At 47.6% G+C, this 115343-nt stretch carries 120 protein-coding genes (2 of these 120 cut by a window edge); 5 read left to right on the forward strand and 115 right to left on the reverse strand.

Annotation, left to right across the window (positions count from 1 at the left end):
- The 11 genes from D3D03_RS06100 to prsW all read right to left on the reverse strand — a co-directional run.
- A protein-coding gene (locus D3D03_RS06100; RefSeq protein ID WP_026832700.1) for a heptaprenyl diphosphate synthase component 1 crosses the window boundary here: on the reverse strand, nucleotides 1-528 show its 5' portion. Its footprint begins 51 nt before the window's first position; the window shows 528 of its 579 coding nt (coding positions 1-528); the start codon lies at nucleotides 526-528; the stop codon falls past the left edge of the window.
- A 142-nt stretch (nucleotides 529-670) separates the two neighbouring features.
- Complete coding sequence (locus D3D03_RS06105; RefSeq protein ID WP_012370671.1) at nucleotides 671-943, reverse strand: HU family DNA-binding protein; 273 nt, start codon at nucleotides 941-943, stop codon at nucleotides 671-673.
- 85 nt (nucleotides 944-1028) lie between these two features.
- Nucleotides 1029-1763, reverse strand: coding sequence for a hypothetical protein (locus D3D03_RS06110; protein ID WP_026832699.1), 735 nt, complete (start codon nucleotides 1761-1763; stop codon nucleotides 1029-1031).
- Nucleotides 1760-1936 carry a DUF2768 domain-containing protein gene (locus tag D3D03_RS06115; protein WP_035387604.1) on the reverse strand — a complete coding sequence of 59 codons (177 nt, stop codon included), beginning with the start codon at nucleotides 1934-1936 and terminating at the stop codon, nucleotides 1760-1762. Before D3D03_RS06115 ends, D3D03_RS06110 begins: the two co-directional genes overlap by 4 nt.
- Before the next feature lie 39 nt (nucleotides 1937-1975).
- A complete protein-coding gene (locus tag D3D03_RS06120; protein WP_199700005.1) occupies nucleotides 1976-3001 on the reverse strand; it encodes an NAD(P)H-dependent glycerol-3-phosphate dehydrogenase in 1026 nt (341 codons plus the stop codon).
- A gap of 17 nt (nucleotides 3002-3018) precedes the next feature.
- The gene (gene der / locus D3D03_RS06125) at nucleotides 3019-4329 is read right to left on the reverse strand and encodes a ribosome biogenesis GTPase Der (protein WP_026832696.1); all 1311 of its coding nucleotides are present in this window, start codon (nucleotides 4327-4329) and stop codon (nucleotides 3019-3021) included.
- A 124-nt stretch (nucleotides 4330-4453) separates the two neighbouring features.
- Nucleotides 4454-5587, reverse strand: coding sequence for a 30S ribosomal protein S1 (gene rpsA / locus D3D03_RS06130; protein ID WP_026832695.1), 1134 nt, complete (start codon nucleotides 5585-5587; stop codon nucleotides 4454-4456).
- Nucleotides 5588-5680: 93 nt separating this feature from the next.
- On the reverse strand, nucleotides 5681-6280 hold the full coding sequence (locus D3D03_RS06135) for a lysophospholipid acyltransferase family protein (RefSeq protein WP_026832694.1): 600 nt from the start codon (nucleotides 6278-6280) through the stop codon (nucleotides 5681-5683).
- Nucleotides 6277-6948, reverse strand: coding sequence for a (d)CMP kinase (cmk, locus tag D3D03_RS06140; RefSeq protein WP_119923161.1), 672 nt, complete (start codon nucleotides 6946-6948; stop codon nucleotides 6277-6279). The genes D3D03_RS06135 and cmk overlap by 4 nt, the downstream gene beginning before the upstream one ends.
- 77 nt (nucleotides 6949-7025) lie before the next feature.
- The gene (locus tag D3D03_RS06145; RefSeq protein WP_035387603.1) at nucleotides 7026-7682 is read right to left on the reverse strand and encodes a flagellar brake protein; all 657 of its coding nucleotides are present in this window, start codon (nucleotides 7680-7682) and stop codon (nucleotides 7026-7028) included.
- A 25-nt stretch (nucleotides 7683-7707) separates the two neighbouring features.
- Entirely contained in the window at nucleotides 7708-8367 is a 660-nt protein-coding gene (gene prsW, locus D3D03_RS06150) for a glutamic-type intramembrane protease PrsW (RefSeq protein WP_119923162.1), read from the reverse strand.
- Nucleotides 8368-8519: 152 nt separating this feature from the next.
- Between prsW and D3D03_RS06155 the strand changes: the two genes are divergently transcribed.
- Nucleotides 8520-9485, forward strand: a complete 966-nt coding sequence (locus tag D3D03_RS06155; RefSeq protein ID WP_026832690.1) for an asparaginase — start codon at nucleotides 8520-8522, stop codon at nucleotides 9483-9485.
- A 73-nt stretch (nucleotides 9486-9558) separates the two neighbouring features.
- Here D3D03_RS06155 and D3D03_RS06160 read toward each other — a convergent pair whose 3' ends face one another.
- The 8 genes from D3D03_RS06160 to D3D03_RS06195 all read right to left on the reverse strand — a co-directional run bounded on the left by D3D03_RS06160 (nucleotide 9559) and on the right by D3D03_RS06195 (nucleotide 17467).
- On the reverse strand, nucleotides 9559-10548 hold the full coding sequence (locus tag D3D03_RS06160) for a YpdA family putative bacillithiol disulfide reductase (RefSeq protein WP_119923163.1): 990 nt from the start codon (nucleotides 10546-10548) through the stop codon (nucleotides 9559-9561).
- Between the two features lie 115 nt (nucleotides 10549-10663).
- Nucleotides 10664-11929: a Glu/Leu/Phe/Val family dehydrogenase gene (locus D3D03_RS06165; RefSeq protein ID WP_026832688.1), complete on the reverse strand. Its 1266-nt coding sequence runs from the start codon at nucleotides 11927-11929 to the stop codon at nucleotides 10664-10666.
- 134 nt (nucleotides 11930-12063) lie between these two features.
- Complete coding sequence (locus D3D03_RS06170; RefSeq protein ID WP_119923164.1) at nucleotides 12064-13008, reverse strand: D-alanine--D-alanine ligase; 945 nt, start codon at nucleotides 13006-13008, stop codon at nucleotides 12064-12066.
- Between the two features lie 179 nt (nucleotides 13009-13187).
- Nucleotides 13188-13778: an adaptor protein MecA gene (locus D3D03_RS06175; RefSeq protein WP_026832686.1), complete on the reverse strand. Its 591-nt coding sequence runs from the start codon at nucleotides 13776-13778 to the stop codon at nucleotides 13188-13190.
- 57 nt (nucleotides 13779-13835) lie between these two features.
- Entirely contained in the window at nucleotides 13836-14720 is an 885-nt protein-coding gene (locus D3D03_RS06180) for a MerR family transcriptional regulator (RefSeq protein WP_026832685.1), read from the reverse strand.
- Nucleotides 14721-14791: 71 nt separating this feature from the next.
- Complete coding sequence (locus D3D03_RS06185) at nucleotides 14792-14986, reverse strand: hypothetical protein (RefSeq protein ID WP_035387602.1); 195 nt, start codon at nucleotides 14984-14986, stop codon at nucleotides 14792-14794.
- Between the two features lie 37 nt (nucleotides 14987-15023).
- Nucleotides 15024-16454, reverse strand: coding sequence for a RecQ family ATP-dependent DNA helicase (locus D3D03_RS06190; RefSeq protein WP_233550676.1), 1431 nt, complete (start codon nucleotides 16452-16454; stop codon nucleotides 15024-15026).
- A complete protein-coding gene (locus D3D03_RS06195) occupies nucleotides 16454-17467 on the reverse strand; it encodes a YpbB family protein (protein WP_119923166.1) in 1014 nt (337 codons plus the stop codon). The genes D3D03_RS06190 and D3D03_RS06195 overlap by 1 nt, the downstream gene beginning before the upstream one ends.
- 261 nt (nucleotides 17468-17728) lie before the next feature.
- Here D3D03_RS06195 and D3D03_RS06200 point away from each other — a divergent pair, with 261 nt between their 5' ends.
- Nucleotides 17729-17977: a ferredoxin gene (locus D3D03_RS06200; protein ID WP_012370689.1), complete on the forward strand. Its 249-nt coding sequence runs from the start codon at nucleotides 17729-17731 to the stop codon at nucleotides 17975-17977.
- 112 nt (nucleotides 17978-18089) lie between these two features.
- Here D3D03_RS06200 and D3D03_RS06205 read toward each other — a convergent pair whose 3' ends face one another.
- The 85 genes from D3D03_RS06205 to smc all read right to left on the reverse strand — a co-directional run bounded on the left by D3D03_RS06205 (nucleotide 18090) and on the right by smc (nucleotide 104024).
- Nucleotides 18090-19049, reverse strand: a complete 960-nt coding sequence (locus D3D03_RS06205; RefSeq protein ID WP_026832683.1) for an ABC transporter permease — start codon at nucleotides 19047-19049, stop codon at nucleotides 18090-18092.
- On the reverse strand, nucleotides 19049-20122 hold the full coding sequence (locus D3D03_RS06210) for an ABC transporter permease (protein ID WP_026832682.1): 1074 nt from the start codon (nucleotides 20120-20122) through the stop codon (nucleotides 19049-19051). The genes D3D03_RS06205 and D3D03_RS06210 overlap by 1 nt, the downstream gene beginning before the upstream one ends.
- Nucleotides 20119-21648, reverse strand: coding sequence for an ABC transporter ATP-binding protein (locus D3D03_RS06215; RefSeq protein ID WP_026832681.1), 1530 nt, complete (start codon nucleotides 21646-21648; stop codon nucleotides 20119-20121). Before D3D03_RS06215 ends, D3D03_RS06210 begins: the two co-directional genes overlap by 4 nt.
- A gap of 65 nt (nucleotides 21649-21713) precedes the next feature.
- The gene (locus tag D3D03_RS06220) at nucleotides 21714-22787 is read right to left on the reverse strand and encodes a BMP family lipoprotein (RefSeq protein ID WP_026832680.1); all 1074 of its coding nucleotides are present in this window, start codon (nucleotides 22785-22787) and stop codon (nucleotides 21714-21716) included.
- Nucleotides 22788-22915: 128 nt separating this feature from the next.
- Nucleotides 22916-23635 carry a GntR family transcriptional regulator gene (locus tag D3D03_RS06225; RefSeq protein WP_026832679.1) on the reverse strand — a complete coding sequence of 240 codons (720 nt, stop codon included), beginning with the start codon at nucleotides 23633-23635 and terminating at the stop codon, nucleotides 22916-22918.
- Nucleotides 23636-23857: 222 nt separating this feature from the next.
- A complete protein-coding gene (locus D3D03_RS06230; RefSeq protein ID WP_119923167.1) occupies nucleotides 23858-24874 on the reverse strand; it encodes a BMP family lipoprotein in 1017 nt (338 codons plus the stop codon).
- 234 nt (nucleotides 24875-25108) lie between these two features.
- Nucleotides 25109-27283, reverse strand: a complete 2175-nt coding sequence (locus D3D03_RS06235; RefSeq protein WP_119923168.1) for a DNA translocase FtsK — start codon at nucleotides 27281-27283, stop codon at nucleotides 25109-25111.
- A gap of 68 nt (nucleotides 27284-27351) precedes the next feature.
- Nucleotides 27352-29016 carry a ribonuclease J gene (locus tag D3D03_RS06240; RefSeq protein ID WP_026832676.1) on the reverse strand — a complete coding sequence of 555 codons (1665 nt, stop codon included), beginning with the start codon at nucleotides 29014-29016 and terminating at the stop codon, nucleotides 27352-27354.
- Between the two features lie 153 nt (nucleotides 29017-29169).
- A complete protein-coding gene (locus tag D3D03_RS06245; RefSeq protein WP_026832675.1) occupies nucleotides 29170-29832 on the reverse strand; it encodes a M15 family metallopeptidase in 663 nt (220 codons plus the stop codon).
- The gene (locus tag D3D03_RS06250) at nucleotides 29832-31091 is read right to left on the reverse strand and encodes a lipid II:glycine glycyltransferase FemX (RefSeq protein WP_119923169.1); all 1260 of its coding nucleotides are present in this window, start codon (nucleotides 31089-31091) and stop codon (nucleotides 29832-29834) included. The genes D3D03_RS06245 and D3D03_RS06250 overlap by 1 nt, the downstream gene beginning before the upstream one ends.
- Nucleotides 31088-32551 (reverse strand): UDP-N-acetylmuramoyl-L-alanyl-D-glutamate--2,6-diaminopimelate ligase, encoded by a 1464-nt coding sequence (locus tag D3D03_RS06255; protein WP_028106038.1) that lies wholly within the window; start codon nucleotides 32549-32551, stop codon nucleotides 31088-31090. Before D3D03_RS06255 ends, D3D03_RS06250 begins: the two co-directional genes overlap by 4 nt.
- An 82-nt stretch (nucleotides 32552-32633) precedes the next feature.
- Nucleotides 32634-33857 carry a M16 family metallopeptidase gene (locus tag D3D03_RS06260; protein WP_119923170.1) on the reverse strand — a complete coding sequence of 408 codons (1224 nt, stop codon included), beginning with the start codon at nucleotides 33855-33857 and terminating at the stop codon, nucleotides 32634-32636.
- Nucleotides 33858-33934: 77 nt separating this feature from the next.
- Nucleotides 33935-36154, reverse strand: a complete 2220-nt coding sequence (gene pnp / locus D3D03_RS06265; protein WP_119923171.1) for a polyribonucleotide nucleotidyltransferase — start codon at nucleotides 36152-36154, stop codon at nucleotides 33935-33937.
- A gap of 135 nt (nucleotides 36155-36289) precedes the next feature.
- The gene (rpsO, locus tag D3D03_RS06270) at nucleotides 36290-36559 is read right to left on the reverse strand and encodes a 30S ribosomal protein S15 (protein WP_012370703.1); all 270 of its coding nucleotides are present in this window, start codon (nucleotides 36557-36559) and stop codon (nucleotides 36290-36292) included.
- Nucleotides 36560-36682: 123 nt separating this feature from the next.
- On the reverse strand, nucleotides 36683-37612 hold the full coding sequence (locus D3D03_RS06275) for a bifunctional riboflavin kinase/FAD synthetase (protein ID WP_026832670.1): 930 nt from the start codon (nucleotides 37610-37612) through the stop codon (nucleotides 36683-36685).
- Between the two features lie 16 nt (nucleotides 37613-37628).
- A complete protein-coding gene (gene truB, locus D3D03_RS06280) occupies nucleotides 37629-38537 on the reverse strand; it encodes a tRNA pseudouridine(55) synthase TruB (RefSeq protein WP_119923172.1) in 909 nt (302 codons plus the stop codon).
- Nucleotides 38538-38593: 56 nt separating this feature from the next.
- On the reverse strand, nucleotides 38594-38935 hold the full coding sequence (rbfA, locus tag D3D03_RS06285) for a 30S ribosome-binding factor RbfA (protein WP_026832668.1): 342 nt from the start codon (nucleotides 38933-38935) through the stop codon (nucleotides 38594-38596).
- 36 nt (nucleotides 38936-38971) lie between these two features.
- Nucleotides 38972-41140: a translation initiation factor IF-2 gene (gene infB / locus D3D03_RS06290; protein WP_119923173.1), complete on the reverse strand. Its 2169-nt coding sequence runs from the start codon at nucleotides 41138-41140 to the stop codon at nucleotides 38972-38974.
- Nucleotides 41141-41155: 15 nt separating this feature from the next.
- The gene (locus D3D03_RS06295) at nucleotides 41156-41458 is read right to left on the reverse strand and encodes a YlxQ family RNA-binding protein (protein WP_012370708.1); all 303 of its coding nucleotides are present in this window, start codon (nucleotides 41456-41458) and stop codon (nucleotides 41156-41158) included.
- Entirely contained in the window at nucleotides 41451-41720 is a 270-nt protein-coding gene (rnpM, locus tag D3D03_RS06300; protein WP_026832666.1) for an RNase P modulator RnpM, read from the reverse strand. The genes D3D03_RS06295 and rnpM overlap by 8 nt, the downstream gene beginning before the upstream one ends.
- 3 nt (nucleotides 41721-41723) lie before the next feature.
- On the reverse strand, nucleotides 41724-42848 hold the full coding sequence (nusA, locus tag D3D03_RS06305; RefSeq protein ID WP_026832665.1) for a transcription termination factor NusA: 1125 nt from the start codon (nucleotides 42846-42848) through the stop codon (nucleotides 41724-41726).
- Nucleotides 42849-42864: 16 nt separating this feature from the next.
- Complete coding sequence (gene rimP, locus D3D03_RS06310) at nucleotides 42865-43332, reverse strand: ribosome maturation factor RimP (RefSeq protein WP_026832664.1); 468 nt, start codon at nucleotides 43330-43332, stop codon at nucleotides 42865-42867.
- Nucleotides 43333-43461: 129 nt separating this feature from the next.
- Complete coding sequence (locus tag D3D03_RS06315) at nucleotides 43462-47757, reverse strand: PolC-type DNA polymerase III (RefSeq protein ID WP_199700006.1); 4296 nt, start codon at nucleotides 47755-47757, stop codon at nucleotides 43462-43464.
- A 124-nt stretch (nucleotides 47758-47881) separates the two neighbouring features.
- Nucleotides 47882-49582, reverse strand: coding sequence for a proline--tRNA ligase (locus D3D03_RS06320; protein WP_119923174.1), 1701 nt, complete (start codon nucleotides 49580-49582; stop codon nucleotides 47882-47884).
- A 29-nt stretch (nucleotides 49583-49611) separates the two neighbouring features.
- Entirely contained in the window at nucleotides 49612-50853 is a 1242-nt protein-coding gene (gene rseP / locus D3D03_RS06325) for an RIP metalloprotease RseP (protein ID WP_119923175.1), read from the reverse strand.
- 13 nt (nucleotides 50854-50866) lie between these two features.
- A complete protein-coding gene (locus D3D03_RS06330; RefSeq protein ID WP_026832660.1) occupies nucleotides 50867-52021 on the reverse strand; it encodes a 1-deoxy-D-xylulose-5-phosphate reductoisomerase in 1155 nt (384 codons plus the stop codon).
- A gap of 12 nt (nucleotides 52022-52033) precedes the next feature.
- Nucleotides 52034-52834 (reverse strand): phosphatidate cytidylyltransferase, encoded by an 801-nt coding sequence (locus tag D3D03_RS06335; RefSeq protein WP_119923176.1) that lies wholly within the window; start codon nucleotides 52832-52834, stop codon nucleotides 52034-52036.
- Between the two features lie 19 nt (nucleotides 52835-52853).
- Nucleotides 52854-53591 carry an undecaprenyl pyrophosphate synthase gene (locus D3D03_RS06340; protein ID WP_026832658.1) on the reverse strand — a complete coding sequence of 246 codons (738 nt, stop codon included), beginning with the start codon at nucleotides 53589-53591 and terminating at the stop codon, nucleotides 52854-52856.
- 83 nt (nucleotides 53592-53674) lie between these two features.
- Nucleotides 53675-54232 (reverse strand): ribosome recycling factor, encoded by a 558-nt coding sequence (gene frr / locus D3D03_RS06345; protein ID WP_014970659.1) that lies wholly within the window; start codon nucleotides 54230-54232, stop codon nucleotides 53675-53677.
- A 1-nt stretch (nucleotide 54233) separates the two neighbouring features.
- The gene (gene pyrH / locus D3D03_RS06350; RefSeq protein ID WP_026832657.1) at nucleotides 54234-54953 is read right to left on the reverse strand and encodes a UMP kinase; all 720 of its coding nucleotides are present in this window, start codon (nucleotides 54951-54953) and stop codon (nucleotides 54234-54236) included.
- A 110-nt stretch (nucleotides 54954-55063) separates the two neighbouring features.
- Entirely contained in the window at nucleotides 55064-55945 is an 882-nt protein-coding gene (tsf, locus tag D3D03_RS06355; RefSeq protein WP_026832656.1) for a translation elongation factor Ts, read from the reverse strand.
- Between the two features lie 82 nt (nucleotides 55946-56027).
- Nucleotides 56028-56762, reverse strand: a complete 735-nt coding sequence (gene rpsB / locus D3D03_RS06360) for a 30S ribosomal protein S2 (RefSeq protein WP_012370721.1) — start codon at nucleotides 56760-56762, stop codon at nucleotides 56028-56030.
- Between the two features lie 129 nt (nucleotides 56763-56891).
- The gene (locus D3D03_RS06365) at nucleotides 56892-57311 is read right to left on the reverse strand and encodes a hypothetical protein (RefSeq protein WP_147367720.1); all 420 of its coding nucleotides are present in this window, start codon (nucleotides 57309-57311) and stop codon (nucleotides 56892-56894) included.
- A gap of 11 nt (nucleotides 57312-57322) precedes the next feature.
- Entirely contained in the window at nucleotides 57323-58096 is a 774-nt protein-coding gene (locus tag D3D03_RS06370) for a FliA/WhiG family RNA polymerase sigma factor (protein ID WP_026832654.1), read from the reverse strand.
- A 13-nt stretch (nucleotides 58097-58109) separates the two neighbouring features.
- Entirely contained in the window at nucleotides 58110-58592 is a 483-nt protein-coding gene (locus D3D03_RS06375) for a chemotaxis protein CheD (RefSeq protein WP_026832653.1), read from the reverse strand.
- Nucleotides 58585-59193, reverse strand: a complete 609-nt coding sequence (locus D3D03_RS06380) for a chemotaxis protein CheC (protein ID WP_119923178.1) — start codon at nucleotides 59191-59193, stop codon at nucleotides 58585-58587. Before D3D03_RS06380 ends, D3D03_RS06375 begins: the two co-directional genes overlap by 8 nt.
- Nucleotides 59186-59614 (reverse strand): chemotaxis protein CheW, encoded by a 429-nt coding sequence (locus tag D3D03_RS06385; RefSeq protein WP_119923179.1) that lies wholly within the window; start codon nucleotides 59612-59614, stop codon nucleotides 59186-59188. The genes D3D03_RS06380 and D3D03_RS06385 overlap by 8 nt, the downstream gene beginning before the upstream one ends.
- An 11-nt stretch (nucleotides 59615-59625) precedes the next feature.
- Nucleotides 59626-61626, reverse strand: a complete 2001-nt coding sequence (locus tag D3D03_RS06390) for a chemotaxis protein CheA (RefSeq protein WP_119923180.1) — start codon at nucleotides 61624-61626, stop codon at nucleotides 59626-59628.
- Between the two features lie 21 nt (nucleotides 61627-61647).
- Nucleotides 61648-62502 carry a MinD/ParA family protein gene (locus tag D3D03_RS06395; RefSeq protein WP_026832649.1) on the reverse strand — a complete coding sequence of 285 codons (855 nt, stop codon included), beginning with the start codon at nucleotides 62500-62502 and terminating at the stop codon, nucleotides 61648-61650.
- Nucleotides 62499-63557, reverse strand: a complete 1059-nt coding sequence (locus tag D3D03_RS06400) for a flagellar biosynthesis protein FlhF (protein WP_119923181.1) — start codon at nucleotides 63555-63557, stop codon at nucleotides 62499-62501. The genes D3D03_RS06395 and D3D03_RS06400 overlap by 4 nt, the downstream gene beginning before the upstream one ends.
- A gap of 3 nt (nucleotides 63558-63560) precedes the next feature.
- Nucleotides 63561-65585: a flagellar biosynthesis protein FlhA gene (gene flhA, locus D3D03_RS06405; RefSeq protein ID WP_119923182.1), complete on the reverse strand. Its 2025-nt coding sequence runs from the start codon at nucleotides 65583-65585 to the stop codon at nucleotides 63561-63563.
- A 14-nt stretch (nucleotides 65586-65599) separates the two neighbouring features.
- Nucleotides 65600-66691 carry a flagellar biosynthesis protein FlhB gene (gene flhB, locus D3D03_RS06410; RefSeq protein WP_026832646.1) on the reverse strand — a complete coding sequence of 364 codons (1092 nt, stop codon included), beginning with the start codon at nucleotides 66689-66691 and terminating at the stop codon, nucleotides 65600-65602.
- A 1-nt stretch (nucleotide 66692) separates the two neighbouring features.
- The gene (gene fliR / locus D3D03_RS06415) at nucleotides 66693-67460 is read right to left on the reverse strand and encodes a flagellar biosynthetic protein FliR (RefSeq protein WP_026832645.1); all 768 of its coding nucleotides are present in this window, start codon (nucleotides 67458-67460) and stop codon (nucleotides 66693-66695) included.
- Nucleotides 67457-67729 carry a flagellar biosynthesis protein FliQ gene (fliQ, locus tag D3D03_RS06420; RefSeq protein ID WP_012370733.1) on the reverse strand — a complete coding sequence of 91 codons (273 nt, stop codon included), beginning with the start codon at nucleotides 67727-67729 and terminating at the stop codon, nucleotides 67457-67459. Before fliQ ends, fliR begins: the two co-directional genes overlap by 4 nt.
- Before the next feature lie 10 nt (nucleotides 67730-67739).
- The gene (gene fliP / locus D3D03_RS06425; RefSeq protein ID WP_026832644.1) at nucleotides 67740-68408 is read right to left on the reverse strand and encodes a flagellar type III secretion system pore protein FliP; all 669 of its coding nucleotides are present in this window, start codon (nucleotides 68406-68408) and stop codon (nucleotides 67740-67742) included.
- Nucleotides 68405-68818: a flagellar biosynthetic protein FliO gene (locus tag D3D03_RS06430; RefSeq protein ID WP_233550663.1), complete on the reverse strand. Its 414-nt coding sequence runs from the start codon at nucleotides 68816-68818 to the stop codon at nucleotides 68405-68407. The genes fliP and D3D03_RS06430 overlap by 4 nt, the downstream gene beginning before the upstream one ends.
- Nucleotides 68819-68895: 77 nt before the next feature.
- On the reverse strand, nucleotides 68896-69261 hold the full coding sequence (locus tag D3D03_RS06435; protein ID WP_026832642.1) for a response regulator: 366 nt from the start codon (nucleotides 69259-69261) through the stop codon (nucleotides 68896-68898).
- Between the two features lie 12 nt (nucleotides 69262-69273).
- Complete coding sequence (gene fliY, locus D3D03_RS06440; RefSeq protein WP_119923184.1) at nucleotides 69274-70404, reverse strand: flagellar motor switch phosphatase FliY; 1131 nt, start codon at nucleotides 70402-70404, stop codon at nucleotides 69274-69276.
- Between the two features lies 1 nt (nucleotide 70405).
- Nucleotides 70406-71389, reverse strand: coding sequence for a flagellar motor switch protein FliM (gene fliM / locus D3D03_RS06445; RefSeq protein ID WP_012370738.1), 984 nt, complete (start codon nucleotides 71387-71389; stop codon nucleotides 70406-70408).
- 9 nt (nucleotides 71390-71398) lie between these two features.
- On the reverse strand, nucleotides 71399-71848 hold the full coding sequence (locus tag D3D03_RS06450) for a flagellar basal body-associated FliL family protein (RefSeq protein ID WP_119923185.1): 450 nt from the start codon (nucleotides 71846-71848) through the stop codon (nucleotides 71399-71401).
- A complete protein-coding gene (locus tag D3D03_RS06455) occupies nucleotides 71823-72059 on the reverse strand; it encodes a flagellar FlbD family protein (protein WP_026832639.1) in 237 nt (78 codons plus the stop codon). The genes D3D03_RS06450 and D3D03_RS06455 overlap by 26 nt, the downstream gene beginning before the upstream one ends.
- Entirely contained in the window at nucleotides 72056-72952 is an 897-nt protein-coding gene (gene flgG / locus D3D03_RS06460; RefSeq protein WP_119923186.1) for a flagellar basal body rod protein FlgG, read from the reverse strand. Before flgG ends, D3D03_RS06455 begins: the two co-directional genes overlap by 4 nt.
- Nucleotides 72952-73422, reverse strand: coding sequence for a flagellar hook capping FlgD N-terminal domain-containing protein (locus tag D3D03_RS06465; RefSeq protein ID WP_119923187.1), 471 nt, complete (start codon nucleotides 73420-73422; stop codon nucleotides 72952-72954). The genes flgG and D3D03_RS06465 overlap by 1 nt, the downstream gene beginning before the upstream one ends.
- On the reverse strand, nucleotides 73415-74575 hold the full coding sequence (locus tag D3D03_RS06470) for a flagellar hook-length control protein FliK (RefSeq protein ID WP_119923188.1): 1161 nt from the start codon (nucleotides 74573-74575) through the stop codon (nucleotides 73415-73417). Before D3D03_RS06470 ends, D3D03_RS06465 begins: the two co-directional genes overlap by 8 nt.
- Nucleotides 74576-74591: 16 nt before the next feature.
- Nucleotides 74592-75146 carry a MotE family protein gene (locus tag D3D03_RS06475; protein WP_026832635.1) on the reverse strand — a complete coding sequence of 185 codons (555 nt, stop codon included), beginning with the start codon at nucleotides 75144-75146 and terminating at the stop codon, nucleotides 74592-74594.
- On the reverse strand, nucleotides 75143-75577 hold the full coding sequence (locus D3D03_RS06480) for a flagellar export protein FliJ (RefSeq protein ID WP_026832634.1): 435 nt from the start codon (nucleotides 75575-75577) through the stop codon (nucleotides 75143-75145). Before D3D03_RS06480 ends, D3D03_RS06475 begins: the two co-directional genes overlap by 4 nt.
- Before the next feature lie 13 nt (nucleotides 75578-75590).
- Nucleotides 75591-76904 carry a flagellar protein export ATPase FliI gene (fliI, locus tag D3D03_RS06485; protein WP_035387600.1) on the reverse strand — a complete coding sequence of 438 codons (1314 nt, stop codon included), beginning with the start codon at nucleotides 76902-76904 and terminating at the stop codon, nucleotides 75591-75593.
- Nucleotides 76897-77622, reverse strand: a complete 726-nt coding sequence (locus tag D3D03_RS06490) for a FliH/SctL family protein (protein ID WP_119923189.1) — start codon at nucleotides 77620-77622, stop codon at nucleotides 76897-76899. Before D3D03_RS06490 ends, fliI begins: the two co-directional genes overlap by 8 nt.
- Nucleotides 77606-78613 (reverse strand): flagellar motor switch protein FliG, encoded by a 1008-nt coding sequence (gene fliG, locus D3D03_RS06495; RefSeq protein WP_026832631.1) that lies wholly within the window; start codon nucleotides 78611-78613, stop codon nucleotides 77606-77608. Before fliG ends, D3D03_RS06490 begins: the two co-directional genes overlap by 17 nt.
- Nucleotides 78614-78617: 4 nt before the next feature.
- Nucleotides 78618-80186 (reverse strand): flagellar basal-body MS-ring/collar protein FliF, encoded by a 1569-nt coding sequence (fliF, locus tag D3D03_RS06500; RefSeq protein ID WP_119923190.1) that lies wholly within the window; start codon nucleotides 80184-80186, stop codon nucleotides 78618-78620.
- A 28-nt stretch (nucleotides 80187-80214) separates the two neighbouring features.
- Nucleotides 80215-80502, reverse strand: coding sequence for a flagellar hook-basal body complex protein FliE (gene fliE, locus D3D03_RS06505; RefSeq protein ID WP_026832629.1), 288 nt, complete (start codon nucleotides 80500-80502; stop codon nucleotides 80215-80217).
- Between the two features lie 15 nt (nucleotides 80503-80517).
- The gene (flgC, locus tag D3D03_RS06510; RefSeq protein WP_026832628.1) at nucleotides 80518-80916 is read right to left on the reverse strand and encodes a flagellar basal body rod protein FlgC; all 399 of its coding nucleotides are present in this window, start codon (nucleotides 80914-80916) and stop codon (nucleotides 80518-80520) included.
- Between the two features lie 3 nt (nucleotides 80917-80919).
- The gene (gene flgB / locus D3D03_RS06515) at nucleotides 80920-81282 is read right to left on the reverse strand and encodes a flagellar basal body rod protein FlgB (protein ID WP_026832627.1); all 363 of its coding nucleotides are present in this window, start codon (nucleotides 81280-81282) and stop codon (nucleotides 80920-80922) included.
- 248 nt (nucleotides 81283-81530) lie between these two features.
- Nucleotides 81531-82310 (reverse strand): GTP-sensing pleiotropic transcriptional regulator CodY, encoded by a 780-nt coding sequence (codY, locus tag D3D03_RS06520; RefSeq protein WP_026832626.1) that lies wholly within the window; start codon nucleotides 82308-82310, stop codon nucleotides 81531-81533.
- Between the two features lie 16 nt (nucleotides 82311-82326).
- Entirely contained in the window at nucleotides 82327-83703 is a 1377-nt protein-coding gene (hslU, locus tag D3D03_RS06525; protein ID WP_026832625.1) for an ATP-dependent protease ATPase subunit HslU, read from the reverse strand.
- Complete coding sequence (hslV, locus tag D3D03_RS06530) at nucleotides 83690-84241, reverse strand: ATP-dependent protease subunit HslV (RefSeq protein ID WP_026832624.1); 552 nt, start codon at nucleotides 84239-84241, stop codon at nucleotides 83690-83692. Before hslV ends, hslU begins: the two co-directional genes overlap by 14 nt.
- A gap of 13 nt (nucleotides 84242-84254) precedes the next feature.
- The gene (locus tag D3D03_RS06535; RefSeq protein WP_026832623.1) at nucleotides 84255-85133 is read right to left on the reverse strand and encodes a tyrosine-type recombinase/integrase; all 879 of its coding nucleotides are present in this window, start codon (nucleotides 85131-85133) and stop codon (nucleotides 84255-84257) included.
- A 172-nt stretch (nucleotides 85134-85305) separates the two neighbouring features.
- Nucleotides 85306-86610 (reverse strand): FADH(2)-oxidizing methylenetetrahydrofolate--tRNA-(uracil(54)-C(5))-methyltransferase TrmFO, encoded by a 1305-nt coding sequence (gene trmFO, locus D3D03_RS06540; RefSeq protein WP_026832622.1) that lies wholly within the window; start codon nucleotides 86608-86610, stop codon nucleotides 85306-85308.
- 3 nt (nucleotides 86611-86613) lie between these two features.
- Complete coding sequence (topA, locus tag D3D03_RS06545; RefSeq protein ID WP_026832621.1) at nucleotides 86614-88710, reverse strand: type I DNA topoisomerase; 2097 nt, start codon at nucleotides 88708-88710, stop codon at nucleotides 86614-86616.
- Between the two features lie 47 nt (nucleotides 88711-88757).
- Nucleotides 88758-89585 carry a DNA-processing protein DprA gene (dprA, locus tag D3D03_RS06550; RefSeq protein ID WP_035387597.1) on the reverse strand — a complete coding sequence of 276 codons (828 nt, stop codon included), beginning with the start codon at nucleotides 89583-89585 and terminating at the stop codon, nucleotides 88758-88760.
- A gap of 64 nt (nucleotides 89586-89649) precedes the next feature.
- Nucleotides 89650-90564: a succinate--CoA ligase subunit alpha gene (gene sucD, locus D3D03_RS06555; RefSeq protein WP_026832620.1), complete on the reverse strand. Its 915-nt coding sequence runs from the start codon at nucleotides 90562-90564 to the stop codon at nucleotides 89650-89652.
- Between the two features lie 13 nt (nucleotides 90565-90577).
- Nucleotides 90578-91738: an ADP-forming succinate--CoA ligase subunit beta gene (gene sucC / locus D3D03_RS06560; RefSeq protein WP_026832619.1), complete on the reverse strand. Its 1161-nt coding sequence runs from the start codon at nucleotides 91736-91738 to the stop codon at nucleotides 90578-90580.
- An 88-nt stretch (nucleotides 91739-91826) separates the two neighbouring features.
- On the reverse strand, nucleotides 91827-92087 hold the full coding sequence (locus D3D03_RS06565) for an EscU/YscU/HrcU family type III secretion system export apparatus switch protein (RefSeq protein WP_026832618.1): 261 nt from the start codon (nucleotides 92085-92087) through the stop codon (nucleotides 91827-91829).
- Nucleotides 92084-92962 carry a hypothetical protein gene (locus tag D3D03_RS06570; RefSeq protein ID WP_119923191.1) on the reverse strand — a complete coding sequence of 293 codons (879 nt, stop codon included), beginning with the start codon at nucleotides 92960-92962 and terminating at the stop codon, nucleotides 92084-92086. Before D3D03_RS06570 ends, D3D03_RS06565 begins: the two co-directional genes overlap by 4 nt.
- A gap of 13 nt (nucleotides 92963-92975) precedes the next feature.
- On the reverse strand, nucleotides 92976-93728 hold the full coding sequence (locus D3D03_RS06575; RefSeq protein WP_119923192.1) for a ribonuclease HII: 753 nt from the start codon (nucleotides 93726-93728) through the stop codon (nucleotides 92976-92978).
- 58 nt (nucleotides 93729-93786) lie between these two features.
- Entirely contained in the window at nucleotides 93787-94653 is an 867-nt protein-coding gene (ylqF, locus tag D3D03_RS06580; RefSeq protein ID WP_026832615.1) for a ribosome biogenesis GTPase YlqF, read from the reverse strand.
- 216 nt (nucleotides 94654-94869) lie between these two features.
- Nucleotides 94870-95409 (reverse strand): signal peptidase I, encoded by a 540-nt coding sequence (gene lepB, locus D3D03_RS06585; RefSeq protein ID WP_026832614.1) that lies wholly within the window; start codon nucleotides 95407-95409, stop codon nucleotides 94870-94872.
- A gap of 100 nt (nucleotides 95410-95509) precedes the next feature.
- A complete protein-coding gene (gene rplS, locus D3D03_RS06590; protein WP_012370767.1) occupies nucleotides 95510-95863 on the reverse strand; it encodes a 50S ribosomal protein L19 in 354 nt (117 codons plus the stop codon).
- Nucleotides 95864-95975: 112 nt separating this feature from the next.
- Nucleotides 95976-96704: a tRNA (guanosine(37)-N1)-methyltransferase TrmD gene (gene trmD, locus D3D03_RS06595; RefSeq protein ID WP_119923193.1), complete on the reverse strand. Its 729-nt coding sequence runs from the start codon at nucleotides 96702-96704 to the stop codon at nucleotides 95976-95978.
- A complete protein-coding gene (gene rimM / locus D3D03_RS06600) occupies nucleotides 96701-97210 on the reverse strand; it encodes a ribosome maturation factor RimM (protein WP_028106009.1) in 510 nt (169 codons plus the stop codon). Before rimM ends, trmD begins: the two co-directional genes overlap by 4 nt.
- A gap of 87 nt (nucleotides 97211-97297) precedes the next feature.
- Nucleotides 97298-97573 (reverse strand): 30S ribosomal protein S16, encoded by a 276-nt coding sequence (gene rpsP / locus D3D03_RS06605; RefSeq protein WP_012370770.1) that lies wholly within the window; start codon nucleotides 97571-97573, stop codon nucleotides 97298-97300.
- Nucleotides 97574-97667: 94 nt separating this feature from the next.
- Complete coding sequence (gene ffh / locus D3D03_RS06610) at nucleotides 97668-99020, reverse strand: signal recognition particle protein (protein WP_026832611.1); 1353 nt, start codon at nucleotides 99018-99020, stop codon at nucleotides 97668-97670.
- 11 nt (nucleotides 99021-99031) lie between these two features.
- Entirely contained in the window at nucleotides 99032-99352 is a 321-nt protein-coding gene (locus D3D03_RS06615; protein WP_026832610.1) for a putative DNA-binding protein, read from the reverse strand.
- A gap of 101 nt (nucleotides 99353-99453) precedes the next feature.
- Nucleotides 99454-100458 carry a signal recognition particle-docking protein FtsY gene (ftsY, locus tag D3D03_RS06620; protein ID WP_026832609.1) on the reverse strand — a complete coding sequence of 335 codons (1005 nt, stop codon included), beginning with the start codon at nucleotides 100456-100458 and terminating at the stop codon, nucleotides 99454-99456.
- Nucleotides 100455-104024: a chromosome segregation protein SMC gene (smc, locus tag D3D03_RS06625; protein ID WP_119923194.1), complete on the reverse strand. Its 3570-nt coding sequence runs from the start codon at nucleotides 104022-104024 to the stop codon at nucleotides 100455-100457. The genes ftsY and smc overlap by 4 nt, the downstream gene beginning before the upstream one ends.
- 124 nt (nucleotides 104025-104148) lie before the next feature.
- Here smc and D3D03_RS06630 point away from each other — a divergent pair, with 124 nt between their 5' ends.
- Nucleotides 104149-104349 (forward strand): DUF1128 family protein, encoded by a 201-nt coding sequence (locus D3D03_RS06630; protein WP_026832608.1) that lies wholly within the window; start codon nucleotides 104149-104151, stop codon nucleotides 104347-104349.
- Between the two features lie 50 nt (nucleotides 104350-104399).
- Here the strand turns inward: D3D03_RS06630 and rnc are convergent, their stop codons facing one another.
- From rnc to D3D03_RS06685, 11 genes are all read right to left on the reverse strand, one after another.
- Entirely contained in the window at nucleotides 104400-105170 is a 771-nt protein-coding gene (gene rnc, locus D3D03_RS06635) for a ribonuclease III (protein ID WP_051523909.1), read from the reverse strand.
- Between the two features lie 58 nt (nucleotides 105171-105228).
- On the reverse strand, nucleotides 105229-105468 hold the full coding sequence (gene acpP / locus D3D03_RS06640) for an acyl carrier protein (protein WP_012370777.1): 240 nt from the start codon (nucleotides 105466-105468) through the stop codon (nucleotides 105229-105231).
- A 69-nt stretch (nucleotides 105469-105537) separates the two neighbouring features.
- Nucleotides 105538-106269 carry a 3-oxoacyl-[acyl-carrier-protein] reductase gene (gene fabG / locus D3D03_RS06645; RefSeq protein ID WP_026832606.1) on the reverse strand — a complete coding sequence of 244 codons (732 nt, stop codon included), beginning with the start codon at nucleotides 106267-106269 and terminating at the stop codon, nucleotides 105538-105540.
- Nucleotides 106266-107186, reverse strand: a complete 921-nt coding sequence (fabD, locus tag D3D03_RS06650) for an ACP S-malonyltransferase (protein ID WP_028106008.1) — start codon at nucleotides 107184-107186, stop codon at nucleotides 106266-106268. The genes fabG and fabD overlap by 4 nt, the downstream gene beginning before the upstream one ends.
- A 13-nt stretch (nucleotides 107187-107199) precedes the next feature.
- The gene (gene plsX, locus D3D03_RS06655) at nucleotides 107200-108195 is read right to left on the reverse strand and encodes a phosphate acyltransferase PlsX (RefSeq protein WP_119923195.1); all 996 of its coding nucleotides are present in this window, start codon (nucleotides 108193-108195) and stop codon (nucleotides 107200-107202) included.
- Nucleotides 108192-108761 (reverse strand): transcription factor FapR, encoded by a 570-nt coding sequence (gene fapR, locus D3D03_RS06660; RefSeq protein ID WP_026832603.1) that lies wholly within the window; start codon nucleotides 108759-108761, stop codon nucleotides 108192-108194. Before fapR ends, plsX begins: the two co-directional genes overlap by 4 nt.
- 85 nt (nucleotides 108762-108846) lie before the next feature.
- Nucleotides 108847-110877 (reverse strand): ATP-dependent DNA helicase RecG, encoded by a 2031-nt coding sequence (gene recG, locus D3D03_RS06665; RefSeq protein ID WP_119923196.1) that lies wholly within the window; start codon nucleotides 110875-110877, stop codon nucleotides 108847-108849.
- Entirely contained in the window at nucleotides 110861-111757 is an 897-nt protein-coding gene (gene sdaAA / locus D3D03_RS06670; RefSeq protein ID WP_026832601.1) for an L-serine ammonia-lyase, iron-sulfur-dependent, subunit alpha, read from the reverse strand. Before sdaAA ends, recG begins: the two co-directional genes overlap by 17 nt.
- Before the next feature lie 4 nt (nucleotides 111758-111761).
- The gene (sdaAB, locus tag D3D03_RS06675; protein ID WP_026832600.1) at nucleotides 111762-112424 is read right to left on the reverse strand and encodes an L-serine ammonia-lyase, iron-sulfur-dependent subunit beta; all 663 of its coding nucleotides are present in this window, start codon (nucleotides 112422-112424) and stop codon (nucleotides 111762-111764) included.
- 91 nt (nucleotides 112425-112515) lie between these two features.
- Nucleotides 112516-114189 (reverse strand): DAK2 domain-containing protein, encoded by a 1674-nt coding sequence (locus tag D3D03_RS06680; protein ID WP_026832599.1) that lies wholly within the window; start codon nucleotides 114187-114189, stop codon nucleotides 112516-112518.
- A 25-nt stretch (nucleotides 114190-114214) separates the two neighbouring features.
- Nucleotides 114215-114577 (reverse strand): Asp23/Gls24 family envelope stress response protein, encoded by a 363-nt coding sequence (locus D3D03_RS06685; RefSeq protein WP_014970720.1) that lies wholly within the window; start codon nucleotides 114575-114577, stop codon nucleotides 114215-114217.
- Nucleotides 114578-114860: 283 nt separating this feature from the next.
- Here D3D03_RS06685 and rpmB point away from each other — a divergent pair, with 283 nt between their 5' ends.
- Together rpmB and D3D03_RS06695 are read left to right on the forward strand one after the other, a co-directional pair.
- Complete coding sequence (gene rpmB / locus D3D03_RS06690) at nucleotides 114861-115049, forward strand: 50S ribosomal protein L28 (protein ID WP_012370787.1); 189 nt, start codon at nucleotides 114861-114863, stop codon at nucleotides 115047-115049.
- Between the two features lie 140 nt (nucleotides 115050-115189).
- On the forward strand, nucleotides 115190-115343 hold the beginning of the coding sequence (locus D3D03_RS06695) for an amino acid permease (protein ID WP_026832598.1). It continues 1250 nt past the right edge of the window; only the first 154 of its 1404 coding nucleotides appear in the window; it begins with the start codon at nucleotides 115190-115192; the stop codon falls past the right edge of the window.

Raw genomic sequence — 115343 nt, forward strand, 5'->3', positions numbered from 1 at the left:
AGGATTCAATACCTGTGCCCGCTTCCGGATCAATCGTTGTCCCTGCTCGGTTAACCAGTCTTTGCCGCTGATTGCTGCCAACCCTTGAACAAGACCAAATTCTGCCGTCAACCAAAGCAAAACGTAGTCTTCGGTCGACACATAGTTTTCTTCATGAAGCGCACACTTTGCTTCATTGACACGCTGAACGGTTCGTCCCAGTGAAACAAGGGCCGTTTGAGGAAGAGACGCTAACTCCTCAAAAAAGTAACTCGAGAACAAATCACCTGCTAAGACAAGCAATTGCCGTTCTTTGGAGCCTCTTTTCGTTTCCCCGACACGTTCATGCAATAACAAGGCAACTTGCGCATGATGAACGCTCTTGACCAGCGATTGCCATGCGAACGTTTCATTTTGGGCGACATCGATCAACCAACTGATCTGTTCACGATCGATGGAAGGGAAATCCACATGTCGAGCCAATTGTGTTGTTTGTTTCGTAGTGAGTGCGGTGATCATTTCTTCCACGAGCAGCTCTTGATGATTCATGCTTTTACCCCCCGATCTCCAGTGCCATCTCGTTGATGGATGTTCTTCTTTTTTAATATACCATAATCAATCCCTTTTCTCGTCTCTCAATGCCCACAAAAAAAGCCGTCCGAGGAATTCCTCGAACGACTATGTAGCCGGATTACTTGACAGCATCTTTCAATGCTTTACCTGGTTTGAAAGCAGGTACTTTGCTTGCTGGGATTTCGATATCTTCTTTTGTACGTGGGTTGCGACCTTTACGAGCTGCGCGTTCACGGACTTCGAAGTTACCAAAGCCAATCAATTGGACTTTTTCTCCAGACTGAAGTGTCTCAGTAATCGATTCGAATGTTGATTCAACAACTTTCGTCACGTCTTTTTTAGTCAGACCTGATTTTTCGACAACTGCTTGAATGAGTTCAGTTTTGTTCATTACGTTCACCCCCTCCCAATCACTTCTTCGAGGCTAATCATAACTTATAAACGTTGATATTACAACATTTTCGTTAGAATTACCGTCAATTTTCTGATTCTTCGATCGATTCCTCAGAAAACACAGGTTCGCCTTTTTTGTTAATTGTATAGCTTTGAGAGTAAGCGGGAACAAAAGGTTGGTCATCATAGAGCAAATGACGAATATCTTGACCGACTTTCGGCTTTTTCTTCGCGGTTTGGACCGCTTTTTCGAGTTCAGGCAAATAGTTGATAAAGAGTTGCCCTTGTCCGTCTACATAGATCGAGAGCTGTTCATCCGAATAGGGACTCGGAACAGTCGGCTCTTCTTTAATAAACAGTTTTTTGTAGTCAAGCGTAAACTGATTTTTACCAATCGATCCTTTAAACGGATACTTCTCATTTTTCTTCCGGTACGTATCGATCCGGACCTGTAGTTTTTGAAGTTCCTCTGCTACAAGTAAATCCATCAACTTGACGGTCGGTTTTTGATCAACATCGACCAACAGATAAATAAAGGTTCCACCACCTTCAAAGCTGTTCGGAGGCGGATCACTCATGTATCGCGGAATAAGACGACCGAGTTCGATCTGATACCGTTCCATCAACGGCGTATCGGCTTCCCGGGTTTTGATTGGCAAAACACCTGTATCTTTTTGATAGGCTTCGACCGCAGTTTGGACCGTCCGAATTTGCTCCGGGTACGGGACACGATTCGACGGTTTTTGACTATCCGGGAATAAACAACCGGATAGCAGCATCACTGGGACAAGCATCAAGATAATCGCTATTTTTTTCATGCGCTTGGTCCTGCCATGACGATAAAGACCATGATGATCGACGCCACGATAAAACAAAGAAAGGCGAGAGTCGACATCAAAAACTGCCAAGCTCCGGATAACTTCGTTCGACTGATTGTCACCAATAAGACGCTGATGGCAAACAAACCGATCCCGGCAAACGAAATCCACATTTTTATTAATCCTGGACTCAAGGTTTCCACCCCACTCCGTTAATCTTTGATCGTAAACAGATGTTCAATCTCATTTTTTTGCGGACGACGCATCAGCTTCTGTACTTCTTCTGCCGGGGTATGCCCGTCAAACAAGACATGATAAAGTGCCGTCGTAATCGGTAATTCACATTGTTTGGTCTCCGCCAAATCATAAGCAGCCTGTGTCGCGCGAACACCTTCAACGACCATCCCCATGTTTTCAAGGACTGTTTCCAGCTTTTCACCACGACCAATCGCATTTCCCGCCCGCCAGTTTCGGCTGTGGACGGATGTACAAGTGACAATCAAATCACCCATGCCTGTCAGACCCGTGAAGGTCATCGGATTGGCGCCAAACAATGTACCAAGTCGAGCAATTTCAACCATCCCCCGGGTAATCAAAGCCGCTTTCGCATTATCGCCGTACCCGAGACCATCAGCCATACCGGCAGCTAAGGCAATGATATTTTTAAACGCTCCGCCTAGCTCAGCACCGATGATATCGGCATTCAGGTACACACGGAAATTGTCATTCGTAAATAATTCCTGGACACGTCCCGCTTCTTCCATATCAGTTGAAGCAACCGTCACCGTCGTCGGTTTACGTAATGCGACTTCCTCCGCATGCGAAGGTCCCGTCAAGACACAGATGGCCGAGCGTTTGGACAGATCAATTTCCGCCTCCATCAGTTCGGATAGACGCAAGTGTGTTTTTGGTTCGATTCCTTTGGACGCGTGAATCAATACGACCGGATCCGTCAACAAGCCATTTAATTGGCGGGACACGGAACGAATCGCAGAAGAAGGGGTCACGATCAAAATATGCGACACCCCTGCAACTGCTTCTTTTAAATCGGTTGTGGCCCGGAGTGAAACCGGCAACGTCACACCTGGTAAGAACTGCGTATTTTCATGATTTTGATTAATGGCATCCACATTTTTTTGGTCGCGACCATAGAGGACGACCTCATGACCGTTATCTGCTAAAACGAGCGAAAGTGCCGTTCCCCAACTCCCGGCTCCAATGACTGCGATTTTTTTCATCATGATTCACCTTGTCCTTATTGTTTTTGACGTGCCAGAATCCGAATCGGTGTTCCTGTAAAATCAAAGGCTTCACGAATCCGGTTATCCAGATAACGTTTATATGAGAAGTGCAATAATTCCGGATCGTTGACGAACAGAACGAACGTCGGTGGTCGTGATGCGACTTGAGTCGCGTAATTGATGCGTAAACGAACCCCTTTATCTGTTGGTGCAGGATTCATCGCTACTGCATCGACGATGACATCATTCAAGACACTTGTCTGAATCCGTTGTGCGTGACTCTTCGCCGCTTGTTTGATGACAGGAAGTAATGTCTGTAAACGACGTTTTGTTTTCGCCGAGACGAAAACGATCGGTGCATAATCCAGGAATCGGAATTCTTCGCGAATTTCTTCTTCCATTTTTTTCATCGTTTTATCATCTTTTTCGACAGCGTCCCATTTGTTGACGACGATGACGATTGCGCGTCCGGCTTCATGAGCATATCCTGCGACTTTTTTATCTTGTTCGATGATGCCTTCTTCGCCATCTAATACGACACAGACAACATCTGCCCGTTCGATTGCTTTTTGAGCCCGCATGACGCTGAATCGTTCTGTTGACTCATAGACTTTTCCGCGTTTACGCATACCGGCTGTATCAATGATGACGTACTCTTGTTCGTCCCGTGAGAACGGTGTATCGATCGCATCGCGTGTCGTACCGGCGATGCTTGAGACGATGACACGTTCTTCTCCGAGAATCGAATTCGTCATGCTTGATTTCCCGACGTTCGGACGTCCGACTAAAGCGAACTTAATAGTATCTTCATCGTATTCGATGTCTTCTTTATCCGGTGCCAGTTCCAAGACACGGTCAAGCATATCTCCAAGTCCGAGACCATGCGTTCCGGAAATTGGATACAAGTCGCCGAATCCTAACGAATAAAACTCATACATCAAATCCCGCATTTCAAAGTTATCGACTTTGTTGACCGCAATGACAACGGGTTTGTTTGAACGGAACAACATATTTGCGACTTCTTCATCCGCCGCCGTAATGCCTTCACGTCCGTTAACCATAAAAATAATTACGTCTGCTTCATCAATGGCGAGCTCCGCCTGATGACGCATCATTTGAAGTAGGGGCTCATCCCCGACTTCGATTCCACCTGTATCAATCAAATGAAAATGACGATTCAGCCATTCTCCAGTTCCGTATATACGGTCGCGGGTAACGCCTGGCTTGTCTTCTACGATCGAAACCCGATCTCCAATCACCCGGTTAAAAATCGTCGACTTTCCGATATTTGGGCGACCTACGATCGCCACTACTGGAATTGCCATCCCAACACCTTCTTTCTCTTCTCTCGCTTCATAGCCGTTCTATTGTATCAAATCAAGCGGTTTTATACCATATCTATCCGTAACATAAAAAAAGTGGACACGAATCGTGTCCACTTCCAATCGATTATTCTTTTGAATCTGATTCTTTTTCAGAGAGATCCGCAACCGAGAAGCCTTCATTTTGATCCGTGTACTGTGAATAATCATCTTCCGATGACTCTTCCTGTTCAAGCACCCGGGTCGAGAGGGAAATCTTATGCTCCGCAAGATGCACTTCAAGCACTTTCGCTTCAATCTCTTGCCCCTCTTCCAACACTTCTGACGGCGAACCGATGTGACGGTTTGCGATTTGAGAAATGTGGAGCAGTCCTTCGACTTGCGGTGCAAGTTCGACGAAAGCACCGAATTGGACAATCCGGCGGACACGCCCTTTGACGATATCACCGGCTTCGATTTTCCCTTCCATCTGTTGCCATGGACCGGGTTGCGTTTCCTTGATCGATAACTTGACCTTTTCCGTATCACGATCGACGCCGAGTACCTTCACTTCGACTTTTTGTCCTTCCGTGACGATATCAGACGGACGTTCGACGCGGTGGTGGGCCATCTCGGAAATATGCACCAACCCGTCGACACCGCCGATGTCGACAAAGGCACCAAAATCTGTCAGGCGTTGGACGGTTCCTTCTAAGACTTGACCCACTTCCAACTGTTCAAGTGTTTCTTTTTTCTTCGCGTTCAGTTCACCTTCGACCACAGCCTTGTGTGAAAGAATGACGCGATTTTTTTCTTGGTCTAACTCGACGACTTTGACTTCAATCGAACGACCGATATAATCAGAGAAATCTTCCACGTAATGCCGCTCTACGAGTGATGCCGGGATGAATCCACGAACGCCGATATCGACGACAAGTCCTCCTTTGACGATGTCCTTGACGACAACTTCAAAGATTTCACCCGATTCGTATTTCGCTTCGACTTTTCCCCATGCCTGCAAGGCATCGACTTCACGTTTTGAGACGACAACTTCCTCGTCTGTAATTTTCTTCACTTTTACTTGTAGTTCATCACCGACTTTTAACACACCTCGAATGTCTTCCAGATGGAGACTCGAAACTTCGCTGATCGGCAGGATTGCTTCTGTTTTATATCCGATATCAATGAGTGCTTGCTTGTCTTCAATTTTCACGACCATTCCGGTTACTACCTGGTCCCGATGAATTTCAAAATCAGGCATATCTTTCATTTCTTCGACCATTCCAACACAACCTCCTCACGATGAGTACAAGAAACGTATGAATACGTTTATCCTTCTTCTAACTTCTTACAATTCTGACTATTTGTCAAGGCATTACGCGTGATTGAAGTAGACGGTTTTGATTTCTTCTAAAATTCGTTCGGAAATCGCCTTCGCTGCGCCTCGTTGATCTCTTAAATCCGTAATATCAACGGGTTTGCCGACTACGACCCGCATGCGTCGAAACGGGCGATAATCGCCGATAATCGCGATCGGCAGAATGTGTGCCGGAGAGCGTAAGGCAAAAAATCCGACACCCGGTTGGGCCGAAGTAAACTCACCAGGAGCTGATCGGGTGCCTTCCGGGAAGATGCCGACCGTTTCGTCCGTGTTCAGTAATTCAATCGTCCGCTTTAAGGCTTGACGGTCACCTTGTCCACGACCTACCGGATACGTACCTGCAGAAATCATGATTTGCTTCAAGACCGGAATTTTAAATAATTCTTCCTTCGCCATGTAACGGACGGAACGGCTCGTTGGAATCGCACTGACTAAAAAGACGGGATCCCAGTTCGAACTATGATTCGCACAGACCAACAATGATCCTTCTGTCGGAATGTTTTCCTTTCCCGTCACTTTTAAACGGAACACCGTTTTTGCGATGATGAGGACAATCAACCGGGCAAGTCGATAGACGAAGTCATTCCGTTTCATTGGAGGACACCTTCTACCAGTTCTGTCAGACGCGTCACGACTTGATCAATGTTCATTTCTGTCGTATCGAGATAAATCGCGTCTTCTGCTTGTTTCAATGGAGAAACAGTCCGTTCGCTGTCCCGTTTATCACGTAAAGCGATGTCTGCTTGCAACGACGGCAAATCACTGTCCATGCCCCGCGCGATGTTTTCACGATGACGGCGACTAGCCCGTTCTTCGACGGATGCCGTCAAGAAGACTTTTAGTTCCGCATTCGGTAAAACAACTGTTCCGATATCACGACCGTCCATGACGATTCCGCCGCGTTCTGCTAATTTCCGCTGAGCCACGACAAGGGCCGTGCGGACTTCTGCTTGACGTGCAACAAACGATACGTTGTTCGTTACTTCGTTCGTCCGAATGGCTTCCGTGACTTCCCGTTCTCCGATGAAGACACGTTGTCCCTGATCCCCCGGTGTCAGACGAAGGTCAAGTGACTTCATCAGCTCACCAAGCGCTTGTCCGTCTTCTAAATTCAGGTTTTGTTCGAGTGCTGCCAGCGTGACCGCACGATACATCGCACCCGTATCGATATAGACATAATCCAGCTGTGCTGCCAACTGTTTCGCAATCGTACTTTTTCCGGCACCCGCAGGTCCGTCTAGGGCAATTTGAATGTTCTTCATGAGTAGATTCGTTCCTTCCGTGTTCACCATGTCACATGGTGTATAGTATCGACCGTTATCATAGCAAAAAAAAGGGCTCACGTGAATGGATTCGTGCCTCGTCGCGAATTTTTCATCTGCGCTTGGTAACAATGCCGCAGGACAAGTTCGCGGCTCCGGTCATTGATTCGGGTAAATTGAAACGCCAGTTCATAACGCGTTTCCCTTGAATCGACGCGGACGAGCTCCGCCAAGACATCTACTGTATGGGTAGCACCGTCCCCTGTCGGTAACAAGAAGGTCAACTCCAGCTCTTGTTTGACATCAACCGGGACTTGGTTCGCTAAAACAAGAATTCCACCGGCCGATAAATCCAGTGTCACCGAGGTGAAGGGTTCAAACTCTGTCTTGTGCGGGTGGATCGCCACATCCAGCAGTTGCGGCACTCGGACAAATTGCCGGCGCTGGACGCGCTGAATCAATTCTTCACTCGGACGTTTCAGCGCATAACGTTGTCCCCGCAGCGGATCATTTTGACGTTCGACGACCTCTGTTTCGAATCCGTATAATTTTCCTTTTTCTTTAAAAAAGTAAAAGGCGACTGGCTCATGATCCGATAAGATAAATGTTTTTAACGTCGAGACCTCACTTGGTGCCTCAATCCAAATCAGACGATTCGTCACAGCCGTCACTTTCGTCCGTCCTTGACGATCCTCTTGATTGGTTATCATTACTAAATCCCCGTTTTGTATCATGTCACTCTCTCCTAATTCATTCTATTCAATTGCTTTTTCTGTTATAACGCCGGTTCAATCGATTGGCACTTCGGATTTGGTACAATCCGATCGTCCATAAAATCACCATAAATAAAATCGGAACGATTGAAATGCCACCATTTTCCAATATTAACAAATTAAAGATTATATGTGCAATCATCGGTATTAAAATCGAGACTCCCAACCACCGGTAAGGGTGCGTCGAGAACTTGGCTTTCCCCATAAAAAATCCCATGATGACCGCAAATAAGGCATGTCCGGAAACCGGTAACAGCGCCCGGAAAATCATATGTTCGACCGTCCCGTTGACCATCAGGTAAAGAATGTTTTCCAGTGTGGCAAAACCCAGCGAACAGGCGACGGCATAAATGATTCCGTCATAGTAATCATTAAACCGTTGGTGGATATAGACCGTATAAAAAACAACGAACCATTTCGCAAATTCTTCCGTCACGGCTGACCGGATCAGTCGCACGGATTCGAGTCCCCCGAATTCACTTTGGATGATATAATCGATGAACATTAATGGAAAAACGAGTAAAATCCCGAAAATAAAACTTCGCAGGATATAACCGACCGGTTCCGATTCGTGTTCATGTCGTAAGTAGAAGTACGTCAACAATGCAATTCCTGGGGCGATTCCTGAGAAAACGATTGGTAACACGTCTCCTCCCCCTTCCTATTCTCTTAGAATAAAGGTTTCTCGCAGAAAAGAAAACCGCACCCATTGTATCTCTTAAAAAAAAGGGTACAATGTTAATGAAAATGAACGGAAAGAAGGTGAAGGTTTCCTGTCGACCCGACGGTGACCGCTTTATGAAAAAATTACTTTTGATTCACACTGGAGGAACGATCGCAATGGCTCAAAACCATTCCGGTCACGTTTTACCCAATGATATCAATCCACTGGATGCCTCACTGCCGCGGGCAACAGATATCGCCGACATCACGACACGACACTTTGCCAATCTTCCCTCTCCCCACATGACACCGGACATCATGCTCAGACTGGCGCACTTCATCAAAGATGAATTACAAGCCGGATACGACGGAGTCGTCATCACTCATGGTACGGATACGTTAGAGGAAACGGCATACTTTCTCCAAGTGACACTCGGTGCCCCGATTCCGATCGTGCTGACCGGCGCCATGCGTTCCTCAAATGAAGTGGGCTCAGACGGGGAATTCAATTTGATCACGGCACTTCGTGTTGCCGTCAGTGACGCAGCAAAAGGCAAAGGGGTACTCGTCGTATTCAACGGGGAAATTCATTCTGCCTTTAATGTCACGAAAACTCATACGTCTTCCGTCGATACTTTTAAATCGGTACATTTCGGGAACTTGGGGATGGTCACAAAAGACCATGTGTACTTGTTTAATACTCCGCTTCTAAAACCGACGCATATGGTGACGACGTTAAGCAAACGGGTCTCGGTCTTAAAAGTGTACGCCGGCATGGAACCCGATCTGCTGCTAGCCGTCGGCGAACTCGGTTACGACGGTCTTGTGCTGGAAGTACTTGGTCAAGGGAATGTTCCACCCGGCATCGTTGACGCCATTCGAACGTTGACGGAAAAAATGCCGATCGTGATCGTCAGCCGCTGTTTCAACGGCATCGTTCAGGATGTATACGGGTATGCCGGTGGCGGTCAACAGCTTAAGGAACTCGGTCTGATTTTTTCAAACGGTTTGAATTCGCAAAAAGCCCGCCTTAAATTAATGATCGAGCTTGAAATCGGTGCCACGCATCACGCGCTCGAAGAATCCTTCCGGGTCGAATAAATCACCGGTTTTTGTACAAAAGGGAGAGGTCTCCACTTGAACAGTGGCAACCTCTCCCTTTGATATCTAGTTATTACGGTTGTGCTGTCTCCCGCTCCAGTCGATGCACGAGACTGTCCGCAATCAAAGCGCCGTGGAAACGACCGTTTTCAATAAAAATCTTATTGGCGTCATACCCGGCCGCAACGACACCGGCGATATAAATGCCATCGACATTTGATTCCATCGTTGCTTCATCAAACATCGGAATTCCCGTGTCCGGATCGATGTCGATTCCGGCATCGGCAAACAACCCGACATCCGGTGTATAACCGGTCATCGCAAACACAAAATCAGCTTTAATCGCCAACCGTTCACCACTAACGGAATAGATGACGTCCGTGTTCGTGATTTCTTCGATCGTCGCATCAAACACCATCTTCACTTTTTCGGCACGTACCAGCGATTCGAAGTTCGGCAACACCCATGGTTTGATGGATGGACTATAGGCCTCTCCACGGTACAGCATCGTCACACGGGCCCCCGCTTTTTCAAGTTCAATCGCTGCATCGACACTGGAGTTCTTGCCACCAATCACGACGACATCCTGACCGTAAAACGGATGACCTTCTTTGAAGTAATGGAAAACGTGCGGCATGTCTTCACCGGCTACATTCATTTTGTTCGGTAATCCATAATAACCGGTCGCAAGGACAACGGAACGCGCGCTTCTCGTCACCGCTTGCCCTCCACGGACCGATTTGACTTCGAATCCATCTGCAGTCCGTCCGACGTGCTCTACCGTCTCAAACGGTCGGATGATGACCCCTTTACGCCGGACTACTTCCCGATAGTAGACGAGTGCATCTTGACGTCTTGGTTTTAATTCTTTATTTATAAAAGGAACACCGCCAATTTCCAGTTTTTCACTGCTCGAAAAAAAGGTTTGGTGGGTCGGGTACTGATAGATGGCTTCTACAATATTTCCTTTTTCAATCACTTCAACCGATAACCCTCGGTCCTGCATTTCGATCGCTGCCGACAACCCACAGGGACCTGCGCCAATGATGATACAATCCAACATATGTCTTTCGCCTCTTCCACTTGCTTTTTTATCATCTTAGCAAATCTTTTGAACCGAAGAAAGGAATAACATTACAAAAAAAGCCCACTTCAAGTTGAAGTGAGCTTCGTCTGATTTAGACCCAACCACGGAATCGTGACGCTTCCGCCATTTTCCGGACACCTACCATGTAGGCTGCTAGTCGCATATCGACATTACGTGTCTGTGCTGTTTGATAGACTTGATTAAAGGAGTTCACAAGCACTTTCTCAAGCTTTTCGTGGACTTCTTCTTCCGTCCAATAATACCCTTGATTATTTTGAACCCATTCGAAGTAAGAAACCGTTACCCCACCGCTTGAAGCGAGAACGTCCGGTACGATTAAAATCTCACGTTCTGCCAAAATCTTCGTTGCTTCATTGGTTGTTGGTCCATTTGCCGCTTCGACGACGATACTCGCTTTAATATCATGCGCATTATCTTCCGTGATTTGGTTTTCGATGGCCGCCGGAACAAGAATATCACATTCCAGCTCTAACAGTTCTTTATTGGAAATCGTATTTTTAAAGAGCGTCGTGACTGTACCAAACGAATCGCGACGATCGAGTAGGTATGGAATATCCAGACCGTTCGGGTCATGTAACGCACCGTAAGCATCACTGATCGCAATGACTTTCGCCCCAAGATCATGCATGAACTTCGACAAGAAGCTTCCCGCATTTCCGAATCCCTGTACCACAACACGTGCGCCTTCGAGGGTAATGCCTTTTTTCGCGGCAGCTTCCCGAATCATGATGGCGACGCCTTTTGCCGTCGCGGTTTCCCGTCCGTGCGAACCACCGAGGACAAGCGGCTTCCCTGTGATGAATCCAGGTGAGTTGAATTCATCAATCCGGCTGTATTCATCCATCATCCATGCCATGATTTGTGAGTTCGTAAAGACATCCGGTGCCGGAATATCTTTTGTGGGTCCGACGATTTGACTGATCGCCCGAACATACCCGCGACTGAGACGTTCGATTTCACGAAAACTCATTTCGCGCGGATCACAAATGATACCACCTTTACCACCGCCATACGGTAAGTCGACGATTCCAGCTTTTAAGCTCATCCAAACCGACAATGCCTTGACTTCGATTTCCGTCACGTTCGGATGGAAACGAATTCCGCCCTTTGTTGGACCGACGGCATCGTTGTGCTGCGCGCGATAGCCCGTAAAGATTTTCGTTGACCCGTCATCCATACGGACCGGAATCCGAACCGTCAGCATGCGAAGCGGTTCTTTTAACAGTTCATACATCTCATCCGGGTAACCGAGTTTCTCAAGTGCTTCTTTGACGATTTCTTGTGTAGCTTCGAGTACATTCTTGCGATGATTTGCGTGTTGTTGGTCAGTGATCATTCCAACGTTCCTCCCCATAAGTGGCATCCCCTATGCCGTTTCCTTGTTCGGATAAAGTATACCCTTTTCTGAACCGTAATGAAAGGGGTTGCCACTATATTTGTAAGCGCTTTCTATCGTCTGGTTCTTTTCAATTATTTTCGTTTCGTTGCAGCGGACTGATGTCGTTCGAGTGCGAGTTCGATAAATGTCTCGACAAGTTCCGGATATTCAATCCCGACTGCCCGTGCGCCGTCCGGGAACAGGCTCGTCGACGTCATACCTGGCAACGTGTTCGTTTCTAAAATGACCGGTTGTCCGGATTCCGGAACAAGAAAGTCCGTCCGCGAATAGCCGGCACAGCCCAATACTTGGTGCGCAAGAATTGCCCAGTCCTGTAATGTCTGAGTCGTCGCGGCGTCAAATTGTGCCGGACAGATATGTTCCGATCCACCGATCGCATATTTTGATTCATAATCATAAAATTCATTTTTCGGAATGATTTCGATGACAGGCAAAGCCTTTTCCTGACCTTTCGAACCGATCACCGGGACCGTCACCTCGCGTCCTTTGATGAATTGCTCAATCAGCACGGCATCGTCCGCCTGAAAAGCCAGTTCAATCCCTTGACGCAACATCTGTTCATCCATCGCAATCGTCAAGCCATTCGAAGATCCTTCTTGTGCTGGTTTGACGACACATGGAAACTGGTGGTCCCATTGCGTCATTTTTTGTTCGATATCGTCCCCCCGCTCAATCAAGACATCACGGGCAATTCGAATCCCTGCTTTTTCAAAGTGGATTTTCGAACGTGCCTTATCCATTGCAAGAGCTGAAGCCAATACACCTGAACCGGTATACGGAATTTCCGCCATTTCAAGCAACGCTTGGACACGACCATCTTCTCCGAACTTACCATGGAGGGCGATCACGGCCACCTCCACGTCAAGCGTCAGGATTTCTTCCGCCCGTTCCGGATGAAAATCAACGGCCACGACCTCATGCCCTTTACTTTCCAATGCTTCCACAACTGATTTCCCGCTATTTAATGAAACTTCACGTTCTCCAGAAATCCCGCCAAATAATACTGCCACCTTCATACTGTTCACTCCTTCATCTTACGTTCACTGTTTATCATACCATCACTTTTTATGCGAAAAAATACAAAATGGTCGCAATCCTTGCACGGATACAAAAAAGCCACTTCCCGACAACAGCTCGGTGAAGTGGCTTTTCCGAAAGAATCATCCGCACTCATTCAAAACAAAGTGACTGAACATCACTGCGAAAAGGTTGTCGCAAGGGTCGAAACGGCTTGTTCCGCCATAATCGTCTGACCGTACTCTGCCATCACGAGTGGACTTTTCGGACTTGGTTGACCATACTCCGATAAAATCGTCGTCACGGTTCGTTCCACCGATTGTTTCATCTGTTCTTGGAAGTACAGATAATAAGTACCTTCAAACAGATACAGCGTACCTCCGGTCTCCGTCTGATCCATATGACGCCGTAAGCCGTGGCTTGCCTGAATGGCGTCTTCAAAGTTATCCAGTTGATACAACACATGATGGACGATATCCACGGTCATCCGGATTTCGACTTGATCAAATTCCTCAAATGTTTCTTCGGGGACAGTGCCTTCACGCCGAACGTCGACGAGCATGCCGTCATTCGGGAAAAACGTCACGAAAAACTCTAATGTCCCAACGGCCTGGAATCCATAGTTCGATTCCGCTTCTTCCAACAGATTACGTAGTAAAGCTTGTCCTTTGCCGACAGCCAAGGTCTCCGGTCGAACGTCGTGGACGGACAGTTCTTGTCTTGAGACGAATACCCGTAAATGCCCTTGTTTAAATTGTTCAAACCTCATAATTGACTCCTCCAGTCACTCGGCAGAGTACATACTCTCCGTTCAATATGACACACACTATACACCAGTTGTTGGAGTGAGTCGACTTAACCAACTTTTCCAAGCCGCATCGTGCGATCCGAGTAACAAATCACCGTACTTTTCAGGATGCTGATCGACGGCATAACCACCTAAACCAATTTCGGTTTGCGGCACTTCCAGTTGAATCTGAGCGATGGCTTCGTCCAAGTCCTTTAGATGATCCGAGATCGTACAGGACAAGACGACGGCTCGGGGCGTTAATTGTTTTGTCACAGTCACAAGGTCCGGTACCGGAATACCGGCACCAAGAAAGATAACGTCAAACCCGGACTGGCGTAAATAGAGTGTAAAAAAGAGCAACCCCAGTTCATGTTCCTCTTCCGGTGCGCAGACGCATAAAATCCGCGGTAAAAAGGGATTGATCGGCATTTGAAGGGATAATGTCGAGAGACGTGCGCGTAAAAAAGCCGTCGCAAAATGTTCATGCGCAATCGTAATCGCACCCTTTTCCCACTTCATTCCGATTTCATGTAAAAGCGGACCGACGATATCCTGGATCACCTTGTCAAAACTAAACATCGAAAAGGCTTTGTTCATGATGTCATGTGCATGTCGTTCCTCGAAGTTCGTCAAGGCCTCGAACAGTTGATCTCGTAGTTCAATCCCGTAATCGGTCGGGACTTCTGTTCGATTGACCGGCATTTCATATAGTTGAATGGCTTTCGAAACCGATAACCCTTCTTTTTGTTTGTCGACAATCCATCGAAGCTTCGCTACATCGCTGTCACTGTAAATCCGATGACCCGATTCACTTCGATCTGGATCCAGTACTTGATAACGTCGTTCCCAAGCACGAATGGTCGTCGGATTGAGTCCCACCAATGCAGCAACTGCTTTGATATTGTATTTCCCACGATCCATGCATCGTGCCTCCTTTCTTCTTCCCTTTAGTATACCCGTAAAGGAAAAAAATCTCCGTTCACAATGTGCGCTTACATCATGAAACCGATGGAGACGAAGGCGATGATGATCGTAATCATAAGAACCGTCAGTGTAATGGCCAAGGGATTTTTAGCAAATGGTTGTTTCAAACGTTCATTGCGAACGTGTTCAATGCGTGACGAACGTGGAGGCAATGTGGTCCGTTGTTCATCTTGCCGATTTTTTCGTTGATCGTGTTTACTCAATTTCATCACCTTTTCTAAAAATAAGGATACTACTAGTTTACACTGAATGACGGGATGAAAAAAAGACTTCTTCTAATCGGCGTTTCCAGTTCAGTTGGTCGTCTTCCGTCTGGATGATTGGTTTATCTTCCGTCAAGTTACCGCAAAGATCACAACATCGGTCTTGCACAACAGCCGTCTCATCAAAATGATGCAAGATAAAGGCACGCCGACATAATGTATTTTGAATATAATTTATCATCTGCATAAGTTCACGTAAACGTATTTTTTTTCGGGCTTCCTGCCAGTCGATGATGTCCGATCGACTTTTACCGTCCATCAATTGAACTTTGAGTAAGCGGTAGGCGGGATCGTCTGGATTGAGACCTAAACGCTGTTCCATCGTCTCAAACGATTCATGCCGCCGGCGTCCCTCCACCAGTTGATCAATCCAGAGGGGGGGGGCATATTGCTTCTCGAGCAAAAAATGCTGCAGACGTTGATCACCCGGTGCATAAAGCAAGATGGCAGTCGATGGTTTTCCGTCGCGTCCGGCACGTCCGATTTCCTGCATATACGCTTCGATTGTCGCCGGCATCGTGTAATGGATGACGGTCCGGACGTTCCCTTTGTTCACACCCATACCAAAAGCACTCGTACAGACCAGACAGTCGATTTCATCGTGCAGAAACTGCTGTTGAATCAATTGCCGGTCTTCTGCTTCCAGCCCGGCATGGTAATAGGTTGCATTTGTGATCTGTTGCGCGATCCGCTCCGCTTCCCGGCGTGTCGTTGTATAGATGACACAAGGCCGTTCGACTTTTTTTAACCATTCCTCTAAAAGCCTGTCCTTATCGTCTTGTTCCGCCTGATCAACAATCAACTGAATTTCCGGACGATTGACCGAGTGGCGGATTCGATTCGGTTGTTGCAACTGGAGTCCCTCCACGATGTCTTGTTCCACCCGTTTGGTTGCGGTTGCCGTCAATGCCAAACAGGGCGGATTCCCGAGTTGACGCCGGACATGACCCAATTTGGCATAATCTGTCCTGAACTCGTGCCCCCACTGCGAGATACAATGGGCCTCGTCTACGACAAATAAATTAATTTTCACGTCAGCTAACCGCTGTTTGACTTGCGGTACGGCTAATTGCTCCGGCGAGAGATACAGGTAACGCAATCGCGGTAACTGATGTAACACCTGCTCTTTTTGTTCGCGTGTTTCGAGTGACGTTAGCTTCGCAACGGACCGCTCTCCGCGTTGTTTGATTTGCATGACTTGGTCCTCAATCAGTGACAGCAGCGGTGACAAAATCAACGTTAATCCTTCCGGTTGAAGATAGGACGGTAGCTGATAACAAATCGATTTTCCTCCACCTGTCGGCAAAATCGCCAGCGTATCTTGACCGGAAAGAACCGATTCGATGATTTCTTGTTGCCCAGTCCGAAAATGGTCGTATCGAAAAAAACGTCTTAATACTTCTTCCATCACCGATTAACCACCTTTCTTGCAAGTGCAACCCGAATTTGAAAATAATCGATCTCATGGGTCAACTCCTGTTTAATCCGCTTCAACGAGAACGTCTGCAACCGATCAGACACTTGCACGACGTCCTGATATTCTTCCTCTGATAAAAATTGATTCAACGGAAAAACAGCGGCGTACATTGCAATTTCAACCAAATGGTCTTCCATCGTACTTTTTTTCAAGTGCCGCCGTTCAGCAATCTGAGGCACGGCATATCCTTGTTTCAGCATCTCCCATGTTTTTTTAGCCGACTGTGTCATCTTCGACTGATCGATGTCTATTCCGTAAGACATGAGCAGTCCTGCTTCCGGTAGGTGCCGGATGCATTTACGCCAGGCGATCAGAAATTCCAACTGTAAGGATCCGGTATCCGCTTCCAGGTATCCGCTTAATTGCGGATAGCTCAAGCCGGTTTTTCGTCCGGACAACCGATAACTGATCAAAATCGCTTCTCGCTCGGTCAATTGCATCAATGCCTGCTCGAGTTCTTGATACACGGCACGAAGCCAAGCCGACCGTTCCGTTAAGGAGGACAGCTGATGGCGAACCCAGTCTTTTGTCGCACTGTCTTGTTGAACCGGGACAAAGGAGATTTTTTGTTCTAAACAAATGACGGTTTGCAACAGTAAACTGATCCGTCTCCATAACACGACCGGATAGCCGCGTAACTCACCACCTAGATCATCGATCAGGAAAGGTGAACGGACATGACGTCGGCCTTCCTCCGTCACTAGCAATGTCTGCTGTTTTTCAATCCAACCGTCTTGTTCAAGTTCTGCCAAAACTTGTTCAAACCGTTCTTTTTTAAAGGGCAACATCCCAAAAACGGATTCCAACTCATAAAAATGAGCATCCTGTAAAGAGGTTGCTGATCGTTTTCCTTGAAAGATATGGTACAGACTCCGGTCGGTCCGTTCATTTCGTAATCGAATAATCGCTTCCAGCACTACTTGTTTCAACACCGTCCGTTCCATATGTCGCCCCCTTCCACCTTCGCCCTGCTCGGACCTTTGAATACAAATCCTGTTGTACTTCATTTTACATTTCTTACGCAAATTCCACCATTTTGAATCCATCCAGTCTTATACGAGGTCTTATTTTTTCCTCAAGCATCGTAATCTTCCGATACTTCTACCTCTTCTTCATTGAAATGCGTGCATGAGTCCGATACAATGACTTATAGATGAGAACAGTACTTAGCTTCTGATGTTTTCGAATAGAGAGGAGAATGAATGATGGCGAAATTTACAATTGTTGACAAAGACACATGTATCGCATGTGGCGCTTGTGGTGCAGCTGCACCGGATATTTATGATTATGATGATGAGGGATTGGCGTACGTCATTTTAGATGATAACAAGGGAACAGCGGAAATTCCAGAAGCCTTGTTTGATGATATGATCGATGCATTCGAAGGATGCCCGACCGACTCCATCAAAGTAGCCGACGAATCATTTGAAGGCGACGCATTAAAATACGAATAGAATCAATAATCAGGCAACACCTCACCAGGTGTTGCCTTTTTTTGTGATCCATAAAAAAACATCACCCGGTGACAAGTTTCCTTGCCGCCGAGCGATGTCCTGTAAATGATTGTTAACGTTTTCCTTTGATATACGGCACACCAACTGCTTTTGGCGCATCGGCACGACCGACAACACCGGCAAGCGCCAGAATCGTCAACAGGTACGGCGCAATCAGCAAGTAGACCTGTGGAATCTGATCGAGGAGCGGCAATTGTTGCCCGATGATGGAAATCGCTTGAGCGAATCCGAAGAACAGGGCTGCGCCCATCGCTCCAAGCGGATTCCATTTCCCGAAAATCATCGCTGCGATCGCCAAGAACCCTTGTCCGAGAATCGTCGTGACACTGAAGTTCAAAGAAATTGATGTCGCATAGACTGCACCGGCAAGACCACCGAAACCACCAGAGATCATGACACCGATGAAACGCATTTTCGTGACATTGATTCCCATCGTATCCGCAGCCATCGGGTGCTCCCCGACTGACCGAAGACGGAGACCAAACGGCGTTTTAAAGATGACATACCAGGCGACAAACGCTAAAGCAATCGCAATGTACGATGTGTAATAGACGTTTGCAAAAAACATTTTGAGGACCGGGATATCGGAGAGGAACGGTACGTTCTCCTTTGAGATCCGGTTCGGAATCGAATCCGTCTGACCTTTGTCATACAAGGCGCGGACAAGGAAAATCGCAAGACCTACTGCCAACATGTTGATTGCTACTCCAAGTACCGTTTGGTCGGCCCGGAATAAAATCGCTGGAATCGCGAGGAACAGTGAGAAGACGGCGCCGACGACGATTGCAATCAGCATCGCAAGCCATGGACTTGCCGCACCCAGTCCCATTTTTGACAACGTCAGGGCAGAAACGATTCCGGAGAATGCACCCATGACCATCAATCCTTCAAGCGCGATGTTGACGACACCTGAACGTTCACTGAAGATCCCACCGAGTGCTGCAATGATCAACGGAGCCGAATAGGCAAGTGCAATTGGTACGATAATATAAAGTACTTCTAGAAAGCCCATTATTTATCGGCTCCTTTCACTTTTTTGGTTTCTGTCTTTTTGACCGTAAACTTCTCGATCAAGAGACGAATTGCGTAACCAGAAGCTACGAAGATAATGATGAACGCAATGATGATTTTAATTAATTCAGGCGGTATTCCAATTTGTTGCATCGAGAGACCACCGATATTGAGACCCGCAAACAGTAAGGCAGCCAGAACGACTCCGATCGGATTGTTTGCTCCGAGTAAGGCAACGGCGATCCCATCGAATCCGACACCGGTAAACGATGCGTTCAACGTCATGTTCTGGAACGTTCCTAATCCTTCCATTGCTCCGGCAAGTCCTGCAAATACACCCGAGATGACGAACGACAGAACGATGTTCTTGTTGACACCCATACCGGCATACTCGGCAGCACTCTTATTGAAGCCGACAGCTCGTAACTCGTAACCGAGTGTCGTCTTCCAAAGAATGAACCAAAAGACGAGTGCGGCTAGAACGGCGATGAAAATTCCGTTATGCAGACGAGAGAAGTCTGTTAATTCTTGTAAGAACGGTGAAGCGAGCGAAGCCGTTTCTTTGACGGATTCCGTCCGTTCATTTTCAATACCGATGACATTCCGGAGAATATCATTCGTCACATAAAGTGCGATGTAGTTCATCATGATCGATGTAATGACTTCATGCACATGAAAACGCGCTTTTAAAATCCCCGGAATCGAGGCCCAGAGTGCACCGGCAAGTCCCGCACCAATCAATGCAAGCGGTAAATGGATTGCTGTCGGCAAATCAAACTCAATCCCGATCCAGACGGCAACCATCCAGCCGACAAGTACTTGTCCTTCAACTCCGATGTTGAATAATCCGGTCCGGAAGGCAAAGGCTACCGCAAGACCGGCAAAAATCAACGGAGCAGCAGCACGTAACGTTTCCCCGATACTGTATGGCTCACCAAAAATCCCATAAAACAATTGATCAAATCCGGCAATCGGATCATATCCTCCAACAAGCATGACGATCGCACCGACGACCATCCCTAAAATGATGGAAAGAATCGGAATTAATATCCCGTAAAAACGTTCTAATTTCATGAACGACCAACCTCCTCTTTCTTACCGCCAGCCATCAGGAAGCCGAGTTCAATCTCATTCGTTTCCTTTGGATCGAGGAAAGCAACGGTCCGTCCTTCGTAAAGAACAGCAATTCGGTCCGACACTTGAAGAATTTCTTCCAACTCAAACGAAATCAATAAGACTGCGCGCCCTTTTTCACGTTCCAATACAAGCTGTTCATGGATGAACTCAATCGCTCCGACATCAAGTCCACGTGTCGGTTGCGCCGCAATCAACAGATCTGGTGAACGATCCACTTCCCGTGCAATGATCGCCTTCTGCTGATTCCCGCCTGATAAGGCGCGGGCAAACGTTTCCGGACTTGGAGTTCGGACGTCGAACTTCTCGATTAAGGTTTTTGCTTTCTCCATGACTTGACCATAGTTCATGATACCGGCTTTCGAATATGGTTTTTGATAATACGTTTGTAACACCATGTTATGACCGATTGAATAGTCAAGGACAAGACCATGCTTATGACGGTCTTGCGGGATGTGACCGACACCTGACTCTGTCACTTTCCGTGGTTTCAAGTTTTTAATCGACTTGTTGTTGAGGAAGATTTCACCACTGTCAGCTTTACGAAGACCGGTAATCGCCTCAATCAATTCCGTTTGTCCATTTCCATCAATCCCGGCGATCCCAACGATTTCTCCTGCGCGGATATCCAGGTTCAATCCGTCAACGGCTTTGATGCCCCGACTGTCTTTGACGACTAAATCTTTAATATCCAGTACCAGTTCTTGTGGATTTGCCTTGGAATACTCCGCATTAAAGTTTACTTCACGCCCTACCATCATTTCAGCTAATCTTGATTGGGTCATCGTTTCATCGATGTCGACAGTGCCGATATACTTTCCGCGGCGAATCGTTGTACAACGATCAGCGACTTCCATGATTTCCTTCAGCTTGTGGGTAATCAAGATGATCGATTTCCCTTCCGCAATCAGTCGATTCATGATTTGAATCAATTCTTTGATTTCTTGTGGTGTTAAAACAGCTGACGGCTCATCAAAGATTAGAATATCAGCGCCACGGTAAAGGGTCTTTAAAATTTCGACACGCTGTTGCATCCCAACCGAAATATCTTCGATCTTCGCATCCGGATCAACTGCCAAACCATATTGTTCTGAGATTTGACGCACTTTTTCCCGCGCCGTCGCCCGATCAATTTTGAGCCCCGCTTTCGGCTCTGCACCTAAGATGATATTTTCTGTGACCGTGAAATTTTGAACGAGCATGAAATGTTGATGCACCATTCCGATCCCAAGATCATTCGCGACGTTTGGACTCGTAATGTTTGCTTTCTCGCCACGTACACGAATTTCTCCAGCCTCAGGCTGATACAAACCAAATAAGACGTTCATCAGCGTCGATTTTCCGGCACCGTTTTCACCAAGTAAAGCGTGAATCTCACCTTTCCGAAGCTGGAGCGTGATGTTATCATTTGCGACGAAACTGCCAAACTCTTTTCGTATGTTTAGCATCTCAATGACGTATTCCAAGAAAATCCACTCCCATGTTTAGTTTAAAAGGGGAGGCCGCAGTACTAGCGACCCCCGCTTCCAGTTTATTTAAGTGTTGCTTCGTATTCTTTAAACTCATCGTCAGTTCCAGGAACTGTGATTTTGCCATCGATGATTTGTTTTTTGTAGTCTTCTACTTTTGTCAAGACATCTTCTTTGATGTTGTCTTGTGAAGGTGCGATATCAACACCGCCGTCTTTCAATCCGAATTCTACGACTTCACCTGCTGGGAAGTTGCCGTCCTTCGTATCTTTTGATACTTGCTCAACAGCTGTATCAACACGTTTAACCATCGACGTCAACGTGACGTTCTCCGGCATACCTTCTTCGACTTGGTCACGGTCAACACCGATTACCCAAACATCTTCACCGTTTTTCTTACGGTTTTTCGCTTCTGTGAAGACACCTTGTCCTGTTCCGCCAGCAGCGTGGTAGATGACGTCAACTTTTTTACCGTACATACCTGATGCGATTGCTTGTCCTTTTTCAGCAGCGTTGAAATCTTCTGCGTATTGAACTTCGATGTCAGCATCCGGATTAACGGCTTTGACGCCGGCTTTGAATCCATTTTCGAACTTTTTGATCAAGTCAGAGTTAACGCCACCGACGAAACCGACTTTATCTGATTTTGTCGTCAGACCGGCAACAACACCAACGAGGAATGATCCTTCGTTTTCTTTGAAGACGATTGACGCGACGTTTGGTTTGTCGACGACCATGTCAACGAGCGCAAAGTTGTTGTCCTTGAACTGATCCGCTACTTTTCCGATGTCTTCAGCCATCAGGAATCCGATTCCGAGGATCAAATCGTATTTCGCACGTGCCAATTGCTGAAGGTTCGGTTGATAATCCGATTGTTTAGCCGACTGAAGATACTTGTAGCCTGTACCTTCTTTTAAGTCGTTGTCTTTACCGAATTTTTGAATCCCTTCCCACGCTGATTGGTTAAACGATTTATCGTCTACACCGCCTGTATCTGTAACCATACCTACTTTGAAGCCTTCTTTTTCGTTACCGCTGCCTGAATCCTTTGACTCGTCGTTACCGCCACATGCTGCGAGTACCGAACTCATTGCTAAACCTGTTGCTGCTAGTGCGAGAAGTGACTTCTTTTTCATCTGAAATAATCCCCTTTCGAATATGGTCATACAAAGTTCCTGACTACGTCAAGCACCTGAGGCTGGTGATGAGGAGCGTTACGTAGGTAGGCGGAAAGCGCTTTCAGTAGAGCTCCTAAAACGAGTGGTTAGACACGCTTACGGATGACGTGGAAATCGAACTTATCCGCACGGAAATAGTTCGCTGAATAAAGAACGGATCGATCGAGTTCATCATAATGCGTTTGCCGCAATACGAGTAGCGGTTGGTCCGTATGTAGTTGTTCAGCGATTTTCGGATCGATCCGCGGCTCGATATGCGTGACCGCATGGGTGACACGGCGTCCTAATTCTTTTTCTAGTGCGTCAAACAGTGACGTCGAAGACGTAAACTGTTCTTCATTTTTAATATAATGGCTTGGAATCTTATCGACACAATAGACGACAGGAACATCTCCCGCAAAGCGGATTCGTTCGATTCGATAAACCAGTTCATCCGGACCCAGTTGAAAACGCTCCCGGTCCCGTTCGGTTGGTTGCACCATTTCTGATGACAACACTTCGGATGTCGGAATCATACCAGCACGCGCAATCATCTCCGTGACACTGTAGAGTTCTTCGATTCCGGAAGTAAATGGTGGTCTTGCATTGATAAACGTACCGACACCGTGTTTACGGATGACGATGTTCTCATCTTCAAGAATTCGTAAAGCCTCTCGAAGAGTCGCTCGACTAACGCCAAGTTGCTTTGAAAGTTCAAACTCTGAAGGTAGTTTCTCGCCTTCCTTGTAAACGCCGTCATCGATGTCGGACTTGATTTTTTCAATCACACGTAAATAAAGCAAACGATGATCTAATTTAATCGACATGACGCATCTCCATCCTCTATCTAGTTGTAACCAGTGCTCAGACTTCTGACGTATGAGAACTCCAGCCAAGATAAGTATATGATGCCGGACACAATCCTGCAATCATTTTGTAACAGGTTAGAAGTCTGACTTCTGGCGCTTTTGTAACCCTTTTCATAACGTAAATAAGATTGGAAGAAAATAGGGCATTCTACCTAAGAATACCCGTTCTCCTCCCGTCTCTTATTGTTCAGGGACCACTGTTTTTTCTTCAATGACTGCTTCTTTTGCTTGCTCCACCTTGTCTAGCGTTTTTTTCGACAGCTTGTCCGATTCCACTAAGTCAACACCTTGCTCTTTTAATCCGTAACGAATCGTTTCGCCGCCTTTTAGTTTGCCGTCTTTTGCTGCGTTGGCTGTATCTTGAACGGCACGATCAACGCGCTTGATGACAGATGTCAATGTTACGTCTTCTGGCATCCCTTCTTCTTTTTGATCGCGGTCCACACCGATAACTGAAACCGCTTCTCCATTTTTCTTGCGGTTCTTCGCTTCTGTAAAGACACCGTTTCCTGTACCGCCGGCTGCCGGGAAAATGATATCCGCGCCTTTTCCGTACATGCCGGCCGCGATTGCTTGTCCTTTTTCCGGTGCAGCAAAGTCTTCTGCATATTGAACGTCCACTTTGATTTTTGGATTTACCGATTTTGCTCCAGCTTCAAATCCGGCACGGAACCGTTCGATGACGTCCATCTTCATTCCGCCGACAAAACCGATATGGTCTGTTTTCGTTTCCATTGCGGCAACGATTCCCGCCAAGTAGGCGCCTTCATTTTCTTTAAATGTAATCGATGTAACGTTATCGCCCGGGACGACATTATCGACGATAGCGAATTGTGTATCTTTAAATTGTTTGGCTACCGTTTCAATGTCTTCATTAAATGTATTCCCGATTCCAAAGACCAGACTTTCGCCACCACGTGCGAGGCGCGACAAGTTGGGTTGATAGTCTTGCTGTGATTTTGACTGAAGATATGAATAGCCGTCGTTCTGTTTAAGCTGATGTTCTTGACCGTACGCTTGCAGCCCTTCCCATGCCGACTGGTTAAACGATTTGTCGTCGATTCCGCCTTTATCGGCAACCATCGCCACAGAGAACTGATCTTTTTTACTCGAACTGTTTTCTTCCGATCCTCCACATGCTGCCAAACCAACTGTTGCGACTGTCATCGCAGATACGAACGCATACTGTTTTTTCATTCTAGCCATCTCCTCTTCCTGTTATGTGAGCGCTTTCATTATCTATTTGTGAAAAAGTCGCTCACGTACCGTTATCTGGTACGCCAACTCATATGACTGAGTATGACAAATATCCTTTCTAAAATCAACAGACGTCTGACAACTATTTTCATGAAAACGGTTTAAGTTTTTATTTTTTTGATTTCGAACAAAAAAAGAGGACAGAGCCGATGCCGGCTCCCTCCTCTTTTTTACTCAACGTCCCATGACCCGTCGTGGTTTTGACCCTTCAGACGGACCAATCAGTCCATTTTCTTCCAATGCGTCAATCAGCCGGGCAGCGCGATTATACCCAATCCGATATTTCCGTTGGATCATCGAAGTCGATGCCGTCTCTTGCGTCAGAATGAACTGAACGACTTCGTCATATAACGGATCGTCGACTTCCGTTTCACCCTCCGGTACATCCTTTGGTATCATCGCTTCAACGTATTGTGCTTTTTGTTGTGAGATGACATGGTTGACAATCGCCTCGACCTCCTCATCCGATAAGAAGGCCCCTTGAACACGGACGGGTTTGTTCATTCCGTTTCCGAGTAACAGCATGTCGCCTCGTCCGAGTAACTTATCGGCTCCACTCGTATCAAGAATTGTCCGTGAGTCCGTTCCGCTCGACACACTGAAGGCAATTCGTGACGGAATGTTCGCTTTAATGACTCCTGTGATGATGTCAACACTTGGACGCTGTGTCGCAATGACCATGTGAATACCGGCTGCCCGAGCCATCTGCGCCAGTCGCATGATCGCATCTTCGACTTCGTTCGACGCGACCATCATCAAATCGGCCAACTCATCGACGATGACGACGATGTACGGCAAACGCTGATGGACTTTTTCTTCTGCATTCATCTTATCAATCAACGCGTTATACCCTTCAATGTTTCGGGCTCCGTTTTGACTGAAGATTTCATAACGCCGCTCCATCTCTGAAACGACTTGTTTTAAGGCTTGTGCCGCCTTTTTCGGATCGGTCACGACCGGTGCAAGGAGATGCGGAATGCCGTTATAGACATTTAATTCGACCATTTTCGGATCAATCATCATCAGACGGACTTCATCCGGTCGTGCCCGCATCAAAATCGAGACAATCATCCCGTTGATACAAACGGATTTCCCGGATCCCGTTGAACCGGCTACTAACACGTGCGGCATCTTGTTGAGCTTTGCTGTGACCGTTTCTCCAGAAATGCTTCGACCAAGAGCGACGAGCAGTCGATCTGGATCAGCCTGAACGCTTTCCGCCCCCAGCACTTCTCGCAGTGACACCATCGCGACTTCGCGGTTCGGTACCTCGATGCCGACGGCTGCCTTTCCTGGAATCGGTGCTTCAATCCGGATATCTTTGGCTGCTAGCGCCAATGCCAAATCGTCGGCCAGTCCGGTGATCCGACTGAGTTTGATGCCTTGGTCGGGTTCAATCTCATATTTCGTGACACTCGGACCAAGATGGATTTTCAAGACCTTGGCTCCGATTCCGAATGATTTTAAAGTGGCGATTAATTTCGTCGCATTGTCTTTCAGACGTTTGTTTTCCCCCGACAAATCTTTTGTCACGGGTTCCGCCAATAAGTCCAGCGACGGTAACTGATAACCGTCCGGTGTCTCGGTCATCGTCAACGGACCTTGTGTCTCTTTAGCCTGTGGTTCGATATGATCGGCAAAACCGATGATCGGGACGTCCTGGAGGTTGACGGGTGCTTCCTCCGGTACCGTTTCCCGGACAGCCTGTTTTTTCAGTGTCTTCTTTTGCTCAGCCACGGATTCGTTTTGTTCCGGTTTCGTTTCCTCTTGCTTCCGTTTCAACGGACGTTCTCGCTTCGGCGAAACGCTCCGTTCCCGTTGGCGGAATTCTTGAATGCGTTCCTTGATCCCAAACAGCAACTCACTAAAAAACGACGGCTGAAGTAAATGAATGCCACTCGCCATCAGAAACAGACCGATCATAAACGCACCAAAACTCGAAATATAATAAGAGGAACCTTGATAGAGCCAGGCATTGACAACACCGCGTGGTTGTCCAAGGATTAAATCAATCCAAATCAAGCTTCCGAGAGTCAGAAACGACCAGGCCCATTTAGCGTAACGTGGCTGATTCGACAAGACGAGTAACAAGATTCCTCCCATCAATCCGTAAAGAAGTGAACCGAATTGTCCGACTTGATCTTGTGCAAACTGAGCCAGTACTTCGCCGACCCGGCCAAACCGCCCAAGTGCCAGCACGTATGCGAGCAACGAAAGGACCGCGATGATGGCGGCATATGTACGGTACTGGATAGGTTGACGCTGCTTCTTGACCGGCGGGCGTTTTTTCGCGGTCGGGCGTTTTCGAGCCGGCGCCTTCCGGACATGTCCCTTTTTTGTTGTTGCCATGTGTATACCTCCTGATAAAAAAGCGACCCAGCTGACCATTGATCGGCCTTTCTGAGTCGCTCTTCTTGTTAAATCTCCATGATGATCGGCAAGATCATTGGACGGCGTTTTGTCTGTTCATACAGATAAGAACTGAGCTTATCACGAATCAGCGACTTCATTTCAGTCCAATCGAGTTCACCATTCAATTTCCCTTGCAGTTGCTTCGCAACGATTCGATTGGCTTCATTGATCATGTCTTCAGATTCCCGCATATAGACGAATCCACGTGAAATGATTTCCGGCCCCGAAACGATCGTTTTATTTTTCCGACTGATGGTGATGACACAGAGGACGACACCATCTTGCGATAAGAGACGACGATCACGAAGGACGATGTTCCCAACATCTCCGACACCGATTCCATCAATCAAGACATTCCCGGCGTTCACTTTACGTGACATCCGAGCTTTTCGTTTTTCAAATTCAACGACATCTCCATTTTCGATGATGAAGATATTGTTGGCATTGACACCTACAGTTTGGGCTAAACGGCTGTGTGCTTTTTGCATCCGGAATTCACCATGGATTGGCACAAAGAATTTAGGCTTAATCAAGTTCAGCATTAATTTCAAGTCTTCCGCATGACCGTGACCGGATACGTGGACTTTCCGTTGATTGTAGATGACGTTTGCTCCCGCGCGGAACAAGAGGTCAATCGTTTTTGAGACAGACTTCTCATTTCCCGGAATCGGTGATGCCGCGACGACAACTGTATCATTCAAACGAATGTTAACCTGTTTATGGGCATTACGCGCCATGCGTGTCAGTGCTGCCATCGGTTCCCCTTGCGAACCAGTCGTCAAGATGACGACTTGATTGTCATCCAGGCGGTTGATATCAGACAGTTCGACCAACGTTTTTTGTTTAAATCGTAAGTAGTTCAAACGTTGCGCCACTTCTACGATATTGACCATGCTGCGACCGACTACCGCTACTTTCCGATTGTTGGCTTCTGCTGCCGCAAACACTTGTTGCAACCGGTGTACATTTGACGCAAACGATGCGACGATGACACGACCCGGTGCCTCGTAGATGACATCGTTCAGTTCAGAACCGACTGTTGATTCCGAGCCGGACATACCAGGACGTTCGGCATTCGTCGAATCAGACAACAGACAAAGGACACCACGCTGACCGATGGCCGCGATCTTCCCGAAATCCGCTTGTTTCCCGTCAACCGGCGTATAATCAAACTTGAAATCTCCTGTATGGACGATTGCGCCTTGCGATGTCTGGATACATACCCCGACGGCATCCGGAATCGAATGATTGACGCGGAAAAAGGTAATGAAATGTCCCGCTACGGTTAATTTCGTCTTGGCATCAATTGGACGAAGATCTGCCTTTTTCAATAAACCGGCTTCTTTTAGTTTAATTTCAATTAATCCAAGTGTTAAACGTGTCCCGTAAACAGGTACTTTCAAGTCCCGTAAGACGTAACTGAGCGCTCCGATATGATCTTCATGACCATGGGTGATGAAGATCCCTTGAATCCGTTCTTTGTTTTCCTTTAAATAACTGATGTCTGGAATGACTTTGTCGATTCCAAGCATCTCGTCTCCTGGGAACATTAATCCGGCATCGATTACGAAGATGTCCTCGTCGAGTTCGACGACGTACATGTTCTTACCGATTTCACCGGCTCCACCAAGAGCAAAGACGCTTACTTTTTCCGTCTTTTTCTTTGACACAACATGACCTCCTATTTATATTCACTTTTCGTGAGCCGTCCACTTATCACTATCACTATTCTAGCCGAACTTTGCCGTTCTGCCAACAACAGGGACCATGAAAACGAAAAAAAAACATCGTATTGCCTATCCAAAGGGCAACACGATGTTAGTTTATGGCGCCAAAAGCGTCTCGATTTCTTCTGTCCGGTTTGCTTTTTCTTGCCGGCTCGGTCGTTCACCCGCTTGAAGATCGTCAAGGGAATACCCAAACGTCATTTCAAAATGCGGATAATCGACAAATCGTTTCCAGTCACCGCCCCACTCAAAGCCAAGTGCCTTCCCGACTGCCGCGACTTCCCGCCAGTCACTTTTCCCGGAATTGTTTCCGTCATACTCCAGATCATAGGAGATATCCCCATCTACCATCTGAACGAAGTCAAAAGCAAGACCGTAATTGTGCATCGATTCGCCACCACGCGCATTGGTGACGATTTCTCCGGCACGGGAACGTCCTTGGTCATATAAAGCGTCCTGTTGTTTCTTTGTCCGATATCCTTGCGTAATCCGAATATCGATGTTGTAACAGGAATGACTGAGGCGAATCAAATCTTTTGCGCCCGCCTCAACTGCAGGATGAAGATTTTTTAAGTTTTCGGCACTGTCATTAATGAGACGATTTTCTCCTGCTTGGTCGCGTGGACAACTGTCAATTCCTAAATCCGGCTGATCGACCAGAATACTCGGCATCCGATCAGTCGATGCAGCAAGAAACAGACCTACGGCAAACATGACGAACAGGAACAAAATCCAGATGAAGATTGTCCCCCGTTTCATTAACGGCGTAACTTCTTCCGAATTTTTTGAAGGATTGGCAAGCCCGTTTCCAGCAAGAGATACAATGGCTTGTTCAAGACGTAATCAAATTCACCAATCTTTTCAATCATCTCACTGCCCCAACCCGATTTAAAGGCATACAACCCGGCGTAATGATCGTCCGGATCCGTCGAACCGCTGACGCCGCCAAAATCGTACGAAAGAGCACCGTTTGCCTTGGCATGACGCATCATCGTCCACTGCATCAAATGGTTCGGCATGAACTCCCGGTATTCATTTGATGAAGCCCCATAAAGGTAATACGAACGTCGACCGGCCAATGTCAAGAGACCTCCGGATAAAATCACACCGTCCGGATGTTTCGCCGCAATGGTCAATAACTCGGTTTTCGATTTTTCTGCTTTGACCATCTGAGCTGTCGTCTGTTCCAATCGATTGTTTAAGCTGTTGAGCTTTTTCTCAACCGTCTCTTTCTCGAGTTGACGATGAATTTTCGTTAGCTCCTTATCCGCTTGGAGTAAGGCTGCTTCTGTATTTTCAAGTGCTCGGACGACATCGAGCTTCGTCAGGAACAACGCTGCGTCTCCTGTTGGATGCAAGTGATCGTATAGATTCTCGAAATAATCCAATCCGCGAATGGAAAACCCGTCACGCTCACCTGTTTCGACCATCAGTTTAGCGAACGTCTTGAGTTCCGCCCGTGACGCTTCATAACAGACGATCCCTTTTCGTTCAGCCAACCGGACATTGTAACGGAACTTCGAATGGAATCGGTCAAAAATTTCTTTTTCCGTTCCTTCAAGGCTCGTTTCCATCGTAAAGCGGGGTTGCGCATAATCAAAACCGCCGCCAAATCCGTTATGTTTAAAGCCAAGCGTCTGCATCTCTTGTAACAAGTTCGGATACTCTGTTCGATCGACGTTCGGATCAAGTTTAACGGCGATCGCTTTTCGTTTTTTCGCGACCTCGATTGCTGCATCCCGTAAAGCGGCAACAGCCGCTTGATCATTGTAGTCGACGACGAAACCACGCGGAGCATAACATAACGTAAAAGGCAGTTTCGGAACTTGTTTAAACAACAGGAGGGCTACCCCAACCGGTTGTCCGTCCGCCGTACCGACGGCAATCCGTTCATGTGTCCAACCGGTTGCCGCTTTCACGGATCCCCAGGCCGGCAATTGTAACAAATCCCCTTTAGGATGTGTTTTAACAAAGGCTTCAAATTGTGTCTGCTCTAATTCTAGTTGTTGGTAAGTCACTTCTTTTCCTCCAATTGGCGTATCATCTCTTTGACGAGTTGTTCTTCGTCGAGGGGTGTTTTTTCATCCCCAATGATTTGATATTTTTCATGCCCTTTTCCTGCCAAGATCACGATGTTGTCCGGACGGGCCAGACTGGCTGCATAACGAACTGCTTCCTCCCGATCTCCAATTTCAACAAACTGATCGTGTAACATGCCGGAAGCGATACCGCTCGTAATCGATTCGTAGGATTCAAAACGCGGATCATCCGTCGTGATGACGACGGTTCCCGCATACGTCGACGCGAGTTGTCCCATCATCGGACGTTTGGTCACGTCCCGGTTTCCACCTGTCCCGATTAAAAAGATGATGTTTTCTTTTGGCACATCGACTAATGCTTTGAGACACTGCTCAATTCCGTCCGGCGTATGCGCATAATCGACATATATATTGTACCCTTCGATCGGTAAACGTTGCATCCGTCCCTTAGCAGGTTGAATCTGAGTGATCGCATTCGAAATCTCAGTCAAACTGTACCCGATCGATAACAAGATTCCTGTCGCAAGCAATAAATTGTAGACATTAAATCGACCGATGAATTGAACGGTCAATTCAATCGCCTGTTCTTGGTAAACCATCGTAAATGTCGTTTCTTGCAGGGTCTGCGTAATATTTTTCGCTTGCAAGTCGGCTGGTTGATCAATCCCGTAAGTCAAGACACGAGCACCGGTCATCATCTCGAACATGGCACTTGTTTCATCATCCGCATTCAAGACGGCAACCTTTTGATCAGATAACCGTTGTCCGAGTTGGGCAAACAACAGCCCTTTAGCACGGGCGTAATTTTCAAATGTCTTATGGAAATCGAGGTGATCGTGTGTCAGGTTCGTAAACCCGGCGACATCAAAGTCCGTACCGGTCACCCGGCCGAGCTCTAATCCATGGGAAGAGACTTCCATGATGACATCTTCGACACCTTCTTGTTGCATCTGATGGAAAAAGGCTTGGAGTTCGGAACTTTGCGGTGTCGTATTCCGACTCGGAACGACCCGGTCACCAATCTTCACTTCAACCGTTCCGATGATTCCCGTTTTTCGTCCCAACTGGGCCAAAACGTCACGCACAATCGTCGTCGTCGTCGTCTTACCGTTCGTGCCCGTAATGCCGATCATCCGCATCTTTTCAGAAGGATAGTCATAAAACTTACCAGCCAGTTCTGCCATGGCTCGTGTCGTACTCCGTACAAGAATAACAGGAATCGTCACGTCGAGCAGACGTTCTGAGACAATCGCAACGGCCCCCTGTGCCTCGGCTTGTTGGGCATAATCGTGTCCATCCACTGTATATCCTTTAATGGCGACAAATAACGTCCCTGGCTTCACATCTCGTGAATCTGTTGTTAAGGAGACCACGTGCGCATCTACCATACGTTCAATTTTTTGAGTCTGAATGACTCCGATTAATTCAGCTAAGTTCAAGGGTATTCCTTCTTTCTCAACATCTTGTTTTTCAATTACATGCTATCTCAGTGTAGGGGAAGCTCCGCTCTGTTTCAAGGTCTCATCCTTCGATTTCCGGCAAGATGTACGCTTTTGCAGGTGGTTGACTGAAGATATGTGTGATCATTTCCCGAATGTCCGTTGCTGTAATCTGTTCCACTTCCGCCAGGACTTCCTCTAACGTCGGATGTGTCCCTAAATGAAGTTCATTTCGCGCATTTCGGTTCATATGGCTTGATGTACTCTCATTTCCAAGGATGAGCGATCCTTTTAACTGCTCGATGCCGTCCTCGATTTCTTTTGTTGTCAGACCATCGGCCAATAACGTCTTGATCTCAGCTGCTAAGACGGTTTCGACCTCTTCCAAGGTTTCTTTAGATGTCCCGACATAAATCGTAAACGTCCCATGGTCGTCAAACGTCGTGTAATACGAGAAGACAGAGTACGCAAGACCGCGGTCTTCGCGAATCGATTGGAACAGACGACTGGACATCGTCGCTCCGAAAGCGTTGCTTAACAAAGCCAACGTCGGTAGACGGTCATCGGCCGACGCGATGGATGGGAAGTTGTAACACACATGCACTTGCTCCGTGTCTTTTTCCTTCCGTACGGTATCGCTTTTGAGAACGGGTGCTTGGATGTGGCGGGTCGTTTGACTCGGTTCGATGATGCTGAAGCGGTTTTTGACCTGAGCAATCAGTTCATCCGTCACATGTCCCGCTAGTGAGATGACGATTTGATCCGGAGCATACGCTTCCTTGACATAATCCATGATCATCTGACGATTGATTTTCAAGACACTCTCTTCCGTACCGAGGATGGGACGTGCCATGACATCGTCGCCATATGCCGCAATCGCTAGCAGTTCGTGAACGAGATCGTCCGGTGTATCTTCATACATCTTGATTTCTTCGATGACGACACGTTTTTCTTTTTCCAGTTCCTCTTCTTCAAACTTTGAGTCCAAGAACATATCCGCCAGAACGTCAAATGCAGCCAGCGCATGTTCATCTAGTGTCTTGACGTAATAACACGTCTGATCCTTACTCGTGAATGCATTAATATTACCACCAAGCCGGTCAAAATAAACGGCGATTTCTTTCGCGGATTGCTGTCCGGTCCCTTTAAACATCATGTGTTCAATCAAATGACTGATCCCGTGTTCTTCCATCGTTTCCGTACGTGAGCCGGCCTTAATGAAAATACCGGTGGCGACACTGCGGGTATTCGACATCCGTTCACTGACAATCCGGACACCGTTTGCTAATGTAATCTGTTCAATCATGACTTGCTCCTCCTTCAAATATGAAACAAGGTGGCTCTCGATGCACGTTTTCGCACCGTTGAGCCACCTTGTTTTCATTAGTTACGACGTGGTGGACGTTGTCCGTCACGTGGTGGGCGAGATCCAGTATCCCGACGCGGCGGGCGGTTTTCACGCTCTGTTTTTTTCTTTTCTTCGTAAGATGCGCGATCTTCCGGAGTCATGCCTTCAACAAGGAGGACTTTATGTGACGCGTTGACACGTCCTTTATCGTCAACTTCCGTGACACGCACTTTCAACTTGTCACCTAATTTGACGACGTCTTCTGTTTGACCGACACGCTCAAGCGCAAGTTCTGAGATATGCACGAGGGCATCTTTTCCTTTAAACAGTTCAACGAACGCACCGAATTTCTCAATCCGACGAACCGTTCCGTCAAACTCTTCGCCGATTACGACTTCACGGACGATGTCTTCGATCAATTGACGGGCACGGTTGATGCCGTCTTGATCCGTTGACGCGATGAAGACGGTTCCGTCTTGATCGATGTCAATCTTAACACCAGTCTCATCGATGATGCCGTTAATGACTTTACCGCCGGGTCCAATCACATCACGGATTTTATCCGGATTGATTTTCAGCGTGACGATTTTCGGCGCATATTTCGACAGTTCAGTCCGTGGTTCTGCGATGACGGAGTTCATGTGTTCCAGAATATGCAGACGGCCAAGACGTGCTTGTTCAAGTGCTTCTTCTAGGATTTGACGTGTGATGCCGCCAATTTTCATATCCATTTGAAGCGCCGTAACGCCGTCTTTTGTTCCTGCAACTTTGAAGTCCATGTCACCGAGATGATCTTCCATCCCTTGAATGTCTGTCAAAATCGAATAGTTTTCGCCTTCTTTGATCAAGCCCATTGCAATCCCGGCAACTGATGCTTTAAGCGGCACACCGGCATCCATCATCGCAAGGATTGATCCACAAATTGACGCCTGTGAAGATGAACCGTTTGATTCAAGAACTTCTGACACAAGACGAATCGTGTACGGGAAATCCGTTTCCGAAGGAAGAACCGGTAACAAGGCACGTTCACCGAGTGCTCCGTGACCAATTTCACGACGACCCGGTGCACGCATCGGACGTGCTTCCCCAACAGAAAACGGCGGGAAATTATAATGGTGCATGAAACGTTTTTCCGCTTTTAATCCGAGACCATCGATAATTTGAGCATCCCCTGCAACACCAAGTGTCGCAACAGACAAGACTTGTGTTTGACCACGAGTGAAGAGACCTGAACCGTGGGCACGCGGCAAGAGACCGATTTCTGAATCAAGTGGACGAATCTCAGCAAGACCCCGACCATCCGGACGGACTTTATCGTCTGTGATTAAACGACGGACTTCAGCTTTGACGAATTTATTCAAGACACCCGAAACTTCAGACAGTTGTGCTTCCGAAATGGACTCATCTGCTGCGTACTGATCGATGTATTTTGAAATCACTTCGTTGATTGCGATATCACGTGCTTGTTTTTCTTCGACTTGAACGGCCGTCGTCACTTCCGCCAGTGCATCAGCTTTCAGACGTGAGACAAGCGTCTCGTCAAACGAAGAAACCGTGTATTCGAATTTTTCTTTTCCGACCGCTGCGACGATTTCTTCTTGGAAGGCAATCAATGTCTTGATGACATCATGCCCGAGGAGAATCGCTTCCAGCATCGCTTCTTCTGATACTTCTTTTGCGCCCGCTTCAACCATGTTGACCGCGTGTTTTGTTCCAGCGACTTGCAAGTCGATATCACTCGCATCCGCCTGAGCCAATGTCGGATTGATGATGAATTCACCGTCAACACGACCAATTGTTACACCAGCAATCGGACCATCAAACGGAATGTCTGAGATCGACAAGGCAATCGATGCCCCGATCATTGCTGCGACTTCTGGTGAGTTATCTTCATCTGATGATAATACCGTCGTCGCGACTTGAATGTCATGACGGAATCCGTCTGGGAATAACGGACGGATCGGACGGTCAATCAAGCGTGATGTCAAAATCGCATTTTCGCCTGGACGTCCTTCACGTTTTAGAAAGCCACCCGGAATTTTACCGGCAGCATATAATTTTTCTTCATAGTTCACTGTTAATGGGAAGAAATCCAAGTCTTTTGGTTGTTTAGATGCAACAACTGTCGCCAGAACTGCCGTTTCACCGTAGCGGATCAACGCTGCTCCGTTTGCTTGTTTAGCCAGTTGACCGATTTCAATTGTTAAAGGACGTCCACCGAGTTCGGTCGAAAACGTCTGTTTTGTTTGTGACATGCACAAATCCCCTCTCACTTCTATCCGTTTTTTCATTCAAATCTAATTATGGATGTTCTGACGTCAAATGTCCATGAATCGGCAAAAAAAAGAAGCCGGAGACGATGCTCCTGCTTCCTTGTTGATCTGTTCCGATTAGCGACGAAGACCAAGACGCTCGATCAATGAACGGTAACGTGAAACATCCTTGTTACGAAGGTATGTGAGCAAGTTACGGCGACGACCAACCATTTTCAAGAGACCACGACGTGAGTGGTGATCCTTTTTGTGTGTACGTAAGTGATCGTTTAAAGTTGTGATCTGTTCAGTTAAAACAGCAACTTGTACTTCCGGCGAACCAGTATCGCCTTGTTTCGTAGCATAAGCTTCGATAATTTCGTTTTTACGTTCTTTAGTGAGTGCCATTGTCACTCCACCTCCATCTTTTGAATGACCGTGTTGCCGAGCATCGGATGGTGAGACCTGATGCCAAGCCAACCGGCTGTACGTATTCGTACTGACTCATCATATCGAACCGATGACCGTCTGTCAAACCGTTAATGCCTGCATTGCTTCAATTTTATCGTGTGCGAGCTGGTTTTTTAAGCTCTCAATACCGTCAAACGCTTGTTCGTCCCGTAAGTAAGCCATCCATTCGAGTTTTAGTTCCTGGCCATACAAATCTTCATCAAATTGTAACAGGTGTGTCTCGATGCTGACTTCTCCCGTTTCATAAAACGTCGGACGGCGTCCGATGTTTGTCATCGCCGGATACTTTCGCCCGTCTTCTAAATGAACAAACGTGGCATAGACACCCAGTTTAGGGATGACATAGGCGAACTCCGGACGGATGTTTGCTGTCGGAAACCCGATTTGTCTGCCTCTCGCGTCCCCGTGAATGACGATTCCTTTTGTTTGGTACGGTTCACCCAACAACGTAGCCGCTTCTGAGACAGCTCCCGCAGCGAGCAACTGGCGAATCCGTGTCGAACTGATTTTTTCATCCTGCGCTTGATGTTCCGATACAATCGTATGATCAAATCGTCCCCGGCTGTGAAAATCGAGCGTCGCCATTTTTCCGGCTCCAAACCGGCCATATGAGTAATCAAAACCGGCAACGATATGAACTGCACCTGCAGCAATCAGATATTGATCGACGAATTCTTGGGGAGAGAGTTCAGAGAATGCCACGGTGAACTCAATGACATAGACACGATCGATTCCAAGTTGTTTCATCTTTTCGAGTTTCCGGTCGAGTGGAGTAATGTAGCGAACCTGCTCCGTTCCTTGACCGAGCACTTGTTTTGGATGGGGATCAAACGTCATGACCGCAACCGGAACGTTTCGTTTTCGCCCTTCTGTTAAAGCTTCTTGTAACACCTGCTGATGTCCAAGATGCACGCCATCAAAAAAACCTAATGCGATGACCGCCGGATCCTCCACCGGTCTTTCTGGATATGTTAAATGAATGATGTCCATTCTGATCTCTCCGATCCTAATCGATTTGTAGCATGACCTCGACGCGTCCCATCTTGATGTCCGGATCGAGCCGATAAATTGCCAATGGTGTTCCTTCTTCATTATAGACAGTAAACCGATCAAATTCGACCGGAATGCCTGATAGTTTACCACCGTTGAGCACACGCCCTGCTGTTTCCGCATCAACCGTCAAGCGGGGCCATTTTTGAATGACCTGTTCAATCGGTAACACGTATTGCATCCGTTCTTCAACCGTTTCGCATGCTTCCAGTGTCGCAAGCGTCACTGCCTCTGTTTCAGACATCGCACCTGAACTCGTCCGTCTGAGGTCGCTCATATGAGCGGCGTACCCTAAACGTTCGCCGATCTCTACGGCAAGTGTCCGGATATACGTTCCTTTTCCACAAGCAATCTCGATCCGGAAACGACAGACGTTTTGTTCAAAGGTCACTTCGGACGTCCGCTCGAGTGTATCGATTTGGACGATGCGTGTCGGGCGTTCGACCTCAATTCCTTTGCGGGCGTATTCGTACAACTTTTTCCCGTTCACTTTGACGGCCGAATAATAAGGTGGTGTCTGTTGCAGTTGACCGGTCAGCTGTTGTAAGATCCCGTCAATGTCTTCCTGTGCGATGCCGCCCGGTTCGACCGGTGTTTCCCGAACGGTCTCGCCGTGCGCATCTTCCGTCGTCGTCGCGTACCCGATCGTCACTTCCGCTGCATAGCGTTTTCCTTCATCTGTAATGAAACGGGCGAGCTTCGTCGCTCGTCCGAGACAGATCGGTAAAACACCCGTCACTTCTGGGTCAAGCGTACCCGTATGCCCCACTTTTTTTGTTTGAAAAAGACGACGCAATCGAAACACACAATCATGGCTCGTCATGCCGGCCGGCTTATCTAACGGTAATACACCTATTGGTTCCATCTTATTCATTCCCTCCTAAAAAAGGGCAACCACGCCTGTGGTTGCCCTTGTCCTGTTTAATCCTTGTTCAAGTTCCGGAGCAACTCGTCGATTCGTGATCCGTACTCGACTGATGTGTCAATCTCAAAAATCAGTTCAGGTGTCTTCCGTAAACGAATCCGTGATCCGATTTCTTTACGCATGAACCCTTTTGATTTTTCAAGACCGACCCGTGCTTCTTCACGCACTGTCTCATCACCGAGCACCGAATAAAAGATCGTTGCTTGTTGCAAGTCACCGGTGACTTCAACACCTGTTACCGTAACCGCCTTGACCCGTGGATCGTTCACATCTTTAATCAACATCTGCGTAATTTCCTTACGCACCTGTTCTGCTACACGATTTGAACGTACGCTCATTCTATATCCCTCCAGTTCGGATTCTGATCCGTTCTGTTACTTCCGTTTAACTTCTTCCATGACGAACGCTTCGATGACATCGTCTACTTTGATATCGTCGTAACGCTCAATCTTGATCCCACACTCGTAACCGGCAGCAACTTCTTTGACATCGTCTTTGAAGCGGCGTAACGTATCGAGTTTTCCTTCGTAGATGACGATGCTGTCACGGACAACACGGACACCTGCTGAACGAGTCAGCTTACCTTCAGTGACATAACCACCGGCAATTGTTCCGACTTTCGAGACTTTGATGACGTCACGAACTTCCGCTTGACCGATAATTTTCTCAACGAATTCAGGATCAAGGAGACCTTTCATCGCTTGTTCGATTTCTTCAATCGCGTTATAGATGATCTTGTGGAGACGAATCTCAACCTTCTCTTGGTCTGCCATTGACTTGGCGTTACCATCCGGACGGACGTTAAAGCCGATGATGATGGCGTTAGCTGCTGAAGCCAAGATGACATCACCTTCTGTGATCGCACCGACACCCGAGTGAACGATGTTGATTTTAGCACCTTCGACATCAATTTTCTTGAGTGAACCGGCAAGGGCTTCGACAGAACCTTGAACGTCACCTTTGATGATGATGTTGAGGTCTTTGACTTCGCCTTCTTTGATGCGGTCGAAGAGATCTTCTAAGCTGACTTTCGCTGAATCACGACGTTGCGCTTCGATTTCACGTTGGTAACGTGCTTCACCGATTTGACGTGCTTTTTTCTCGTCTTCAAACGCAAAGAATTGATCGCCCGCTTTTGGCACATCGTTTAATCCTGTGATTTCGATTGGTGTCGACGGACCGACTTCTTTGACACGACGACCGATATCGTTGACCATCGCCCGGATCCGACCGAATGTGTGACCGACGACGATTGGATCGCCGACACGAAGTGTTCCGTGTTGGACGAGCAATGTCGCGACCGGTCCACGTCCTTTGTCGAGTTTCGCTTCGATGACCGTTCCGCGTCCGTGCATGTCAGGTGTTGATTTGTATTCTTGAACTTCTGAGACAAGCAGAATCATCTCAAGCAACTCATCGATTCCGTCGCCTTTTAGTGCTGAAACAGGTACGAAGATCGTGTCGCCGCCCCAGTCTTCAGCTACGAGTTCGAACTCCGTCAATTCTTGTTTGACACGGTCCGGATTTGCGCCTTCTTTATCCATCTTGTTGACAGCAACGATGATGGGAACTCCGGCTGCCTTCGCATGACTGATGGCTTCTTCCGTCTGCGGCATGACACCGTCATCTGCTGCGACGACGATGATGGCGATGTCGGTGACATCTGCCCCACGTGCCCGCATTGTTGTAAAGGCGGCGTGACCTGGTGTATCGAGGAACGTGATTTTCTTTCCTTCGATTTCAACTTGGTACGCACCGATGTGCTGCGTGATTCCGCCGGCTTCGCCTGCTGTGACTTTTGTGTTTCGGATCGAGTCAAGCAATGTCGTTTTACCGTGGTCAACGTGTCCCATGATCGTAACGACCGGTGGACGTTCTGACAATTCGTAGTTATCGAGGTTCAGTTCATATGCATCAAAGTCTGTTTCATCGACTTTAACTGTTTTCTCGACTTCGAATCCGAAGTCAGATGCAAGCAATTCAACCGTCTCATCATCGAGATCTTGGTTGATTGTCGCCATGACACCCATTCCCATCAATTTCATGATGAGTTCGTTTGGTTTTTTGTCCATTTTTTCAGCGAGTTCGCCGACCGTCAAGTTATCCGCGTATTGAACGACGTTCGCCATCGCTTCTTCTTGCGCACGACGTGCCGCTTTTCGTTGACTTGATTTTGAATTTGGATCTGCTACTTCTAATTTGCGTGGTTCTGCTTTTTTCTGTGGACGACGTTTGCCGCCACGGTTGTTGCGGTTGCCGAATTCTGGACGTCCGCCTTTTGTATTACGTGATTGGTTCCCTGCTGGTTTGTTAGATGTTCCTGGTCTGTTCGGTTTATTATCTGATTTCACTTGTTTTGGAGCCTCCGTTTTTTGGACCCGATATTTCTCGGGATTAAATACTTTGTCGAGTTGCTGTACTGTCTGTTCATCTAAAACCGCCATATGGTTCTTGACCGGTTTTTCCAGTTTTTCGAGCTGGGCGATGACCTGCTTACTCGTTACGTTCTGTTCTTTCGCGAATTCGTATACACGTTTACCCAAAAGATCCACCTCCAGTTAATCGTTCGAGAGGAGTTCCGTTAGCTTTTTCGCAAATCCGGCTTCATTGACTGACACGACAACACGCGCGTCTTTCCCAAGTGCATGTCCAAGAATGTTTCGATCTCCGACTTCAATGTACGGAACACGATAACTTGTACATTTATCCGTCACTTTCTTACGCGTGGCAGCCCCCGCATCTGCTGCTAAGAGGACGAGTTTGGCTTGTCCCCCCCGTACTTCTTTCAGTACGAGTTCTTCTCCAGTCGTCACTTTCCGCGCTCGGTTCGCGAGACCAAGGAGCGATTCCCATTTACTCATGTGTACCTCCCGCGATCGCAAGCAATTGATCGTATAATGCATCTGTCGTCTTGACTTTCAGATGATGATCGAGTGTGCGTTTCTTTTTTGCTGTCGCAATGACAGTGGCATCTTTCGTCAAATAGGCGCCTCGCCCATTCATTTTACCATTAAGATCGACGACAACCTCACTGTCAGGTGTCCGGACGACCCGAATTAAGTCTTTTTTAGGACGCATTTCTTGTGTGATGACACATTTACGTAATGGTACCTTCTTTTGCACGAATTATTCCTCGCCTTCGACTTGGACCGCTTCCATGTCAACTGCTTCTGAAGCCGGCTCGACTTTCAAGAACACATCCTTGAGTTCCATCGATTCCGCTTCCGATTCGCTCTTGATGTCAATTTTCCATCCTGTCAATTTCGCTGCAAGACGGGCATTTTGACCACGTTTCCCGATCGCGAGTGACAATTGGAAGTCCGGTACGACAACGATTGTTGCTTTCGCCGGCTCATTGACATAGACGGCAACGACTTGTGCCGGGCTCAGAGCGTTGGCAACATACTCTTTTGGATCATCCGAATACCGGACGATATCGATTTTTTCCCCGTTCAACTCGTTGACGATCCGTTGGACACGTGCGCCCTTTTGACCGACACATGCGCCGACCGGATCGATTTCGTCAGAAGCCACTGCGATTTTCGAACGATCACCAGCTTCACGTGCCACTGATTTCACTTCGACTTCGCCGCTTGCGATTTCCGGTACTTCGATTTCAAACAGACGTTTTAACAAGCCTGGATGCGTCCGCGAGACAAGAATCGATGCGCCTGACCCTTTGACCATCGGATCCACTTTCGTGACGTACACTTTAATGTATTCACGAATCCCGAAGCGTTCGTTCGGCATCTGTTCGTGCGTCGTCAAAACAGCCTCGATACCTTCGAGATTGACGTACAGATTGCGGGCATCTTGACGTTCGACCATCCCCGTCATGATCTCATCTTCACGATCGGCGAAATGATTGTAGATCCGTTCGCGCTCGGCTTCACGCATCTTTTGCGTCACGATTTGTTTGGCCGTCTGCGCTGCAACCCGTCCAAAATCACCCGGTGTGACTTCAACCTTGTGGAAATCGCCCAGTTCATACGTCGGGTCGATTTCGTGCGCTTCTTCGAGTGAAAGCTGTTCTTCCGGTTGTGTTAACCGTTCGACGACTTCTTTGAGCGCAAAGACACGGATGTCTCCGGTCTTCTGGTCGAACTCGACCTTCACTGCCTCCGACTCTTTTCCAAAATTGCGACGGTAAGCGGAAATCAATGCCTGTTCTAGCGCATCGATGATGATATTTTTATCGATCTCTTTTTCTTTTGCGATTTGTTCGATTGCTTCAAGTAACTGTGGTCCCATCGTTCTCTTCCTTTCCTTAGAACACTACCGCAAGCCGCGCCATCGCGATCTTGTTCACCGGTATTTCAATTTTCAATTTGCGTGTCTTCACACGGACTTCGAGTTCAAGCATTTCCTCGGAATACGAAAGTAAGGTTCCTTCGAATTCTACTGCATCCTTGACCGGATCATGGGTCTTGATGTAGACATGTTTCCCAATCGCCTTCTCGAAATCCTCGGTTTTTTTAAGCGGTCGTTCGGCACCTGGGCTGGCAACATCCAAATAGTAGGGTTCGTCGATCGGATCGTCTTGATTCAACGCTTCCGACAACTTTTCATTGATGTTGACACAGTCTTCCAGGTCAACGCCACCTTCCTTATCGATGGAGACACGTAGGAACCAATCCGCCCCCTCTTTGACGAATTCGACGTCGACAAGCTCCATCCCCTCTCGTTCTACGATCGGTTTTGCGAGCAGTTCGACCTTCTCAGTTACGTTCGTCATCTTCATCCTCCTTCAAAAAACAAACAAGAAAGGAGCAGGTCCCCCTACTCCTTCCAAGTCGTAGTATAAAAAACATTTCCTCACTCAATATAGCATAATGAACCGGTGTAAGCAAGTATCCGCAAGGCTTTAGAGGTCAAATAACGAGAGTTGGTTTTCATCCGGAAGACCTTCTAGACAACCGAGATTATCGAGTGTTTCAATAATTGTTTTTGACAATTTAGCGCGTTTTTGCAAATCTTCTTTTGACAAGAACTCGCCCCCTTTTCGGGCTTCGACAATCTGTTTTGCTGCGTTGGTCCCAAGACCGGTCACAGCATCAAACGGCGGTAACAATGTGTCGCCGTCAATCAGAAACTCGGACGCGCTTGATTTATAAAGATCCACTTTATTGAACGTAAAGCCGCGTTCAATCATTTCGAGTGCGATTTCAAGAACGGTATAAAGTCCTTTGTCTTTCGCTGTCGCTTCGAATCCCTTGTCCTTGATGTCTTGTAAGACTTTCCGGACGGCAGCCGACCCTTTGTTCATTGCGCCGATATCGAAATCACCGGCCCGGACCGTGAAGTATGACGCGTAATAGTACATCGGATGATGCACTTTGTAGTAGGCAATCCGTACAGCCATCAGAACGTATGCCGCGGCGTGGGCTTTCGGGAACATGTACTTGATTTTTTTGCATGAGTCGATGTACCAGAGCGGCACATGGTTTTCAATCATCGCTTCTTCCATCTCAATCGAAAGTCCTTTTCCTTTTCGGACCGACTCCATGATTTTAAAGGCAAGCGACGGTTCAAGACCCGCATAAATCAAGTAGACCATGATATCATCCCGGCATCCGATGACGTCTTTCAGTTCACACGTTCCGTTGTAGATCAATTCACTGGCATTTCCGAGCCAAACGTCCGTCCCGTGGGACAGACCGGAAATCTGGACGAGCTCTGAGAACGTCGTCGGTTTCGTTTCTTCCAGCATCTGACGGACAAACTTTGTCCCGAACTCCGGAATCCCGAGTGTTCCGGTTTTCGAGTCAATCTGTTCCGGCGTCACCCCAATCGATTCCGTCGAGCTAAAGATCTTCATGACTTCCGCATCATCGACGGGAATCGTTTTCGGATCGCGTCCGGATAAATCCTGTAACATACGGATCATCGTCGGATCATCATGTCCGAGGATATCGAGCTTCAGCAGATTATCGTGAATCGAGTGGAAGTCAAAGTGAGTCGTTTTCCACTCGGAGCCCATGTCGTCCGCCGGAAACTGAATCGGACTGATGTCATAGATGTCCATGTAATCCGGCACAACGATGATTCCGCCCGGGTGTTGCCCCGTCGTCCGTTTGACGCCGGTCACACCACTGACCAGCCGGTCTACTTCGGCATTCCGGTAATTAAGATCATTTTCAGACTGGTACCCTTTGACGTAACCATACGCCGTTTTTTCAGCAATCGTACCGATCGTGCCCGCCCGGTAGACATAGTCGTCCCCGAACAAGACTTTCGTATAGGCGTGGGCTTTAGGTTGGTATTCCCCACTGAAGTTCAAGTCGATATCCGGTACTTTATCCCCTTTGAAACCAAGGAATGTTTCGAACGGGATATCATGTCCGTCTTTAATTAACGGGACATCACATGTTTTACATGATTTATCCGGTAAATCGAATCCGGAACCCACCGACCCGTCATCAAAGAATTCCGATTCTTTACAATTCGGACAGACATAGTGCGGCGGCAACGGATTCACTTCCGTGATTTCTGTCATCGTCGCCACGAGACTGGAACCGACGGAACCACGGGAACCGACGAGATATCCGTCATCAAGTGATTTTTTAACGAGTTTATGCGAAATCAAATAGATGACGGCAAATCCGTGACCGATGATCGATTTCAACTCTTTTTCAAGACGTGCTTCGACGATTTCCGGTAACACATCCCCGTAAATCTGATGTGCCATATCATAAGACAGTGACCGGACTTCCTCGTCGGCCCCTTCGATTTTCGGCGTAAACAAATCCTTTGGAATGATATCGATATTTTCAAACCAGTCGGCCACTTGTTGGCTGTTCGTAATGACAAGCCGTTCTGACAGATCCGGTCCTAAAAACTTAAAGTCATGCATCATTTCCTGCGTCGTCCGGAAATGGGCCGGCGGCAATTGTTTTCGCATGTTCAACATGTTGGCGCCGCCTTGCGTCCGAATCAGTACTTCCCGGTAGGTCGCATCATGTTGATCGAGGTAATGGACGTTTCCTGTCGCAACCGGCAAGATGTCATTTTCTTCAGCCACGCGAATGACTTTTTTAATCAGTTCCCGCAGTTCCAACTCATTTTGAACGATTTCCCGTTCGATCAGATGACCATACATGGCAGGAGGCTGGATTTCGATAAAATCGTAAAAACGCATGACCTTCGCCAAGTCTTCATCTGATTTATTGAGTGCCGCATCAAACACTTCACCGTTGTCACAAGCCGAACCGATCAGAAGACCGTCTCGGTGTGCCACAAGTTGCGAGCGTGGTGTCCGAACGACACGATGAACGTGTTTCGTATGCGCAAGTGAAATCAAGCGGTACAGGTTTTTAAGTCCGGTCCGATTTTTCGCATAAACCGTCGCATGGTATGGACGGGCCCGCGAAATATCTTTCCCCATTTCCCGGTTGAGCGAAAGATGGGTTTTCATGTTAAACATCTCATCCGCCATTTGGAGTAACTTGAGCATCAAGTATCCGGTCGCTTCCGCATCATAAATCGCCCGGTGATGCTGGGTCAATTCGATATCAAACCGTTTCGCAAGTGTATTCAGCCGGTGATTTTTAAGACTTGGCATCAGGACACGTGCGAGCTCCAACGTATCAATGACGGGTAACAGTGACTCGTCGTGACCGCCGGACCGTAACGTCGCATTCAAGAACCCGATATCAAATGAGGCATTGTGGGCAACAAGGATCGAATCTCCCGCCCAGTCCATGAACTCTTTAACGACTTGCTCCGGATCCGGTTTCCCTCGTACCATCTCATCCGTGATGCCGGTCAAATCGATTGTCGTCGCTGATAACAAATGTTTCGGATCCGCAAACGCTTCAAACTTGTCGATGACATCCCCATCGTAAATTTTGACTGCCGCGAGCTCAATGATTTTGTTATACATCGCAGACAATCCGGTTGTCTCGACGTCAAACACGACGAACGTTGCTTTCTCTAACTCCTGATCGACCGGATGATACGCGACTTGCACCCCGTCATTGACGACGTTCGCTTCAATGCCGTACAAAATCTTGATATCGTTTTTCTTTCCGGCATAATACGCATCCGGGAAGCTTTGCGCCCCGGCATGATCTGTGATGGCAACTGCCGGGTGTCCCCATGCTGCCGCACGTTCGACGTATTTCGTCACGTTCATGACCGCATCCATCTGACTCATTTGGGAATGGGCATGCAATTCGACACGCTTCTCGCCCGCCCATGGATCGGCCGGCAACTCCATCTTGACTTCAGATAATTGCGCGATCATCATGCATAAATCGCGTAGGAATGTATCAAACTCAACCCGACCTGCGACTTGAATCCACATGCCTTTTTTTATCGCCGACAAGATTTTGACATCGGTTTCATCCCGCGCAAACATTTTGACGACCAAAGAATCGGTATAGTCCGTCAGTTTGAACGTAAAGATCGTTTTTCCGCTCCGCAGTTCGCGGCTCTCAGCTGAAAAGACGAGACCACGGATCGCAATCCGGCGTTCTTCGTCTTGAATCGTCTTAATCGGGACGACTTCATCTTGAATCGGTTTTCCGATTCGAATATCGACCGGTCCCTCATCGTCGTCGCGTGATTGTTCCCGCTTGAATTGAAGTTCGAGCATCCGTTTCGCTTCTTCAATATCTTCTTGTTTCACTTGATTGCGTAACGCTTCTTGCGTTGTCTGATCCATTTGGACGACTGGTTCACAATTGAATTTTGGAAAACCATATGCGCCGTACAAGAGTTGCATTTCGCCGCATAGATCATTTTTGAGAAAGCCGGCTTCCGGCTCACTTCGAACAGGGATAAATAATTTATGGTCGCGATACTCCGGCAAGACACGGCTGAGATGATTCCGCATCGCGGATGAGGCATCCGCCAAGTCTTCGACGATATAGGGCCAGTAATCAATAAACAGTTTTGCATCCGGGCGTCCCTCCGATTCCAGATACAATTTGACTTCCGCAAATTGTTGGTAACGGCTTTTGAGACGGCTGTAAAACATCTGATAGACGTTTTGGGGTAAGACTTGTGCAATCCGGATATGGAAGGTCCACGTCGCGGTTGCTTTTTGAACACGTAATTTTTCGAGCGAGGCATCGGTAAAATATTCTTCGACGATCCCCGTCGGTAATTCCAAATCGCTCATTAAGAGCGCCATGCGTTGTTGTGTATCCACTCGCATTTGTGCTGTCGTTATCGCTTCACACCGTGACAGCCACTCCTCCTCCTCTTGCAGATTGCCCAAGGGGCGAATGGGTGTGAGACAAGAAAACAGTCACTTTACGAAAAGTGACCGTTCCCATAGTTCATTCTAAACCTTCATAAAGCGAACGAACAGCCTCAAGAAGATTTGTTTGTGCAATCTCTTCTGCCTCGCCGCCGCGACGGGCTTTGAGTTCAACGATTCCTTCCGGTGCTTTTTTACCGACATTGATTCGGACAGGTAAGCCGATTAAGTCTGCATCAGCAAATTTCACACCCGCTCGTTCTTTTCGATCATCAAACAATACGCTAAATCCAGCGTCCGTCAGTTCTTGATAAACGGTTTCTGCGACTTGCATCTGATCGGCATTTTTTCCGTTGACGGCAATCAAATGAACATCAAACGGTGCAATGGCTTTTGGCCAGATGATCCCACGCTCATCGTAATGTTGCTCGACGACGGCAGATAACGTCCGCGAAACACCAATGCCGTAACAACCCATGATCAACGGTTGCGCCTTTCCGCCTTCATCAAGGAACGTTGCGTTCATACCTTCTGAGTAACGTGTGCCGAGTTTGAAGACTTGTCCGACTTCAATCCCGCGGGCAAATTTGACGTGTCCTGCACCGTCCGGTGACACATCACCTTCTTCGACAAACCGTAAATCCGTATATTCCGCTTCGAAATCACGGCTTGGATCAACATGAACGTAATGCGTTTCCGACTTGTTCGCACCGCAAACAGCATTCGTCAACGCCCGAACGGCATAGTCCGCAACGATTTTCATCTCTGCTCCGATCGGTCCGAGTGTACCAGGTGTCGAATGAAGAGCCTGTTCGATTTCTTCATCGGATGCCATCGTGATGTCCAGTGCACCAAGATAGTTCTTCAGCTTGATGTCATTGACTTCATGATCTCCCCGGACAAGCGCCATGACGAGACCTTGTTCCGTCTTGAAGATGACCGTTTTGATTGATTCAACAGCAGGCAGTCCTAAGACTTCACTGACCGCTTCAATCGTCTTCGCCTCACCTGTATGCACTTCTTCGAGCGCTTCCGGTGTTTGATTTTGTTTCGTGTAGGAATCAACCGATTCCGCCATTTCCAGGTTCGCCGCGTAATCCGACTGGTCCGAGTAGACGATTGTATCTTCTCCGATTGCAGCTAACGCGTGGAATTCGTGTGTCCCGCTTCCACCGATCGCACCGGAGTCGGCGACGACCGGACGGAATTCGAGTCCTACACGGGTAAAGATTTTCGTATAGGCATCAAACATATTTTGATATTCGTCCTCGAGGCTTTCTTGTGTCGCATGGAACGAATACGCATCTTTCATGATGAATTCGCGTCCGCGGAGTAATCCGAAACGCGGGCGTCGCTCATCACGGTACTTCATTTGAATTTGGAACAAGTTAACAGGGAGCTTTTTATAAGAGTTCAACTCATCACGAACAATCGATGTGATCAATTCTTCATGAGTAGCACCAAGCGCAAACCGGCGGTCGTGACGATCGGTCAGACGCATCAATTCTGGACCGTAGATGTCCCAACGCCCTGTCTCTTCCCATAGTTCAGCCGGCTGAATCGCTGGCATCAACAGTTCCTGCGCTCCAGCCGCTTCCATTTCCTGACGCACAATCGTCTCGATTTTGCCGAGGACACGTTTGGCTAACGGCAGGTAAGAATAGATTCCGGCAGCATTTTGACGCATGAAGCCTGCCCGTAACAACAGTTGGTGGCTGACGGCTTCTGCATCAGATGGTACTTCACGCAAAGTTGGCATAAATAGTTTGGATTGTTTCATTTGAGTCGTGAACCCCTTTGACTAATAATTTAAAAGAATTTCTGGATATCGTTCCATGTGACGACTAACATCAAGAGCATCAAAAGCGCAAATCCAACAAAGTGGACCAATCCTTCTTTTTGCGGATCAACTGGTTTTCCACGCAACGCTTCAAGGAAGAGGAACAACAATCGTCCACCATCAAGAGCCGGTAGCGGCAATAAGTTAAATACCGCCAAGTTGACCGAAAGCAACGCTGTCCATGTCAACAACATCGAAAAACCACTGTCTGCGACTTGATCGGTCATTTTGACGATACCGACCGGACCAGACAATTGATCAACACCGACGACGCCTGTCACAAGATCGCCGACAGCACCGACGATCAGCGTTGACATCCGCCATGTTTCAGAAACACCGGTATGCAGAGCCGTTCCGAATGATTTTTCGGTCTCATTCGTGACGCCGATGATGCCGACCTTTTGATCCCCTTGTTGCTGGACCTTTGGTGTGATCGCCGTTGTGTTCTCTTGCCCGTCCCGTTCGTAGACGACGGTTGTTTCTTTGCCGGCCTGATCTTGGAATCCGGCACGCAAGTCCGTCCATTTCTCCGTCTGATCACCATTGACGGAAACGATCCGGTCTCCTTCGACGAGACCCGCCTGATCGGCAGGTGAACCTTTTTGAACCGTTCCGATTACGCTGTCGCCGGTTGGTGAACCGTTGTATAAAGCAAGTCCAAACAAGATGACGAACGCGAGGACAAAGTTCATCGCCGGACCCGCCGCAATCGCTAAGACCCGCTTAAAGACCGATTTCGATCCGAACGTCCGGTCATACGGAGCAATTTGTGTTTCCGTTTGTCCTTCGACCAGAAATGCCGTCTTTGAGACCGGATAACGGGTCGAGACCTCATCTTGTAAAGCGACTACTTCTAGCTTATGCAACAAGTCGATGCTTTCAACCGTGACGACTTGATCCGTCTTCGGGTGTGCCGGGTCCAAATACATCTTTTGGATGACCCCGTCTTGAAGTGCCAAACCAATCGTTTGACCGGGTTTGACTTCAACAAATTCAGGTTCTTCTCCGGCCATCTTGACATAACCGCCGATTGGTAGAAGACGAACCGTATACAGTGTCTCGTTTTTAAAAAAAGAAAAGATTTTTGGACCAAACCCGATGGCAAACTCACGGCAAAGAATTCCCGCGCGTTTCGCCATTACGAGATGACCCCATTCATGTACGGCAACTAGTACACCGAACATCAATACGATTGATATAAAGGTCGTCATTGCTATCCCATCCTTAGTTAGCGAGTGAGAGTGACGCGACAAACGCACGTGCCCATCGGTCCGCCGTAAGGATTTGTTCAAGAGACGGATCTTCGACGTTTTCGTGTGCTTGAAGGGCCGCCTCGACGCTCGCTTCAATTTCTAAAAAGCTGATTTCCCCTTTTAAAAAGCGGTCCACGGCTTGTTCGTTCGCAGCATTCAGCACGGAAGGCATCGAACCACCGGCACGTCCTGCCTCAAACGCAAGACGGAGCAGTGGATACCGTTCAAAGGAAGCTTCCGCAAAATTCAGGCGTCCGATTTGTTTTAAGTTTAACCGTTCTCCCCCTTGAATTTCAAGGCGGGACGGATATGTAAGGGCATATTGAATCGGTTCACGCATATCCGGCATTCCCAGTTGCGCCATGACCGCTCCGTCATTAAATTCGACCATCGAATGAATGATCGATTCGCGGTGGATGACGACATCAATTTCATCATACGTGACATCAAACAACCAGTGGGCCTCGATCACTTCGAATCCTTTGTTCATCATCGTTGCCGAATCAATCGTAATCTTTGCGCCCATCGACCAGTTTGGATGATCGAGTGCTTGTTCGACGGTTACGTTCGCCAACTCTTCCCGCGTCTGATCCCGGAAACTCCCGCCTGATGCCGTCAAAATAATTTGCCGGACGTCCTGACGGCGTTCCCCGTTCAAACACTGGAAAATGGCCGCATGTTCACTATCTACCGGAAGAATCATGACGCCTTTTTCACGTGCTTTTTTCATCACGAGGTGTCCTGCCGTCACGAGCGTTTCTTTATTGGCCAACCCGATTGTTTTTCCGGCTTCAATCGCTGCAAGCGTCGGACGCAGTCCCACTGCCCCGACAACTGCCGTGATCACGATGTCGGCTGCTTCTGCCGTCGCGACCGCAATTAATCCCGCTTCTCCAACAAGAATCGTCGGCGTATAGTCGAGAACCGCTTCCAACTCGCTCTTGACCGTTTCATCTAACACGGCAACGAGATCCGGACGCAAACGATTCAACCACGGTAACGCAACTTGTACGTTTTTACCAAATGCAAAGCTGACCAATTGAAAACGATCAGGGTTTGCTGAAATGACATCCAATGTTTGTGTTCCGATCGAACCGGTTCCACCAATAATACTGACATGTTTCATCGTTTTTCCCCCTTAGCCGAATATACCGAGTACGATCAGTACGGTAAAGACGATGATCATACTGTCGAATCGATCGAGAATGCCACCATGTCCCGGTAGCAACGCACCAGAATCTTTTACGCCGTAGTGACGTTTGTACGCTGATTGGACCAAATCGCCCAACTGACCGACTACGGCAACAATCATTGCCAACAAGACGACTTGTCCCAAACCGACTGTCGGATGAATCCATTCAAACACAAGTCCGAGCACGATGGCGAGTACGACTCCACCAATTGCCCCTTCTACTGTTTTGTTTGGACTGATCGCAGGCCACAACTTTGTTTTGCCGAGACTTTTCCCGATAAAATAGGCACCTGAATCCGTAAACCAAATCAGCAGAATGATCAGCAACGAAAAGACCAGTCCGTCTTCAAGCAGGCGGATATACGTAAACGACGCAAATCCGACGCCTACATAAACAGAGGTTAACAAGAGAAACGCCACATCATCAAACGTGAAGACATTTTTCGAAAAAACCGTCCAAAATAAAGCAATTAATACAATCAGCATGCCCCAAGCAAGCGGTGTTAAACCAAGTGAGAGGGTCTGTGCACTCGCCTGTTCATAAATGCCGATGAACGGGAGCAATGTGCCCACTCCGAATAAGAGGACAGGAATCGTCTTAAACGACAGTTGCCTCATTTTGATTAATTCCGTATAACCGATCACAGTTAAAACTGCCATAAATGCCAGGAATGGGAGGCCGCCTAAATACAGTAATCCTAAAAAGATCGCACCTGCCCATATTCCGGTAATAATTCGTGTTTTCATAAGCAATATCCTCGTTTAGTCAGACTCCGCCAAAGCGACGTGTCCGTTGATTGTAATCTTCGATCGCCGCCAGGAACTGATCGCGCCGAAACTCCGGCCACAAGACGTCTGTAAAGTAAAATTCCGCGTACGCTGCCTGCCACAACAAGAAGTTCGACAGCCGTTGCTCACCGCTCGTCCGAATGACTAAGTCGACATCCGTCATCGAACCGGTCATCAATTCTTGTTCGATGACTTCGTTCGTGATCATCTCAGGGAGCAACACACCGCTCTGCACCTTTTCGGCAATTTTCTGCATGACTTGAACGATTTCGTCCCGTCCGCCATAGTTCAAGGCAAAAATCAATCGTAATCCCGTGTTGCCTGCCGTATCTTCTTTGGCTTGCTGGACGGCTTCTCGTGTGTAGATCGGTAAACGGGAAACTTCGCCCGCTACTTCGACCTTCACATTCCGTTCCTTCAGATCTTTTAGATCGGACTCTAAAAATTGTGCCGGTAACTTCATCAAGAAACTGACTTCTTCTTCAGGACGTGTCCAATTCTCGGTTGAGAAGGCGTATAACGTCAAACTTTTGACACCTAATTCATTCGCGGTCCGGACGACTTCTCGAACGGATTTCATTCCTTCACGATGACCCATGATGCGGGGAAGGCCTCGTTTTTTAGCCCAACGTCCGTTTCCATCCATAATGATTGCAATATGTTCAGGCACTTGTTGTCCAATCACTTCTTTAGTCTGGTTTAACCATTGAAACATTTACTTCTTCCTCCCCTCGTTTAGTTTAAGAAGAAAGGGACTCTTCGTGTGACAAAGAGTCCCCAACATGACGACGTATTGCGTCATACTTCCATGATTTCTTGTTCTTTATCTGTTGCCGTTTGATCCAGCAATTTAACGAACTTATCCGTTAACGTCTGAACGTCTTCTGTGTAACCACGAAGATCATCTTCCGTCAACGCTCCGTCTTTTTCTTGTTTCTTCAATTGTTCATTTGTATCACGACGGATGTTCCGAAGAGCAACTTTTCCTTCTTCCGTGTACTTTTTGACAAGTTTCACGAGTTCTTTCCGACGATCTTCTGTCAGTGGTGGAATCGCAAGACGAATCACCGTTCCGTCTGATGAAGGAGCGAGCCCTAAATCAGCGCGTTGAATCGCTTTTTCGATTTCCGTTACCATGGATTTATCCCACGGCGTGATCAAAATCAAGCGGGCTTCCGGTGTATTGACGTTCGCCACCTGGTTCAGTGGTGTCGGTGAACCGTAATATTCCACTTGGACCGGATCAAGAATCGCTACGTTGGCACGACCCGCACGTAACGTCGCGAGTTCTTTTTTAAGTGACAGATGCGCTTTCTCCATCCGTTCTTCTGCTTGTTTCATGATTGCTTGTGACATATTATTTCCCCCTTACGAGTGTCCCGATTTCATCACCGATGACGACCCGTTTAATGTTTCCTTCTTCCATTAACGAGAAGACGATGAGCGGGATATCATTATCCATACAAAGCGATGTCGCTGTCGAATCCATGACTTGAAGGCCATCTTTTAAAACATCCAGATAAGATAACGTTTCGAACTTCTTCGCTTCTGGATCGAGATTCGGATCAGCAGAATAGACACCGTCGACGTTGTTTTTCGCCATCAAGATGACTTCCGCCTCGATTTCAGCTGCCCGAAGTGCTGCCGTCGTGTCTGTTGAGAAATAAGGATTCCCTGTTCCGGCGGCAAAGATGACAACACGTCCTTTTTCAAGATGACGCATTGCCCGACGACGGATGTACGGTTCAGCAACTTGTCGCATTTCAATCGACGTCTGGACGCGTGTCTCAACACCGACCGACTCCAAACTATCTTGTAAAGCGAGCGAGTTCATGACGGTTGCAAGCATCCCCATATAATCGGCATTGGCCCGGTCCATTCCAAGCTCTGCTCCTGTTTTACCGCGCCAGATGTTTCCTGCACCTACGACAACAGCGACTTCAACGTTCAATTCAACCAATTCTTTAATCTGATTGGAAATTGAATTGACAATTCCAGGATGGATTCCGAACCCTTGATCTCCTGCGAGCGCTTCTCCGCTCAATTTTAACACAATCCGGTTATATTTCGGTTGCATGACTATGTCCCCCTTGCTAAATTCCGTAAAAAAGGAACACGACCCACTTCCACACGAAAGTGGATTGAAGCATACGTGTTCCTTCTTTTGTCATCAGGAAATCCTGATTCTTATTTTTTAAGTTGATTCATAACTTCTTCAGCGAAGTTTTCTTCACGTTTTTCCATACCTTCTCCAACTTCGAAGCGTACGAATGAAACGATTTTTCCGCCTTTTGATTCCACGTATTTACCGACTTTGAAGTCTGGATCTTTAACAAACGTCTGATCGACGAGGCAGATCTCTTCGTAGAATTTGTTCATGCGACCAGCAATCATTTTTTCAACGATGTTGGCAGGTTTGCCTTCGTTTAATGCTTGCTCTGTCAAGACTTTTTCTTCACGTGCTTTTTCTTCTTCTGTGACAGAAGAACGGTCCACGTAAAGTGGGCGTGCTGCAGCGATGTGCATTGAAACGTCTTTTGCGACAGCTTCGTCTGTTGTTCCTTCGATGACGACAACAGAACCGATCCGTCCACCCATGTGGAGGTAAGAACCAAATGCTGCGTTGTCTTCTTTAGCGAAGAGAGCTACACGACGGAGTGAAATTTTCTCTCCGATTGTTGATGCTTCTTCAGAAATGTATGTGTCGATTGTTTTTCCTGCTTCGTATTCAGAAGCAAGTGCTGCTTCAGCCGTTTCAGAACCATTGCGGAGTACTGCGTCTGCAATGTTTTGAACGAGTGATTGGAAACGTTCGTTTTTCGCAACGAAGTCTGTTTCTGAGTTGATTTCAACGAGTGCTGCTTTGTTTCCGTCAACTGCGACAGCTGTCAAACCTTCTGCTGCAATACGATCGCCTTTTGCTGCTGCTTTCGCGATTCCTTTTTCACGCAAGAAATCGATTGCTGCGTTCATGTCCCCGTCTGCTTCGACGAGTGCTTTTTTGCAGTCAAGCATCCCTGCACCAGTTTTTTCACGAAGTTCTTTTACCATAGCTGCTGTAATAGCCATTCGATATTCCTCCTTATAACGTCCTTATTTTCAAAAAAAAGGTGATAAAAGGTCAATTCCCTTTATCACCTGGCATCACGAATTACTCAGCGTCTGCTACTACTTCTTCAGTAGTTTCAGGTGCTACGTTATCTTCGCCTTGTTTAACTTCGAGGATTGCGTCAGCCATTTTACCAGTAAGCAATTTGACTGCACGGATCGCATCGTCGTTTGCTGGGATGACGTAGTCGATTTCGTCTGGATCACAGTTTGTATCAACGATCGCAACGATTGGGATGTTGAGTTTGTGTGCTTCTGCAATCGCGATACGCTCTTTGCGTGGGTCAACGATGAAGAGTGCATCTGGAACGCCTGGCATATCTTTGATACCGCCAAGGAATTTCTCAAGACGAGTCATTTCTTTTTTAAGAATGATGACTTCTTTTTTAGGAAGAACTTCGAATGTACCGTTCTCTTCCATTTTTTCGAGTTGTTTTAAACGGTTAATCCGTTTTTTGATTGTTGAGAAGTTCGTGAGTGTTCCACCCAACCAACGTTCGTTGATGAAGTATTGACCCGCACGGATCGCTTCTTCTTTCACAGTGTCTTGAGCTTGTTTTTTCGTACCAACGAAAAGAACGTTTCCGCCTTCAGACGCTACTTCACGGATGAAGTTGTAAGCTTCGTCTACTTTTTTAACCGTTTTTTGTAGGTCAATGATGTAGATTCCGTTACGTTCTGTGAAGATGTATTTTGCCATTTTTGGGTTCCAACGGCGTGTTTGGTGACCGAAGTGTACACCAGCTTCTAACAATTGTTTCATCGAGATTACTGCCATGATGAATTCCTCCTTTTGGGTTTTGGATGTCCTCCGCGATGATCGTTGTTCCAGCTAACCTATTAAAGGCACCGCAGCCGGCGATACATGCGTGCGTAATTAACACCGTAGACTAATATAGCATAAAGATTAGCGCCGGGCAACCTTCGTTTTCTTAGAAAGTTTGGCAATCAAGGCGACCTCTCCCGCCCCCCGGTTCAAGGAACGGGCTAATTGATCCAGATCGGCCCCTTCCTCCAGCTGTTGTTTTACATCAAAGACCGGCTTTTCCGGAACAAGTTCGACTGGTTTTTCCTCTGTAAGAGGTGCTAGCCGTTCGTCTTCGTCCGCCGGTACAATCAATTCGATGTTTTGTCGAGGAGAAGAGACGGGCGCTTCCGTACCCGTCAATTCATTGACATGTTCCATAAATTGCAACAAGATTTCTTCCGTTTCTTGTTTTTGACGTTCTAGATTCGTAATCCGGTCCTTCAACATTGCCTGTTGTTTAAATAAAAGCAACAGACCATAACACATGAGTGCAGCAAGTAAAATATAAAAGAGTGTCATCATTAATCCTTTCACATCGCGACACGATCAGAAAGATACGCACTTCCTAACGCCTGTTTCAATTTCCGGAGCGCTTTCGAATGAATCTGCGAAATCCGGGAAGTCGACAGCCCCAACACTTCTCCGATTTCCGTTAATGTCAACTCTTCAAAATAAAAGAGCGACACGACATACTGTTCTTTTTCCGATAGTTGCTCGACTTCTTCCGCTAATTTCGAAATCAGTTCACGCATCAGTAACGTATCTTCCGGCGTCGCGGCATCGGGATCCAGGTAGGAGACCGACATTGCTTTTCCTTCATCCTGCAACGTCACAGCTTCGTCGATTGATAAGATGTTCGCGAAATAACTCTCTGCAAGCGCCGTCTTCACTTCTTCCGGACTCATCTCGACGATCGAAGACACTTCATCGATTGTCGGTGTCCGTTGGAGGCTCTGTTCTAAAATTTCAACCGCTGCTTCGACGCGTTTTGATTTTTCCCGTAACGAACGAGGTAACCAATCAATTTTCCGCAGTCCATCGAGAATAGCACCACGAATCCGAAAAGCGGCGTACGTGTCAAATTTATTGTTATGGTTTTGATCGAATTTCTGTAAGGCATCATACAGACCCATCATCCCGAGACTTTTTAACTCATCACGGTCAACACTTTTCGGAAGTGTCGCACTGAGACGTTGAACGTGGTATTGAACTAGAGGTTCATAATTCAGAAGTAACCGGTCAGCTACCGCTATATCACGCGTCGATAGCCATTGATCCCAAAGTTGTTGTAATTCCTCACGCATGACCATTCCTCCTCTAAATTTCCAGCGTTCCGACGTTCACTGTCCGAATCACGAGTCGGCCAGTAGTGGAGTGGAACTCGATCGTCCGACCGTTCGTTCCCCCGACGTCTTCCGCAACGAGTGGGACGTTTGCTTTTCGTAAAGCCAGTTTGACTGCCGCAATGTTTCGTTCACCGATCCGCATCGATTCATGTTCGTACTTGAATTGAAACATTTGGGCGCCGCCGGCAATCTTCGCCCGTAAGCGGATGGCACCGCTGTGTCTAAGACGACGCGCTAATTCCACGACCGCCGTATCGGCAAACTTACCGATTTCAAGTGCAACGTTCCGACTGATCGCGGAGTCTGGCAGCATGACGTGCGCCATACTGGAAAGTCCACGTTCTTGATCGTAAATGATGACACCGACACAAGAGCCTAAGCCAGCTGTTCGAAGAATGATCGGTTTTTGGCTGACGGCATATTCTGCTATTCCGATCCGAACGACTTCATCCATCGATGTCCACACCCAATCGTTCGAATACTGATGTGAACGCACCCTCTTCAGGTAATAACAGTAAATGACCATTCAAGTCATTCCCTGAACTGGATAAACGTGTATCGATGTATACTGCCATGTTACCAAATTTTGTCGACTCAAGTAAGGCTACTTCCAAAATTGCTCCGACCATATCAAAAGCAGATGCCGGGACCGTCACGTGGACCGATAGATTCAGCCAGTCGGAAATCGAGCGGGCATAGGCGCCGATCAAAATATTGCCGATTTCTTCCCATGCGGAAACCCCGAGCGCATGCTGATCCGAGAAAAATCGAAACGGCTGTTGAAGCAACTGGGCAACCAATTTTTCTGCATCTTCGAGCGGCATTAAAAATAATAAACAAGCCTTTATATCCCCCGAAAAGCGAAGGAGTGCACCAGCGGTATACGCCTCGGCTCCCCCCACTCGTTCGATGATCGTTGAAAAGCTTTTCAAATCTGCTGAAGGGACTTCGATTTCGACCGGTTGTCCAAGCAATGTCGATAAGGCCGTTGCCGCGTGCGCAGCTCCAATATTGCCGATTTCCCGAAAGACGTCTTGTTCCATCCGATTAAGCATGGACGATCTCTTCAAACAAACGATTTGGTTCAAGTAACGAAAACAATTGATTTTCCCCTTTAGCGATGGCAGTCAAGTAGTTGGACTCATCTTGCTTCTGATCCGTCAACGGTTCAATCCGAACATCGGTTGCTTCGACAACTTCGTTGGCTCGATCGACGATAAAGCCGGCATCGCCATGTTCAAGTGTCGCAATGATGATCCGTGTCTCTTCTGTTTCGTCAACCGTCTCAAAACCTAACCGTGTCCGTAAGTCAATGACCGGTGTCACGACACCGCGCAGATTGATGACACCCTTGACATAAGATGCCGCATTCGGGATACGTGTAATCGGGATGACCCGTTCAATCGAACGAACAGATTGGACATCAATTCCGTACGCATTTTCTTCTATTTGAAAGACAACCCATTTTTGTTCCATTCTTCATTCCCTCACTTTCGTAACAATGCATTACTGTCGATGATCAATGCCACTTGTCCGTCGCCAAGAATCGTCGCACCGGAAATCGCACGAATTCCTTCAAGATAACTTCCGAGCGGTTTCATGACAATCTCTTGTTGGCCAATCAATTCAGATACGATCAGACCGGCTAATTTTTCGCCGCTTCTTACGACGACAACGGAGTAGGCTTCTGCATCTGCTTGCGGCAATCCATACACTTGATTCAATGAAATCAATGGAACGAGTTGACCACGGAAATCAAAGACTTTCTCACGATGCGCTTGTAAAATCGCCTCTTGTTTGAGCGAAGTCGTCTCAATGATGGCCGTTAACGGAATGGCATATGTTTCTTGTCCCAATTTGACTAACATCGCGGAAATGATGGATAACGTCAGCGGCAGACTGATTCTAAAGATGGTGCCTGCTCCACGTTTCGTTTCGACGAACACTTCACCGCCAAGCGATTCGATCTTCGATTTGACGACATCCAGCCCGACACCGCGTCCTGACAGATCGGTCACTGTTTCTGCTGTCGAGAAACCCGGGGCAAACAATAACATTGATGCTTCTTCCGGCGTTAACAACGCTGCTTCTTCGTCCGTTACTAATCCTTTTTCAAGCGCGATTTGTGTGACACGCTCGTGGTTGATTCCCGCTCCGTCATCTTCAATCTCGATAAATACACGGTTCCCGGAGTGATACGCCCGCAACGACAGATTTCCTTCCACCGGTTTTCCGGCTAAAATCCGGTCGGCTTTACTCTCGATTCCGTGGTCGACTGCATTACGAATCAAATGAACGAGGGGATCGCCAATCTCGTCAATGACCGTCCGATCAAGCTCGGTCTCCGCCCCCGTAATATGAAGTTTGATGTTTTTCCCGACATCTTTTGAAACGGAGCGCACCATCCGCGGAAAACGGTTAAATACTTGTTCGATCGGCATCATCCGCAACGTCAGGACAAGCGATTGTAATTCGTTTGTGCCCCGTTTAATCCGTTCGACGGTCTCCGTCAAATCAGACGAGCCGGCCTCCGCCGCAATCCGCTCCAAACGTCCGCGGTCGATGATGAATTCTTCAAATAAGTTCATCAATCGGTCGATCCGCTCTAAATTGACTCGAATCGTCTTCGCTGCAACCGGTGCCTGGACTTCCGTCGCTTCCGTCGCTTCAACTGCCTTAACGGTCGCCGCCTCATTTGTCGTTGGGACAAGCAATGTTTCCGTTGCCGCGACCGCTTCAATCGGCGCTTCAAACGGTTGGATCGTTACATGCGCTACTTCCGAGACCGATTTGATACCTTCTTGGATTTCTTGTTCCGACTTCATCGTGACAAACAGAACATCAAAACTGGTTTCAAATTGTTCTTGTTCGAGTTCGTCAGATGTCGGGTTCGATAAAATGACATCCCCGAGGCTCTGCAGACGGTCAAACACCATGTACACACGTGCTGCCTTCAAAATCACGTCCGCTGACAACTCAACGGTAATCACGTAGGCGTGATAACCGGACGCCATCGATTGACGGACAACCGATTCGGAATAGACATCACACTCAAAATTTTTCAAGACCGGGATGAGTGTCTCAGCTTCAGACACTTCTGTTTCTGAATCCGTTTGAATGAATTTTTTAAGACGGACGACGGTCGCCGCCACATCCAATTTTCCTGTTCCGCCTTGACTGATATCTTCCACCATCGTCTCGAGCTGTTCCGCCGCGACGAACAAGACATCAATCAATTCCGGTGTCGCCGGTTGCGTTTTCGAGCGCACTAAATCCAGAGCACTTTCCATTTCATGCGTCAAATCCGCAATCGCATCATACCCCATCGTGCCCGCCATGCCTTTTAACGTATGGGCAGAACGGAAAATCTGATCGATGACGGCTTCGTCATCGAGACGTTGTTCAAAAATCAACAGACTTGAGTTGATTGCTTGTAAATGTTCGACTGACTCATCGAGAAACAAGCCTAAATATTCATTTAAATCCATGGATCATATCCTCCTTCGTGATTAGCGCACCCGATTATGTCGTTTTTTCAAACGATTCAATAACCGATCTAAAAATTTTTGTTCCTGTACTTGAATGCCAGTAAGGGCAGTCGTAATATGGTCGAGCCGCCAGCTGACGTCACTCGTCCGGTCAAACAAATAAAACGGACGCTGAGCTTTGACTGCTTTCATGACGGTTGGATCATCTGGTAAAAATCCAATGAATCGTAAGGATTTATCTAAGAAATTTTGACTTACTTGATGAAGACGATCAAACGTCTCCAGTGCTTCTTGTCCGTTCGTCGCCCGGTTGACGACGACGGCAACCGGAAGTTCATTAGCGTGATGATGCGCAAGTTTAACGAACGCATATCCGTCCATGATCGACGTCGGTTCCGGCGTAACGACCAACCATGCTTCATCCGCACTGCTGATAAAATCAAACGTTTGATGTGTTGCGCCCGCTCCTAAGTCAAGTAACACGAAGTCATAGTCGTAAAAAAACCGAAACTCGCTCATCATGAACTCAACATCATGGTCGGTCAGATCCATCAATTCCGTGAAGCCGCTTCCCCCATGAATGAAATGTAATTCCGGTGTCGCCTCGACGACGGCTTGAGTCAAGGATGTCCGCTCTTTGACGCAGTCCATTAAGGAAGTTTTAGAAGACTTTCCAAGTAACACTCCGACGTTCGCCATCCCGATATCTAAATCAATGATCAATACTTTTTTTGCTTGTAACGATAACGCAACCCCGAGATTCACTGCGACGTTCGTTTTGCCTACGCCGCCTTTGCCACTGACAATGGCGATTGTTTTCGTTTGTCGCACCGAAACTTTAGACCGCAAAGCGCGGGCCTGATCTTCTCGCATCATCTTAACCCTCTTTCTACAATCATTCGGGAAATTTCTGCACTTGTCGGCCAGATGATGTCTTCAGGCACTTCTTGACCTGTCGTCAGACAAAACACAGGAATCCGCGTTTGCATCGCCAAACCGTAAATCGACCATAATTCCGTCGTTTCATCGGCCTTGGTAAAAATAAATCCAGCAAGCGGTACTTGGTCAAACCGTTGTTGAATTTGTTCCAAGTCACGATATTTTGACGTTAAACTGAGAACAAGAAACACGTCCGTATCCGAAAAATCATGCCGCTTTTTCAACTGTTCGACGTAACCTGCATCGAGGAAATTGCGTCCTGCTGTATCAATCAAGATGACATCACAATCGGATAAGTCGGCTTTCGCCTGTTCAAATTCCTGTAAGTCATAGGCGACACGCAACGGAATATCAATGATATCCGCATAGGTACGCAACTGTTCGATGGCTGAAATCCGGTATGTATCTGTCGTAATTAACCCTACCGTTTGTTGTTTCGTCAAACGATAGTAGGCAGCCAGTTTGGCAAGTGTCGTCGTTTTCCCGACCCCCGTCGGACCTGTCACCATGATGAACCGCGCATTCGCCTGTGTGACGCGAATGTCTTGTTCAATCGTATCAAGCAAACCGTGTTCCACTTGTGTCACGTCATTCGTCTTGTAATATGTCGACACCATCATATCGTAGAGTTCTTCTGCTCGTTGCTGAAGAGCCGGCTCCGCTAACAGGGCTTCATATGCCCGGAGAGCATCCGGCATCCGGCGTGAGGCGAAAGACACGATTTTCGGAATGACCGGTTGCGTCTCTCGGTCGTTTCGGACAGGCAACTTGACTGGTGGAACATCTGGCACCTGTTTTTTAGAAATCGGTGCTTGAACCGGATGTTCTTCGATCGACGCGACCAACTCAACTTTTTTTTGAGCGAACAGCCCAAACCATCCGCCTACTTTAATCTGTCGTGTATTTAAGATAATCGCGTCTTCGCCCATATCTTTCTTGACCAGTTCCATCGCTTCACTGACAGAATTCGCAATAACTCGTTTAACCATCATCTGTTAGATCACCCCAATACTCTTGACTTCGATCGTCGGAATTAACTCGTTGTAAGACAGAACAGGAACATCAGGGAAATAACGTTCTGTCAATTGACGAACGAACATCCGGATACTTGGAGACGCTAAGATGATCGGTTGAGCCCCGTACCGCTCAAATTCCGTCGTCAGTTCGTTAAGCGATTCGATGAAGCGGGTCGCTCGATCCGGATCAAGTGCTAAATAATTGCCAAACTCGGTTTTTTGAATCGCCGATTGAATGTCCAGTTCCATCTCACTTGATACGGTAACGACATGAAGAATCTCACCTTGCAACACTTGTTCCGTGATCTGTCGTGCCAACGCTTGCCGGACGTATTCTGCTAGCAGGTCACTGTCTTTTGTCACAGTGGCATAGTCGGCTAACGTTTCAAAAATCAACGGCAGGTTTCGGATCGAAATTTTTTCTTTTAACAACTGAACGAAGACTTTCTGTAACTCCCCAATCGATAACAACTGTGGCGTCACTTCGTCGACTAAGATTGGATGAGACTCTTTCAGATGATCAACCAGCTGCTTCGTCTCTTCTCGTCCCAATAAATCAGCGGCATGTTTCTTTAACAACTCCGTTAAATGTGTCGCTACGACGGATGGTGGATCAACGACCGTATAACCGGACATCTCGGCCCGACTTCTTGTCCGTTCATCAATCCAGAGAGCCGGCATGCCAAATGCCGGTTCAACCGTTTCGATCCCTTGGATCTCCGGATCATCGACACCGGGGCTCATCGCTAAGTAATGGTCGAGCAACAATTCACCTGTCGCCATCTCGCTACCTCGAATCTTAATCCGGTAATGATTTGGAGGCAGTTGCAGATGATCACGAATCCGAACCGTCGGCAACACAAACCCAAGTTCAAGCGCCAATTGCCGTCGGATCATGACGACCCGGTCCAACAAGTCACCGCCCTGTGCTTCATCCGCGAGCGGGATCAGCCCATATCCAAATTCGAATTCGATCGTATCGACATTCAAAAGGGAGATGACTGATTCACTTGACCGCAGATTTTCTGCAGGTGCTTCTTCGACGGCGACCTCTTCTTTCGTCGTTTTCGATGTCCGGGTCAACTGCCAGGCGAAGAAACCGGCTGCAGCTGCAACGGGAATCGTCACGTAATCCGGAATGGCTGTGAATAACCCTAACAAGAAGATTGCGCCGGCACCGATCATGACAAGCAATGGTGTCCGCGAAAGCTGTCCGACGATGTCTTCTCCTAAATTTCCGTCAGAAGTTGAACGGGTGACGATGATACCCGTCGCGACAGAAATCAACAGTGCCGGAATTTGACTGACAAGTCCGTCTCCGACCGTCAATAGTGTGTACAATTCGATTGACTCCGTCATCGGGAGTCCTTGTTGCACTACCCCGATGATCATTCCGAAAATCAAGTTGATGATGACGATGATGATTCCGGCGATTGCGTCTCCTTTGACGAACTTCGAAGCTCCATCCATCGCTCCGTAAAAATCAGCTTCCGATTGAATTTTTTGACGTCGTGTCCGTGCTTGCAGCTCGTCGATCATCCCGGAATTCAAATCAGCATCAATCGCCATCTGTTTCCCTGGCATTGCATCTAACGTAAAACGTGCCGAAACTTCCGATACACGCTCCGATCCCTTTGTGATGACCAGAAACTGAATCAAGACAAGAATCAAGAAGACGACGAATCCGACAAGGGCGTTTCCTCCGACGACGAAACTACCAAACGCTTCAATGACTTCCCCGCCGTTCCCGTTCGAGAGAATCGCACGGGTCGTCGACACGTTCAGCGCCAACCGGAATAAGGTCACAATCAATAGCAAGGTCGGGAAAACCGAGAACTCCAATGCTTCCTTGGCGTTCATCGCGACAAGTAAGACCATCAATGCGATTAAAATATTAATGATGATTAAGAAATCGAGTAAAAATCCTGGCAGTGGAATGACGAGCATGAAGACAATCATAATGACGCCTAGCAGGACGGTTAAATCTCGTGTTGAAATGGTCATGATGCTTCATCCTTTCATTTCGCTTGTTTCATTTGATAGACAAAGGCAAGTGTTTCAGCGAGTGCCTGATAAAATGATTCATCCACTGCCATTCCTATTTCTGATTTTGCGAATAATGCTCGTGCGAGCGGTCTGTTTTCAATAATGGGAATCTCAGCGGCTGTCGCCTTCTCCCGAATTCGGAATGCGACAGCATCCACTCCCTTGGCAACGACGATCGGTGCTGCATGTTTGCCGTCATCATATTGAATCGCCACCGCATAATGGGTCGGATTCGTAATGACAACATCGGCATTCGGTATTTCTTGCATCATCCGCCGCATCGCCATTTCACGTTGTTGCTGTTTGATTTTTCCTTTAATCTGCGGATCACCTTCTGTATTTTTATGCTCGTCTTTTAAATCTTGTTTACTCATCCGGATCGATTTTTCAAAATCGAACTTTTGATAGGCAAAATCAAGAATCGCCAACGCAATCAATGCAATACTGACCGATATACCGAGTAAAAAAGTTAAGTGACCCACAATTGCCAAGGCGTCTCCAATCGGTTCCGATGTCAGTCGTGAAATTTCGACCTTGTTGTTCCATAAGACGGTTCCGCTGGTCACACCAATGACAAGGAGTTTAAAAACTGATTTTAAAAATTCAATGAATGCTTTCATACTGACGATCCGTTTTACACCTTGCAACGGATTGATCCGATCCAGTTTCGGTTGAATTGATTCCGCACTGAGCAGGGCACCGATTTGCACGAAATTTCCTAAAATTCCGATTACGACGGCGGTCAAGAAGAACGGTGCGACAAGAATCGCCATCTGAACCAACATCTCAATCATGATTTCCTGGATCCGACCCTCTTCGACTGCGACCAATACCGTTTGGGCACTTAATCCATCTTCCAGCACCATGACGAATCGTTTCCCTAAAAACGGACCAAAGAAAAACAGCACTAAAAACATTGCAAATAACATCAGACTGCTCGTCAAATCGGCTGATTTTGCTACCTGACCTTTTTTACGAGAGTCATCCCGTTTTCGCGGGGAAGCTTTTTCTGTCTTTTCGCCTGCAAAATACTGAAGGTCGAGAGTTAATTTATACGTCTTCATCTCAACCTCCCAGTAATTGAATCGCGTCCGACAATAATTCTTGTAACAGCGGGATGAATCGAGAAATCCCGGTAATCATCGCGCCGGCCAGTAAAAACAAAATGGCGTAACCCATCAGTAGTTTAACGGAGAAACCAATCGCAAAGATGTTGAACTGGGGCGCTGTTTTGGCTAAAAATCCAAGTGCCAAATCGACCAGAAACAAGGAGACGACTAACGGCATAGCCATTTGTAACGCCGTCAACATCGCAAGACCGATGATGCGGACGACTAAACTCATGCCCGCTTCGCCGGAAACCTGGATCGCACTGCCAGGCGGAAAAATTTGAAAGCTCGTATAAACACCGTCCAGTAAAATCAAATGCATATCGGACGCGAGCAGCACGAGGAGTGTCATCATGTAATAAAATCGACCGACAATCGGTGATTGTCCTCCAAACATCGGATCATACGCCGAGGCCATCGCAAGACCCATCTGTAAATCAATGATGGATCCGGCAATTTGTGGTGCATAGAGCAAGAAACTGGCGAGTAAACCGAGCGCCAGTCCGATGATGACTTCTGTGCCCATCCGGAAAAAGAAATCGATGTCATCCACTTGGACATTCGTCTTGACCGCATAACTCGCAAAATAAGCGAGTCCGGCGGCAATCGCCAATTTATGCTGAGCCGGTAACTGTTTGGATGAAAACAACGGGGCTGCGACAAGAAAACCGACGAGTCGACCAAAAACGAGTAAAAACACACTCACAAAGGACAATAACGTCATTTTCGTGAAACCTCGGCAATCTGTTTGAAAATTTCAATCGTAAACGTTTTTAACTCTTCCATGATCCACGGTCCAAAAAAGACAAGCGCTAAGAAGACGGCAACGATTTTTGGAACAAACGATAACGTCTGTTCTTGAATTTGAGTCGTCGCTTGCAGAATACTGACGAGAAGACCCACGACGAGTGAGACGAGCAAGAGCGGTGCCGACACCTTAAGCAACGTCCAAACCGCTGAACTTGCCAACTGAATAATCATTTCCTGCGTCATGTCGTCCCCCCTATCGCATGCTGACCAGCAGAGACTCGACAATCAAATGCCAACCATCTACTAAAATGAACAGTAATAATTTAAACGGTAAAGCAATCATGACAGGCGGTAACATCATCATCCCCATCGACATCAAGACGCTCGAAACGACCATGTCGATGACTAAAAACGGAATGAAGATCATAAAGCCGATTTGGAAAGCCGTCTTCAATTCACTGATCGCATAGGCTGGTACCAACGCGACGAGCGGGATATCCTCGACCTTTTCCGGTTTCTCATAATTGCCGTATTTCAAAAATAATTCCAAATCATTGGTTCGTGTATATTGCGACATAAAACGTTTCATTGTCCCGCCGGCCTGTTCAAAGGCTTCGTCCTGACTGATTTTGTCATCCATATACGGTTGTAGTGCCGTCGTGTTCAATTCCGTCAAAACGGGTGCCATGACGAACAGCGTGATGAACAAGGCCAGTCCAACCAGCAGTTGGTTGGGAGGTGTCTGTTGCGTCCCGAGTGCCGAACGGACAAAGGACAAGACAACGATGACACGGGTGAAACACGTCATCAAAATCAACAAAGAGGGAGCAAGCGATAACAATGTAAGTAAGACTAACAGTTTGATGGACGTCGCTGTATCCGACGGTGTATCAAGCGAAATCAGATTTTCAATCGTCGTCATGACTGCCCTCGATTCTTCTGGAACTGCTCCAGCTGTTGCTTAAACGATTCCAGAAAGGGAGACGCAGACGACGGGTGTGGGCTATCCGGAAGATCTGCAGACGATGTCCACTCCTCATCGTCTTCAATCGTATCGAGCAATTCCACATTCTGTCCGACACCGACCACATAGATCTTCCCGTGAACCTTTACAAGTTGAACGGATCGATCTTTACCGAGCGGTACACCTCCGAGATGCGAAAGACGGCTCGAATGACGGACTCCCTTTGTCCGTTCATTGATGAAACGGACGGCAAGTAAAAACCCGCCAATTAAGACTACGAGGGCCACGACGACTTTTACGACCGTGACCACCGTCGATGACCCGTCGACCTGTTGTGTTGTAGGTTCATTATTCTTAGATGGATTCAAATTCTCTTCTACTGTTTCTGCACCCGCATGGTTAGTCAGCAATAACAGGAGAAGACAGGTCAAACAGGCCAATCTTCTCATGACGAAACAGTTTTCGAAACAGCTTCGAGTACCCGATCCGCTTGGAACGGTTTGACGATGAAATCTTTTGCCCCTGCTTGAATCGCGTCAATTACCATCGATTGTTGTCCCATCGCAGAACACATAATGACTTTCGCAGCCGGGTTAAAGGCTTTAATTTCTTTCAAGGCAGAAATCCCGTCCATTTCAGGCATTGTGATATCCAGTGTAACGAGATCCGGAGACAACTCTTTGTATTTCGAAACAGCCTCACGACCGTTTTCCGCTTCCCCAACGACGTCGTATCCATTTTTCGATAAAATTTCCTTAATCATCATTCGCATGAAAGCTGCGTCATCTACGATCAAAACTTTTGCACTCATCCTATTTCCTCCTTAGAACATCCGCAGACGTTCTTTTGTATTAACGATCTCTGTAATCCGTACACCGAAGTTTTCTTCGATGACGACGACTTCACCTGTTGCAATCAATGTATTGTTTACGAATACGTCGACCGGTTCACCTGCTAATTTATCGAGTTCAATGATTGAACCCTGCGTCAGTTCCAAAATATCCCGGACCGAGCGACGTGTCCGTCCAAGCTCAACGGTGACATTCAACGGGACATCGTACAGCATCCCGATATTTCCCGGTGGACCTTCTTGTTGCACATCGGAAAACTGACCGAATTGAACGGGACTGACACCGACTGGCTCTTTTTTCGGTTCCGGTGGCGCTTCATACCGTGGTTCCGGTTGCACCTGAGACGCTGCCGGCTGTTCTTGGACCGGCTCAGGTCTACTGACTGGAGCCGCTGGAGCCGGCTCGGTTGTTGTCGTACTGGCACTGAATAATTTCTGAATCAATTGTTTGGAAAATTCAAGAGGTGCCAACTGTACGATTTTGGAGTCAATCAGTGTCCCGATTTTTAAATCAAACTCAATGATGACCATGCTCTCCCATAACGAGAAGCTGTCAACGATACTTTTTTCTTGCGAGAAGTCAAAGATCTCAACCGCAGGTGGTGAAATATCGATCCGCATCGAGAAGACGGTCGACATCGAAGTCGCTGCCGCACCCATCATTTGGTTCATCGCTTCCTGAACCGCTGATAACGCAATCGGCTCCATCTCCAAACTTTCGTCGACGACACCGTCTCCCCCCATCATCAAATTCGCAATGACGGAAGCATCCCGTTGCGTTAAAATCAAGACATTTTCGCCTTTAAAGCCTTCCGTATAGCCGACACGAAGGGCGACGTGTGGAATCGGATACCGACTCCGCAACTCTTCCATCGTAATCATTCGGACGTGCGGTGTTGTGATTTCAACTTTTTGATTCAATAAGGCGGATAAGGCGGTCGCCGAATTACCAAGCGAGATATTCCCGACTTCGCCGAGTGCATCAATTTCCATGTCGTCCAATTGACTTAATTCATCTGTCGAACCTGTGTCAGTTGGTTCGTCAGCTGATGGGGTCCCGCGTAATAACGCATCGATTTCATCTTGCGAAAGCATATCGCTCATGTTATTCCTCCTCAATTCGTTGTAAGACTTGTAAAGCGAGATGCTTCCCATTCAGACCAGGTCGCGCTTTGAACATTTTCCGATCATCGACGAACAATTCAACCGGATCGGATGTACGTGTCTGCAGGGACAGGCAGTCGCCTACCTCGAGGTGTAACAATTCTCCAAACGAAAGTTCCGTCTGGCCGAGCACTGCTTTCAAATCGACGATTGATCCCATCAACTGTGTTTGCATATGTTCCGACTCTTGATTATCGGCTGACTTTCGTTTTTCTTGTTGCATCCAAAAGTGGCTGGATAGTTTTGGAATGATCGGTTCGAGTGTCACGAACGGCAGACAGACGTTCAGCGTCCCGCTGACCTCACCGACCGTTACATAAATCGAGACAAGAATGACCGTCTCATTCGGCGAAACGAGTTGGAGAAACTGCGGATTAATCTCTAAATCGTCATATTCCGCTTCGATCTCCGCAATCGATTCCCATGCTGCACCGTACTGGACAAAGGCCCGCTTAAACAGTTGTGTTAAAATCCGTGTCTCGATTTCGGTCAAATTCTCGATTTTGTTCATCCCTTCACCCGGACCGCCAAGCAGACGGTCAAGCATCGCATAGGCGATGTTCGGATTGACTTCAAAGATGACCCGTCCATCCAGTGGATGGAGGTTGACGAGATTGATCAACGTCATGTTCGGAATCGAATGGATGAATTCGTCATACGGCAGTTGTTCCACTGTATTGACTGTAAACTGGACGTACGTCCGAAGTTGTGCTGAGAAATGTGTCGTCAGAACCCGAGCGAATTGCTCGTGGATTCGTGTCAGGTTACGCATTTGATCTTTTGAGAATCGTAACGCCCGTTTAAAGTCATACACTTTTACCCGTCGTTCCTCTTCTTGACTGCGTATTTCCTCGACTTCCATATCTCCGCTTGAAATGGCTGATAGCAGGGCGTCAATTTCATGTTGTGATAATACTTCGCTCATGCGCCCACCTCACTGGATGATTTTTTTCGTCGTGTAGACACGTTGAACATCGCCTTCTTGCAGAAGCTTTTTAAATTGCCCCCGTAATTTTTCTTCCAGCTTCGCCATGTCTTGTTTTGAATCCAAATCTTGCTTTTTCATCGAAGCCAAGTCACCTAAGATGATGTTGTTGATTTGGAATTTTCGTAACTCTAACTCTTCCCGCGTCGCCGCATCATCCGTGACAATCGTGAACTGAACATTTAAAAACCGCTCGTCTGCGATATTCGTCGTCAAGTCATCGGTTTGAAAACTTCGTTCCTCAAGTTCGGCACCGGTCGGTTGTTCTACTTTCGCTTCCGTCGGATCACTCGTTAACAGATATTTCGAAAGCATATACCCGGCACCGACCATCATGATTGCGACGATGATCATGATGAGTGGTAATTTTAATTTACTCTTCTTCTTTTCTTCTGCCATCTTCGAGCCTCCTAGCACTGTTCAAGCCCGTTAAACCGACTTGTCGGTAAAAGTCGATTGTCGCTGCTTTTACCTCTTCTAACGATTCCTTTACGACATAAGTCTGTCCCCCGACCAGTTGAATCGTTGTATCGGGTGTTGACCGGACCGCTTCAATCAAGATTGCATTTAAGACAAGCGGTGCTTCACGTAATGTCGTCAGCGTAATCATCGTTTGAGATTGACGAGTTCTTCTAAAATTTGATCAGACGTCGTGATGATTCGCGTGTTCGCCTGGAATCCACGTTGGGCAATGATCATTTCCGTGAATTCTTCCGATAAGTCGACGTTCGACATTTCGAGTGTCCCGGATGTCAATTGTCCCAAACCATTTGTGCTTGGTGTCCCCGTTGCTGCAACACCTGAGTTTTGCGAAGCCGCAAACAAGTTTACACCTGATTTTTCAAGTCCGCCTGGATTGGCAAAATTCGCCATCGATACATAACCGACACGCTGTAGATTTCCTGTCCCGTCAACAAATGTGACCAATCCATCCTTTCCGATTGCAAGATTCTGTGCGCCCGTCGGAATTTGTAATTTCATATAACCATTGTTTACTTTTGTTGTAATTTGACCTTGTGCATTGTATTGGTTTGCAGGTAAATTCGCTTGGTCGGCAGGTGGTTGCCCTGGATTAGCCGGTGGTGGATCCGAGAGCCCCACGAGGTAATTCCCGTCTCCTGTTACGATATTCCCTTGAAGATCTGTATAGAAGTTACCTGAGCGCGAATAACGAACACCATCTGCCGTCAAGACTTGATAGAATCCTTCTCCCGAAATCCCGACATCAAGCGTCCGCCCTGTGTTTTGTAGCGCCCCTTGATTATAAACATTGTCGACTGTTGACATCGATGCCCCGAGTCCGACCTGTTTCGGGTTCGTACCACCGACACCGCCACCGTTACCTGATGCAGAACCGACAGATTGGTTGACAAGATCTTTAAACGTGACACGGCCTTTTTTATATCCAAACGTGTTGACGTTGGCGATGTTATTCCCGACGACGTCTAACTTCGTTTGGAAGTTCTTTAACCCACTGATTCCTGAATACATTGAACGTAACATTATTTTTCCTCCTTTGTTTTAATCTCAGTCAGGTCGTAGACACTGACGCTTTTTCCATTCGATAACTCGGCGATGATGTCTACTCCGTCGCGTTTGACACTCAAAACGCTAGCTGTTTCTTTAACGGTCGACTTCGTGTCCACTCCAGAAGCATCTTTTATGACGGTCTCACTTTCATAACTGACGGATTTCCCGATCAGGTTACTGTACGTCATCAAGGCACCCGCATGTTGATTCAGCATCATCGTTTCAATCCCTTTGCCAATCGATTGCATCTGTTCGAGTGAAGAAAATTGCGCCATTTGGGAGATGAACTCTTTATCTTCCATCGGAGCGGTCGGATCCTGATTCGATAACTGGGCAATCAGGATTTTCATGAACATGTCTTTGTCCATCGAATTACTGGATGGTACTTTTGTTTTCTCCGGTAACTGGTAAGACGATGCCTCATTTTTGATTAAATCAGTCATCTTCATCCTCCTCTGGTTCTTCCTCGTAAGGCACAGACTCTTCTTGTTGCCGTTCTCGGCGTTCCTGCGGTAATCCTTGTTCAAATTCCTTTACGGTCGAAGCAAGCAGTCCCGTTTCCACTTTGACGAGTGGCGCTTGTGCTTGCAAAGAAGTATGCAGTTTTCCAAGCTGTTGATCCATCAGTTGCTTGGCCTGTTCCGTTGCTGCAAATAGCTTGACCGTCAACATCCCTTCTTTACGATCCAGCTGGACGACGACTTCACCCAACTGTTCGGGATACAAACGAATCGACATCCGGGTCGAGCCATCAGCGCCTTTTAAGAAAGGGGCTTGCTTTAAGGCGGCTTCGATTCGGTTGGCCAATTGTTCATCGACACTCGAGTTCGGAACCAGATTACGTGTGAGTGTCGATGTCGCTAACGTCATCCGGTCGATTTTTAATCCGGTTAACGCGACGGGTTGTTCTTTCCCTTCCGGATCAGCCACTACTTTCATTGGTTCAAGTCCTTTTTTCCCCTCAATCCAAGTCTTGACTGTATTGCCCATCAACTCCGCCGAAACGGGACGATTCAGAATCGGTGAATCGGCTGACTTTTCTCCGGTTTTAGCGATTACTGCCGGATTCACCGCCGGGAGTGTGTTGAAAAGAAGTACTGCTTTTGGATCCACATTCGCTCGGATTACCGGATTTCCGATCGCCTCTTTAGGTGAGGCGTTCTCTTTTATTCCGCTGACAATCGACGACACGGCTACTACAATCGCTTGTTGGACCGGAGGTGATACCTGTTGCAACAGATCCAGTGCTTGCTCGCCTTGCCCCTCTTGCATCGTTTTAATAAACTGAATCAATTCCATCGCCTTTTTCGGATCTTGTTTCAATTCTTCAAGGGCAGGTTGGTCCAGTAATTGCAAGACCTGTTCGGGCTGCTTCGCCAACTGGAGCACAAACTGTTCCACCTCTGCTTCGTTCATGGATTCCACTGGTGTTGTGTTTTGTTCCTGTGACACGTTTTCTGATCCCGCTGTCGCCGTCTGCGCAAAATACTGCAGTAACGATGCAAAGTTTCCGACGCCCGTCGCCGGAATATCCTTTCCGTTCAGCTTCGTAATCGGTTTCGCTGTCTGTACCTGTTGCAGATCCATCAAATTCATCGTTTCGATTCACCTCTCATTCGACTGCCAACAATTGCGTCAACGCGGCTGCTTTTTTAGGGTCCATCTTTGCCATGATCGCGGCTTGTTGTTCAGCGTCAATGTCTTGGATGATTGGCACAACTTCTGTTGGGCTCAATTCATTTAAAATGTTAGCTGCTTCTTTTGGAGGCATTTCTGCGTAAACATCCGTCACATTTGCCGTCTTTTTTTTCTTGTCCGTGTCTTCGCTTGTTGCAGCGGGTGTAACAGGTGTTTTTTTCAACCGATCCCGCTCGGCAATTAACCGGACGACTTCCTGTTCTTTGGCTTGAAGGACGTCCGCTTGTTCTGTAGCTTGAACACGTAATTTCTTAATTTCTGCGTTCGCCAACTTCAAACGTTTTTCAAGATCGGCTTGTTGACTGGACGTTGACGATTGTGTGGTCGTTTCCTCAGAAGAAAAAGGCATTGAAAAAATCGGACGACCGTTTGCATAATTTAAGACCAGATAAGCTGTAAATAAGAGCAATAATAACGGAATGATCAATAACGGCAGAATCCATTGTTTTGATGATTTTTGATCACTCATGTCGTTCGCCTTCTTCCAAACTGTAATAAGGCCAATTCATCCATCTGATTTTGCTCGACCAGTGCAAGTGACCGCCGATTTTCTTCTAATTGATTGGATTGCAGTCGGGTAAACTTCTTTTCTTCGATTAATGCTTCTTTTAAATCGATTTGAGCCCGCTCATATTGGTTTTTAGCTTGTGTCACGTACAATTGTTGCCGCTCAATTTGTTGTTTAACGACATCGCGTGCACGCTCCCGGTACTGGGAGGCTAACAATTCAACGGCACCCGTCTCGTTTTGAGCTTTTAAAAACGCTTCATAACGAACCAGAAGGTGATACAATTTTTCAACTTCCACTTCATATTGTTTCTTTTTTTCAGCAGTATGTTTTGAAACACGATCCTTTTCCGCTTCCGCTAAAGGGATGATGCGTTCATATATCGTCTTCATACTTGCACCTCCTTTAACGGATTGTCGTGATCAAACGATTCATTCCTTCTTCAAAATGAGATTTTTCTTCCACACGTTGTTTTAAAAACCCTATCAACTCGGGATACTTTTCGACCGCACGGTCAATCTCCTTGTTCGTACCGCTTTTGTAGGCACCGATATTGATTAAATCTTCTGCATCGAGATAGGTGGAAAGCAATTGACGAAATGTAATGGCACTGTCCTTATGTTCAGCGGATGTAATTTGATTCATGACCCGGCTGATCGAGCGCAACACATGAATCGCCGGATACTGCCCTTTATTGGCCAAATTTCGATCCAACACGAAGTGACCGTCGAGAATTCCGCGAACTGCATCGGCAATCGGCTCATTCATGTCATCCCCGTCCACTAAAACCGTGTAAAAGGCGGTAATCGAACCTTCTGTCGTTTTCCCGCTGCGTTCGAGCAATTGAGGCAACAAGGCAAATACACTCGGCGTATATCCTTTTGATGCCGGTGGTTCTCCCGTTGCAAGACCAATCTCCCGTTGCGCCATGGCAAACCGGGTGACGGAGTCCATCATCAGCACGACATTTTTGCCTTGATCTCGGAAATACTCCGCAATCGCCGTTGCCGTATAGGCGCCCTTCAGTCGGACGAGTGGCGGTTGATCACTGGTCGCTACGACGATGATCGACCGACTCATGCCTTCTTCACCCAGTTCCGCCTCGATGAATTCCTTCACTTCTCGCCCCCGCTCACCAATCAGTGCAATGACGTTGATGTCGGCTGTCGAACGTTTGGCAATCATCCCAAGCAAGGTCGATTTCCCGACCCCGGAACCGGCGAACAGTCCAACCCGTTGCCCCTGACCGACCGTCAATAATCCATCAATGGCACGAATTCCGGTCGATAACACTTGATCGATTCGCGGACGATCCAATGGACTCGGTGGTTTACGGACGATTGACGTCGTTCGTAAATGTTTCAGTGACTCTCCGTCCAAGGAACGTCCTAATCCGTCGAGGACTTTGCCGATCAATTCTTCTCCGACCGGAACATGGAGTGGTTTCCCGGTGGCAATAACGATTGAACCCGGGGCAATGGCTGTCGTCTCACCGTACGGCATCAACAAGACATGTCCTTCTCTGAATCCCACCACTTCCGCTTCGATTTCCTCTCCGCGATGAATCCGGATCAAACACCGTTCTCCGATTGCGACCGCTGTTGGTCCACGCGATTCAATCATCAATCCGATGACTTGCACGACTTTACCCGAATGTTGGACCAAGTCTTCCGGACGGACATCCCGAATCGCGGCTTGTAATTGTTTGAGTTTATACATCCTGCAACACCTCAGATAACTGCGCTAGCAATAGATCATAACCGGTAGACAATCCACCTGTAATCGCTCCGTTCTCCGAGTCAATCCGGAAGTCCCGCGCTGCCAGTTCCGGATCAATCCGCAGGCTGATGGTCGCCGTTCCGCCTAAAATCGTATGCAGTCGCTCCTCTAGTAAGACGACCCGTTCAAAATCTTCGGCGGATGTGTAGACAATCAGTTTTTCACGATCGCGGAATTGCAGAATCAACTTATGAATGGTCTGATAGAGTGCTTCTTCGTCCGTATCATGTAGCCGTTCCAAAAACTGATGTGTCAGTTGCAGCGAAAGCGCACAGAGTTCGTCTTCCATCATGACAATTCGGTCAGCAAACATTTGTTCAAGGCGGTGCGTAAATTGATTCGTCTCTTCAATCCGTTGTTGATACACATTTTGTCCAGCTTGTTGGCCGGATTCAAAACCATCCGCATATCCTTGTTGTCGTGCTTCTTCTAGCACAGCGATTCGTTCTTGTTCCAGTGCAGCCCGCTGCGCCTGTTCTTGTTGTTCTAATACCGCTTGTTGTTGTTGCAGTCGTTCCTGTCCTTCATTCATCATCTCTTCATAGGAAACGATGGGTTCCGGATCAACTGCCTGCGGTGAGCTTGTCTGGTGAAAAATCGTTTTCTGATCCCGTTCAAAAACAATTTTCCGTTTAATGACGTTAGACAACGATATCATCTCCTCCACCACGTGCTACCACGATCTCACCCATATCTTCTAAGCGACGAATGATGCCGACAATCCGACTTTGTGCTTCTTCAACATCACGCAACCGAACGGGTCCCATGAATTCCATGTCTTCTTTAAATGATTCGACCATCCGTTGTGACATGTTTCGGTACACCATTTCTTTAACGTCATCTGAAGACACTTTAAGCGAAAGCAACAAGTCTTCATTCGATACTTCGCGGATGATGCGTTGAATGGCACGGGCATCAAGTGTGACGATGTCTTCAAAGACAAACATCCGTTTTTTAATTTCTTCTGCTAATTCCGGATCTTGGATTTCAAGCGTATCCAAAATAGTCCGTTCCGTTGTTCGGTCGACACCGTTCAAGACTTGGACAACGGCTTCAATACCACCCGACTGGGCATAATCTTGCATGCCGGCTTGTGACAGGTTCCGCTCCAGAATTTGTTCGACCTCACTGATGATTTCCGGATTCATCCGATCCATCGTCGCAATCCGTCGTGCCACATCCGATTGCGCTTCTGCCGGAAGTTCGGATAGAATTTGTCCCGATTTTGCCGGGTCCAAATGCGCTAATACCAAGGCAATTGTTTGCGGATGTTCATTTTGAATGAAATTCAGTAATTGCTTTGGATCAGCCTTTCTTGCGAATTCAAACGGTCTGACCTGTAAAGTCGACGTCAAGCGATAGATGAGCTCCATCGCTTTCTCTTCACCGAGCGCTTTTTCAAGAACCGATTTCGCAAATCCAATACCACCTTGTGTAATGTAGTTTTGTGCCATTGCCAAATCATGAAATTCTTCCAGCACTTCCAGTTTTTCTTCCGGATCAATCCGTTTCATACTGGAAATTTGTAAGGTCAGCCATTCCATTTCTTCTTCCGACAGATGTTTGTAGACACTTGCTGCCACTTCCGGTCCAAGCGAAATCATTAAAATCGCAGCTTTTTCGCGACTATTCATCTCTAATTTTTTCATGTCATCAATCCTCCGCTAACCATGTGCGTAATAACTTCGCAAATTCATCTGGATTAGATGAGGCAAGTTTCTCAAGCTGTTTCCGTTTGACTGCACCGTCACTTGTATCTTCCGTTGACAGCTCAGGAATATCCGTTTCAATCGGCGTCCACTCTTCCAGTTCTTCGAGTTCAGCTGTTCGTTTTCTGCGCATCAAGAGGAAAATTGCACCTACTACCACCAATGCGGCAGCACCTAATGCGAACCAGACCCACATCGGTGTCGTTTCCGTCGTCACCGTTTCTTTTGGTGTCTCAGCAAATGGACGAGACATGACGACGACTTTATTTGCAAGTTCTGCATCCGTTAACGTCGTTTTGGCATCTTCTTTTGTTAAAGATGTGCGAATGATGGAATACATCATCGTCTGAAGATCGGTTTGCAGTTGTGGATCGATTTGATTTTGACCTTTTGGTGGCTCGACGATGACTTGAATCCCCAAATCGCGGATTTCATAAGGCGCACCCGTGATTTGTTTCGTAATCCGATTCACTTCATAGTTGATGATATCGTGTGTTTTCTCACTGGTATCACCTGTCGTGCCGGTACCTTCCGGGAAGTTGATCGTTTCGTTCTCACCGGTTCCGGCTGTTCCTTCGTTGGCTGCTCCGGTGTAGGCTTCCGCTACTTTTTCAGCAGACGTAACGATTCCTTCGATTTTATCCGGATCAACCGGTTCGACTAATTTTTGTTCTTCTTGGCGTTGGGTGACATCTACATCCGCTGTCACGGAAACCAATGCCTTTTGTGGTCCGAGGACAACCGACAACATCTGTTGGATTTGTTTTCGTAAATCGTTTTCCGTCGTCTTTTTTAATTGCATCGGATCTGTACCGCCAGCAGTCTGTGATCCTTTACCAGGTTCATAGTACGTAAAGTATTGATCCATGATCGTAATGTTTTCCTCTTTTAAGTTTGGAATACTTTTTGCGATCAAATGGTATAGACCTTGGACGGTCTGTTGATTCAAGTCACTCCCGGCACTAGACGTCAACACGACCGAAACCGTTGAGGTTTCTTCTTGATCGGATAAAAAGACACTTTTCTCAGGTAAGGTGATCATGACTTTTGCTGCATCAATCCCGTTCACTTGTGTAATCAAGTTTTCAAGTTCGGTCTGCATCGTGTCTCGCTCTAAAATATTCATTTCTTTGTCCGTCGTTCCGAAACCAGCGTTTTCACTAAAGAAGGAATAATCGATTTGACCGGACTTTGGAATACCCGCTGTTGCGAGTTCAACTTTTAGGTTTTCAGCACTTTCTTCCGGAACAAGAATCGTCACACCGTCCGTTCCGCTGACAACTTCTGATTTGACGCCGTCTTCATTTAGTTTCTCCGTCACTTGACCTGCTTCTTCTGGAGAAAGTTTCGAATATAATGGCGTCATTGTTGGTTTCGTCAACCAGATCGATGCGACGATGATGGCTGCTATTACAACTAGAACCAATCCGATGATTGTTGCTTTTTTCGCTAGTGACCATTCTTGCCACGTCGTTTTTAATGCGCCAAAGCGCGTTTTTAATCCTTCATTCATCAAACATCTCCCACGCTTTCCTCAACAATCACAGTTGCATACGCATCATTTCTTGGTATGCTTCGATGCCTTTATTACGGACTTCGATAGCGAGCTGCATAGAAAGCGATGCTTCTTCTGTTTTGATCATGATGTTATGTAAGTCGGTTGTCTTTCCGGTCGCAAGATCGACCCGTGCCTGGGATGAAGCTTGTTGGGCTTCATTTAAGCCATTCATGGCTTGACTCAATACTTCACTGAAATCACTTGGTGTCGTTTTTGCTACAGACTGAGACGGTAGGACCATCTGCATATTTTGAATCGGTTGAATCGCCATCTTGTCATCTCCTTATTACTTACCGATTTCCATTGCTTTGACTAACATTGCTTTTGTTGCATTCAATGCGGTGACGTTCGCTTCATATGAGCGTGTCGCCCCCATCATATCGACCATTTCCTTTAATAAATCAACATTCGGCATTTTGACGTACCCTAAATCATCCGCATCTGGATGGTTCGGATTGTATTCTAATTTAAACGGCTCTTGATCCTTTCGAATCTCACTCACGGTCACACCGTTGCCGGTTTCTTTTAAGACCGCTAATTTTCGGGCGTAAGGCTGCCATTCGCCGTTGACCAATTCCCCACGTGTCGTCTGAGCATTGGCGATATTCGCCGAAACGGTATCCAGTCGCAGCCGTTGTGCTGTCAGCCCCGTCGCAGATGTATGAAATCCTGAGAACATACTCATTGTTTAACGTCCTCCCCGAATGACAGATTGAATGCCAGAGAATTTCCGGTTCAACTGTTCGACCAGTGCTTCATACTCAATCTGGTTGCGTGATAATTCAGACATTTCGAGATCAATATCGACACCGTTACCGTCGTTACGCATCGCAGACGATTGTTCAACGATACTCCCGGAAGAACCGATCGTGGCATGGCGTTTCAAACTCATTTTCATTTCCGAATTCAAGACATCCCCAAACACAAGACGTTTTGCTTTGTAACCCGGGGTGTCGACATTCGCAATATTTGTTGAAATTACTTTTTGCGCTGACACCGTCCGATTGACGGCCTGTGTCATCGTTGCATAATCTGAACCAAGCCAGTTCATCATTCAACCTCCACTCATATCTATTTTTAAAAATCTCAGTATTATAACGTAAGCGGTTAGTAACATATCTGAAATAATTGAAACAAATAGGTCAATGTTTGAAAAGAAGTTTTTTGAACAAAAGGGGAATGAGATGTTAAATTTACACTTTTTAAACCCTTTTCTTATAAAAATGATAAATAATACCTATAAAAAAAAGAAGACCTAGTGAATCACTAGGTCTTCTTCATAATTCTTACATTTCCTTTTTAGTTCGATTTAATACGTTCTAATTCATAGAGGAAATTATCGTTCAAGATTTTGATGTATGTGCCCTTCATCCCAAGCGAACGGGATTCAATGACACCGGCACTCTCGAGTTTACGAAGTGCATTGACGATGACTGAACGTGTAATGCCGACACGATCCGCAATTTTTGAAGCAACGAGTAATCCTTCGTTTCCATCTAATTCTTCAAAGATGTGTTCGATGGCTTCAAGCTCCGAATAGGAGAGTGAATTGATTGCCATTTGGACGACTGCTTTCTTTCGTGCCTTGTCTTCTGCTTCATGTGCCTTTTCACGCAAGATCTCCATTCCAACGACGGTTGCTCCGTACTCTGCCAAAACAAGATCCTCTTCGTTGAAATCTTCGATCATTCGACCAAGAACAAGTGTTCCAAGGCGTTCTCCACCGCCGATGATTGGAACGATCGTTGTTTTTGATGTCTCAAACATCTCCCGGTTATCAATCGGAAAAGCCGTGTGCTCGCTGTCGATGGCAATGTTTGCCGTCGTTTCTGTTACGTTAAATAATTTTTTCGTGTAATCTTCCGGGAACTGGCGTTCTTCGAGGAAACCACGAATCCGTGCGTTTTCAATCTGTTGCTTGATCGCAATGCCAAGCAACTTTCCACGACGGCTGACAATGAATGTATTCGACTCCATGACTTCGCTTAGGCGGTCTGCCATGACCTTAAAGTCTACGTGTGTGCTTGCTTCTTGTTGTAACATCGTGTTGAGCTTTCGTGTTTTTGCCAGTAAATTCATGATTTTCTTCCTCCACTTATAAGATGAACTGACTTAGGTCACGATCATCTGCTACTTTTCCGACTCGATCCATGACATATTGCGGTGTAATGGTCACATCTGTTTCCGGCATATCTGCCGCTTCAAATGATAGTTCTTCCAGCACACGCTCCATGATGGTATATAAACGGCGAGCACCGATATTATCTGTTTCATCATTCACTTGTGCCGCTATCCGTGCAATTTGACGGATGGCTTCTTCGGTAAAGGTCACATGTACCTGTTCCGCCCCAAGTAAGGCTTTGTATTGTTTGAGTAAAGCTTGGTTTGGTTCCGTCAGGATTTTAACGAAATCGTCTTCCGTCAGACTGTCGAGTTCCACCCGGATTGGAAAACGTCCCTGCAATTCGGGAATCAAATCGGACGGTTTTGCCATATGAAAGGCACCGGCTGCAATAAATAACATGTGATCAGTCTTGACCGGTCCATATTTTGTGACGACCGTTGACCCTTCGACAATCGGTAAGATGTCCCGCTGGACGCCTTCACGCGACACACCGGCACTGTCGTGACCTTTTGTCGCAATCTTATCGATTTCATCGACGAAGATGATGCCCATCTGTTCCGCGCGACGGACCGCTTCATCATGCACTTCATTTAAATCGAGTAACCGTTCCGCTTCTTCCGCCGTCAAAATCGGACGTGCCTCTTTGACGCTCAATTGACGCTTTTTCGTTTTCTTCGGCATCACTTGTCCGAGCATGTCTTGCAAGTTTGCTAGACCTTCCATCCCCTGTTGGCCGGAGAACAGATCCATTTGCCGCTCTTCGATGTCAACATCAATCATGCGGTCTTCTAGTTGACCTTGGAAAAGTTGTTGACGAATCACCGAGCGGTCTGCTGTATCGTTCGCAGTTTCTTGTTCAGGTGGTTTTTGGTTGCCTCCAAATAACATCTCAAACGGATTGCCGCCCCCAAGACCGGCGGAAGATTTTTTCCCAACCAGAGCATCGACGATTCGTTCGTTTGCGACTGCCTCGGCACGTTCTTTCAGGGCTTCTTTCTTCTCATCCTTTACGAGGCGAAGTGATGCCTCCACTAAATCACGGACCATCGATTCGACGTCTCGTCCGACATAGCCGACTTCCGTAAACTTTGTCGCTTCAATTTTGACGAACGGTGCCCGGACTAATTTCGCCAGTCGGCGCGCAATCTCCGTTTTACCGACGCCAGTCGGTCCGATCATCAAAATATTTTTAGGTGTCACTTCATCACGCAAACTTGGATCGAGTAATTGACGACGGTAACGATTACGAAGCGCAATCGCGACAGCCCGTTTGGCATCGGCTTGACCAATGACATGTTCATTTAGTTTTTCCACGATTTGTCTCGGTGTAAATTCATGCATCTGCACTTCCCCCAATCGTTTCTAAAATGATTTGATCATTCGTAAACACACATAGCTCTCCAGCTGTTTCAAGAGCCGCCCGTGCAATCTCTTCAGCCGTCAGATGTGCTGCATGGCGTACTAACGCCCGTCCTGCTGCCAGGGCATAGTTACCGCCTGAACCGATTGCTAGGATCCCATCATCCGGCTCAATCACTTCCCCGTTTCCGGATACAAGCAACAAATGACTGCCGTCCATGACGAGCAATAACGCTTCGAGTTGCCGTAACATCTTATCGCCACGCCATTCTTTTGCTAATTCGACGGCAGCTCGTTGCAGATTCCCGTTGTACATCTCGAGTTTCGCTTCAAACTTTTCAAATAGTGTGAACGCATCGGCAACACTTCCAGCAAAACCGGCAATCACTTTGCCGCCATAGAGACGTCGTACTTTTTTCGCACTTTTCTTCATGATGACTTGGTTTCCGAAGGTCACTTGTCCATCCCCGCTCATCGCGGATTGACCGTTATGTTGAATGGCAAAAATCGTCGTTGCATGAAACATTTTGTTTCCTCCCTTAGGCACGCGGATGCGCTTGCTGGTAAACATGACGAAGGCGTTCCGTCGTGACGTGTGTGTACTGTCCCGTTGTCGATAATGAAGCATGACCAAGCAATTCCTGTACAGCTCGTAAATCGGCTCCACGTTCCAGAAGATCTGTTGCAAAGCTATGTCGTAAGGCATGTGGTGTGACGTGTTTCGAAAGCAGGGGATCCCCTTTTTTGAGAATCTTTCGAATCCCGTCGGTCGTCAAACGCCGACCTGACCGGGAAAGAAACAAGGCCTGTTCATCACCCTCCATTGGTGTCCGCTCAACTAAGTAAGCGGCCAGCGCTTTTCTCGCAAACGATCCAATGGGTGTAATGCGTTCCTTTCTTCCTTTTCCATACACATGAACATATTCTAAATCCTGATCCAAATCCTTGAGGTTCAATCCGGCTAGTTCACTGACACGCATGCCAGTTGCATACAGCAATTCGATCAATGCCACGTTTCGGACACCAAACGCATCTGACGTCCGGAAAGCCTCCAGAAAACGTTCGTATTCGGACGGTACTAAAAACGTTGGTAACGTCTGAACACGTTTTGGTGCCTTCAGTCCGTCGAATGGATTCACGTTGTCCGTATCCCGTGTAATAAACCGTCCGAACTGTTTTAAGCAAGAGACTTTTTGAGCAATGGTCGATCTGGATGCGTTTTGATCGTAAAGGGCAAACAAATAACGCCGTGCAGTTGCCAATTCAATCGATCTCAGCTGATGATCGAGGCAAAAAGCGGCGTATTGTCGAAGTGTTTGATCATAAGAGCGGCCCGTATTTGGAGATAATTGACGTTCGATGTGTACATACCGCAAAAAAGATTTCCGCAGTAGGTCAAACTCTGAGTCTACTCCCATTAGTGAGCCTCCTTCTAACCATTTCATACTCGAATCGACCTTAGCATAGCATACCGGAAGTAGTCTGACAATAGACCAAAAACCAGAAAGATGACAAAATTATCACGCTTTTATGACAAATTAAGAAATGGGCGAAAAGAACGCTGAAATGCGCCTTTTCCCCCATCTTTTCTTACATATCTGTAAAGTCTTTGATTGCTTCGAGTGCCCGTTCGGCAAAGAGCGCATACTTCTCTGGTTTCTTCATGCGTCCGGTCTGTCCGACCAGCGCCGGAACAAGTCCGAAGTTTGCATTCATCGGTTGGAAGTTCTTTCCTTCCGTCGTCGTGATGTAGTGAGCCATTGCCCCCATCATCGTCTCTTTCGGGAAAGCCACCGGTTCTGCTTCATTGATCAGACGCGCTGCATTGATTCCTGCCATCAAACCAGAAGCGGCCGATTCGACATACCCTTCCACACCCGTCATTTGTCCGGCAAAGAACAAATCATGACGTGTCCGCGTTTGATAAGTCGGTTGGAGCAGGTTCGGCGAGTTCACAAACGTATTTCGGTGCATGACGCCATAGCGGACGATCTCTGCATTCTCAAGACCTGGAATCAGGCGGATGATCCGTTTTTGTTCGCCCCACTTCAGATGCGTTTGGAAACCGACCAGATTGAACAGCGTACCGGCTGAATTATCTTGACGAAGTTGAACGACGGCATACGGACGTTTTCCGGTTTTCGGATCTTCGAGACCCACCGGTTTCATCGGTCCGAATAATAACGTCTTTGGTCCACGCGATGCAAGTACTTCAAACGGCATGCAGCCTTCAAAATAAATTTCTTTTTCGAATTCTTTTAGCGGAACGACTTCCGCTTGAATCAATTCGTTATGGAAATGCGTAAACTCTTCTTCTGTCATCGGACAGTTCAAGTAAGCGGCTTCGCCCTTGTCATAACGTGACTTGAGGTAGACCTTCTCCCGGTCGATCGTATCACCGTCAAGAATCGGTGCTGCGGCATCAAAGAAGTACAGGTAATCTTCTCCTGTGAACTGTTTTAATGACTCCGATAAAGCAGCACTCGTCAACGGACCCGTCGCAACGATGGTTGGACCGTCCGGAATCGCTTCAATCTCTTCATGATGAACGGTAACGTTCGGGTGATTCTTTAATGTCTCTGTCACGTATCCTGCAAAGTCATGGCGGTCGACGGCAAGTGCTCCACCTGCCGGAACACTCGCCAAGTCAGCTGCCTTCATGATCAAGGAATCCAGTTGACGCATTTCTTCTTTTAATACACCGACTGCATTCGTCAATTGATTCGCCCGTAGTGAATTTGAACAAACGAGCTCTGCAAATTGATCCGTATGGTGAGCAGGGGTCTGCTTCACTGGTCGCATTTCATATAAATCTACTTGAACGCCACGTTTCGCAAGTTGCCATGCTGCTTCAGAACCTGCGAGTCCGGCGCCGATCACGGTTACTCGTTTCACCGGTCATTCCTCCTCTTGCTCCTGATCGATGCGTGTTTCATGATGTCCGCAAGACGTACATTCTACTTTCACACCGTTCTTGATTTTCTTTTGTACCATCATACTGCTACAAACCGGACATGGTTCTTCGACCGGTTTATCCCATGAAACGAATTCACATTCCGGATAATTGGAACAGCCGTAGAACAGGCGGCCTTTTTTACTCCGGCGTTCCACAATCTCACCCGTTCCGCATGTCGGACATTTGACACCGATTTCGACTTGAATCGGTTTGGTGTTCCGGCATTCTGGGAAATTCGAGCACGCCATGAATTTACCATAACGGCCCATCTTGATGACCATTGCGTGCCCACAGACTTCACAGTCTTCTCCGGCTGGTTCATCCTTGATTTCGATTTTTTCAATCTCGGCTTCTGCCCGTGTCAAACGTTTCGCGAACGATTTATAAATCGGATCGACGACTTCTGTCCACTGCATATCACCCTTTTCGATCGCATCAAGCAAGGCTTCCATATCGGCCGTAAACTGGACGGTGATGAATTCTTGGAAGTAGTCGCTGATCATATCGATGACGAGTTCACCGAGTTCCGTCGGCAAGAATTTTTTCTCTTCCAGCGTCACATACCCACGTTTTTGAATCGTATCCAGTGTCGGAGCATACGTCGACGGACGACCAATTCCGAGTTCTTCCATCGCCCGGACAAGCCGTGCCTCTGTATAACGTGGCGGTGGTTGCGTGAAATGTTGTTTCGGTTCAATCATTTCTTGTTGCAACACTTCTCCATCGTCAAGTGGAGGCAATAACCCTTCCTTAACGTCAGTCACGGCTTCATCGTCTGTATCCTCGATATAGACTTTCATGAATCCTGCGAACTTGACCGTTGAACCGTTTGCGCGGAACGTCACTCCGTTTGAGACAAGGTCCACTTTTACGGTATCCAGGACGGCAGGTGCCATCTGGCTGGCGACAAACCGTTCCCAAATCAGTTTGTATAAACGGAACTGATCGCGTGACAAATATGATTTGACCAGTTGCGGATCCCGCATCGTGGATGTCGGACGAACGGCTTCGTGGGCATCTTGCGAATTTGCCGCTTTTTTCTCTTTCCGTTTCTCAACGGCAATGTATTCTTTTCCGTACGCATTTTCAATGAAGCCGTGCGCTTCGAGATTCGCCGTTTCAGAAGTTCGTGTCGAGTCTGTTCGCATGTAGGTGATCAAACCGACGGTCCCTTCTTTTCCGAGCTCGATTCCTTCATACAATTGCTGGGCAATCATCATCGTCTTCTTCGCTCGGAAATTCAGCTTACGCGCTGCTTCTTGTTGAAGCGAACTGGTCGTAAACGGAAGTGCCGGATTACGCCGCCGCTCTTTTTTCGTCACAGAATCAACGGTAAACGACTGGGAAAGTTGCGCCAACACTTCGTTGACCTCTTCTTCCGAGTGCAACTCACGTTTTTTGCCATCTATTCCATAAAAGTTTGCTTCTAGTTTTTCACCGTTGGCATCCAACTCGAGTTTGATCGTCCAGTACTCTTCTGGTAAAAAGGCATTGATTTCCTGTTCCCGGTCAATGATCATCTTCACCGCAACGGATTGAACACGTCCTGCCGATAATCCTTTTTTGATTTTTTTCCAAAGTAATGGACTCATGCTGTATCCCACAAGACGGTCCAAGATACGCCGTGCCTGTTGTGCATCGACAAGATCATAGTTGATCTTGCGGGGTCTCTTGAACGAATCTTTGATGGCATCTTTTGTGATCTCATTAAAGACGACCCGACATTCCGTCGATTCATCGACGCCGAGGGCTTTCGCCAAGTGCCAGGCAATCGCTTCCCCTTCACGGTCGGGGTCGGCCGCGAGATAAATTTTTTGTGCTTTTTTAGCCGCAGTTTTTAATTCTTTTAATACCGGACCTTTACCACGAATCGTAATATACTTCGGTTCATAGTCATGTTCAACGTCAACACCCATTTGGCTCTTTGGCAAATCGATAACATGCCCCATCGAAGCTTTCACGGTATAGTTCGAACCGAGATAACGTTTGATGGTTTTTGCCTTTGCAGGTGATTCGACGATTACTAGATATTTTGCCATTGCAATCGCTCCCTATTAGAGGCGTACTCGTATTTTAATCTCACTTATCATAGTAGTCTCGATTCCCATTTGTCAACGTTCATCAAGATACTTTTTGAAACTTCTTCAGGATTTAACAGTGGAATGGCGCCTTCAGCAATCAATTGATTTGTTCCTTGAAAGTTTTTTTCTGTTGGACATCCCGGCAGGCAATACACGTCTTTGCCCTGTTCGAGTGCATGACCGGCTGTATTCATCGTACCGCTTTTCTGTGCTGCTTCGACGATGATCAAGCCGGAAGACAAACCGGAAATGATACGGTTCCGTTCTAAGAAGTGATATTTTCGAATGGGTGTGGAAGGTGGATATTCGGACAGGAGTAGTCCGGATTGTTGGATGCGTTGAAATAAAGGAAGGTGTTGTGCCGGATAAAGGGTCTCGAAGCCGCTTGCCATGACAGCAATTGTTGCTTGGTGATGTTTCAGGGAAAGGCGATGGACAAGCGAATCGATGCCGAGAGCTCCACCGGAGACGGTAACGAATGGCGGTTTAAAAAAGGGTTGAAGGAAAGAGAGACGTTTTTCATGAGTGGTGGACGGATCTCGGCTTCCGATGATACCGATCATCGGTTGCTGCAGAAGGGACGGATCCCCTTGATAAAACAAGCTATAAACGGGATGGGGAATCTGGAGCAACTGAAGCGGAAAATGAGGATCACCCGGAACAAGGAGGTTCGTTGGGACCTGATCCAATCGTAAGGCTTGTTGGTAGCGATGTTTAACGGCTTTCGTGACCGGTAAGTCTTCTGCCGGCAAAAGACCATACTGCTCGATCAAGACAACGAGTGAATACGGAACGCGGCAAGTCGCAAAACGTGCATACAGTTCTCTGTTCATCCAAGAGGCTCCTTTTATATAGAAGAAAGCCGTCCTGATTTCATCAGGACAGCCATCATCTTTTTTATTTTACTGTTGAACCTGTGACACATTCATCATAAATTCCGGCTTCTTTGATGACACGAATCAATGTCTCACCAATGATCGCTGGTGTTTCTGCCACTTCGATGCCATTCGCACGAAGGGTTTTGATTTTTTCAGCAGCTGTTCCTTTACCACCTGAAATGATAGCACCGGCATGACCCATCCGTTTGCCTTCAGGTGCTGTCTGTCCGCCGATGAATCCGATTACCGGCTTCGTCATATTGGCTTTGACCCACTCCGCCGCTTCTTCTTCCGCCGTTCCACCGATTTCACCAAGCATGATGACGGCTTTTGTTTCCGGATCTTCATTAAACGCTTGAAGCGTATCGATGAAGTCCGTTCCGTTGACGGGATCGCCACCAATACCGACAGCTGTTGATTGACCAATTCCTGCTGTCGTTAATTGATGCACCGCTTCGTATGTCAACGTTCCAGAACGCGACACGATTCCGACATGACCCGGTGTGTGGATATATCCCGGCATGATTCCGAGTTTCGCCACGCCCGGCGTGATGACACCCGGACAGTTTGGTCCGATCAACCGGACCGGTTTCCCGCCCAAGTAACGTTTCACTTTAACCATGTCAAGTACCGGAATACCTTCTGTGATACAGATGATCAATGCGATATTGGCATCTGCTGCCTCCATGATTGCATCCGCTGCGAATGCAGGCGGTACGTAGATGATGGAAGCATTGGCACCTGTTTTTTCAACCGCTTGAGCGACTGTATCGAACACGGGTACACCCAATACTTCCGTTCCACCCTTACCTGGTGTGACACCACCGACGAGGTTTGTTCCATAATCAATCATCTGTTCCCCGTGGAACATCCCTTGATTCCCTGTAATTCCTTGAATGATGACTTTTGTTGATTCATTTACCCAAATACTCATCCTTAGCTCCCCCTTACTTCACGAGCGCAGCAATTTTTTCTGCGCCGTCTGCCATTGATGTAGCTGCTGTAATCGCTAGACCTGAATCTTTGAGAATTTGTTTTCCGGCATCGACGTTTGTTCCTTCAAGACGGACGACAAGCGGCAATTCTAAGCCGACTTCTTTTGTCGCGGCCACGATACCCTCTGCAATGACGTCACACTTCATGATTCCACCAAAGATGTTAACAAAAATTCCTTTGACGTTTTCATCTGACAAAATCAGTTTGAAGGCTTCCGTTACTTTCTCTTTTGTCGCGCCACCGCCGACATCGAGGAAGTTTGCCGGGTCCCCGCTGAAGTGTTTGATGATATCCATCGTTGCCATTGCGAGTCCCGCACCGTTGACAAGACATCCGATATTGCCGTCGAGCGCAATGTAGTTTAAGTCATTTTTAGAAGCTTCGACTTCACGCGGGTCTTCTTCCGTTTCGTCACGCAGTGCGACGACGTCCGGATGACGGTACAGTGCATTTGAATCAAAGTTGAGCTTGGCATCAAGAGCCAATACATCCCCATCTTTTGTTGTGACAAGCGGATTGATTTCAGCGATTGAACAATCCTTGTCGACGAAGAACGTATACAGCTTCGTGACCATGCCGACGAACTTGTTGACGAGTTTAACCGGAACACCCATCGCAAATGCGAGTTTACGGGCTTGGAACGCTTGAAGACCTACTGCCGGATCCACCACTTCTTTGATGATTTTTTCCGGAGTCGCTTCCGCCACTTCTTCGATGTCCATTCCGCCTTCACTTGAACCCATGATGACGACCCGTCCTGTTACACGGTCAAGGACAATCCCAAGATAGTATTCTTTATCGATGGCGCATCCTTCTTCTACAAGAAGACGTTGAATGACTTTACCTTCTGGACCTGTTTGATGCGTGACGAGTGTTTTGCCGAGTAACTCTGTCGCATATTCCTTCACTTCTTCTTGCGATTTCGCCAATTTAACACCACCGGCTTTACCGCGACCCCCTGCGTGAATCTGTGCTTTTACGACTTTGATCGGACCTGACAATTGTTCCGCTGCATCGACTGCCTCTTCGACTGTAAATGCCGCAATTCCGTTCGGAACGGGTACACCGTATGAACGAAGTAACTCTTTTGCCTGATATTCATGTACATTCATGAAAAAATCCCCCTTAACCCCTTTAGTTTCGGCTCTTTCATTGTAGTTAAAATTGGAAGCGCTGTCTATCGTTATCGACCGAAAGCATTTATTTCTTCGAAATTCCGGTTTGGTCAAGCTGATATAAAAAGGCAAACAACTCGGCGATGACCCCATACAATTCGTTGGGGATTTGTTCCGATACTTGGACGGCATCGAGTAAGGTGATCAGCGTCTCATCTTGGCGAATCGGAATCCCGTGTTGCAACGCTTCCTCGAGAATCCGTTCGGCAACCCGTTCCGAACCTTTGGCAACGACTTTAGGCGCTTGCATCTGTTCTTCGTAGGATAACGCGATGGCTTTTTTCATATCTGATAATCCACCCTTCCGTCACGGTTCGTCGGTTGAAAGGAAATCCGTTCTTTCACCGCTTCCACTTGTTCAAAGCGGATCAATTCATATCCTTGCTCCTGCAGACGTTGTTCGATCGCGGGTTGGTAATGCGCCATGAAGGTTGCAACCCGTTCGTCTGGATGGAAAACAGAAATCGCGATTTTCCGGTCCGTGATTAACAGATCGAGGGCAATTTCTCCGAGCTGAGGCAGTTTTAAGTAAAAGGCAATGCGTGCATGATCCGGGTTAAACTCTTTTTGGTCAAACGGTGCCTCCATCGTCAAATCCACTTCTTCAAACGGACCGAACTGTGGTAAGTGAAACAAAAAAACACCGCGCCCCGTCTCATTTGTCGCCTGCATGACCTGTTGCGCGAGTACCTGATCACTCGTTTTCCGGTCGAGTTGTCCCTCCGTCGTCCCGTCCGCACTGCGCGCCAATTGTACCAGTTCGATGATGGCTTGCTTAAAGGCAGGTCCTGATCCTTCCATGACCTTTTGACCAAGTTGTTGCAAAAGATCCCGTGTCGTTTGCGGAACCGGTTCTGTCGAAAATTGTCCGAGACGGTCAAACACGGGCAACGTGACCGTTTTCGGCGACGCCATTTCCTGCGACACAATTTTCAGGACCGGTTGTCCTTCGGCACTGGTGACGGTGAACCGATAGGTCGCTCCTTCCTTGAGCTCCGCTGTCGTTCCGGCTGTCAAAACGCGTTGACCGACTTGCAGCTCCATCAAACCGTCGGGTAATAACTTCAACACTTTCCCGATGACATTCGCCCCTTCACGCAACGGTTGATTGGACGCATCAATGATCTTGAACGGCAGTAAGGCACGATGTTCAATCTGCACGACCACTCACCTCCTAGAGTCGGTCCAGGACCGGCTTAAATGTTTTCCGATGAATCGGGGTCACGCCTACAGTGTCAAGTGCGCGTAAATGTTGTGCTGTTCCGTACCCCGCATGTTGTTCAAAACCATACTCCGGATACAGTCGGGCGTACTGCTCCATCATCGTATCCCGTGTTTCTTTCGCAATGACACTCGCGGCTGCGATCGAGATACTGCGGGCATCGCCTTTGATCAAGGACAGCTGCGGAATCTCGACGTTCAGTTCCATCGCATCCACCAACAAGGCTTCCGGCTGCAACGTCGAGACGGCTTGTTGCATCGCTTGTTTCGATGCCTGATAGATATTGATCCGGTCGATCTCTTCCGGTTCGATGATGCCGATTGCGACTTCTGCGACTTCCTGAATGTGTTGATAGGCAGCGAGCCGTTGTTTTTTCGACATTTGTTTCGAGTCGGTCAGACCCGGATGGTAAAAATCAACCGGTAAAATGACAGCTGCCGCCACGACTGGACCTGCCAGCGGTCCCCGTCCGACCTCATCGACACCGGCAATCCGCGTGTATCCTTGCTCGCGGTACTGCTCTTCAAAAGACGACCGTTCTTGAAAGTGGAAGCGTTGCTGTTCTTCACGCTCCAATCGTCGTTCCGCTTGTTTAAGGGCGGTGATGACTCCTTTTCGTGAATCGTCGCCGAGCCGCACTTTCCATTCTTCCAGCTCACTGCGGGAAACGTTTGCTAAGTGTATTTTTAATTCTTGGATGTTCATGACGTGTCTCCTTTTTGAAAAAAGCTTGGAATTCTCCTTAGAGAAACCCAAGCCTGTCTTATTCGGTTACAGTGGCCCACTCTTCGACGGTTTCAAGCGTAACTCGTCCAATTTTCTCGGTCCGCAGCTCATGGAGCAACATTTCGCTTGTCCGTTCAAAGTCGACGTACCCACTCGTGACGAATCCGCGGTTTTTACCGATCGCTTCCAGTACATCAACGGCTTCACCCGCAACTTCATTCAAGCGGTAACGCGCTTTTAATTGTTCCGGATAACGTGTTTTCAGCTCCCGAATCGCAAATAAGGCAATGTCGTCGATATTCAAGATATCATCCTTGATCGCCCCTGTTGCCGCAAGACGATAGCCGACAAGCTGATCGTCGAATTTCGGCCAAAGAATCCCTGGTGTATCCAGCAATTCCATTTCACCGGTCTTCATCTTGATCCACTGTTGACGTTTTGTCACACCCGGACGGTCTCCGGTGATGGCGATGTTTCGGCCGGCCAGACGATTGATCAACGTCGATTTCCCGACGTTCGGAATTCCGATGATCAAGGCCCGAATCGCACTTGGATTCCGACCTTTTTCCCGCATCCGGTCATGTTTGTCTTTCATCAGACGCAAGGCACCTTCATGGATCTGCCCGAGTCCTTTATTGTGTTTCGCATCGACCGCGATGACGTCCACACCGTCTTTACGCAGTGCCTGCATCCATTGTTCCGTCAGACGACCATCGGCCATATCTGATTTATTCAAGACGATCAAACGGGGTTTTCCGGCTGTGATTTGTTCGACCATCGGATTGCGGCTCGACATCGGTAAGCGGGCATCCACTAACTCAATGACGACATCAATCAATTTTAATTTTTCCGTGACTTCACGGCGTGCTTTCGCCATGTGTCCCGGGAACCATTGTATTGTCATATCTTCCACCTCAAGTTTTCATATTGCTGGACTGCTAATAATGAACGATTGATCTATCGTGTATCGATGATTACCGATACACTCCCTGTTCGAGAGAAACGATCCACTTTCTAGTATACGCAACTTCTCGAAAGAAAAGAACCCTGTCTGAGAACGAACAAAAAAACGACGCCCACCGGAGGGTGAACCTCGTTTTTCTGTTTCGGGATGATTATCTTAATCCACTGACCGCACATCGTTAAACGGATAAAAGACAAAGTTCGTTGTGCCAACGATTTGGTCTTCATCCACAAAACCGATGTCCCGGCTGTCTTTCGAGTTTTGACGATTATCTCCCATTACAAACACTTTCCCTTTTGGCACAGTCGTCTGCGCCGTTTTTTCTTCCAGTGTAAAGTCTTCTGTTAACGGAACCCCGTTCATTTGTGCCTTGAATTCATTGAGATAAGGTTCCTCGACTTTTTTATCATTGACATATAATGTGTCATCTTTGTAGTACATCGTATCACCAGGAACCGCAATCACACGTTTGATATAGTCGCGTGTTTCCGTCGCATGGAACACGACGATATCTCCACGTTCCGGCTCGTTAAAGTAATAAGGGACTTTGTTGACGATCATGCGATCCGAATTGTGTAACGTCGGCATCATCGATTCACCATCTACGATGACCGGTACGAATAAAAACGTCCGGATGATGAACGCAATTACAAGCGCCACGACAAGCGCCTTGACCCAGCTGAATAACTCCTTCACGCGTTCCACTCCTTCAATTCAATCTCTTGCCTAAACTTAGTATACGCATAAACGATAAAAAAAAGAAGCTTGTCCGGAGACAAGCCACTTTTTCACATGATTAACGACGAATTTCTTTAATACGCGCCGCTTTACCACGAAGGTTGCGGAGGTAGTAAAGTTTCGCACGACGGACTTTACCGTAACGAACGACTTCGATTTGTGCGACACGTGGTGAGTGAAGCGGGAATGCACGCTCAACGCCAACTCCGTAAGAAATCTTACGAACTGTAAACGTTTCGCTGATGCCGCCACCGTGACGTTTGATGACTACGCCTTCGAAAAGCTGGATCCGCTCACGCGTTCCCTCGACGACTTTAACGTGGACGCGGACTGTATCACCAGGACGGAATGCAGGGACGTCTGACTTGATTTGTTCTTGTGTAATTTCACGGAACAATTGTTGTGTGTTCATGAATGATTTCTCCTTTTTTCACCAATGTTCATATCTTCATTTGCCCTTGGCATCCAACAGCGGAACATCGTTAATAGGTGGCTTTTGCCACATGTTTTAACTTATCACAGATTCAGTCGTTTGACAATCCTGAAATTGACTGTAAATAGTGACGATCGGCATCTGACAAGGTTACTTGGTCAAGTAAATCGGGTCGCCGCTCGAGCGTTCGCTTCAATGCCTGCTGACGTCGCCATGTTTCAATGCGGGCATGGTTGCCGGATAATAAGACATCCGGAACCGTCAGTCCTCTGAAATTTGCCGGACGGGTGTAATGAGGGTATTCCAACAATCCGGTTGAAAAAGAGTCATCCTCATGACTGGCTGACTTTCCAAGGACATCCGGCAACAGGCGTACGGTGGCGTCAATCATCGTCATCGCCGCAAGTTCCCCGCCCGTCAGGACAAAGTCACCGAGCGACACTTCGTCCGTCACGAGCTCATCATGAATCCGTTGATCAAAGCCTTCATAATGGCCGCACAAAAAGACGAGCTCCGTCTCCTGCGACCACTCTTCGGCCAGACGTTGGTCAAACCGGCGTCCGGTCGGCGTCAAGACGATGATTCGTCGTTTCGCCTCCGGAAGCGCCGCAACCGCATCAAAAATCGGTTGTGGCGTAAGCAACATACCGGCTCCGCCGCCATAAGGGGAATCATCGACCCGACCATGACGATTGGTGGAATAATCCCGAAAATTGACATAGTTCAGCTCGATCCGCTTCTCCTCTTGGGCACGGGCGACAATCGAGTGATTCAGTGCCGTGAACATCTCCGGGAACAAGGTCATGACCGTAATGTTCATCCTTCGATTAATCCCGGCAACGGTGTGATTTGAATCCGTTTTTCTTGCACGTCGATCGACGCGACGACTTGTTCGATGTAAGGAATCAAGACATCCTTTTTCCCGGGACGTTTGATCGTCCAGACGTCGTTTGCTCCGGTTTCCAGAATCTCAGACACGACACCGATCTCGTCTTCTCCGTCAAAGACCGTACAACCGATGATTTCATGATAATAATACTCATGTTCGCCAAGCTCCTGCAACGCTTCCGGCTGCACATACAACTTCAATCCTTTGTACTTCTCGACATCATTGATGTGGTGCATTCCCTTGAACGTCACCATGATGAATTGTTTATGCTTGCGGTAGCTGCCGATCGTAAACGGTGTATATGTCCCGTTCGACTCCAAATAGACCTCGTTCCCGACTTTGAAACGTTCTTCCGGAAAATCAGTACTAGCAAGGAGTTTCAGCTCTCCTTTTAAACCGTGTGTATTCGCGATTTTTGCGATTTCCAACCATTCCATCTGTTTCACTTCCTCAATTAAAAAATAGCACTTCTCATTATTTCGCCATAGAAAAAGGAGGTAAGCTTTCGCTCACCTCCAATCGTCTTACTTCGCGAGTTTCGCGTTGTGGAATTTCTCCATGATACCAGCTTTTGAGAAGAGGTTACGAACTGTGTCCGAAGGTTTAGCACCTTCAGCGAGCCATTTAAGAGCAAGCTCTTCGTTAAGTTTTACTTCTGCTTCTGGTTTAGCAACCGGGTTGTAGTATCCGATTTGCTCGATGAAACGACCATCACGTGGTGCACGTGAGTCTGCTACTACCACACGGTAGAAAGGTGATTTGTTTGCGCCCATGCGCTTAAGACGAATTTTAACTGCCATTCGTAAGTCCCTCCAAGTAATAAATAATTTTTTTCGTTTAGTCAAATTGACAACTTCACTAGTATACAACGTTCCAGCAAAAGTGAAAAGACTTTTAGAAGAATGGGAGGCCAAAGCCGCCTTTCTTTTTTCCTTTGCCCATTTGGCCGGAGAATTGTTTCATCATCTTCCGCATGTCTTCAAATTGCTTGATCAATCGGTTCACTTCTTGAATGCTGCGACCACTGCCGCGCGCAATCCGTTTCCGACGACTGGCATTGAGGATTTCCGGTTCAGAACGCTCTCGCTTCGTCATCGATTGAATAATCGCTTCGACATACACGAGTTGCTTTTCATCGATTTGGGCATTTTTCAAACCCTTCATCTTTCCTTTACCGGCACCCGGAATCATTCCTAACAACTCATCCAAAGGACCCATCTGTTTCACTTGCTGCAACTGCTCGATGAAATCGTCAAACGTGAACGATGCATCGCGCATTTTGCCTTCGAGCTCTTTGGCGCGTGTAGCGTCCATTTGAGACTCCGCTTTTTCAATCAGCGTCAGCATATCGCCCATGCCGAGAATTCGTGACGCCATCCGCTCAGGGTAGAATGGCTCGATTGCGTCCAGCTTCTCTCCAAGACCGACGAATTTAATCGGTGCTCCGGTGACTGCCTTGATGGAGAGTGCTGCTCCGCCTCGAGTATCGCCGTCGAGTTTCGTCAAGACGACCCCTGTCACGCCCAGCTTTTCATTAAAGCTTTCAGCAACATTGACCGCATCTTGACCCGTCATCGAATCAACAACAAGGAAGATTTCATTTGGTTTGGCGATTTCTTTTACGTCGACCAGTTCCTGCATGAGGTCCTCATCGATGTGCAAGCGTCCCGCCGTATCGATCAACACGATATCGTGGTGATGCTCTTTTGCATAGTCGAGCGCATTAGTGACAATCTCTTGTGGACTGACCTGATCTCCCATCGAGAAAACAGGCAGTTCGAGTTGTTTCCCTAACGTCTCGAGCTGTTTGATCGCAGCCGGTCGGTAAATATCCGCTGCAACAAGCAGTGGACTGCGATTTTGTTTCTTTCGTAAATGATTGGCCAGTTTCCCTGTCGTCGTCGTTTTACCCGCCCCTTGTAAACCGGTCATCATGATGACGGTTGGTGGACGGTTCGATAACGTCAGTGGAGAAACTTCCGAACCCATCAGTTTTGTCAATTCGTCATGGACGATTTTGACAACTTGCTGACCGGGTGTGAGGGACGTCATGACATCTTGCCCGACAGCACGTTCCTTCACATCATTTACGAATTGTTTGACGACTTTGAAGTTGACGTCAGCTTCTAATAACGCAAGGCGAACCTCACGCATCATTTCTTTTACGTCCGCTTCAGAAATCTTACCTTTGCCTCGCATTTTAGCAAGACTGGCTTGAAGCCGTTCCGATAATCCTTCGAATGCCATGAAAATGCCCCCTACTCTAATTGCTCCAGTGCCGCAATGGTCACGTGAGCTTCGCTCGGAAGGTCAAGTTGCTTCAATTGATCAAGGAGTAACTTTCTTTGTTCGTATTTCGCGAACAAAGCGAGCCGCTCTTCGTATTGTTCAAGCATCGCTTCCGTACGTTTTATGTTGTCGTAGACTGCTTGTCGGCTGACTTCAAACTCATCGGCGATCTCACCTAACGAAAAGTCATCTAGATAATAAAGTGACATATAATTTCGCTGTTTTGGCGTCAATAGCTCCTGATAAAAGTCAATCAGATAATTCATCCGGTTCGTTTTATCAAGTGTCATCCGAGCACCTCCACGGTTGTTAAGTGAAATTCCTTTACAGATAGTATAGTACAGCCCTCACAGTGTGTTGTCAAGTTTTTTTCTTTACAAGGAAATCGAGGTCAGTCCTCTTCTCGGACTTCTTCCGTCGTTTCTTTTTCTTCGAAGACATCTCCGAACAAACCATAGACGAATTGTTCCGCATCAAACGGTTGCAGGTCGTCGATTTTTTCACCGAGACCGACGAATTTCACCGGCAGATCCAGCTCGTTCTTAATCGCAAGAACGATTCCGCCTTTGGCTGTGCCGTCGAGTTTCGTCAAGACGATTCCGCTGACGTCGGTCGCTTGTTTAAACGCTTTGGCCTGAATCATCGCATTTTGTCCCGTCGTCGCATCGAGCGCCAGTAACACCTCATGTGGAGCTCCCGGAATTTCCCGCTCGATGACGCGTTTGACTTTCTCGAGCTCATTCATGAGATTGACTTTGTTTTGTAGACGTCCGGCCGTATCACAAATCAAGACATCCACTTTCCGCGCCTTTGCGGCTTGAACTGCATCGTAAATCACGGCAGCCGGATCGGATCCTTCTCCTTGACGAATAACCGGTACACCGGAACGTTCGCCCCAGACTTGCAACTGATCGATTGCCCCGGCACGGAACGTATCACCGGCTGCGAGCATGACCGACTTCCCTTCATTTTTCAAACGGTTCGCGAGTTTACCGATCGTCGTCGTTTTTCCGACGCCGTTGACACCGACGAACAGAATGACATTGAGGTCATGCGTGAGGTCGAGCTCCATCTCTTCCTCTTCGATCAACATGTTGGCGACGACCTCGACGAGGACATCACGAACTTCCTTGGTGTCTTTAACGTTTCTCCGTTTGACTTCCACCTTTAGTTTTTCAACTAAATCCATTGTCGTCGTCACCCCGACATCCGCTTGGATCAACACTTCTTCCAGTTCCTCAAAGAATTCCTCATCCACTTCACGGAATCGATAAACGAGATCGTTGACCGCGCTGGCTAATCCGTCCCGTGTTTTCGTCAAGCCTTCGGTGAATTTCGATGTGACTTCCTGTGTGGACGTCGTTAAACGATCTTTTAATTTTTTAAAGAAACTCATTTTTTTATCCCCTTTGATTCTACTTCTTCACTTAAAGTCCGTCTCGCTTCTTCTAGTTTAACGGATAACACTTCGGAAATACCGTTTTGTTGCATCGTGACACCGTACAACACATCAGCAGACTCCATCGTTCCCTTCCGGTGGGTGATGATGATGAATTGTGTCTCGCGCGCCAGTTGATGGACAAACTCGCCAAACCGGGCAACATTGGCTTCGTCCAGAGCCGCTTCGACTTCATCCAGGACACAAAATGGAACCGGTCTCGTTTTTAAGATGGCAAACAACAAGGCGATGGCTGTCAACGCCCGTTCCCCGCCGGATAACAACGACAGGTTTTGTAGCTTTTTACCCGGCGGTTTTGCAACGATATCGATGCCGCTCGTCAGGAGATCGGTTGGGTCCACTAAAATCAAATCCGCTTCCCCGCCGCCGAACAATTCGCGGAATGTTTCCCGGAAATGCTCACGCACTGCCGTATAGGTCTGTTTAAACAAACGAATCACTTCCCGGTCCATCTCTTCGATGATGCCGTATAAATCCGTTTTCGCGCTGACGAGATCGTCCCGTTGTGTCGAGAGGAACGTAAACCGTTGATCGACTTCTGCAAACTCCTCGATTGCCCCGAGGTTGACGATCCCGATTTCCTCCAGTTGTCGTTTCAACAGATGCAATTCTTCCTTCGCTTCATCAAACGGAATCGTCAACGGTTGAATCAGGTCAGCAATCAGTCCCATTTCCTCGAGTGTCTCTTGGCGGGTCTCAAGCCGTGTGCTGAGTCGCCCTTGGGTCAGACGGGCTTGATCGAGCCGTTGCGTCGTTCCCTGCTGTTCTTCTTTCAGCTTCGCTTCCTGGATCCGCAACAAACGTAAGCCTTCTGCCGCTTCTTGAATCTCTTTCGTGACGAGTGCTAATTCCTGCTCGACCGATACTTGCTCATCCTGCATCTGTGCTTGTTCGGCATGCAAGGCGCCGATCTTCGCTTCATCGAACCCTTCGAGGATATGTTTCAGATCACGTCGTTTATGGCTTCTTTCCAGTTTTGCATGCGTGAGCGTCTGTCGGAGCCGTTCGACTTCACGATCGGTTTGATCGCGTGTCATGCTTGCAGTCCGTTCTTCCAGTAACGCTTCCGCTTGCTGTTGTTTTAATTCTTCAATCGCGACCGCACCACGTGATTGCGCTGCCTTCAGTTGATCAATCGTTTGGCGGAGTTCCGTTTGACGCACAGTCAACTGTTCGATGTCTCGCTCCGATGTCTTAATGATTGCTTTCGCTTCAGTTGCTTGTTCTGTCAGACGGTTCAATTGACCGTCATGAACCGACAGTTCGGACGCCGTGACGGCAAGACTCCGCTTCGCATCCGTCCATGCTTCACGGACGCTTTCTAATTCAACTTGAACGGTTTGGATGTCTTGTACGGTTTTTTCGAGTGTAGTCTTCAGCTCATTGAGCGTGACCGTCATGTCATCCCGGCGCCGTTCTTGTTCACGGATGACGGCCTGCCCTTGTTTTAAGCCTGTCTGCAATTCTTCCAGTTCACGGGACTGGCTGAAGAGCGGTGTCCCTTTTTTCCGGCTCCCCCCGGTCATTGAACCGCCGACGTTGACGACGTCGCCGTCTAGCGTCACAATCCGGTACCGGTGTCCCGTTGTCCGGGCAATCGCATTCGCTTGTTCCAACGATTCGACGACCAGCGTCGTACCGAGTAAGTTTTCTTTTAGTTTCGTAAACTCGTCCCGCGTCGTGACGAGATCACTCGCCACTCCAAGATACCCTGACATGTTTGACAGGTTCTGTCGCACCGATCCGCTCAGTTCGCGGCGCTGAATCGATGAGAGCGGCATAAAGGTCGCCCGACCGGCATTTAAGCGACGAAGCTCTTGGATCAGCTTCCGTCCCGTCCCATCCGTATCGACGACGATATTTTGCATCGCTCCACCTAAAGCGGTCTCGATCGCCGCTTCATAGCGGGCGGGTACCGTAATCAGTTCGGCCACTGCCCCATGAATGCCGGAAATTCGTTCCCGTTGCTTCAGCACCGTTTTGACGGCACCAAAGTAGCCGCTGTAATCTGCCTTGACGGACTCCAAAAACTCAATCCGGTCTTCCGTTTTATCGCGGCGCCGGTGTAAGTCGAGAATCGATTGGTTCATTTGGACAATCGTCTCTTGGTACTGACGATATGTCTGTTGGTGCGTGTTCTCTTCATGACGCAGTGTCTCTAAACGGGTCCGCAACTGTTCGACCTGTTCCTCTAACCGCAGCGTTTCTGCTTCATAAGTGGAACGCGCCGTTTGTTTCGATCCGACGTTTTCTGAAAAACGCTGTTGTTGTTCTTCCGCGTGTAAGAGATCTTGTTTCGCCCGGTGATACGCATTCGTCGTCGCCGCAAGACGGCTGGCCACTTCAAAGGCTTCGGAACGCAACTGTTCTGCCTCTTTTTCAAAGTCCCGGTCCGAGTAGGATAACGCCGCATCGGCTGCTTCCCGTTGCTGGACGGTCTCGAGATAACGTTGATTCGTCTCCTGCTGCCTTAGCACCAGTGCCTGTTCCTCTTGTTCGATGTCCAGCACACGTTGTTCCGCTACTGCCACTTCTTGCTCGAGACGTTGCTTCATTTCCGTCCCGTGTTTTTCTCGTTCTTTTGCCAGATTCAACGATCCTTCAATTTCAACGAGTTTAGTCGAGACGTGACGCAACCGTTCTTGCAGTTCTGTCTCGAGTCGTCGTGTTGCTTCTAATTTCGTCTCTTGTGCTTCCCGTGTCGTGACGGTTGTTTGAAAACGTTCTTGTTCCGCCAACAACTGTGCTTGGCACGCTTCGATTTCAGCGGTAACCTCCGTCAGTTGCGACGTGTACTGCTGAATTTCCGTCGCGATGATACCGCGTTCAAGAAAATCATACCGTTCACGCGCGAGCAAAAACTCTTTTGCCAGCGCCGCTTGTTCGCGCAAAGGTTCAATCCGCCCTCCGAGTTCAAACAAGATATCGTCAACCCGCGACAGATTCGTTTCCGTATCCGTCAATTTTCGTTCGGCTTGTTTTTTACGATGACGGTATTTCAAGACACCCGCCGCCTCCTCGATCACGGAACGGCGTTCTTCTGGTTTTCCGGAAATGACTTGTTCGACACGCCCTTGACCGATGATGGCAAACGCGTCCCGCGACAAACCGGTGTCCATGAATAAATCGAGGACATCTTTCAATCGACACGGTTTTTTATTTAAGAAATAATCGCTGTCCCCATTGCGGGTGACACGTCGCGTCACATTGATTTCTTGATACGGTAAGGCAACCGTGCCCGACTCATTGTCGAGAACGAGTGTGACTTCCGCAAATTGTTTCCGATGTTCCGATATACTTCCGGCAAAGATGACATCTTCCATCTTCGCACCACGTAATGATTTAGCTGATTGCTCACCGAGCACCCAGCGGACTGCATCCGATATATTTGACTTCCCGCTTCCATTCGGTCCGACGACAGCAGTGACTCCCGGGAGGAAATCGAGCTCTGTCCGACTGGCAAATGATTTGAAGCCATTGATTTCAATTCGTTTTAAGTACATCTTGACCACCCATATGTTTAAATTTCTTTTGATTTTCTTTTAGTTTACCATAGCCGAAAGGTCTACAAAATGGTAGCTTTTATGGTAATGTTAGGCATAAAGAGATGAAGAGGAGAATTTACACATGACGATTGAACAAATGATTGAAGCGATTTTGGATAAATTGAACATTATCAACAAAGGCGTCATCAAGGCGGACCAGTTCGACGGAACAAAAAATGATGACTTAAAAGAGATCTATGACTTCGTCATGATGCGTGATTCTTTGTCACTCGCGGAAGTTGACGCGATTGTCGATGAATTGAAATCACTGAAGACCGTTTAACACACGTCACAAAAAGGCACACCATTTTACAATGGGTGCCTTTTTGTGTGTCAGAAACTATTTTTGAGTACAAGCAACGCCTGTTTAGCCGCCTGCTGTTCCGCTTCTTTTTTCGACCGTCCCGTCCCAATTCCTTCTAATTTGTCCGAGACATGGACACGCGAGATGAATTCACGGCTGTGCGCCGGACCACGTTCCTCGATGATTTCATATTCAATCAATCCAAGACCAACACGTTGGATTGCTTCTTGGAGCTGACTTTTAAAGTCTGTCTGCTCTTCGAAAAAACCGGATGCCACTTTCGGAAAAACCGCTTCGGCGAGGAATCGTTCTGCTGCTTCGATCCCTTGGTCGAGGTACAAAGCACCGATAAAGGCTTCAAACACATCCGCCAGTAACGCCGGACGATTTCTTCCCCCTGTCAGTTCTTCCCCTTTACCAAGTAAAATCATTTCAGAAAACTGATAATGATTTGCAAACTGGACGAGTGACGGCTCACACACGATGGCCGCACGCAGCTTGGTTAATTCCCCCTCGGAACGTTCCGGATAGTGTTGAAACAGATAGCGCGACACAGTCAGTTCTAAGACTGCATCTCCCAGAAATTCAAGACGTTCATTATCGCCCTCGGATTCCCGTTGTTCATTGACGAACGAAGAGTGTGTAAACGCTTGTTTTAAGAGTTCTACATTCGAGAAGTGAATCTGCAACCGTTCTTGAAGCTGTTCGAATTTTTGTTCGATCTGCGCCAAAGCCCGTGAGTCTTTGCGTCGTTTTACATAGGGTCCTTTTCGGACACGACGTCCCTTTTGATTCGTCATAATGCCTCCTAAACAGCTAAATCCCACCGCAAATACGCGGTGGGTCCAGCTTCATGTTTTAGACTTGTGTTTCGATGTAGCTAACAACATCGCCAACTGTCTTCAAGTTCTCTGCTTGGTCATCTTCGATTGTGATTTCGAATTTATCTTCGAGATCCATAACGAGTTCCATAACTTCAAGCGAGTCTGCACCGAGATCGTCTTTAAACGATTTATCGAGTGTGATTTCACTTTGTTCTTTACCTAATTTTTCTGCGATTGCTTCTTGCACGTCTACTAAGATTTGTTCTTTTGTCATTTGAAAATCCCTCCATGAGTTGAGTATATAAGATGATTGCCGATTTGGCAAAGTAGTACCACTGTTTAATTACATTGTCATGCCGCCATCAACGGCAAGCGTTTGACCGGTGATGTAACGGGCATTGTCTGAAGCGATGAAGCTGACCAAAGACGCGATGTCTTCCGTCTGACCAAATCGTTTTAACGGAATTTGGTCAAGGGTTTGGTTGCGTTGTGTCTCTGTCAATTCATCCGTCATATCGGTTTCAATGAAACCCGGGCAAATGGCGTTGGCCGTAACCCCTTTACTTGCCAGCTCACGTGCCACTGACTTCGTAAATCCGATCAGACCGGCCTTCGCCGCCACATAGTTGGCTTGACCGGGATTACCGGTGATGCCGACGACTGATGCGATGTTAATGATGCGTCCACTCGACTTTAAAAGTGGTCGTGTCGCAGCTTGCGTCACGAGAAACGCGCCTTTTAGATTCGTGTTCAGAACGGCATCAAAATCAGCTTCCTTCATCCGCATCAATAATCCATCCCGCGTAATCCCGGCATTGTTGACGACACAATCCAATTGTCCATACGTATCAAGCGTCGTCTTCAGGAGTGCCTTGACCTGCTCGGCATCTGCGACATCCGCTTGGACAGCAATCGCTTCACCGCCGGCAGCCGTAATGGCCGCTACGACTTCTTCCGCTTTTGCTGTATTTCCAGCATAGTTCACGACGATTCGGAACCCATCCGTCGCAAGACGTTTGGCGATGGCCGCTCCGATTCCTCGCGAAGCGCCGGTGACGAGTGCTACCTTATTCAACGAATCGCCTCCGCTTCCAATTGTTCAAGTGTCGTAATACTGACGATCTTGACATCTTTTTTAATACGCTTGACGAGGCCGCTGAGTGGTGAAGACGGTCCGAATTCGATGAACGTATCAGCACCTTCTGCAATCAGCTTTTCGACGCAGGCCTCAAAACGGACCGGTGAATACAGTTGCTGAACCAACAAACGAATCAGTTCGTCCGGTTGGTCATGGAAGTCGCTGTCGACGTTCGAAATGAACTTTGTTTTTGCCGCTTGGAACGGCGACGAAACCAGTACATCTTCAAATCGCGGCGCAAACGGTGTCATCAACGATGAATGGAACGCACCGGATACATCCAGCGGCAGGACACGTTTTGCGCCCAGTTCCTTTAACTTCGCCGTCGCGGATTCGACCGCTGCCACTTGTCCTGAAATCACGAATTGTCCGGGACAGTTATAGTTCGCAATCTGTACGATCTCCCCTGTCGCCGCAATGGATTCGACGGCGTGATGAGCAGCTTCGACATCATCGAGACCGATGACAGCCGCCATCGTCCCGCCCGTGACTTGGTTCATCAGCTTGCCGCGTTCCCGAACGAGATACACGGCTTCACTTGGTGTCAACACCGATGCCGCAACAAGTGCGCTGTACTCTCCGACACTGTGTCCAAGTACAAAATCCGGTTGATGACCAAGCGCGGCGTAACGGTTCGCAAGGAGTGTACTGTGTGCCACGATGGCAGGTTGTGCGAGATCCGTTGCTTTTAAGTCCTCTTTTGTTCCGGTCGTCAACAACTCTGTCAAATCAAGTCCGATCCGTGTGCCAAGATCCATCAATGCTTGGCGCGTCTCGTCGTGTTGGACGAGTGTTTGACCCATGCCCGGCATTTGTGAGCCTTGACCAGGAAACATCCAAACTGTTTTACCCATCCGTCTCACTCCTTTAGATTTCTTTTGTTGCCTTCGCCTCGATCATTTTGGCGACGACTTGTTGGTCAACCATCAGTTGTGCCTGTGCCAGCGCACGACTGAAGGCATAGGCATTGCTTGAGCCGTGTGCTTTGATGACTGGAGCAGCAATTCCAAACAGTCCGGCTCCGCCATATTCCTCGTAGGCAAGCAGTTGTTTCATTTTTTTGAGTTTCGGTTTTAAAATAAATGCGGCAATTTTTGAACTGAGCGAACTCATGAACTGTTCCTTCATCACACCCATGATCATGCTGGCCGCACCTTCCGTACTCTTCAAAAGAGTATTTCCAGCAAAGCCTTCCGTCACGATGACATCCACTTCTCCACTCATCGCTTCTCTCGCCTCGACGTTCCCAACAAAATGAATCGGAGCTGTCTCAAGAAGGGGATAGGTCTCTTTCGTCAGTGCGTTCCCTTTACCGGCTTCTGAACCGATATTCAGCAACGCGACTTTCGGCCGTTTGATGCCCCTTACTTGTTCTGCGTAGACAGATCCCATGATGGCATAATCCAGCAGATGTTCTGCTTTTGCATCCGGATTGGCGCCGACATCTAAGATGACGACACCTTTTCCGTTTCGTGTCGGGAAAGTCGGGGCCAGCGCCGGACGGTCCACCCCTTCGATCCGACCGATCACAAACAATCCGGCAGTCATGAGAGCACCCGTGTTGCCTGCTGAAATCAAAGCATCTGCTTCTTTTGATTTCACCAGGTTTGCAGCCACGACGAGTGAACTATCTTTCTTGCGACGGATCGCACGGACCGGTTCGTCTTCTCCGGTGATGACGGACGCCGCATGGATGATCGTCACCCGTGGGTCCTTGATGTCGTATGAACTTAATTTTAACTCATCGCCCACTAAACGGATTTCAATGTCCTCTGTCGGACGTTCCGCTAAAAACTGAACGACCCCTTCTACGATGGCGCGTGGCGCATGATCACCGCCCATTGCGTCTACTGCTAAAATCATCTCGATTCCTCCTTACTGCTTCGATACACCGTGAATTCACCGATGAACACACATTCATCCCCAACAAAACTTTCGACGTTGATGTCGGAACGACCGTCTTGCCGGTGTGAACTGACGAAGGCTTTCGCCACGACACGTTCACCGACATGGACGGAGCGCGTGAACTGAACGTTTGCTTTTGTCGTCAAGGCCAGTTCGTCATCGATCAAGGCGATCGCTAATGAATTGGCTTGCGCAAACAGGATATGTCCCCGCGCGATGGCATTTCGACTAAAGGCATGTTCCGGTAAGATTTCCAAGATGGAAATCGCTGATGTATCAAGTTTCAGGTCAATCATATCACCAATGACTTCATTTTCAGTCAACGTACGCACATCATCCAGTCGTTCCGTCGCCACGTGTTTGATCCGTTCACGCAGTTCCGGAATCTTCATCTCCATCCGGTCCAAACGAATCGTCTGGATGCTGACGTTAAAATGAGTGGCTAACGCCTCATCCGTGATGAACGGATTTTGTTCAATTGTATGCTGTAGTTCTGATTGTCGTTCTTTCTTAGGTACCCGCATGTACGTTCCTCCCACAAGAAGGATGACTACTATTATCACCTGGTACTAATAGTAGTATATATCCCTTGTTGTTCACTTTCAAGTATTATTCGATTCTTTCTCCATCCAGCAATCCTTGCTGTTCGATGTACTGTCGTAAGACACCATAGTCTTCCTGATGCCAAAACGCATCCGAACGCAGCAAACGGACGGCATCATTGCGTGCTGTTTCCATCACCTGGATATCGAGGGCCGGATCCGTCAAGATGAAACGGGGCAACCCGCTTTGTTCGGTCCCGAAAAAGTTTCCGGCCCCGCGTAACTGCAAATCTTTTTCCGCTAATTTAAAGCCGTCATTCGTTTCCGTCATCGTTTTGATCCGCTCTTTTCCGGTATCAGAAGACGGATCCGCAATTAAGATACAAAATGATTGTGCGGCGCCACGACCGACCCGACCACGTAACTGGTGTAACTGGGCCAGACCAAACCGTTCCGCGTCATAGATGACGATGATGGATGCGTTCGGGACGTTGACCCCGACTTCGACGACAGTCGTCGAAACAAGAATTTGAACTTGATTGTCCTTAAATGCCTGCATGACTTCATCTTTTTCAGACGAACTGAGTCGTCCGTGCATCAGACCGACTTGATGTGTCGAAAAACGTTCCGTCAAAAGCAGATGCAGTTCAATCGCATTTTGCACATCCAGTGATTCAGATTCCTCAATCAGTGGCGTGATGATGTAGGCTTGATGACCCAGCAGCAACTCTTTTTCGACAAAACCAAATACACGATCAATCTGTTCCGGTTTTGCCCAGTAAGTTTCAATCTCTTTTCTGCCTGCTGGCATCTCGTCAATGATTGAGACATCCATATCTCCAAACACGGAAATCGCTAACGTCCGCGGAATCGGCGTTGCCGTCATGTAAAGGACGTCCGCCTGTTCCGCTTTTGCACGAAGACGTTTCCGTTGTTCGACACCGAACCGATGCTGTTCATCGGTGATGACAAGATGAAGCTCTTTAAAAACAACGGTATCTTGAATCAAAGCATGGGTCCCGACCAACACATCAATTTCTCCTTGCCGCAGGGCTTCGAGCAAGAGAACCCGATTTTTCCCTTTGACAGAACTCGTCAATAAGCCGACCTTGATTCCAAGCGGCTCAAGCAACGGGGCAAGCGATGACGCATGTTGCTCTGCTAAAATTTCAGTCGGAACCATTAAAGCGCCTTGTTTGCCCGCACGCACTGTGGCGTATAAAGCAATCGCCGCAACGACCGTTTTTCCGCTTCCGACATCTCCTTGAAGGAGTCGGTTCATTCGTTCCGCACGGTGCATATCATTTAAGATTTCCTCCGTCACACGCTGTTGCGCGCCGGTCAAAGGGAAGGGCAGGTTTTGGATGAATTGCTCCGTCTCCTGCTGAAACAGCGGTAAAGCAACCCCTTGCCCTTTACGTTTTCCAAGGCGTAACGTCTGTAACTTCAATTGAAAATACAGACATTCTTCATAGACATAACTGCGCCGGGCCGTCGTCAGGTCTTGACGGGTCGTCGGGAAATGTAAACGTCTCAACATCGTCATCCGATCCAGTAGACGGTATGTCTTGCGAATCGGCTCCGGAATCCGTTCGTCAAGCGGCTCACTTTCGGCGAAAGCCAGTTCGACGACACGTCGGAACGTTTTCATCCGCATGTCTCCTTTTAGCGAATAAACCGGTGTCAGTTCACCTTCGATCGCTCCGAATTGGAGTTCCATCGCGGAAATCGTCATTCGGTGTAAATCCCATTTGCCGCTGACCGTCACTTCTTCCCCCAACTTCAACTGTTCTTTATAAAAGGCGCGATTAAACATCGTCACGGTGACACTGTACCGCTCTTCGACAAGCAAACGGAACGTCAACCGGTTTTTTCCTTTTCCGTAATAGCGGACCAAGGCTTCTGATTGCACTTGACCGGTGAATTTGACTTTGTCCTCGTGAATCGCTTCCGTTAAACTACCGGTCACAAAATCGTCATAACGAAAGGGGACGTGCTCGAGCACGTCCGCGATCGTCAAGATATCCATTTCTTCGAGTTTCCGGGCTAAGTCACGCCCGACACCTTTTAATGCTGTCACCTTATTTGATGGATTCATTCGATAGTTCCCCAAAGATTTTGGATTCAAGCCAGCGTCCTGTCGGTGTATTGGCGAGACCACCTTTGGCCGTCTCCCGTAAGGCGGACGGCATCATCTGTCCGATCTCATACATCGCTCCAATCACTTCGTCACATGGAATCCGTGACGTAATTCCTGCAAGGGCCATATCAGCAGCGACCAGCGCGTTTGCCCCGCCCATCGCATTCCGTTTTACACACGGAACTTCCACGAGTCCAGCGACAGGGTCACAGACCAGTCCGAGCATGTTTTTCAGGGCGATGGCAAAGGCATGTGCGGACTGATCCGGTGTCCCACCTGCCATCTCAACGATTGCAGCAGCAGCCATTGCCGTTGCCGAACCGACTTCTGCCTGACATCCGCCCGCAGCACCGGAAATCGACGCATTGTTAGCGACGACGAATCCAAAGGCACCTGACGTAAACAAAAACCGCAACATCTGCTCCCGTGTCGGATTCAAACGATCTTTTACAGCAAATAATGTGCCCGGAACGACCCCGGCACTCCCTGCCGTCGGTGTCGCACAAATTTTACCCATTGCTGCGTTGACTTCATTTGTTCCGATTGCTTTACTGACGGCATCAAGAAGCAAATCACCGGACAACCCATTTCCACTGGCACGATAACGTTGCAACAAGACCGCATCACCGCCTGTCAAACCGGTGACGGATTCCACTCCGTCCCCTGCGAGGGAACGCTCAACTGCCGCTTCCATCACTTCCAGGTTTCGTTCCATCATCGCGTATACTTCATCCCGTTCCAGATGACGAACCGTCATTTCTTGTTCAATCATGATTTCTGAAATCGGTACATTTTTTTCAGTCGCTAAAGCGACGAGCTCTTTTACGGATTTAAACATCTCTTCACTCTCCCATCATGACAGACCGTTCGACTTGTGGTAACCGGTTGATTTCTTCCAGGACAAGGCTCGGCATCCGATCATCAATCTCAATCGCCATCAAAGCCTGCTTCCCTTTTTCGTGCCGTGACACTTCCATATGCCCGATATTAATTTCGTAATCGGCCAAAATACTCGTCACCGCCGCAATCGCTCCGAAGCGGTCGTGATGCAGGACAATCAAGGCAGGACCGCCACCAGACAAACGTAATGGCACGCCGTTGAGTTCTGTGATTTCAATCGTTCCGCCGCCAATCGAAATCCCGACCAGTTCAAATGTTTCCGACCCGTTCGTCAAATGAACACGCGCTGTGTTCGGATGATCCGTCAGCGCTTCACTCGTCTCAAAATGAATCCGGATCCCTTTTTGCTCGGCAATCTTGATGGATTCCGGAATCCGGTCGTCAAACGTATCATAGCCCAGCACCCCCCCGATGATGGCGACATCCGTCCCGTGTCCCCGGTATGTGTCGGCAAACGATCCATAAAACGTGATCGTGATGTCCGTCGGTTGTTCTCCAAATAATTTCCCCGCCATCAAACCAATCCGCGCAGCCCCCGCCGTATGCGAACTGGACGGTCCGACCATGATTGGACCGATGATATCAAATACACTCCGATACTTCATCTTGTTGCCCCTCTCTTAAAAACTAAACAAAAATCCCACCTCTATTATCGCAGATGGTGGGATATGTGAAAAGGTACGTTCACGTTTTATATTATTCGACGCTTAAAATGTAAGAATAGAGCGGTTGTTTTCCGTCATGAACTTCCACTTCTGCGTCTGGATTAACCGATTCGATATAAGCGACGAGTTCGTCGACTTCATCTTGCGAAACCCCTTCACCGAACAAGACAGTGATGATTTCATCGTCTTCCGTGACCAGTGTATCAACTAGCTTTTTGACGGCGCCAAGGCTTGAATGATCCGTTGCAACGATTTGTTTCTCCGCAATCGCCATATGATCATCTTTCTTGATTTCAACTCCGTCGATGCTCGTATCACGGACGGCATACGTCACTTGACCGGATTTGACGGCTGCGATTGCATCCATCATGTGCCGCTCGTTCTCTTCGACCGTCGCTTCCGGATTGTAGACGATCGTTGCCGCCAATCCTTGAGGAACCGTCTTCGACTTGACGACAGTCACACCACAAGAAGCAACGGACGCCGCTTGTTCTGCCGCCATGATGATGTTCGAGTTGTTCGGATAGACGTACACATGATCCGCATGCGCATCCTCAATCGCTTTGACGATATCTTCCGTAGACGGGTTCATCGTCTGTCCACCTTCGATGACGACACTGACACCAAGCGACTTAAAGAGTTCACTGATGCCTTCGCCCATCGCTACTGTGACAAGTGCCGACTGGGCTTTCGCCTTTGTAGCGACCGGAGCTGCCACTTGATTGACACCCTCTTCTTCGAGAATCGTCGAATGCTGTTGACGCATGTTTTCGATTTTGACCGCTACGAGTTCACCAAACCGTTGACCTTTTGTGATGACTTCGCCCGGTGTTTCGACGTGTACATGGACCTTCAACAATTCTTCGTCTGCGACGACCAGCAGTGAGTCGCCAAACTCCGCTAACTCGTTCCGGAATGCTTCTTCACTGAAAGGAGTGTTCGCCAATTTATCATCCTGGAAACGGACCATAATTTCCGTGCAGTAGCCGTAATGGATTTCTTCCGTCGACATGAAGCTTTGAGCCGATTTATGATGCTCTGCTTCGACGAGCGCTTCCATGACCGGTGCGTGGGGCTTCTCTAACTCTTTGCCTTCAAGTGTCGCGAGGAATCCTTCATAGATGCAGACAAGTCCTTGTCCACCGGAATCGACGACACCCACTTCTTTAAGTACAGGTAATAGATCTGGTGTTCCTTCGAGTGATACTTTAGACGACTCGACGATGCCACGCATCAATTCGAGCAGATCTGATGTTGTTTCTGACTGCGCGATTGCCGCTACAGCAGTCTCACGGGCAACTGTCAAGATTGTTCCTTCAACCGGCTTCATGACCGCTTTATAGGCTGTATCGACGCCTTTTTGTAAGGCATCCGCAAATTCCTTTGTATCGATCGTCTCTTTTCCTTCAATCGACTTTGAGAACCCACGGAACAATTGACTTAAAATAACACCCGAGTTTCCGCGTGCTCCCATTAAAAGACCACGGGCAAACACGGAAGCAACTTCCGCGACAGAGTCTGATGTCGTTTTTGATGCTTCTTTTGAACCCGATGTCATCGTCAAGTTCATGTTTGTTCCTGTGTCACCGTCTGGGACCGGGAACACGTTCAGCGAATCGACGAAATCCGCATTTTGATAGAGATTCGCTGCGCCATTCTGGATCATCTTGACCAGTTGCGCTCCTGTTAAACGATCTACGCTCACTAAAGTTTCCTCCTCTATTCCCGCCTTAGACATTCGTCAAGCGGACTCCTTGGACAAAAATATTCACAGATGTTACTTCTAAACCAAGTGCCTGGCTGAGTGAATACTTCACACGGCTCTGGACATTGTTCGCGACCTCTGAAATTTTTGTACCGTAACTGACAATGATATGCATATCGATATGAACCTGCTCTGACGCTTGTCGTACGATGACGCCACGGGCAAAGTTTTCCCGTTTTAACAGTTCAGCCAGTCCGTCTTTAATCTGCGACTGGGATGCCATACCAACGACACCAAAACATTCCATTGCCGCTCCGCCTGCAAGTTGCGCAACGACATCATTATCCACATCAATTTTTCCATAGGTCGTTTTCATCTCGATCGCCACCTGAGTAGCCCCCTTTGTTAATTGTGTTCTTCTCATAATTCTACTATAAGGACCTACTATTGAAAAGTCGCCGTACTGACTATACAATGAATAAGTGAAAAATAGTAGCGGTCAAATGAACTTTTACCATCATCCTCATTCATTATTTTAAATTTTGAGGTTGTCTGTCAAGTTTTTTTCTTGTCAGCTACTTTTTTTATGTTGCAACCGTCTCGACACCATGCTAAGATAGCAAAGTGTCTATTAGGACGAACGCAAAACAACATAAAAGGAGGCGGAACACATGGCACGTAAATGCTACGTTACTGGGAAATCGCCGAAGTCGGGAAACAACCGTTCACACGCATTGAACAAAACGAAACGCACTTGGGGAATCAACGTACAAAAAGTACGTATTCTCGTTGACGGTAAACCTAAAAAGGTTTGGGTTTCAGCTCGAGCTCTCAAATCAGGTAAAGTCGAACGCGTATAAGGCGCAGTAACCGGATGGGAATCTTCCCTTCCGGTTCTTTTTTTATCCATTTTTTATTTTTCTCCTAAACTAATTGTCGGAATAATTGAAAACGCTTACAATAAGTGGGCAGTTATTTTTTTCAAGGGGGAAGGGTCAACATGCAGTTAAAAAGAGAAATGACAAGCCGGCATCTCTTCATGATTTCGCTCGGCGGCATCATCGGAACAGGTCTGTTTCTTGGTTCCGGATTGACGATTTCACAAGCTGGACCGCTCGGGGCGGTGCTCAGTTACATCGTGGGTGGGACCATCA

The organism is Exiguobacterium sp. RIT452 (assembly GCF_003598705.1).
Classification (GTDB): Bacteria; Bacillota; Bacilli; order Exiguobacteriales; family Exiguobacteriaceae; genus Exiguobacterium_A; species Exiguobacterium_A undae.

Excerpts from the sequence above, each read along its gene's own strand:
- D3D03_RS06105 (WP_012370671.1), bottom strand. The coding sequence starts at position 943 with ATGAACAAAACTGAACTCATTCAAGCAGTTGTCGAAAAATCAGGTCTG.
- D3D03_RS06110 (WP_026832699.1), bottom strand. The coding sequence starts at position 1,763 with ATGAAAAAAATAGCGATTATCTTGATGCTTGTCCCAGTGATGCTGCTA.
- D3D03_RS06115 (WP_035387604.1), bottom strand. The coding sequence starts at position 1,936 with ATGTGGATTTCGTTTGCCGGGATCGGTTTGTTTGCCATCAGCGTCTTA.
- D3D03_RS06120 (WP_199700005.1), bottom strand. The coding sequence starts at position 3,001 with ATGAAAAAAATCGCAGTCATTGGAGCCGGGAGTTGGGGAACGGCACTT.
- der (WP_026832696.1), bottom strand. The coding sequence starts at position 4,329 with ATGGCAATTCCAGTAGTGGCGATCGTAGGTCGCCCAAATATCGGAAAG.
- rpsA (WP_026832695.1), bottom strand. The coding sequence starts at position 5,587 with ATGGTCGAAGAAATGAAAGATATGCCTGATTTTGAAATTCATCGGGAC.
- D3D03_RS06135 (WP_026832694.1), bottom strand. The coding sequence starts at position 6,280 with ATGAAACGGAATGACTTCGTCTATCGACTTGCCCGGTTGATTGTCCTC.
- cmk (WP_119923161.1), bottom strand. The coding sequence starts at position 6,948 with ATGAAGAACATTCAAATTGCCCTAGACGGACCTGCGGGTGCCGGAAAA.
- D3D03_RS06145 (WP_035387603.1), bottom strand. The coding sequence starts at position 7,682 with ATGATACAAAACGGGGATTTAGTAATGATAACCAATCAAGAGGATCGT.
- D3D03_RS06155 (WP_026832690.1), top strand. The coding sequence starts at position 8,520 with ATGAAAAAATTACTTTTGATTCACACTGGAGGAACGATCGCAATGGCT.
- D3D03_RS06160 (WP_119923163.1), bottom strand. The coding sequence starts at position 10,548 with ATGTTGGATTGTATCATCATTGGCGCAGGTCCCTGTGGGTTGTCGGCA.
- D3D03_RS06165 (WP_026832688.1), bottom strand. The coding sequence starts at position 11,929 with ATGATCACTGACCAACAACACGCAAATCATCGCAAGAATGTACTCGAA.
- D3D03_RS06170 (WP_119923164.1), bottom strand. The coding sequence starts at position 13,008 with ATGAAGGTGGCAGTATTATTTGGCGGGATTTCTGGAGAACGTGAAGTT.
- D3D03_RS06175 (WP_026832686.1), bottom strand. The coding sequence starts at position 13,778 with ATGAGGTTTGAACAATTTAAACAAGGGCATTTACGGGTATTCGTCTCA.
- D3D03_RS06180 (WP_026832685.1), bottom strand. The coding sequence starts at position 14,720 with ATGGATCGTGGGAAATACAATATCAAAGCAGTTGCTGCATTGGTGGGA.
- D3D03_RS06190 (WP_233550676.1), bottom strand. The coding sequence starts at position 16,454 with ATGGAAGAAGTATTAAGACGTTTTTTTCGATACGACCATTTTCGGACT.
- D3D03_RS06195 (WP_119923166.1), bottom strand. The coding sequence starts at position 17,467 with ATGGAACGGACGGTGTTGAAACAAGTAGTGCTGGAAGCGATTATTCGA.
- D3D03_RS06200 (WP_012370689.1), top strand. The coding sequence starts at position 17,729 with ATGGCGAAATTTACAATTGTTGACAAAGACACATGTATCGCATGTGGC.
- D3D03_RS06205 (WP_026832683.1), bottom strand. The coding sequence starts at position 19,049 with ATGGGCTTTCTAGAAGTACTTTATATTATCGTACCAATTGCACTTGCC.
- D3D03_RS06210 (WP_026832682.1), bottom strand. The coding sequence starts at position 20,122 with ATGAAATTAGAACGTTTTTACGGGATATTAATTCCGATTCTTTCCATC.
- D3D03_RS06220 (WP_026832680.1), bottom strand. The coding sequence starts at position 22,787 with ATGAAAAAGAAGTCACTTCTCGCACTAGCAGCAACAGGTTTAGCAATG.
- D3D03_RS06225 (WP_026832679.1), bottom strand. The coding sequence starts at position 23,635 with ATGTCGATTAAATTAGATCATCGTTTGCTTTATTTACGTGTGATTGAA.
- D3D03_RS06230 (WP_119923167.1), bottom strand. The coding sequence starts at position 24,874 with ATGAAAAAACAGTATGCGTTCGTATCTGCGATGACAGTCGCAACAGTT.
- D3D03_RS06235 (WP_119923168.1), bottom strand. The coding sequence starts at position 27,283 with ATGGCAACAACAAAAAAGGGACATGTCCGGAAGGCGCCGGCTCGAAAA.
- D3D03_RS06245 (WP_026832675.1), bottom strand. The coding sequence starts at position 29,832 with ATGAAACGGGGGACAATCTTCATCTGGATTTTGTTCCTGTTCGTCATG.
- D3D03_RS06260 (WP_119923170.1), bottom strand. The coding sequence starts at position 33,857 with ATGATTGAACAGATTACATTAGCAAACGGTGTCCGGATTGTCAGTGAA.
- pnp (WP_119923171.1), bottom strand. The coding sequence starts at position 36,154 with ATGTCACAAACAAAACAGACGTTTTCGACCGAACTCGGTGGACGTCCT.
- rpsO (WP_012370703.1), bottom strand. The coding sequence starts at position 36,559 with ATGGCACTCACTAAAGAACGTAAAAACGAAATTATCGAAGCTTATGCT.
- D3D03_RS06275 (WP_026832670.1), bottom strand. The coding sequence starts at position 37,612 with ATGGACATCATTCATTTAACATATCCAGAAAGACCGGTGGAGGATCCG.
- truB (WP_119923172.1), bottom strand. The coding sequence starts at position 38,537 with ATGGAACCAATAGGTGTATTACCGTTAGATAAGCCGGCCGGCATGACG.
- rbfA (WP_026832668.1), bottom strand. The coding sequence starts at position 38,935 with ATGAGCGTACGTTCAAATCGTGTAGCAGAACAGGTGCGTAAGGAAATT.
- D3D03_RS06295 (WP_012370708.1), bottom strand. The coding sequence starts at position 41,458 with ATGAGTAAATGGGAATCGCTCCTTGGTCTCGCGAACCGAGCGCGGAAA.
- nusA (WP_026832665.1), bottom strand. The coding sequence starts at position 42,848 with ATGGGACCACAGTTACTTGAAGCAATCGAACAAATCGCAAAAGAAAAA.
- rimP (WP_026832664.1), bottom strand. The coding sequence starts at position 43,332 with ATGACGAACGTAACTGAGAAGGTCGAACTGCTCGCAAAACCGATCGTA.
- D3D03_RS06315 (WP_199700006.1), bottom strand. The coding sequence starts at position 47,757 with ATGCGAGTGGATACACAACAACGCATGGCGCTCTTAATGAGCGATTTG.
- D3D03_RS06320 (WP_119923174.1), bottom strand. The coding sequence starts at position 49,582 with ATGAAACAATCCAAACTATTTATGCCAACTTTGCGTGAAGTACCATCT.
- rseP (WP_119923175.1), bottom strand. The coding sequence starts at position 50,853 with ATGACGACCTTTATATCAATCGTATTGATGTTCGGTGTACTAGTTGCC.
- D3D03_RS06330 (WP_026832660.1), bottom strand. The coding sequence starts at position 52,021 with ATGAAACATGTCAGTATTATTGGTGGAACCGGTTCGATCGGAACACAA.
- D3D03_RS06335 (WP_119923176.1), bottom strand. The coding sequence starts at position 52,834 with ATGAAAACACGAATTATTACCGGAATATGGGCAGGTGCGATCTTTTTA.
- D3D03_RS06340 (WP_026832658.1), bottom strand. The coding sequence starts at position 53,591 with ATGTTTCAATGGTTAAACCAGACTAAAGAAGTGATTGGACAACAAGTG.
- frr (WP_014970659.1), bottom strand. The coding sequence starts at position 54,232 with ATGTCACAAGCAATCATGAAACAAGCAGAAGAACGGATGGAGAAAGCG.
- pyrH (WP_026832657.1), bottom strand. The coding sequence starts at position 54,953 with ATGCAACCGAAATATAACCGGATTGTGTTAAAATTGAGCGGAGAAGCG.
- tsf (WP_026832656.1), bottom strand. The coding sequence starts at position 55,945 with ATGGCTATTACAGCAGCTATGGTAAAAGAACTTCGTGAAAAAACTGGT.
- rpsB (WP_012370721.1), bottom strand. The coding sequence starts at position 56,762 with ATGGCAGTAATCTCGATGAAACAATTGTTAGAAGCTGGTGTACACTTC.
- D3D03_RS06365 (WP_147367720.1), bottom strand. The coding sequence starts at position 57,311 with ATGACACTCTTTTATATTTTACTTGCTGCACTCATGTGTTATGGTCTG.
- D3D03_RS06370 (WP_026832654.1), bottom strand. The coding sequence starts at position 58,096 with ATGCGTGAGGAATTACAACAACTTTGGGATCAATGGCTATCGACGCGT.
- D3D03_RS06375 (WP_026832653.1), bottom strand. The coding sequence starts at position 58,592 with ATGGATGAAGTCGTTCGGATCGGAATAGCAGAATATGCCGTCAGCCAA.
- D3D03_RS06380 (WP_119923178.1), bottom strand. The coding sequence starts at position 59,193 with ATGCTTAATCGGATGGAACAAGACGTCTTTCGGGAAATCGGCAATATT.
- D3D03_RS06385 (WP_119923179.1), bottom strand. The coding sequence starts at position 59,614 with ATGGAACAAAAATGGGTTGTCTTTCAAATAGAAGAAAATGCGTACGGA.
- D3D03_RS06390 (WP_119923180.1), bottom strand. The coding sequence starts at position 61,626 with ATGGATTTAAATGAATATTTAGGCTTGTTTCTCGATGAGTCAGTCGAA.
- D3D03_RS06395 (WP_026832649.1), bottom strand. The coding sequence starts at position 62,502 with ATGATGCGAGAAGATCAGGCCCGCGCTTTGCGGTCTAAAGTTTCGGTG.
- D3D03_RS06400 (WP_119923181.1), bottom strand. The coding sequence starts at position 63,557 with ATGATGGTTAAACGAGTTATTGCGAATTCTGTCAGTGAAGCGATGGAA.
- flhA (WP_119923182.1), bottom strand. The coding sequence starts at position 65,585 with ATGACCATTTCAACACGAGATTTAACCGTCCTGCTAGGCGTCATTATG.
- flhB (WP_026832646.1), bottom strand. The coding sequence starts at position 66,691 with ATGAAGACGTATAAATTAACTCTCGACCTTCAGTATTTTGCAGGCGAA.
- fliR (WP_026832645.1), bottom strand. The coding sequence starts at position 67,460 with ATGACGTTATTGTCCTTTGTGAGTGTGTTTTTACTCGTTTTTGGTCGA.
- fliQ (WP_012370733.1), bottom strand. The coding sequence starts at position 67,729 with ATGACGCAGGAAATGATTATTCAGTTGGCAAGTTCAGCGGTTTGGACG.
- fliP (WP_026832644.1), bottom strand. The coding sequence starts at position 68,408 with ATGACGACGATTGAAAATCTGATTTCGCTTGATACACCGTCGGATACA.
- D3D03_RS06435 (WP_026832642.1), bottom strand. The coding sequence starts at position 69,261 with ATGAGTGCAAAAGTTTTGATCGTAGATGACGCAGCTTTCATGCGAATG.
- fliY (WP_119923184.1), bottom strand. The coding sequence starts at position 70,404 with ATGAGCGATATGCTTTCGCAAGATGAAATCGATGCGTTATTACGCGGG.
- fliM (WP_012370738.1), bottom strand. The coding sequence starts at position 71,389 with ATGAGCGAAGTATTATCACAACATGAAATTGACGCCCTGCTATCAGCC.
- D3D03_RS06450 (WP_119923185.1), bottom strand. The coding sequence starts at position 71,848 with ATGGCAGAAGAAAAGAAGAAGAGTAAATTAAAATTACCACTCATCATG.
- D3D03_RS06455 (WP_026832639.1), bottom strand. The coding sequence starts at position 72,059 with ATGATTACGCTGACGACATTACGTGAAGCACCGCTTGTCTTAAATGCA.
- flgG (WP_119923186.1), bottom strand. The coding sequence starts at position 72,952 with ATGTTACGTTCAATGTATTCAGGAATCAGTGGGTTAAAGAACTTCCAA.
- D3D03_RS06465 (WP_119923187.1), bottom strand. The coding sequence starts at position 73,422 with ATGACTGATTTAATCAAAAATGAGGCATCGTCTTACCAGTTACCGGAG.
- D3D03_RS06470 (WP_119923188.1), bottom strand. The coding sequence starts at position 74,575 with ATGAATTTGATGGATCTGCAACAGGTACAGACAGCGAAACCGATTACG.
- D3D03_RS06475 (WP_026832635.1), bottom strand. The coding sequence starts at position 75,146 with ATGAGTGATCAAAAATCATCAAAACAATGGATTCTGCCGTTATTGATC.
- D3D03_RS06480 (WP_026832634.1), bottom strand. The coding sequence starts at position 75,577 with ATGAAGACGATATATGAACGCATCATCCCTTTAGCGGAAGCGGAAAAG.
- fliI (WP_035387600.1), bottom strand. The coding sequence starts at position 76,904 with ATGTATAAACTCAAACAATTACAAGCCGCGATTCGGGATGTCCGTCCG.
- D3D03_RS06490 (WP_119923189.1), bottom strand. The coding sequence starts at position 77,622 with ATGATATCGTTGTCTAACGTCATTAAACGGAAAATTGTTTTTGAACGG.
- fliG (WP_026832631.1), bottom strand. The coding sequence starts at position 78,613 with ATGAAAAAATTAGAGATGAATAGTCGCGAAAAAGCTGCGATTTTAATG.
- fliF (WP_119923190.1), bottom strand. The coding sequence starts at position 80,186 with ATGAATGAAGGATTAAAAACGCGCTTTGGCGCATTAAAAACGACGTGG.
- fliE (WP_026832629.1), bottom strand. The coding sequence starts at position 80,502 with ATGGCGATTCAACCGATTCAAAATATGCAGATGGTCCTACCGTCTCAG.
- flgC (WP_026832628.1), bottom strand. The coding sequence starts at position 80,916 with ATGAGTATGTTCTCAGGATTTCATACATCTGCGACGGGGCTGACAGCA.
- flgB (WP_026832627.1), bottom strand. The coding sequence starts at position 81,282 with ATGAACTGGCTTGGTTCAGATTATGCAACGATGACACAGGCCGTCAAT.
- codY (WP_026832626.1), bottom strand. The coding sequence starts at position 82,310 with ATGAATTTACTGGCAAAAACACGAAAGCTCAACACGATGTTACAACAA.
- hslV (WP_026832624.1), bottom strand. The coding sequence starts at position 84,241 with ATGTTTCATGCAACGACGATTTTTGCCATTCAACATAACGGTCAATCC.
- D3D03_RS06535 (WP_026832623.1), bottom strand. The coding sequence starts at position 85,133 with ATGGGAGTAGACTCAGAGTTTGACCTACTGCGGAAATCTTTTTTGCGG.
- topA (WP_026832621.1), bottom strand. The coding sequence starts at position 88,710 with ATGGCAAAATATCTAGTAATCGTCGAATCACCTGCAAAGGCAAAAACC.
- dprA (WP_035387597.1), bottom strand. The coding sequence starts at position 89,585 with ATGAACAGAGAACTGTATGCACGTTTTGCGACTTGCCGCGTTCCGTAT.
- sucD (WP_026832620.1), bottom strand. The coding sequence starts at position 90,564 with ATGAGTATTTGGGTAAATGAATCAACAAAAGTCATCATTCAAGGAATT.
- sucC (WP_026832619.1), bottom strand. The coding sequence starts at position 91,738 with ATGAATGTACATGAATATCAGGCAAAAGAGTTACTTCGTTCATACGGT.
- D3D03_RS06565 (WP_026832618.1), bottom strand. The coding sequence starts at position 92,087 with ATGAAAAAAGCCATCGCGTTATCCTACGAAGAACAGATGCAAGCGCCT.
- D3D03_RS06575 (WP_119923192.1), bottom strand. The coding sequence starts at position 93,728 with ATGAACATCCAAGAATTAAAAATACACTTAGCAAACGTTTCCCGCAGT.
- ylqF (WP_026832615.1), bottom strand. The coding sequence starts at position 94,653 with ATGACAATACAATGGTTCCCGGGACACATGGCGAAAGCACGCCGTGAA.
- rplS (WP_012370767.1), bottom strand. The coding sequence starts at position 95,863 with ATGAACACACAACAATTGTTCCGTGAAATTACACAAGAACAAATCAAG.
- trmD (WP_119923193.1), bottom strand. The coding sequence starts at position 96,704 with ATGAACATTACGGTCATGACCTTGTTCCCGGAGATGTTCACGGCACTG.
- rimM (WP_028106009.1), bottom strand. The coding sequence starts at position 97,210 with ATGGAATGGTTGGAAATCGCAAAAATCGCGAATACACACGGTTTAAAA.
- rpsP (WP_012370770.1), bottom strand. The coding sequence starts at position 97,573 with ATGGCAGTTAAAATTCGTCTTAAGCGCATGGGCGCAAACAAATCACCT.
- ffh (WP_026832611.1), bottom strand. The coding sequence starts at position 99,020 with ATGGCATTCGAAGGATTATCGGAACGGCTTCAAGCCAGTCTTGCTAAA.
- D3D03_RS06615 (WP_026832610.1), bottom strand. The coding sequence starts at position 99,352 with ATGACACTTGATAAAACGAACCGGATGAATTATCTGATTGACTTTTAT.
- ftsY (WP_026832609.1), bottom strand. The coding sequence starts at position 100,458 with ATGAGTTTCTTTAAAAAATTAAAAGATCGTTTAACGACGTCCACACAG.
- smc (WP_119923194.1), bottom strand. The coding sequence starts at position 104,024 with ATGTACTTAAAACGAATTGAAATCAATGGCTTCAAATCATTTGCCAGT.
- D3D03_RS06630 (WP_026832608.1), top strand. The coding sequence starts at position 104,149 with ATGACGATTGAACAAATGATTGAAGCGATTTTGGATAAATTGAACATT.
- rnc (WP_051523909.1), bottom strand. The coding sequence starts at position 105,170 with ATGACGAATCAAAAGGGACGTCGTGTCCGAAAAGGACCCTATGTAAAA.
- acpP (WP_012370777.1), bottom strand. The coding sequence starts at position 105,468 with ATGACAAAAGAACAAATCTTAGTAGACGTGCAAGAAGCAATCGCAGAA.
- fabD (WP_028106008.1), bottom strand. The coding sequence starts at position 107,186 with ATGGGTAAAACAGTTTGGATGTTTCCTGGTCAAGGCTCACAAATGCCG.
- plsX (WP_119923195.1), bottom strand. The coding sequence starts at position 108,195 with ATGATTTTAGCAGTAGACGCAATGGGCGGTGATCATGCGCCACGCGCC.
- fapR (WP_026832603.1), bottom strand. The coding sequence starts at position 108,761 with ATGCGGGTACCTAAGAAAGAACGACAATCAGAACTACAGCATACAATT.
- recG (WP_119923196.1), bottom strand. The coding sequence starts at position 110,877 with ATGAATCCATCAAATAAGGTGACAGCATTAAAAGGTGTCGGGCGTGAC.
- sdaAA (WP_026832601.1), bottom strand. The coding sequence starts at position 111,757 with ATGTTTAAATCCGTAAAAGAGCTCGTCGCTTTAGCGACTGAAAAAAAT.
- sdaAB (WP_026832600.1), bottom strand. The coding sequence starts at position 112,424 with ATGAAGTATCGGAGTGTATTTGATATCATCGGTCCAATCATGGTCGGA.
- rpmB (WP_012370787.1), top strand. The coding sequence starts at position 114,861 with ATGGCACGTAAATGCTACGTTACTGGGAAATCGCCGAAGTCGGGAAAC.